The sequence below is a fragment of the Pantoea sp. USMM079 genome, assembly GCF_037153115.1.
Taxonomy (GTDB): domain Bacteria; phylum Pseudomonadota; class Gammaproteobacteria; order Enterobacterales; family Enterobacteriaceae; genus Pantoea; species Pantoea communis.
The window spans coordinates 55,580-170,922 of record NZ_JBBCKX010000007.1 but is presented as its reverse complement, the minus strand read 5'-3'; the positions used below and the strand labels follow the sequence as shown (position 1 = coordinate 170,922).

Here is a 115,343-nt window from a genome sequence, read left to right as displayed (position 1 = left end):
TGTTACGACGCGCCACTTCAACCTGCTCTGGGTTGGTCAGCAGTTTTTCCGCCAGGGTTTTGATCTCATCAGAGAAGGTGGCAGAGAACAGCAGGTTCTGACGTTTTGCCGGCAGACGCGCCAGTACACGGCGAATGTCGTGGATGAAGCCCATATCGAGCATGCGATCCGCTTCATCCAGCACCAGAATTTCAACCTGTGACAGATCAACCGCATTTTGATGTGCCAGATCCAGCAGACGGCCTGGCGTCGCCACCAGCACATCCACACCCCCGCGCAGTTTCATCATCTGCGGGTTGATGCTCACGCCACCGAAGACAACCAGTGAGCGGATATTAAGATACTGACTGTATTCACGAACGTTCTCGCCCACCTGCGCCGCCAGTTCACGGGTTGGGGTGAGGATGAGTGCACGCACCGGACGGCGACCACGCGCCGTGCTCGGATTGGCAGAAAGACGCTGCAACAGTGGCAGCGTGAAACCGGCGGTTTTACCGGTACCGGTTTGGGCGCTCGCCAGCAGGTCACGGCCCGCCAGCACCACGGGAATGGCCTGACGCTGAATCGGCGTCGGTTCCTGGTAGCCTTGTTCCGCTACCGCACGCAAAATATCGGCACTTAAGCCGAGAGAGTCAAATGACATGCAGGTGTATTACTCCGAACCGCCCTGTTCGCCGTCAGCGATGTAGTTTTCAGGGGGTATATGACGCAAGCCTGGTGGGCTCACGTGTGAAAAGGGCACAAACTACCATGCGTAAGGGCGGGAGTTTAGCAGGTTTCCGCTGCCACCGCGACTGACAATAGTCACGGCGCTGTAACATGATGTTGGTAGTCTTCCCGTCGTGGCACGAGTCGCGCCGTTGCTCTCTGCGCCCGTAATTGCGCTGCGCATAAAAAAGGAGCCGCATGGGGCTCCTTTCGGTTCGCAACTGAGCTTTCGCTTAGCTGCGCTTTTTCTCCACGCGATGCGCGGGTTCTTTCGCCAGCAAGGATACCAGCGCCGGACCCACCAACATCACCACGCCCAGGCAACCGATCAACAGGTTGTTGTGGATGAAGCGGGAGATCAGGAACAGCGTCAGCATCGCTGCGCCGAAGTAGTACGTTGTTGTGACTTCTTCCAGCGCGTCACCCATGCGACGCAAACGGGCACTACGCTGCAGAGCCAGCATGGCGATAAACACCACTGCATAAGCTGCTACCAGGGTACTGCTCACTTCAACCAGCGCCTTGTGTTTCCAGCCCCAAACCAGCGCGGCGATCACCAGCAGGTGCATCGCAATATGCAAACAGGTTTGACCGGTAACGATCTGAACACGATTAGACCATTTCATTCTCTTCTCCTGGCAGACCCAACAGGTCGCCCAAGTGTATCTGGCTGCGGCCAGACGGATTTCCTCAATGTAAAGCAAATCTCGGATAACGCCCTAATTTTCTGCGCCCTTCACCACCCATTTGTGACAAAGACTACACTTTGTGCTGTTGATGATGAAAAGGAGCGCGTCGAAGTATGCCACAAAACACGCAAGGATTTTCATTTAAAGTCCTGACGATCAATACCCACAAGGGGTTCACCAGCTTTAACCGTCGCTTTATCCTGCCGGAATTGCGTGACGCAGTCCGCGCCACCTCGGCGGATATTGTCTTCCTGCAAGAGGTGATGGGCACCCACGCTATCCATTCACTGCACATTGAGAACTGGCCGGAAAACTCTCATTACGAGTATCTGGCCGATACCATGTGGCATGATTTTGCCTATGGCCGTAACGCAGTTTATCCCGAGGGACATCACGGGAACGCGATATTGTCACGTTTCCCCATTATTGAATATGAAAATCTCGATATTTCTGTGGCGGGAAGTGAAAAGCGCGGCATGTTGCACTGTCAGATTCGCCTGCCGGATCGCCCCGATCCGCTGCATGTGATCTGTGTGCATTTAGGGCTCAAAGCGCAGCATCGCCAGGCGCAGATGAAGATGATGAGCGATCGCATCAATGCCCTGCCGCACGATGCGCCGCTGGTGGTGGCCGGAGATTTCAACGACTGGCAGGTGCACGCCAACCGCTTCCTGAAACGCAGCGCGGGTTTACAGGAAGTGTTCAGCCTGAAAAACGGTCGCCCGGCGCGGACTTTTCCAGCCCGTTTTCCGCTGCTGCGACTGGATCGTATCTATATCCGTAACGCCACCGTAAGCCAGCCATGGGCGCTGCCGGTCAAACCCTGGTCACACCTTTCCGATCATGCCCCTTTGGCGGTGGAGATTTTCCTATGAATTTTAGCTGGCGTGAGGGCAATCAGTTGCGGTTGCTGGAGAACGGCGAGCAGTTCTTTCCCTGCGTTTCAGCAGCCATTCAGCGTGCCGAGCGTTCGTTGCTGCTGGAGACGTTTATTCTGTTTGAAGACGACGTCGGCAACGCGCTGCATAGCGATCTGCTGGCGGCGGCGCAGCGTGGCGTGAAAGTCGAAGTGATGGTGGATGGCTATGGTTCACACGATCTCTCCGACGCCTTTGTGAACACGCTGACGGAAGCCGGGGTGCGTTTTCTCTATTACGATCCGCGCCCGCTGGTGCTGGGCATGCGCACCAACGTGTTCCGTCGTCTGCATCGTAAAATCGTGGTGGTCGATGATGCCCTCGCCTTTGTGGGCGGCATCAACTTCTCTGCAGAGCACAATACCGATTACGGCCCGGAGGCGAAGCAGGATTATGCGGTCGAGGTGACGGGGCCGGTGGTGCTGGATATTGCTCGCTATGTACAGCAGGCCATCGGTAGCAAGCAGACCACGCGACGCTGGTGGGGAGGACGTTCACAGCGGTTGGCGGTTAATGCGATGCCCGGTGAGGCGCAGGTGTTGTTTGTTTATCGCGACAATGACGACCATCGCGACGACATTGAGCAGCACTATCTCGATATGCTGCGCAAGGCCAAACAGGATGTCATCATCGCTAATGCCTATTTCTTCCCTGGCTATCGCCTGTTACGTGAAATGCGCAGTGCCGCACAGCGTGGCGTGCGTGTACGGCTGATCGTGCAGGGTGAACCGGATATGCCGATTGTTAAAGTGGGCGCCGAGATGCTCTATAACTATCTGGTGGATGCCGGGGTTGAGGTCTACGAATATTGCCGCCGCCCGTTGCACGGCAAGATTGCGGTGCAGGATCAGCACTGGGCCACAGTAGGCTCCAGCAATCTCGACCCACTGAGTTTATCGCTCAATCTGGAAGCCAATCTCATCGTGCACGATCGCACTTTCAATCAGACGCTGCGTGACAATCTGGAAACCCTGCTTCAGCACGATTGTGTGCGTGTGCAGGATGACAAATTGCCGCCGCGCACCTGGTGGCATCTCACCAAAAGTGTGATTGTGTTCCATTTCCTGCGTCACTTCCCGGCCATTGCCGGTTGGTTGCCCGCGCATACGCCACTGCTGGCGCAGGTTGATCCCCCGGTGCAACCGGAAATGGAAACCCAGGATCGGGTCGAAACCGGCAATGAAGGAGCGAAACCCTGATGAGCAAAAAACATTCGCGCTGGCAGTGGGCCAAGAAAATCCTCACCTGGCTGTTCTTTATTGCGGTGATCGTACTGCTGGTGATCTACGCGCGCAAAGTGAACTGGCAGGACGTGTATCAGGTGATCGTCGGCTACAACCGCTATGTGGTGCTGGGCGCAGCGGCGCTGGTGGTGGTCAGCTATCTCACCTATGGCGTGTATGACTTAATCGGTCGCGCCTACTGTGGACACAAGCTGGCGAAGCGTCAGGTGATGCTGGTGTCGTTTATCTGCTACGCCTTTAACCTGACGCTCAGCACCTGGGTCGGCGGCGTGGCGATGCGCTATCGCCTCTATTCCCGCCTCGGCCTGCCCGGTGGCACCATTACGCGCATTTTTTCCATGAGTATTGCCACCAACTGGCTGGGCTATCTCCTGCTGGCGGGCGTGGTGTTTGTCGCCGGCATGGTGCCGATTCCGCCGCGCTGGTTTATTGGCGAAAACACTTTGCGCATTATTGGTGCCGTGCTGTTAGTGCTGGTGGCGATTTATTTGTGGGCCTGCGCCTTTGCGAAAAAACGTCGCTGGACGATAAAGGGGCAACATTTACAGCTGCCGTCGCTGCGCATGGCGCTGATTCAGTTTACCGTCTCCAGCGCGAACTGGCTGGTGATGGGCACCATTATCTGGCTGCTGCTGGCGCGTCAGGTGGATTATCCGCAGGTACTGGGAGTGTTACTGATCAGCAGTATTGCTGGGGTGATCATTCATATTCCGGCGGGCATCGGGGTGCTTGAAGCGGTATTTCTGGCGCTGCTGGCTGGCGAGCATGTTTCGCACGGCACCATCATTGCCGCCCTGCTGGCCTATCGCGTGCTGTACTTTATTTTGCCGCTGCTGCTGGCGCTGGTGTTGTATCTAATGCTGGAGAGTCGCGCAAAACATCTGCGGCAGAAGAATGAACAGAAGATGGCCAAATCGGACGCGGGATAATCGGGGAGAAATTACTCACGCGCGGTGGGCGCCCTCAATGGCGCCCCAACAAAATTCTGTACAGATTGAAAGGATCTACGTTGTGGCGCGCGGACCAAAATCCATTGTGCCCCCTACAAGCATCCTGTTCGGATGTTGCAGGAGGCGCATTGATACCAGCCAGAAGCGGTGCTGCAGAGTTAACGGCGGTTGCCGAAAATACGCAGCAGCATCAGGAACAGGTTGATGAAGTCGAGATACAGCGTCAATGCCCCCATGATTGAGTAGCGACGCAGATTCTCTTTGTCATTAACGTTGATGGTTTCACCAATCGATTTCAGTTTCTGGGTGTCATAAGCAGTCAGACCGACAAACACCACTACGCCGATATAGGTGATCGCCCACATCAGCGCCGGGCTTTTCAGCCAGAAGTTCACCAGTGACGCCAGCACAATACCAATCAGCGCCATAAACAGCAGGCTGCCAAAGCGGCTGAGATCGCGCTTGGTGGTGTAACCGTAGAAGCTCATGGCACCGAACATGCCCGCTGTCACGAAGAAGGTGCTGGCGATAGAGGAATAGGTGTAGACGAGGAAAATACTCGCCAGCGTCAGGCCCGTTAGCGCTGAATAGAGCATAAACAGCCCGGTGGCTAAGGTACTGCTCAGACGATGCACCATGCCCGACAGCACAAAGACTACCGCCAGCTGCACAATGATCAGCCCGAAGAAGGTGATGCGATTTGCAAACACCAGCTCCATCACCGCCGGCGTGCGCGCTGCAAACCAGGAGACAAAAGCTGTCAACAGCAAACCACATGTCATCCAGCCATAGACCTGCGCCATATATGTCTGCAGCCCGGTTGACGCCTGCTGCACGATTGAATCATTACGTGGATATCGGTCCATGATGCACCTCTTTAAGTTAGACAAACGCTCTAAGTGTGGAGTCTACACCGCATTGCGTCAACGGCGCGTCAAGCACTGCTGATATCGGCCATTTACGCGCTGGGCAAACCAGGCGGTGGTCAGATTGCGGGTAATTTTCGGGCTCTCCAGTTTAATGCCCGGCAGCATCTCGCGCGGCAGGCGTTTACCGGCCATTTTATCAGCCAGAATAAACGTCTGCTTCCAGAGCGTGCTGCTGCTGAAGCTTTCCGTATCGCCCTTCTCCAGGTCGCGACGAATTTCCCGATTGCTCATATCCAGTTGCTTGCTCAGCGTGCGCACCGCTAATTCGGTGGAACCCGCTTGCTCGCTGCCGTACATAATCAGATCACCATCCAGCGCCAGTTTAATGCCGCTGGCGCGCGCTACGGCTGCCTGAAAAGCGGCGTTGCGGCTGGCGTACCAACCGGCATTGAAATCGGCAAAACGGTACAGCATCTGGCTGTAATCCGCCGGATAGCCGAGCAAATGCAGTGTACCGAAATAGATGCCGCCACGACGCGTGAAGACTTCACGCCGAATCGAGCCATCAATTGAATACGGATAACCTTTGGCATGCGCTTCGGCAAATTCAATGCTGACCTGCATCGGGCCGCCGGTGTGAATCGGATTGAGATTGCCAAACAGCTTCTGCCCCATCGGCACCATATCGATGAAATCATCGAAAATTGCGCTCAGCTCTTTCTCACTGCGCACCTTATCCAGTCGCGCGGCGTAGCTTTCCCCGGTGGGCGATTTAATCAGTAAGGCGGTGCGCACTAAGAAGGCGGGAACGTGCACTTTGGCGGCGCGGCGGTCAATTTCACCCCAGGCTATTTTGGGTAAACCGGGCACCGGCGCATCGGCACTGAAATTGGACTCCTGATCGGTGACCGCGATCACCGCACAGACGTTACTGGCGCTGGGATCGATCTGCTGGACGCGAAACGCGGTGTAGATGTCGTCCGCCCAGGCGCTTTTTTGGCTGACATCGCTCGGCAGTAACTTTTGAATCTGAGATTTGACGTCGGCAGGTTGCCGCGCGGGGGCCTGCGGTTCTTTTTTGGTACTACATCCCGCCAGTACCAGCGCGGTGAGCAGCGCCGCGCCTTTGAGCATTTTAGTGGTATTCATCTTGTTCCCTGACAGGCCAGCAAAACCCGTACCTTAACGTTTTCAACTCGCTACGGCTATCAGAGCAGGTCGGTTTTACGCGCTACTTCCAGCGTTCGGCGGCTTGATGGTCGCTGTCGCGCGCATCGACCCAACGATCGCCCTGTTCGGTGGCTTCACGCTTCCAGAACGGCGCACGGGTTTTCAGGTAATCCATGATGAACTCGGTAGCAGCAAATGCGCTACTGCGATGGGCGCTGCTGACGCCAACAAACACAATTTCATCACCAGGGAACAGTTCGCCCACGCGATGGATCACCGTCACCTGCTGCAACGCCCAGCGCTGACGCGCCTCTTCGACTATTTCCGCCAGCGCTTTTTCCGTCATACCCGGATAGTGTTCCAGGGTTAGAGCGGCCACGCTGTCACCGAGATTGTGATTGCGCACTTTGCCGGTAAAGGTGACCACCGCGCCATCACTGTCATGCGCGGCGAGTTGGCGATACTCTTCGCCGACATCGAAAGGTGCAACGCCGACGCGAATACGTGTGCTCATGCTTATCCTCCGGTGACCGGCGGGAAGAACGCCACTTCATCACCCGCACGCAGCGGATGGCTCATCGGCACCAGCGTTTGATTGACCGCTGCCAGCAATTTGCCGGATTCCAGCGCCAGCGCCCAGCGCTCGTTCCTCTCCGCCAGCGCTGCACGCAAGGTTGCTACATCCTGATATTCCGGTTTCAGCTCTAACGCGCTGGTGCCGGTCAATTCACGCACCTGGGCAAAAAACAGCACCTTAATCATGTGCCACCGCCTGAAAATCGCCGGATTTGCCGCCGCTTTTGCTGAGCAAACGCAACTGATCGATCACGATATCTTTCTGCACCGCTTTGCACATGTCGTAAATGGTCAGCGCGGCCACCGATGCGGCGGTCAGCGCTTCCATTTCCACGCCGGTTTTTCCGGTCAGACGGCAACGAGAAGTGACGCGCACGCGGTTGTGCTCAGGCTCGGCCACCAGCGTCACTTCCACCTTGCTCAACATCAGCGGATGGCACAGCGGGATCAACTCCCAGGTGCGTTTCGCGGCCTGGATCCCGGCGATGCGTGCCGTGGCGAACACATCGCCTTTATGATGGCTGCCGTCGATGATCATCTGCAGCGTTTCCCTGCTCATCAGCACCAGCGCTTCGGCCTGGGCTTCACGCACCGTTTCAGTTTTGCCGGAGACATCCACCATATGGGCTTCACCGGCGGCATTGATATGAGTTAATGATGACATGCTTACAACTTCTTCAAATGAGAGACAAAATTACAGGGACGCGTGCGCGCATCCAACTGTTCTTCAATAATGCGTTCCCAACCGCTACGGCAGGCATTGGTTGATCCCGGCACGGCGAAAATCAGCGTCTGGTTCGCCAGCCCGGCCACCGCGCGTGATTGCAGCGTGGAACTGCCAATCTCTTCGTATGAGATCATCCGGAACAGTTCGCCAAAGCCGTCAATTTCACGGTCGAACAGCGGCAGCAGCGCTTCCGGCGTACTGTTTTTGCTGTTAAATCCGGTGCCGCCATTGACGATCACCACCTGCACATCATCACTGGCAATCCAGCGCGACACGGTGGCGCGAATACGGTAACGGTTGTCAGGCACAATCGCGCGATCCACCACCTGATGCCCGGCTTCTGTCAGTGCCTCACGCAAGTAGTCGCCCGAGCTATCATTGCTGGCATCACGGCTGTCCGAGACGGTCATCACCGCCACATTCAAGGCGACAAACTCGCCGGTAGGTTTACCCATGGCTGTAACTCCTGTGTTTAGCCGCCAATGAAAGAGAGGTTTTGTGTGATGCCGGTGTTGCCCTGATGCAGGAAATGCGTCTGCTTTTTCTGCCCGAGACTGTGGGCGATGCGGGCCTGTAGCTCGCCCTGCTGATCGTCGGATGCCAGTAAATCGCGCAGCGAGACGCCGCCGTCGCCGAACAGGCACAGATGAAGATTGCCCATGGCTGACACGCGCAGACGGTTGCAACTGGCGCAGAAATCTTTTTCGTAGGGCATGATCAAACCGACTTCGCCCTGATAGTCAGGATGGCGGAACACCTGCGCCGGACCGTCACTGCGTCCACGCGGCTGAAGCTGCCAACCCTGCATGATCAGCTGATCGCGAATCACCTCACCCGAGATGTGATGACGACGGAACAGATCACCGCCCTCGCCGGTTTCCATCAGTTCGATAAAGCGCAGCTGAATTGGACGGATGCGGATCCAGTCGAGGAAAGTCGCCAGGCTGTGGCTGTTGAGATCGCGCATCAGCACGCTGTTGACTTTGACCTTCTCGAACCCGGCGTCAAACGCGGCATCAATTCCGGCCATCACTTCCGCGAATTTGTCCTGGCCGGTGATGGCGTGAAACTGGCGCGCATCAAGGCTATCGACACTAACGTTAATGTGAGTGAGCCCGGCATCACGCCACGCGCGCACGTCTCGCGCCATTCGGTAACCGTTGGTGGTCATGGCGATCTGGCGAATGGCGGCGTTTTCACGCACTGCTGCGATGATATCGGTGAAGTCGCGGCGCATAGAGGGTTCGCCGCCGGTGAGACGCACTTTTTCCGTGCCCGCGGCCGCAAAGGCACGCGTCACGCGGCGAATCTCGTCCAGCGAGAGGAAACTTTTGTTGTGATTACCGTTCGGTTTATAGCCATCGGGTAAACAGTAGGTACAACGGAAGTTACACACATCCGTGACCGACAGGCGCAGATAGTAGAAGCTGCGCGCATAGGCATCTGTAAATTGTGGCACCTGAACACCTTTCCAAATACGGGAGATGCAGTCATTTCTTTCTGCACCCTGGCAGCGATGCTGCGGCCAGGCATCCATATCGTTATGACTTAGGCATGCAAGGCTTGGGAGTCTGTTGTCATTATGGACAACACGGTTAATTCGAATGGTAGCGCGATTTCTCTCTCGCATCCATCAGTGAATTTCGCTATATATATTGATACATAACGTTTTTTTCACCGCATTTTCGCCGCAGGATACGGTAAAATGCGCGACAGATATTGATACACATCACTTCAACTGCACGACAACCTGCAGTTGTCCGTTAAAAGGAACAGCATGAATCGTACCCTGGCAGATTTGGATCGCGTGGTAGCACTGGGCGGCGGGCACGGCCTGGGTCGTGTGATGTCGGCGCTGGCACCGCTGGGCTCACGCCTGACCGGCATCGTGACCACCACCGATAACGGCGGATCCACCGGACGCATTCGTCGTTCGGAAGGCGGTATTGCCTGGGGAGATATGCGTAATTGCCTGAACCAGTTAATCATGGAACCGAGCGTAGCCTCGGCAATGTTTGAATACCGTTTTGCCGGTAACGGCGAGCTGGCCGGTCACAACCTCGGTAATCTGATGCTCAAAGCGCTCGATCACCTTAGCGTGCGGCCGCTGGAAGCCATCAACATCATTCGCAATCTGCTCAAAGTCGATGCCTTCTTGATTCCGATGTCAGAGCAACCGGTAGACCTGGTGGCGCAGGATTGCGAAGGCAATATGGTGTATGGCGAAACGGCAATTGATGAAATGAAGCTACCGCCGCAAGAGTTGATGCTGCATCCCAATGTCACTCCCACTAAAGAAGCACTGGATGCGATTGCGGAAGCGGATTTAATCCTGATTGGCCCAGGCAGTTTTTACACCAGCCTGATGCCAATTCTGCTGATGGAGGAGATGGCACGCGCGCTGCGCCGTACGCCCGCCACCATGGTGTTTATTGGCAATCTTGGACGTGAGTTAAGCCCGGCCGCCAGCCTGACGGTGGCCGATAAACTGGCGATGATGGAGAAAGCCATTGGCAGGCGAGTGATTGATGCCGTGGTGGTCAGCCCGTCAGCGGACGTCAGCGGCGTGGAAGATCGCCTGATTGTACGCGAACCGCTGGAGGCCGCCGATATTAAGTATCGTCACGACCGCCAGCTGCTGCGGATTGCATTGGAACATGCGATTCAGGCGGTGTGACCTTGCGAAAGTCGTGCGCGTGATTGCGCTCTCTACGCAGAGAGGTATAGAACGCTGCCAGCGTAGGGGCGCTATTCACAGGACATAACGAAAGCTTTCGTCGGGCCGTCATTTGATGACGGCCAAAACCCTCTCGCTTCTATCAGGAGGCGGCGATAAACAACTCGCGCAGCTGGTGCAACTGGTCGCGCACGCTGGCGGCCTCTTCGAACTCCAGATTCTGCGCGTGCTGCTGCATCTGCACTTCCAGCTCGTGAATTTTCTTCTGCATGGCTTGTGGCGTCAGCGCCAGATAATTGGCCTCTTCTTCTGCCGCCACACGTGAGGCGGTTTTGCCCTTACCGCGCGTTTTCACCACGTTTTTGCCCAGCTCAAGAATATCGGTGATTTTCTTGTTGAGGCCCTGCGGCACAATGCCATTCTCTTCGTTGTAACGCTGCTGCTTCTCTCGACGACGTTCGGTTTCGCCCATCGCGCGTTCCATCGAAGGGGTGATCTTATCAGCGTACAGAATCGCCTTACCGTTGATGTTACGCGCCGCACGGCCAATAGTCTGAATCAGAGAGCGTTCGGAACGCAGGAAGCCCTCTTTATCCGCATCGAGGATCGCCACCAGCGACACTTCCGGCATGTCGAGACCTTCGCGCAGTAAGTTGATGCCCACCAGCACATCGAACTCACCGAGACGCAAATCACGAATGATCTCCATACGTTCAACCGTATCGATATCGGAGTGCAGATAGCGCACCTTCTCGCCGTGCTCCACCAGATATTCGGTAAGATCTTCCGCCATGCGTTTGGTCAGCGTAGTGACCAGCACACGTTCATTGATCGCCACGCGTTTGCGAATTTCTGATAGTAAGTCATCCACCTGAGTGGCGACCGGACGCACTTCCAGAATCGGATCCAGTAGCCCGGTGGGACGTACCACCTGATCAATCACTTCGTCACCGGATTTTTCCAGCTCATAGTTACCCGGCGTGGCCGAAACATAGATGGTTTGCGGTGCCAGCGCTTCAAACTCTTCAAAACGCATCGGACGGTTATCCAGCGCCGAAGGCAAGCGGAAGCCATATTCTACCAGCGTCTCTTTACGTGCGCGGTCGCCGCGATACATGCCGCCAATCTGGGGGATGGTGACGTGCGATTCGTCTACCACCAGCAATCCATCGGCGGGCAGGTAGTCAAATAAGGTCGGCGGTGGCTCGCCCGGACCGCGACCCGAGAGATAGCGCGAGTAGTTTTCAATGCCAGAGCAGTAGCCGAGTTCGTTCATCATTTCGAGATCGAACTGGGTACGCTGGCTGATGCGCTGCTCTTCCAGCAGTTTATTGTTCTCCAGCAGCACCTTGCGACGATCCACCAGCTCGACCTTGATCTCTTCCATCGCCTGCAGAATACGTTCGCGTGGCGTCACGTAGTGCGTTTTCGGATAGATGGTGAAACGCGGGATCACGGACTCAATCTGCCCGGTCAATGGATCGAACAGCGACAGACGCTCAACTTCTTCGTCAAACAGTTCGACACGCAAGCCGATGTCGTCGGATTCAGCCGGGAAGATGTCGATCACTTCGCCACGCACGCGGAAGGTGCCACGCTGGAACACCTGATCGTTGCGGGTATACTGCAGTTCCGCCAGACGGCGCAGAATGCTGCGCTGGTCGATAATCATGCCGCGCGTAAGGTGCAGCATCATTTTCAGATAGAGATCGGGATCGCCCAGGCCGTAAATCGCCGAGACCGAGGCCACCACAATCACATCACGGCGCTCCAGCATCGCTTTGGTGGCTGAGAGACGCATCTGTTCAATGTGCTCGTTCACCGCCGCATCCTTCTCAATGAAGGTGTCAGAACTCGGCACATAGGCTTCAGGCTGGTAGTAATCGTAATAAGAGACAAAAAACTCCACGGCGTTATCCGGGAAGAACTCTTTCATCTCACCGTATAACTGCGCCGCCAGCGTTTTGTTCGGTGCCATCACCATCGTCGGGCGATTGAGATCGGCAATCACGTTGGCGATGGTAAAGGTTTTACCCGATCCGGTTACCCCCAGTAGGGTTTGATGTGCGAGACCATCCTCCAGCCCCTCTTCAAGACGACGAATGGCCTCGGGCTGGTCGCCTGAAGGTTTGAAATCAGAGTTGAGTTTGAAGGCTTTACTCATGGTTTTGCGGTTCCTGCAGAAGATGTCAGCGAGCAGGCTGATAATTCTACTCTGCTATGACGAATTTGCCAGAAAAAAATACTGGATATATTTACAGATATCTTGCACGATAACGGGGAAAGCACCTGTCTCGCTTCAGTGCAATTTAAGCGGCAAAAGGCAAAAGCTTGTTGCGCAAGGTTATCCCCAGAGCCGTGACGCTTTTAACATTTGTCAAGAGAGCGTCATTAAATTGCAGTCCGATGACAAGGCAGAAAAATCTCAGGCTTGCTTTTAATTAACCTGCTGATTTTATTGGTAATGAGTTCAAAGCCCAGTTTCGCAGCATAATGTATGCAGGCCGCGTATTTCCTCGCTTCCACGCGGTTTTCAGTCGCTAATGCACAAGGTTATCCACAGTAATAGTGGATAACTGAATCCAGCCCCGAGCCCATCAGCTGTGTATAATTTTCCCCGCTCTTATCCTGGCGTGCGAAATATTTTTTTTTTCGTTTTTTTTCCGCCTGCCTTAAACCGCTTTAACTATCCTTTTGGCAAGTCAAGCACCATTGTTCTCGTAAATACCGTGCCTTAAGACCACTTATTTCTTCAGTGATTGCCTTATCAATGAACAGATGCACCAGAAACGTTAAGCATTCAGCACCGTCAAAGTGCAGTCAGGTTATTACTCAGTGGGATTATTAAGTATTTCTCACCTTTTAAGCCCGCTTTCGCTGGATTCTGACTCAGAATATCCCGTTCCATTAACCTGGCCTGGTAATTGCAGTAATTTAACGATGGAGTGACGAGTCCATACGGCTTGCCTTGCAGGCCATCAACAGCAGTGTCCACCTTAATCGTGCACGACTGTATGCCAGACGACACAGAGCGGGAGCATTCAGGCAAATAATCTGGAAGGAGTATGTCAGATGCTGAGTTTACGTTCGGTGAATCAGTTTTACGGTCACAACCATATCCTGTGGGATGTGGATCTCGATCTGCCGCCCGGCACCTGTACGGGTGTGCTGGGCAGTCCAGGCATGGGCAAAACCACGCTGGTGAACTGCATTATGGGTCGCTTGCCCATTAACAGTGGCTCAATGATCTGGCAGGAAGATGGCTCGCCACCCGAGAATTTGTTGCTGCAGCCCGCCGAACAGCGTGCGCGCATGGGAATTGGCTATGTGCCGCAAGGTCGCCATATCTTTTCGCAGATGAGCGTGGAAGATAATTTAATGATCGCGCTGATGGCCGCTCAGGACGATCGCAGCCGTGCCATTCCTGAAATGGTGTTTGACCTGTTCCCGGCACTCTATTCCTTGCGTCATCAGCGCAGTGGCGAATTGCCGATGGATCAACAGCAGCAGCTGGCACTGGCGCGAGCATTGGTGCTGCAACCTAAACTGCTGATTCTGGATGAGCCGACCGAAGGAATGTCGCCGTGGCTGGAAGAGGAGATGGGCAACCTGATCCGCCGTCTTAATCGCGATTACGGCCTGACCATTTTACTGCTGGAGCAGCATGTCTCCTTCATCCGCCGCGTGGCAGACTATTTCCTGCTGCTTCACCGTGGTCGCAATGTGGCGCAGGGTAAAGTCGCTTTGCTGGATGATGTGACGGTGAATAAGTGGCTGACAGCGACATGATGATGTGGTCGCCATCGATGAACTGCAGCCAAAATGTTGCATCACATTCTGACATTTGAGGTGCTGGTCTATGGCGGCCCTACGGACGAAATGATGTCAGGTGCGCACTGTTGCGTACCTGACATCGAATCGCCATCCATAACGATCCTACGGGCGATATGAAGCAGAGTGCGCATGAATGCGCATCTGAAACAGGCTCATGACTGCGGCAACGTTAAATACTGACCGCACTCGGCCTGTTGTGCTTCGCTGTCCAGATAGGGAATTTCACCGAGGAACGGTGCATCAATACGTTGACGCAGCGTGGCCATGTACTCGGCATGTCGTTTACCTGGCGGCTGAATATCATTGGCAATCCAACCGGCTAACCGCAACCCTCGCGCCTTCACCGCTTCCGCTGTCAGCATCGCGTGGTTAATACAACCTAGCTTCACCCCCACCACCAGAATCACCGGCAGTTGTTCCGCTTCGACCCAGTCAGCATAGGTCTGCGTCTCGGATAATGGCGTAAACCAGCCGCCCGCACCTTCAACCAATACCCATTCTGCCTGCTGCTCCAGCGCGCGCAATCCGGCTGACAGCGCAGAAAACGCAATCGGCCTGCCCTCTTCCGCGCTGACAATATGCGGTGACGTCGGCTCGACAAATGCCAGTGGATTCACCTGCTCATAGCTGAGCGCCAGGCTGCTGTAGCGCTGCAACGCCAGCGCATCACTGTTACGCACGCCCTCTGGGGTGATCTCGCAGCCCGATGCCACGGGCTTGTATCCTGCGGTGCGTAAACCTGCTGCGCTTGCCGCCTGCAACAGTGCGCCACTGGCGACCGTTTTGCCCACTTCGGTATCCGTTCCGGTAATAAACCAGCGTGTCATTTGCTCAAAACTCCGTACATCAAGTGATAACTAAGACGATAACCCTGCGTATCCTGCGGCCAGTGCTGCTCCAGTTGCGTGAGCTGCGAGCGTGTGAGCGGCTGTGCGCCACGGCCGTCGTGCAGATGCGTAGCACCAATGCCTTTCAAAGAACGCATGGCACTCAGCGCGCTGGGGAAATGCAACGTGATAGTCTGCGGCTGGCACTGCGCCGGTAAGCCTGTGAGAGCGGCAGAGAACTGCGCTGGGCTGAGAAAACGATTAGCGTGCTGACGGCCATCTAACCGAGCCCAGGCTTCATGCACTTCATGCAGGGAGCCATCGAGCAAGGTTGAGAACAGCACGCTGCCACCCGGCCGTGTGACGCGCAAAAACTGCTGCAACCCCAGGCGCAGATCGCTGCTCCACTGCACCGCCAGATTGCTCCACACGCCATCGACGCACGCATCCGGCAGCGGCAGATGATCGATATCGCCTTGCAGATAGTGCTGCGCCGAGCACTGCTCACGCGCGGCGTCCAGCATCGCGCTGGAGAGATCCAGCGCCGTCAGTTCGCGTCCACGATCGCGCCAGTAGCGGCTGTACCAACCGGTGCCACAGCCCGCATCCAGCAGATGCGGCCCGAACCCCGCGGGTGCCAGCGCCAGTAGCGCATCGCCGCTTTGTCGTTGCAGCTCGGCATGCTGCTCATAATGCTGTGCGGCACGGCCAAACGCTTTGGCGACCGCCTGCTTGTTAACCTGCAGCGTCATACAGCGCCTCCAGCAGACGATCAATATCGTCGTTATGATGGGCAGCAGTGAGCGTAATGCGCAGCCGCGCCGTGCCCGGCGGCACCGTCGGAGGACGAATGGCGCTAACCCAGCATCCCGCTTGTGCCAGTCGTTGTGACAACGCCAGCGCCGCGCTATTTTCCCCGACGATCAACGGCTGAATAGCACTGGCTGATGGCATCAGTTGCCAGGGCAAATCAGCGGCACCCGCCCGGAATCGCGCAATATGACTATTCAGCCGCTCACGCAGTTCATCGCCCTGCTGGATCTGGTGCAGCGCCGCCAGCAGCGCACAACACTGTGCCGGTGGCATCGCGGTGGAGTAGATGAGATGGCGAGAGAACTGCTCGACGTAATCCGCTGTGGCATCGTCACACAGCAGCGCTGCACCGCTGACGCCAAAGCCCTTGCCAAACGTGACAATCAGCAATTCCGGTTTCACGCCCTGCTGCCAGCAACTGCCGCGCCCCTGCTCACCGTGCACGCCAATACCGTGCGCATCATCCACCAGCAGCCAGCCGTTGGCGCGGCGCGTCTCTTCAGCAAGGGCAGCGAGCGGTGCGCTGTCACCATCCATGCTGAATACGCCTTCGGTCACCACCAGCGTACCGCCTTCCGACGGGCTAGCCAGCAGTTTTGCCAGACTCTCCGGCTGGTTGTGCGCAAAGCGGCGTAATGTGGCGGGACTGTGGCTGGCAGCATCCAGTAATGAAGCATGCGCCAGCTTATCAGCAAGAATGCGATCCTGCTTTTCAGCCAGCAGGTGGATCACCGCCTGGTTGGCGGCAAAGCCAGAGATAAACAGCAGCGCACGCTTGTAACCCAGCCAGTCAGCCAGTTGCTCTTCTAACTGCGCATGATGACGGCTATAGCCCGTCACATGACCCGACGCGCCCGCTCCCGCACCCGCCTCTGCTGCGCCCTGTTGCCAGGCCGCAATCACCGCTGGATGCTGGCTCAGCCCGAGATAATCATTGCTGGAGAAGTGACGGTATGAACGCCCCTCCAGGGTTATCTCGCGCACGCTGTTGTGTTCAACCCGGCGTCGCAGACGCCAGCCATCGGCATCACGTCGCGCCGCCAGCGCCTGTTCGATGCGAGATGACCAGCCCATCACACCGCCGCGTTGTAGAACTGCTCGGTATCAGCGTGCACCAGCTGCTCACTGAGCTGATACTGCTGTTCGTTATCACCGGCGGTAGTGGCGGTATGTTCTGGATTCAGGCCCAGCTTGCGGAACAGAATCAGATCTTTGTCCTCTTCCGGGTTTGGCGTGGTCAGCAGCTTGCAGCCGTAGAAAATCGAGTTAGCACCGGCCATAAAGCACATCGCCTGCGTCTGTTCGCTCATCTGCTCACGACCCGCGGACAGGCGGACGTGTGACGATGGCATCATGATACGCGCCACGGCGATAGTGCGGATAAAGTCGAACGGCTCAACGTCATCGTTATCGGCCAGTGGCGTGCCTTTCACCTTCACCAGCATGTTGATCGGCACGCTTTCTGGCGGGGTCGGCAGGTTCGCTAGCTGCACCAGCAAGCCGGCACGATCTTTCACGGTTTCACCCAGGCCGACGATGCCGCCAGAGCAGACTTTGATACCTGCGCCGCGCACTTTATCCAGCGTATCCAGGCGTTCCTGATAGCTGCGGGTGGTGATGATGCTGCCGTAGAATTCCGGCGAGGTATCGAGGTTGTGGTTGTAGAAATCCAGCCCGGCGCTGGCCAAACGCTCCGCCTGGGTGTTATCCAGCGTGCCCAGCGTCATGCAGGTTTCCATGCCCATGGCTTTAACGCCCTGCACCATCTGCTCCAGATACGGCATGTCGCGTTCGTGCGGGTTTTTCCACGCAGCGCCCATACAGAAGCGGCTCGATCCTGCCGCTTTGGCTTTACGCGCCGATTCCAGCACCGCTTCCACTTCCATCAGCCGCTCGGACTCCAGCCCGGTTTTGTAGCGCGCACTCTGCGGGCAATATTTACAGTCTTCCGGGCAGGCACCGGTTTTGATCGACAGCAGCGTACTGACCTGCACCTGGCGCGGGTCAAAATGTTGACGGTGAACTTGCTGCGCTTCGAACATCAGCTCAAGGAAAGGTTTATCGAACAGAGCCTGGGCTTGTGTCAGTGTCCAGCGGTTTGCCATTGCTTACTCCAAAAAAAGGGGTTCATCCCGACGATTAACGTGGTTATACTTGTAAACTAAATCTTTTCAAAATGGTTTACAAGATCGATGTTCACCCAAGACGACCTCAACTTTGACCGCCAGCATATCTGGCATCCTTACACGTCAATGCGCGATCCCCTGCCCTGTTATCCGGTGGTCGCGGCGCACGGTTGCCAGCTCCAGCTGGCCGATGGACGCGAACTGGTCGACGGTATGTCGTCGTGGTGGGCAGCGATTCATGGCTATAACCACCCTCGTCTCAACAAGGCGCTGACGCAGCAAATGGCGCAGATGTCACACGTGATGTTTGGTGGCATTACTCATCCGGCGGCGGTGGCGTTAAGCCGCCAACTGGTCGAGATGACCCCGGAAGCGCTGGAGTGCGTGTTCCTTGCCGATTCGGGGTCGATTGCCGTCGAAGTGTCGATGAAAATGGCGTTGCAGTACTGGCTGGGGCGCGGTGAAACGCGACAAAAATTCCTGACGTTAAAACGTGGCTACCACGGCGATACTTTTGCCGCGATGTCGGTGTGCGATCCGGAAAATTCGATGCACAGTCTGTGGCGCGGCTATCTGCCCGAGCATCTGTTTGCCGCTGCGCCGCAGTGCGCTTTTGATGACGAGTGGAACGATACGGACTTCGCTGATTTCGCCCGGTTAGCCGAGACGCACCATCGCGACATTGCCGCGGTGATCCTTGAACCGATTGTGCAAGGCGCAGGCGGTATGCGTTTCTATCACCCGCGCTACCTGCAACAGGTGCGTGAGCTGTGCGACCGCTACGGTATCCTGCTGATTGCCGATGAAATCGCCACCGGCTTTGGCCGCAGCGGCAAGCTGTTTGCCTGTGAACACGCCGGGATTACGCCAGATATTCTCTGCCTCGGTAAAGCGCTGACCGGCGGCACCATGACGCTCTCCGCCACGTTGACCACGCGCGAAGTGGCCGACACCATTAGCCGCAGTGCGGCAGGTTGCTTTATGCATGGCCCGACCTTTATGGGCAATCCGCTGGCCTCTGCGGTGGCTGTTGAAAGCCTGACGATGATCAACGAGGGACTCTGGCCTGCGCAGGTGGCAGCCATTGAACAGCAACTGCGTCGTGAGTTGCTGCCGTTGCGTGAGCATCATGCGGTGGTGGATGCACGCGTGCTGGGCGCGATTGGTGTGATTGAAACGCGTTCACCGGTGAACATGGCGGCGCTGCAGCAATTCTTTGTCGAACGTGGCGTGTGGATCCGTCCGTTCGGCAAGCTGATCTATCTGATGCCACCTTATCTGATTTCTGCCGCAGAGCTGGCGCAGTTAACCCAGGCGGTGCGCGCAGCGTTGGACGTTGAGACACATTTCCTGCCCTAAGCGAACTGGAAGTGCTGCGCGTTTTCCACCATGATGGAGAGCACACTGCACAACGGAAAAAGGAGAAGTCATGCGCGTAGTTAGCCAGGATTTTAAAGACGGCGATAAAATGCCCGAACGTCACGTTTTCGATGGGATGGGACGTCAGGGTGACAATCTGTCTCCCCATCTGGCGTGGGATGAGGTGCCTGCAGGGACGAAAAGCTTTGTGGTGACCTGCTTTGATCCGGATGCCCCCACCGGTTCTGGCTGGTGGCACTGGGTCGTGGCAAATATTCCGGCTGACGTCACCGAGCTGCCACAAGGTTCCGGTTCAGGCGTGGTCGAGCTGCCGCAGGGTGCGATTCAAACCCGTACCGACTTCGGTCAAACCGGTTACGGTGGCGCAGCACCACCACAGGGTGATCCGCATCGCTATATCTTTACTGTGCACGCGATGGACACCGATAAGATTGATGTCGACGCCGGCGCGAGCGGCGCCATGGTCGGCTTTAATGTGCACTTCCATGCACTGGCAAGCGCGTCGATCACAGTTCTGTATTCTTAAAATGAGAACGGCGCCGAATGGCGCCGTTTTATCATCAATCCAGGGTGTGAATCACCACCCACATCGGGCCTTGTCCCACCGCGTAACGCGCCAGCGGTTGCAACAGACCGCGATCGGCAATCTTGTAGACTTCGATATGGTGCGACTTCTGTCCTGCCGCCACCAGATACTGACCGCTGTTATCAATATTGAAGCCGCGCGGCTGGGTTTCGGTTGGCTGATAACCTTCAATCGCCAGCACTGAACCATCTTCGCTGATGCTAAATGCAGTAAGGGTGCTGCTGGTGCGATCACAGGCGTAGAGGAAACGGCCGTCTGGCGTGATATGGATATCGGCCGCCCAGCGCGTGTCGCTGAAATCTTTTGGCATCATATCCAGACTCTGCACACGCTCAACCTGACCATGCACGTTGTTCAGTGCCCACACATCCACTGTGCTATCAAGTTCATTGACTACATAGCCGTACGCGCCATTTGGATGAAATGCCATATGGCGCGGACCCGCACCTTCAACCGTGGTAACCTGTGCTTGCTCGCGCGGTGCCAGAGTGCCATCGGCGTTAAGCTGGAACAGGCAGATACGATCCTGCTTCAGTGCTGGCACAAACAGCGTTTGGTTGCTGAGATCGATATTGGCTGAATGGCAGCCATCCATGCCGCCAATCACCTGGCTTGGGGCTTGCGGTAAACCGTCGCTGTCGATCGGGCTGATGCTGACGCATGCATCATTGTAAGAACCGCAGAACAGGAATTTACCCTGGCGATCGGTCGAAATATGCGTTGGGCTGCCCGGCAGTGGCGCTTCACCCGCCAGACTCAGAGAACCGTCGGCCGCAATGCGATACGCTAATACGCGAAAATTCGGACGAACACCGACATAGAGGAAATCTTTCTTCGGGCTCACCACCATCGGCTGCACCTGACCGGCCACATCCGTGACCTGCAATAACGTCAGTGCGCCATCTTCCTGCAACTGCCACGCATGGATCTGCTGGCTCTCGGGACTGGCGGTATACACGACTTGTTTCATGCGTTTTTCCTTATTCGCTGCCTGATGAAAGGGATAACTGTAGCGCGTTTCATTTTGCCGCGCTGGATTCATTTGTGCCCTGTTTTTTGTCTCAGGGCCGCTGCCGGGTGTAGACTCAATGCTTTGCTAACTCCCGGACGGAAAGTGTAATGAGCTACCGCGTAATCGCCCTTGACCTTGACGGCACCCTGCTGACCCCCACAAAAACCATTTTGCCTGAATCGATCGAAGCTTTAGCCCGCGCACAACAGGCGGGGGTCAAAGTGCTGATTGTGACCGGTCGCCACCACTGCGCCATTCATCCTTTTTATCAGGCGCTGCAGTTGGATACACCCGCAATCTGCTGTAACGGCACCTACTTGTACGATTATCAGGCGAAAAAGGTATTGGCTTCCGATCCGCTGGAAAAAAGCCAGGCGAGCCGCGTGATTGAGATGCTCGATCAGGAGAACATTCACGGCCTGCTGTATGTCGATGATGCCATGCTGTATCAGGAGCCGACAGGCCATGTGACCCGCACCCTGAACTGGGCACAATCCCTGCCGGAAGCGCAGCGTCCTCTGTTCCTGCAGGTGCCAAGCCTGGCGCAGGCGGCGCTGGATGCGCAATCAATCTGGAAGTTCGCTCTTTCCCACCCTGACACCCGTGCATTGCAGCAGTTCGCTGAACGCACTGAAGCCGAACTCGGCCTGGCGTGTGAGTGGTCATGGCACGATCAGGTGGATATCGCTCAGGCGGGCAACAGCAAAAGCAAGCGTCTGGCACAGTGGGTAGAGAGCCAGGGCTTCAGCATGCAGGATGTGCTGGCGTTCGGCGATAACTACAACGATCTCAGTATGCTGGAGCAGGTCGGTTTAGGCGTGGCGATGGGCAATGCTGATGAGGCGATTAAAGCGCGCAGCAAAAAGGTGATTGGCACCAATCTGGAGCCAGGTATTGCCGAAGTGATTTATCAGGAAGTCCTGTAAGCACAGGATGTTCGCGGTGCGCATCACGGCGCACCTTGCGAATGCTTAAGGTGCGGCCGCTGCTGCACCTTATCGTTAATAATGATGGTCACACCGGGTGCTTTCATCCGCACATCGCACACATTTTGTCTGATCGCCCTTGATGACCCTAAGGTCAAGCCGTGATCGCCACACTCTTAATTTGCGCATACAGCCATTGATCGGGCCGGATCCCCAACTCGTCGCGCGCCCAGGGGGAAATTCGCGCCCACAGTTCGCTAATGCCAATACGCAGCTTCACTTCCACCTGATCGTCAATCTCTAATAACTCGACCACCTGAGCTGGCAAAATATTGCGCACCGAGGTGTTTTGTGGCGGCTGTAAGGCCAGTGACACATCACCGGACGCGATACGAATACGTAGTGCGGTTTTCAGCGGCTGGTTAACACGGCTTACCCAGATATGCTGATCCCCCAAAGAGAGTGCCGTCATCGGGTAATCGGGATGCTGCTCCAGAACCTGCACTCTGAGCACGCTGCTGCGATCGGCTATCGGCAGCCACGGGCGCATGGCTGCACTACTCCACACCTTCTCCAGCGAGCCAAAGGCTTTGACCTTGCCGTTGTCGAGCACCAGCACGTTGTCCGCCAGTTGCAGAATTTCATCCAGGCTGTGCGAGACATAAAGAATCGGAATATCGACCTGTTTCGCCAGCTTTTGCAAATATGGCATCAATTCGCGTTTGCGTGGCAGATCCAGCGACGCCAGCGGCTCATCCATCAATAAGATGTCGGGCGCGGTAAGCAGTGCACGGCCAATCGCCACGCGCTGTTTCTCGCCGCCTGACAACGAGGCCGGAAAACGGCTCAGCAGGGGCTCGAGGCCCAGTAATGCCACCAGCGCGTTAAACTGCGGCTTCATGGCAGCTGCCATGCCATATTGCAAATTGCCGCGCACCCGATAGTGCGGAAACAGCCGAGCGTCCTGGAACACATAGCCAACGCGGCGTTTTTCCGGCGGCAGATTGACCTGCGTCGCCGAATCAAACAGCAGACGATCGTTGAGCTGAATCTGGCCGCTTTGCGGCTGTGTCAAACCGCCAATCGCGTTGATCAGCGACGTTTTGCCCGCACCGGATACACCAAAAACAGCCGTAATGCCGCTGCCGGGAACCTGCACGTTGACGTCCAGTTGGTGATCGCCCAGCAACTGGGAAATATTGAGATTAAGCATCAGGCTGCCCCCAGCCGCTTACGGCCCCAACGTGCCAACAGCTCAGAGGCCACCAGCGATAACAGCGCCAAGGCAATGGCCACCGCACACAAGCGTGCGGCAGTGCCTTCTGCGCCGGGGGTTTCAATCAGGGTGAACATCGCCGAGGGAATGGTGCGCGTCTCGCCGGGGATATTCGAAACGAAAGTGATGGTGGCGCCAAACTCACCCAGTGAACGGGCGAAAGCGAGAACGGTGCCGACAATGATGCCCGGGAGCGTGAGCGGCAAGGTGATAGTGAAGAACACGCGCCAGCGACCGGCACCGAGCGTGCGTGCTGCCTGTTCCAGTTTGGTATCCACCGCTTCCAGTGCCAGACGAATCGCCCGCACCATTAGCGGAAAAGCCATCACGGCCGAAGCCAGTACTGCCCCATGCCAGCTAAAGGCCAGGGTGAAACCGAACCAGTCGTATAGCCACTCGCCGATGAATCCACGTCGGCCCAGTGCAATCAGCAACAGATATCCCACCACCACCGGTGGCAATACCAGCGGCAAATGGATAAGACTGTCGAGTAAGGTTTTACCTGGAAACCGGCAACGTGCCAGAATCCAGGCCATCATGATGCCAAACGGCAAACTAAACAGCACCGCTACGCTGGAGACTTTTAAGCTGAGAAACACGGCCTGCCATTCGGGATCACTGAGTATCATTTCTTCGGCGCAAATCCATACTGTTTAAACACAGCAGCGGCGTCCGGCCCCTGCAAATATTTGTAGAAGGCTTCAACCGTTGCGTTCTGATGATCTTTTACCACCGCCATCGGATATTCCACTGGCTTGTGGCTATCGTCCGGGAAGCGTCCTACTACCTGCACTTTGTCACTGGCAACCGCATCAGAACCGTACACGATGCCATACGGTGATTCATTGCGTTCGACCAGCGCCAATGCGGCACGGACGTTGTTAGCCGGTGCAAGCTGCGGCGACACCGTATCCCACGCGCCTAGCTTTTGCAGCGCTTCTTTGGCATAAATCCCGGCCGGGACATGATCCGGATCGCCCACCGCCAGACGTTCGCCTTTCAGCAAACTTTTCCAGTCAGTTTTTGCATTGATAGTGACCGCTTTTGCGCTGTCGCTTTTCGGTGCCACTAATACTAAATCATTGCCCAGCAACGTGTAGCGGGTGTTCTCTACCACACTCTTTTTATCCACCGCATAGTCCATCCACTGCTGATCAGCAGAGATAAACAGATCGGCCGGCGCGCCCTGTTCAATCTGGCGTGCCAGAGTGGATGAAGAGGCGAAGGACGATACCACTTCAACGCCGCTCTTTTTCTGATATTGCGTGGCAATATCCTGCATCGCATTGGTTAACGATGCCGCAGCAAACACGGTGATTTTCTCTGCCGCCACGGCGTGACCGCCCATGGAAACAGTGAGTACGGTAACAGCAGCCCAGCGGTAATTGATTTTCAGCATTTTTTACTCCTTGTTACGCTATATATTCGATAATACAACGCAGGGACAAATGCTGTCATGAACTTAATATCGGCAGGATTAAGGGGAAGTTAAAGAAAAAACGCCCGCTGAGTGCGGGCGCTTGTAAAATCAGTGTTGCGAGCTGTTGGCAGGACGATCGTCGCGGCGGCCAAATTTGGAGATGACGTTGAACACTTCACCCAGGCCGTAAATCAGACCGAGCATAATGGCCATCACAATTGGCACCATGATGACAGCCACAGCCAGGCTTTTAAGCAGTTCCAGCATGGAAACCTCACGCAGAAAATAAAAAAGTGATTGTAACGGTTAGGGAAAAAAACGCACTGCCCTTTTCGTGCTTTTACTTTTGGCCTTACACTTGTCGTACTCACTTAAGGAGCTGACATGCAGGCAGAACTTTCTCTTCACATTCGTCTTCAGCAGAAGCTGTTTGCCGACCCTCGTCGCATCGAACTGCTGAAACGCGTGCAGGAAACCGGCTCCATCAGCCAGGGCGCTAAATTAGCGGGCATCAGCTACAAAAGTGCCTGGGATGCCATCAACGACATGAATCAGATGGCTGATCAAACCTTAGTCGACCGTGCCACCGGAGGCAAAGGCGGCGGCGGTGCGCAGCTGACACGCTATGGCGAGCGTCTGATTCAGCTGTTTCACCTGATGGAGCAGATCCAGCAGAAAGCTTTTGATGCGCTGCAAAACGACAGCCTGCCGCTCGACAGTTTACTGGCGGCGATTGCGCGTTTCTCCCTGCAAACCAGTGCGCGCAATCAGCTATTTGGCACGGTGATGGCGCGCGATCACCATCAGGTGCAGCAGCACATTGAGGTTCAGCTGGCCGACGGCGTCACGCGTTTGCAGGTGGCAATCACCGAACGCAGTGCCGAACGTTTGCAACTCGACAGCGGCAAAGAGGTGCTGGTGCTGATCAAAGCACCGTGGATTCAGGTGAGCCGGGATGCGGTAAACAGCGATAATCAATTGCAGGTAACGATCAGCGCCATCGAGCCGGGTGAACAGGTGAGCGAAGTATTGATGACATTGCCGAGCGGTGAAACCCTGTGTGCAACGCTGAACAACGCGCAGGTGCAACAGCAGAATCTGCAGCCTGGCAGCAGCGTAACCGCCAGTTTTAATGCGGAACACGCCATCATCGCCACACTGCTCTGAAAACCAGGCCATGATTTGACTTCGTCTGCGTCGCTCGCTACAACTGAGTAACACGATGCATAAAACGGAATGAATCATGGCTTCATTGCAAATTTCGCAAGGCATATTTCACCTTAGCGACACCCGAGCACTGTCCCTCAACGATCTGACTCTCAAAAGCGGCGAAAGCTGGGCCTTCGTCGGCGCCAACGGCAGCGGTAAATCCTCCCTGGCGCGCGCACTTTCTGGTGAACTCTCGCCGGGTAAAGGCGCGGTTACCCAGGACTTTCAGCGTCGCACGCGCCTCTCGCTGGAGCAGTTGCAAAAGCTGGTGGCGCAGGAGTGGGAACGCAACAACACCGATCTGCTGAGTGAAGGCGAAGACGATACCGGTCGCACCGCCGCGCAGATTATTCAGGATGAAGTGAAAGATGAGGCGCGCTGTCAGGCGCTGGCCCAGCAGTTTGGTATCACTTACCTGCTCGATCGTCGCTTCAAATACCTCTCCACCGGCGAAACGCGTAAAACTTTGCTGTGTCAGGCGCTGATGGCGCAGCCGGATCTGTTGATTCTTGATGAGCCTTTCGATGGATTAGATGTTGCCTCACGCGCCAGCCTGGCGGAGACGCTGAGCGATCTGCACCAGCATGGCTTTACCGTGGTGCTGGTGCTCAACCGCTTTGACGATATTCCTGACTTTGTGCAACAGGTCGGTGTGCTGGCCGAGTGCACCCTGACCCACGTGGGCAAACGCCAGGCGATACTGGCAGAAGCACTGGTGGCGCAACTGGCACACAGTGAGAAACTCGACGGCATGGCGTTGCCAGAAGCGGATGCACCGGATCAGTTACCACAACTGGCGGAAGATGCGCCGCGTGTTGTTCTGCGTAATGGTGTGGTGTCGTATAACGATAAAGCGGTGATCGACGGGCTGAGCTGGCAGGTGAATCCCGGCGAGCACTGGCAAATTGTAGGGCCCAACGGCGCGGGTAAATCCACTCTGTTGAGTCTGGTGACCGGCGATCATCCGCAAGGCTACAGCAACGACTTAACCCTGTTTGGTATCCGTCGCGGCAGCGGTGAAACCATTTGGGACATCAAACAGCACATTGGTTACGTCAGCAGCAGTTTGCATCTCGATTATCGCGTCAGCTGTAACGTGCGCACCGTGGTGCTGTCCGGCTTTTTCGATTCAATTGGCTTGTATCAACCCGCTTCGGATCGGCAGAAAGCGCTGGCGCGGCAGTGGCTGGCCTTACTGGGCATGGACAATCATCTGGCCGATGCGCCGTTCCACGGTTTGTCATGGGGCCAGCAGCGCCTGGTGCTGATTGCGCGTGCGCTGGTCAAACATCCTACCCTGCTCATTCTGGATGAGCCGCTGCAGGGGCTCGATCCAATTAACCGCCAGCTGGTGCGCCGCTTTGTTGATGTGCTGATTGGTGAAGGACGAACGCAGTTACTGTTTGTCTCACACCATGCCGAAGATGCGCCGCAGTGTATTACTCATCGCCTGAGCTTTGTGAAGCAGGATGAAGGATACGGATTCCAGCAGGATGATTTGCGCTAACCTCGTTGTCATCCACCCCGCCCCTGCGTCGTAGGGGCATGTTTATGCTTCAATCCGGTCTTCTGCTAAACCCTTTTATATTGTCGCGTGCGCATTGATATGCACCTCATTGAATAGCCGATGTAACCGCTACCATTTACCCGCCTGGTATTTCAGCAAACGCGCGCTACAACCCCACAAAATGAGAATCGTCACCTTGTGTAAACGATACCATTTATCCAGACTGGATCACGCTTTGGGGCTGGCCTTTGTGCTACCTTGATCGCAGTGATTTTGATCCGTTTGCCGTTTACCAGGACTCGTTATGGAAAAATTTAATCCGGTTGATCATCCGCATCGCCGTTATAACCCATTGATCGATCAGTGGGTGTTGGTCTCACCGCATCGTGCCAAGCGTCCGTGGCAGGGTGCGCAGGAAACGCCTGCGCTGGAACAACTGCCTGCGCATGATCCTGATTGCTTCCTGTGTGCCGGCAACACCCGTATCACCGGGGATAAAAACCCCGATTATAAAACCACCTATGTTTTCACCAACGACTTTGCCGCGCTGATGACCGATACACCCGATGCGCCGCAAAGCGACGACATGCTGATGCGCTGTGAGAGCGCGCGCGGCACCAGCCGGGTGATCTGTTTCTCACCTGACCACAGTAAAACGCTGCCGGAACTGCCGCTCAGCGGACTGGAAGATATCGTGCGCACCTGGCAAGAGCAGACCGCCGATCTCGGTCAGCACTATCCATGGGTGCAGGTGTTTGAAAACAAAGGCGCGGCGATGGGTTGCTCAAATCCCCATCCGCACGGCCAGATCTGGGCCAACAGTTTTCTGCCAAATGAAGCGCAAAAAGAAGATGATAATCAGCGCCGCTACTTTGACGAAAAAGGTTCGCCGATGCTGGTGGATTACGTCGCGCGTGAGCTAAAAGATGGCAGCCGCACCGTGGTAGAAACCGAACACTGGCTGGCCGTGGTGCCGTGGTGGGCCGCGTGGCCGTTTGAAACCCTGCTGCTACCAAAAGCCCACATCAAACGCATTACCGATCTGACCGCTGCCCAGCGCAGCGATCTGGCGCTGGCGCTCAAGCAGCTCACCAGCCGCTATGACAACCTGTTCCAGTGCTCCTTCCCCTACTCGATGGGCTGGCACGGCGCGCCCTTTAACGGCGAAGCCAACGATCACTGGCAGCTGCATGCCCACTTCTATCCGCCGCTGCTGCGTTCAGCCACGGTGCGCAAATTTATGGTTGGCTACGAAATGCTGGCCGAAACCCAACGTGATTTAACGGCGGAACAGGCAGCAGAACGTCTGCGTTCTGTCAGCGATATCCATTTCCGCGAGGCACAATAAATGTCATTAAAGTCCACTACTCAACAGGTTTTCGCTGACACCTTTGGCTATCAACCGACGCACAGCATTCAGGCGCCAGGCCGCGTGAATCTGATTGGTGAGCACACCGATTACAACGACGGCTTCGTGCTGCCGTGCGCCATTGATTACCAAACGGTGATTGCCTGCGCCAAACGTGACGACCGCCAGGTGCGCGTGGTCGCGGTTGATTATGACAATCAACAAGACAGCTTCTCGCTGGATGCGCCGATTGAAGCGTTAAAAGAGCCGATGTGGGCTAACTACGTGCGCGGTGTGGTGAAACATCTGCAGAAGCGTGATGCCAGCTTTGGCGGTGCCGATCTGGTGATCAGCGGCAACGTGCCACAGGGTGCGGGCCTGAGTTCATCGGCGTCACTGGAAGTGGCGGTCGGCACCGTGTTCCAGCAGCTCTATCAGCTCAAGCTGGACGGCGCTGCGATTGCGGTTAACGGTCAGGAAGCGGAAAACCAGTTCGTTGGTTGCAACTGCGGCATCATGGACCAGCTGATTTCTGCGCTGGGTCAGCCCGATCACGCCATGCTGCTGGACTGCCGCACACTCGGCACACGCGCCGTCTCGATGCCGGAGGATGTCGCGGTGGTGATCATCAACTCCAACTTCCGCCGCAGCCTGGTGGGCAGCGAGTACAACACCCGCCGTGAGCAGTGCGAAACCGGTGCACGCTTCTTCAACAAACCGGCGCTGCGCGATGTCACGCTGGAAGAGTTTGCCGCGTCGGAATCGCAGCTGGATGCGCTGGTGGCAAAACGTGTGCGCCATGTCATCACCGAAAATGCCCGTACGCTGGAAGCCGCCGATGCGCTGAGCAGTGGCGATCTGAAGCGCATGGGTGAACTGATGGCCGAATCCCACGCCTCAATGCGTGATGATTTTGAAATTACCGTGCCGCCTATCGATCAGCTGGTGGAGATTGTCAAGGCAGAGCTCGGTCCGCGTGGCGGCGTTCGTATGACCGGCGGCGGCTTTGGCGGCTGCATCGTGGCACTGATGCCAACCGAACTGGTGGATCAGGTGAAAGCCGCGGTTGCCGAAAAATACGAAGCGCAGACCGGCATCAAAGAAACCTTCTACGTGTGCAAAGCGTCAGCAGGAGCAGGCCAATGGTAAGCGACGTCAACTCTCATGCGCCAGACGGGCAACCGTGGCGCATGACCGTGCTGCGCAATCGCAACGGCATGGTGGTCACTTTTATGGATTGGGGCGCGACCTGGCTCTCCGCGCGCGTGCCGATGCAGGATGGCAGCGTGCGTGAAGCGCTGCTCGGCTGCGCCACACCATCGGACTATCTGCATCAGGATGCTTACCTGGGCGCGACGGTGGGCCGCTACGCCAACCGCATCGCTTCGGCTGAGCTTAAGCCGCTAAATCTGCTGCTGGCCGCTAATCAGGGTGCGCATCAACTGCACGGCGGACCGGAAGGCTTCGATAAGCGCCGCTGGCAAATTGTCAGCCAGAGCGAGACCGAAGTGCACTATCGTATCGATTCACCCGATGGCGATCAGGGTTTCCCTGGCAACCTGATTGCCGAAGTGATTTACCATCTTGACGATGATAACTGCCTGTCGATCACCTATGACGCGCAGACCGACAAGCCCTGCCCGGTGAACCTCACCAACCATGCTTACTTCAATCTTGACGCGCATCATGGCGATGCACGCCAGCATCGCTTACAACTGCACGCAGATCGTTACTTACCGGTCGATAGCGAAGGCATCCCTAACGCGCCACTGAAAGCCGTGGCCGGCACCAGCTTCGATTTCAATCAACCGAAGTGTGTGATGGATGACTTCCTCGCCGATGACGATCAAAAAGCGGTGAAAGGCTATGACCACGCGTTTCTGCTCAGCACCGCTGGCGACAGCACTCAGCCCGCCGCCGAACTGTGGTCGGCCGATGGCAAGCTGGCGCTGACCGTGTTTACCGCCGCACCGGCGCTGCAGTTCTACTCCGGCAACTATCTGGATGGAACACGCGCCCGTGAACAGGGCAGCTATACTGCTTTCCAGGGCATCGCGTTGGAGAGTGAATTTTTACCGGATTCGCCCAACCATACCGAGTGGCCGCAGCCTGATTGCTGGCTGCAACCCGGCGATCGCTGGCAGTCTGTGACGCGTTATCGCTTCACACCGCAGTAAGCCAGCGGATGAAAAACGCGCACTGCGTTAGCGACAGGCTTACGCCGTGCGTTGTTTTCCGCTATGGTATGGCGCTATCAGTGTGCCGCTTTTCAGGTGGCCGCAGCCGGTTTCTATAATCATCGAAACATCAAGCATTAAGGAGTTAAGCTATGGCCGTAACTAAGCTGGTTCTGGTGCGACACGGCGAAAGCCAGTGGAACCAGGAAAACCGCTTCACCGGATGGTATGACGTGGATCTGTCAGACAAAGGTCGCACCGAAGCCAAAGCAGCCGGTCAGCTGCTGAAGAAAGAAGGTTTCGTGTTTGATTTCGCTTATACCTCCGTGCTGAAACGCGCCATCCACACCCTGTGGAACGTGCTGGATGAGCTGGATCAGGCGTGGCTGCCGGTTGAGAAAACCTGGCGTCTGAACGAGCGTCACTACGGTGCGCTGCAGGGTCTGGATAAAGCTGAAACCGCCGCCAAATACGGCGACGATCAGGTAAAACAGTGGCGTCGTGGCTTTGCCATCACTCCACCAGAACTGGATCGTGCGGATGAGCGTTTCCCGGGCCACGACCCACGTTACGCATCACTGACCGACGCACAGCTGCCAACCACCGAGAGCCTGGCACTGACCATCGAACGTGTTATTCCTTACTGGAATGAAAGCATTCTGCCGCGCATCAAAAGCGGTGAGAAAGTGATCATTGCAGCACACGGTAACTCACTGCGTGCGTTGGTAAAATACCTCGATAACCTGAGCGAAGATGAAATCCTCGAACTGAACATCCCAACTGGCGTGCCGTTGGTGTATGAGTTCGATGAGAACTTCAAACCGCTGAAGCGTTACTACCTGGGTGATGCCGACGAGATTGCCGCGAAAGCTGCAGCCGTGGCTAACCAGGGTAAAGCCAGGTAATTCCCGGCTTAAAAACAAAAAGGCCAGACGCGAGTCTGGCCTTTTTTATTGCGCGTTAAGCAATTAGCCGCGGCGTTGTTTGATCGCCTGCGCCAGTTGACGCAAGGCTTTCTCGGTGTCTTCCCAGCCGATGCAGGCATCGGTGACGCTCTGGCCGTACACCAGCTCTTTACCGCTGTCGAGGCTCTGATTCCCTTCCACCAGATGGCTCTCGATCATCACGCCAGTAATCGCCTGCTCACCGCCCGCGATCTGCTGCGCCACATCATCAGCGACCACCATCTGACGCTGGAACTGCTTGCTGCTGTTGGCATGGCTAAAGTCGATCATCACCTGCGGACGCAAGCCCGCTTTCTCCAGACCGGTTTTCACCGCTGCCACGTGTTCTGCACTGTAGTTCGGCTCTTTGCCGCCGCGCAGAATGATATGGCAATCTTCGTTACCGCTGGTTTCGACAATCGCCGAATGACCGAATTTGGTGACGGAGAGGAAGCAATGCGGCGCGCTGGCGGCACCAATCGCGTCGATGGCCACTTTGATGGTGCCATCGGTGCCGTTTTTGAAGCCGACCGGGCAAGATAAACCGGAAGAGAGTTCACGATGCACCTGGGATTCGGTGGTACGCGCACCAATCGCGCCCCAGCTCATCAAATCCGCCATGTACTGCGGGGTGATCATATCCAGGAACTCACCTGCCGCTGGCAGACCAATGTCGTTGATGTCCACCAGCAGCTTACGCGCCAGTCGCAGGCCATCGTTGATCTGGAAGCTGCCATCCATAAACGGATCATTGATCAGCCCTTTCCAGCCCACCGTGGTACGCGGTTTTTCGAAATAAACACGCATGACCACTTCCAGCTCGCCTTTCAGCTCGTCACGCAGCGTCAGCAGACGGCTCGCGTACTCTTTAGCAGCTTCGGTATCGTGGATTGAGCAAGGACCGATCACCACCAGCAGACGATCGTCCTGACCGTGCAGAATGCGGTGAATCGCCTGACGTGCCTGAGCAACGGTTTCAGCAGCTTTATCGGTAGCGGGGAATTTTTCGAGCAAAGCAACAGGCGGTAATAATTCTTTGATTTCTCTGATGCGTAAATCGTCGTTCTGATAATCCATACATAATTCCATTCAAATTTCTGGCCCCGCGTACGCCGGGCGCAACCCGTTAAATGTATCCCTTCAGGCTGCGAGTGTAAATTCCACGCTCGCGTAAATGCTTCTGTGAAATTTGCATTTATACGCTCATGAACTAAGCTTTTTAAACGTAAGCACTGAGGAATGAGGTTCTTGCGATATTTAATTTTTAAGCGAAGCGTTAACGATGGAATTATATTCCGTCACGGTACGTTATTTTCGTCACTCAGCACCAGTGGTGTTTGACGGCAACTCTCCATCGATTAAAGGAGCATAATGATGAATAAGTTTGCAATTATCTTTCTGACGGCAGCGATGACCCTGGGCAGCGGTGCAGCAATGGCTGCAGCGAATAATAATGGTGAAGCGAATGCCTCAGCGGAAGCTGGCGCGGCTGCAGGTGGCGCTAAACAGAATCTGCCACCGAATAATGTTGATAACAGCAAAATCAATAACGGTAGCACTAATACTAACAGTGCGGCGACTTCCGGCACTGATTCCAGCAATATGTCCGCTGAAGAAGTTCACAAAAATACCATGTGTAAAGATGGTAAATGCCCGGATGTAAATAAAAAAGTTGAAACGAAGGAAGGTGGTGGAGACGTCAACAAGAAAACTGACGGCACTTCACAGTAATCTTTTTTTAGTCACGCAAAGGGAGAGCTTCGGCTCTCCCTTTGTATTTCCGCACCTGCTTTTCCGCTATGCTAAAACCATGAAATTCAGAGGAACTGTTTCATGGCTTCACTGCTGCTTATTGATGACCATCCGTTAGTTGAAGTCGCTCTGGAAGCGGCCTGTGTTCACTCCCCTATCCCGGTAAAACTGCACGCCGCCGCGACTGAAGCTGAAGCGCGCCAGCTTTTACAGCAGCATCAATTTGATCTCATCGTGCTCGATATCGGCTTGCCGGATAGCGATGGCCTCGAATTATTGCGCCGTCTGCGCGCCCGCGATCAAAATTGCCCGGTGTTAATCTATTCCGCACAGCAGAGTCGCCACACCTTGCTGAGTGCCGTGTCGCTTGGTGCGGCGGGCTATGTGGTAAAAAGCCAGAGCATGGCGCAATTGCTGAGTGCGATTCTGGCGGTGCTCGGCGGGCAGCAAGCTTTTCCGCCGCTGCCCGAGCGTATCGAGCTGCCGCTCACCGAGAAAGAGCAGCAAATCGTCGCACTGCTGGTGCGCGGGCTGTCTAATTTGCAGATTGGCGAGCAGCTGCATATCAGCAATAAAACCGTCAGCACCCACAAGAAAAACATTTTGGAGAAAACCGGCGTGCAGTCGGTGGTAGAGCTGGCTGAATTGTGGAAAGCCCAACAGTGAAAGTCATTCTGTGGCTGTGTCTGCTGTTGATCAGCTTAACGGCTCGCGCCGACTTACAGCCCGCCAGCAGCGTGATGCTCCCCGCCATGATGCCCGCACCGCATGTCGAGCCATGGCCGCAACCCACCTTACGCGTTGCCGTCCCGGCGCAAAACAGCGCGCCCTGGGCAATGCGCATTGGCGATCGTATCTGGGGAATTGATGCCGATTACCTTAGTGCACTGAGCCAACTCACTGGCACGCGCTTTAGCCTGCAAAGTTACGCCGATCGTTCGCAGCAGCTGGCGGCACTGGAGCGCGGTGAGGTCGATTTCGTATTGAGCAACGAACATGCACAGCTGCCGGAAAACATCCTGGTCAGCGACAGCTGGGTTAACAGCCCGATCCGCATTTACCGCAATCGTGATAATCAACGCGCGGTGATGTTCAATAGCGAAAATGCCCAGCTCACCATCGCGCAAGCCACACTGGCACAACTGCCTGATGCGTTTGTGCAAAACCATCGCTGGCACAGCCTGCCAGGCGATTTACAGGCGCTTTATGCGCTGCTCAATCAGCAGAGTGACTATCTGGTGGCGGATGAAACCAGCGCCGGCTTTCTGCTTAATCAGCTGCAACAGGGGCAGATTTACCAGATCACCGCCGATCCCGGCGCCGGTGAACTGTCGCTACGCGCACTGGCGCGCGATCCCACACTGATTCACTGGCTCAACACCCAGCTGCGCCTGCTGCCCGCGGAGTTCAGTAATCGCGTACAGCAGCGCTGGAGCCCGCCGTTGCTGCGTTATCAGGATACGCAAACGCTGATGCTGTCGGCTGCTGAGAAGCAATGGCTGTCCGCACAGAGCGAGATTCCTTATGCCGCAGAAGTGGATAATGCACCCTGGAGCTACCGCGATGGCAACGGCAATGCTCGCGGCTTTGGTATTGATCTGCTTAATGCGCTAAGCCAAAGCACCGGACTGCGTTTCACACCGCGCTGGGTGAGCAATCCCCAACAGGCGCAGACGCTGATGCAGCAACATCAGGTGATGCTGAATTTGCTACAACCCCTGAACGGCGACGATACCAGCAGCAACACATTGCCAGTGTGGCGCGCGATTTGGGGAATTTACACGCTTAATACGCAGCAGCCGATGAGCTGGCAATTCCTGCAACATCAGCGAGTGGGCGTACTGCGCGCCGATCTGGCGCAACGGCTGCTGCCTGAGAACATCACGCCCCAATTGTTCGATGACCGTGCGCAGCTCTGGCAAGCCCTGAACAGCGGTCAGATTGATGCACTGGTGGATAATGTGCTGTCTGCACGCTGGCGCATGGCCAGCCACGCGGATAATCGTGTCCATTTAGCCTTTGCCGCCAGCGATGTTGCCTGGCCGCTGGCACCTCAGGTAAGCCAGGATCAGCCGCAACTCCAGGGGTTGCTGGATCATGCACTGCAGCAAATCCCAGCGGATACGCTCAATCAGATGCGCATTAACTGGTCGCAGCCGCCCCAACCCGGCACCACCATGGCGATGCGTAATGTGCCGCTGATGATTTTGATGGCGGCCGGGATGATCATTTTGCTGCTGTTAGTGCTGCTGCTGCGCCGCTACCTGCAACAGCGGCGCGATCGCCTGCAGCGTGAACAAGCAGAGCGCGCTAACGCCGCCAAAAGCCAGTTCCTTGCCACTGCCAGCCACGAATTGCGCACGCCAATGCAGGCGATTCTCGGCCTGCTGGAACTCGAACAGCAGCAGCATCCTAGCGAGCGTTTGACACTGATGCACAGCAGTGCGCGCTCGCTGATGGCGCTGCTGAACGATCTGCAAGACCATGCACGCATTGAGAATCAGAGTTTTCGCCTGGCACCGCATCCGCTCCATCTGGCAGATTGGCTGCAGCAACAGCTGCAGTTCTATCACCCTTTGATGCGCGAATCCGGTCCGATATTGTTGGTTGAGGCGCTCACGCCCTTGCCGACGCGCGTGATGCTGGATGGCGATCGCCTGCAGCAGGTGGTGAACAATCTGGTGGCCAACGCGCTGAAGTTCACGCGCCAGGGTGAAGTCAGGCTGTCGCTCGCCGTCACCGATCAGATTCAGTTAACGGTCGCCGACAGCGGCAGCGGTATTCCACTCAGCGAACAAGCGCAGCTGTTTGAACCCTGGTATCAGGCACCGTCGGGCAAAAGCCATGCGGTGCAGGGTAGCGGGCTGGGTTTGTTTATCTGCCGCGAGATCGTGCAACGTATGGGCGGCCAGTTAACGCTGACTTCTGCGCCAGAACAAGGCACCACAGTGAAGGTGATATTGCCGCTCGACCTCTGTGAGGATGCGCCCACCGAACGCCATGCTGCCTGGCCGCGCTACCCGCATCTGCGGGTGGCGATTGTTGATGACCATCCCACCAATCTGTTGGTCTTGCAGCAGCAGCTGGCTCGATTCGCTATCACGGCGCAGGTGTTCGAAGAGGGGCGTAGCCTGTTGCGCGCCGATGCGCTTCAGCCGTTTGATGTGCTGTTGATTGACCAGATGATGCCACGCCCGGATGGATTAACACTGCTGCGCATCTTACGCCGCCGCCAGCAGCGACGCAGCAAACCAGCACTGCGCGTACTCTGCTCCGCCGACGTGCAACTGCTCAAGGTAGCGTTGCAAGAAGACGAAGCGCTGTTGTTGAAACCGATTGAGCTGGATGATCTCGCGGCTCTGCTGACACGCACGGTGCGCGATCCTCTCCGACAACTGCCCGACAGTTTAATGATTCTGGCCCAGCACAATGAGGCCTTTATCCCGCGCATTTGCCAGACACTGCAACGCACGCTGCAGCAGGATCGCGATGCGCTACTGGCGGCCAGCGTCGAGCATGACTGGGCCGCTGTCGAGCGTGCCGCCCATCGCATGAAAGGCAGCTGGCTGTTGCTCGGCATGGATGAGATGGCCGAACGTTGTCAGCAGCTCACCGATCAGGCAAAACAGCAGCGTCTGGACGATGATGCCCTCAATTTACTGATATCATTAACGAACAGGTTACTGGAACAACTGGAAAGTTATGGCACACACTCATTCTCACGGCGCGCATAACAGCAATCGTACGCGTCTGGCGGCGGCGTTTGGCGTCACCGCGCTGTTTATGATTGCCGAAGTGATTGGTGGCGTGGTATCGGGTTCGCTGGCGCTGCTGGCGGATGCCGGACATATGCTCACTGACGCCGCCGCGCTGTTGATGGCGCTGCTGGCCGTGCAGTTTGCTCAGCGCAAACCCAGCGCCCGCCACACCTTTGGCTTACTGCGCCTCACCACACTTGCCGCCTTTGTGAATGCCATCGCGCTGCTGGTGATTACGGCACTGATTGTCTGGGAAGCGCTGCGCCGTTTCTATCAACCTCAGCCGGTTGCTGGCGGATTAATGTTGGGGATTGCGATTGCCGGTTTGCTGGCTAATCTGCTCTCTTTCTGGCTGTTACATCGTGGCAGTGAAGAAAAAAATCTCAACGTACGTGCGGCGGCGCTGCATGTGCTGGGCGATCTGCTCGGCTCCGTTGGCGCGATTGTTGCCGCTATCATTATCATGCTGACCGGCTGGACACCGATCGATCCGATTCTCTCACTGCTGGTTTCGCTATTGGTGGTACGCAGCGCGTGGTCGTTGCTGCGGGAAAGTCTGCATGAGCTACTGGAGGGCGCGCCGAGCGGGATTAACGTGGATAAACTGGCACGCGAGCTGACACGCAACATCGCGGAAGTGCGCAATGTGCATCATGTGCATGTGTGGCAGGTGGGAGAGAAGCCGGTGCTGACATTACATGTGCAGGTGATCCCACCTTACGATCACGACGGGCTGCTGGTGCGTATTCATCAGTATCTGCACAAGCACTATCAGATTGCGCATGCCACGGTGCAGATGGAGTATCAGCCTTGTACCGGTCATGATTGCGAACTCTGCGCGGAGCAGAGCTCGCATCATCACTCACATGAACATCTCACGCTGGATGGTCACGCCCATCACCATCACTGATTCGACAGCGCGCGCGACCCGTGTTCGCGCGCACTTTGCATCCACAAGCGGGAACCGTTAAGCGCGATCAACGTCAGAATCGCGTATTCCAGCGACATTGCATACACGCCCTGACGGGCAAAGATCATCACACTAATCACGTTGATCACCACCCATAGTAGCCAGTTCTCGACGTATTTCCGCGTCATCAGAATCATCGCCACAATCGACAGCACCATCATGCAGGAATCCCAGAACGGGAAGGCATCCGGCTGCAGTTGTGGCATCGTCACGTTCAGGCCGAGACTCTGCATGATACCGACGGCGATTTTGGTCAGAAACGCGAACACCGGATCGATATACAGCGTCATCAGCGCAATGGCGATGACGCACGCCGCGCCCCAGCCAAGCGCCTTCGGCAACGGCAACCAGCGAATCTTCAGTGCGGCTTCATTGGCGGTGTTCTGACGACTCCACGCGTACCAGCCGTAAACATTGGCGACGAAGAAGAACAGTTGCAGCAGTAAACTGGCATACAGCTGAATCTGGAAGAAGATCACCGCAAACAGCGTGACGTTAATCAGCCCGAAGAAGTAGTTGATGATCTTCTCCTGGCTAGCGAGCCAGATACACAGCAGACCCGCAAGGGTGCCCACCGCCTCGATCCATGACAGGTCGTAGCCACCCACGCCAATAGGAATGTGAACCAAAATATTTTGTGTGCTGAAGAAGTCCATGATCTGCACCTGTATGAAAGCCGCCTTACGCGTTCCCTTTCACCTTGAGTTTGAGTTGTGCTGCAAAGTCTAGCATGCGGTTAAGCGGTATCAATGCGGCTTCGCGCAGCGCATCATCGACATGGATTTCATGCTCGCTGCCGCCGTGCTCCAGCCCTTCGGCAATGGCTTTCAGGCCATTCATCGCCATCCACGGACAGTGCGCGCAGCTGCGACAGGTCGCGCCCTCACCTGCCGTCGGCGCTTCCAGCAGCTCTTTATCCGGCACCGCCTGTTGCATTTTATAGAAGATGCCGCGATCGGTGGCGACGATCATTTGCGGATGCGGCAGGTTTTTCGCCGCCTGAATCAGCTGGCTGGTGGAGCCCACAGCATCCGCCAGATCGACGATCGCCTGCGGGGATTCCGGATGCACGAGGATCGCTGCCTCCGGATAGAGCGTTTTCATGCGCTGCAGGGCCTGAGTTTTGAACTCGTCATGCACGATGCACGCGCCCTGCCAGCACAGCACATCCGCTTTGGTCTGTTGGGTGACGTAACGGCCCAGATGGCGATCCGGTGCCCAGATAATTTTCTCACCGAGGCTGTCGAGATGTTCAATCAGCTCAACCGCAATACTGGAGGTGACAACCCAATCCGCGCGCGCTTTAACGGCGGCTGAGGTGTTGGCGTACACCACCACCGTGCGGTCCGGATGTTCATCACAGAAGCGATTGAACTCCTCAATGGGGCAGCCAAGATCGAGTGAACACTCTGCATGCAGCGTCGGCATCAACACGGTTTTTTCCGGGCTGAGAATTTTGGCGGTTTCGCCCATAAAACGCACGCCCGCCACCAGCAGCGTTTTTGCCGGATGGGTGCTGCCGAAGCGCGCCATTTCCAGTGAGTCCGAGACGCAGCCGCCGGTCTCTTCCGCCAGCGCCTGAATTTCAGGATCGGTGTAGTAATGCGCGACCAGCACCGCATCGCGCTCTTTTAATAAGCGTTTGATTTCAGAGATGTAGTGGGATTTTTCATCCTGGCTGAGACGCGCCGGTTTCGGCGGAAAGGGATAAATCGCGCTTTCAGGATCGAACATCAGACTCATGACACGGCTCTCGTTTTCTCAATTTAACAAAATCGCCTGTTACAGCGATGATGCGGCATCAAAACCGCTATCGTGTTTTATATGCTAAACACGATAGCGGAATTGCGCGAGAGTGTCGTCTCTTTTTTATGCGGTTTACAAGCCACCTAACGATTTCTGCGGGTTTTCCAGTTCCAGCAAGAACGCTTTGACCGCCAGACCGCCCGCGAAACCAGTGAGCTTACCGTTGCTGCCAATCACCCGATGGCAGGGCGCCATGATCGACAGAGGATTTTTACCGTTGGCCGCCCCCACCGCGCGCATGGCTTTCGGGTTGCCGATCTGTTCCGCAATTTGCTGATAGCTACGGGTTTCACCAAACGGAATGGTGAGCAGCGCTTGCCAGACTTTTTTCTGGAATTCAGTGCCGACCGTGTCGTAAGGCATGTCGAACTGCTGGCGCTCTCCGGCAAAATATTCGCGCAGCTGGCGTTCGGCCTCACACAGGATCGGATGCTGATCGTTACGGCTGATGGGTTTCAGCGGCACGCGTTGCGAGCCTTCGTTTTCCCACAGAATCGCTGATAACCCGTTATCGGTCGCAATCAACGTCAGCTCACCAACTGGCGTGGGAATGATTTTGGCATGATACATAAGGCAACTCCGGCATAAATCAGTGTGTCATTATCGCACTTCTGCCGCGATAAACTGGCTGTTTTCGGTCATGAGCATAAACTGGTTAGCTGTCCGAAAGCAGCGAGTTTTGCTCAGCCACTTGCGCGACGATACCCAAAATAGTGCAAGGCGCAGGAAGGCGGCAAACGAGTGACTCATCGAACAGTCGATTTGAACCGCGCTGGCCTGCAGGGGAACCTCCTTTAGGAGGTCCATCATCCCGATGACTTTATCAAGTACGTGATTCGGATGATCGAGAGCAGCCAGCGCTTCTGCGCTTTAAAGTAGGAAAGGTATAGCCGGTTTATTAGCTGGAGACGATGATGTTTGATCCCGAGATTGCATACCAGGCGCTGACCTCGCGCGACAGTCGCTTCGACGGCGTGTTCTTTGTCGGCGTGACCTCAACCGGCATTTACTGTCGGCCCATTTGTCCGGTGAAAGCGCCGATGCAGAAGAACTGCCTGTTTTTTGGCAGCGCCGAAGCCGCCGAGAAAGCGCATTTCAGACCCTGCCTGCGCTGCCGTCCTGAGTTAGCGCCGGGCTTCGCACCGGTCGATAGTCATCACCGCATCGCCGATCGCTTGATTCGTCGTATTGAAGAAGGCCTGTTGGAAGAGCAAGAGACCCTGGCCGAAATTGCCAACGAGTTTGACCTGAGTGAACGCCAGCTACGCCGCGTGATCCAGCAGGAGCTGGGCGTGTCACCGCTGGAGCTGCGCCAAACGCGGCGTATGCTGCTGGCGAAGCAACTCCTGACGGAGACTTCATTGCCCGTTACCGAAATCGCCTACGCCAGTGGCTTTCGCAGTTTGCGCCGCTTTAATGATGTGTTTCAGGCACGCTACCGTATGACGCCTTCGCGTCTGCGCAAGCAGAGTCAACCAGAGAGCGTGACCACCGTACAAGAGAGCGCGGAATTGCGTCTGAGTTATCGCCCCCCTTATGACTGGGATGCCATTTTGGATTTTCTTCAGCAGCGTGTGATGAAAGAGGCCGAGTGGGTCAGTGAAGGTGCTTATCACCGCACCGTGGCGCTGGGGAACTGTCGGGGCTGGGTACGCGTCAGCCATTTGCCTGAGAAGCAGGCACTCAAGGTGCAGTTCACCACCACCTTGACGCCGGTTTTGCCTGCTCTGCTGCGTCGCCTGCGCGACCTGTTTGATCTCGATGCCCAACCACAACGCATCAGCGAGCAGCTAAGCCAGGATCCGTTGTTAGCTGAGAGTCTGGCACGTTATCCTGGGTTACGCGTTCCTGGGGCGTTTGACGGCTTTGAGTTGGGGGTGCGCGCAATTCTTGGCCAGCAGGTGACGGTGAAAGCGGCCACCACGCTAAGCAGCCGCGTGGCGCAGCGGTTTGGCGAGCCATTAGTGACACCATGGCCGGAACTTTCTCGCCTGCCTCCGACGGCGGAATCCCTCGCTAGCGCAACCATTGATGATATTGCTAGCCTCGGTATTGTGAGCGCTCGCTCGCAGGCGATTCAGGCGCTGGCACAGGCGTGTGCCTCCGGTGCGCTGCGCTTTAATGGCGCGGTGAATCCTGACGTGGTTCAGCAGCAGCTGCTGGCATTGAAAGGCGTAGGGCCATGGACGGCGAGTTATATTGCCATGCGCGCCCTGCGCTGGCCGGATGCGTTCCCTAAAGAGGATATTGCGATTCGTAATAATCTTGGTGGGGTAAGTGCCAAAGTGGCAGAGCAGTTATCACAGGTTTGGCGCCCATGGCGCAGCTATGCGGTGCTGCATATCTGGAAGAGTTTGACGCCTGAGAAATCGGCTGAAAAAGAGAAAAAGGCATGACTGGGCCTTCTTTTCGGCAATGGGATCATCGCTTGTACACTCCAGTCGCCTGCAAAACAACGACAGTGCGTTCCAGTCGGCAATAAGGGGCGGTTGCGTAAAGACGCCGTAAATACATCCCTGTAGGCTCTGGTGGCGCATCCCTGCGCCACAAGCTTTACTTCACCGCCCCTTATTGCCGCCTTCATGGCACATCTCTGCGGTTTTTTAAAAGCATTAACCAAAGCCAAACAAGTCCGGCAAGGCGGGAGCGGAAGAGCGAAGCGTCCGAGCCATGGTTCGGGCCATTGATTTCACACTCAAGCCACAAGCAAAACAACGACAGTGCGTTTCAGTCAGCAATAAGGGGCGGTTACGTAAAGACGCCGTGAATACATCCCTGTAGGCTCTGGTGGCGCATCCCTGCGCCACAAGCTTTACTCCACCGCCCCTTATTGCCGCCTTCATGGCACATCTCTGCGGTTTTTTAAAAGCATTAACCAAAGCCACATAAGTCCGGCAAGGCGGGAGCGGAAGAGCGAAGCGTCCGAGCCATGGATGGCGAGGCCGATCCACAGGGATGTGAGACTCCTTCGCGATCCGTCCCGCCTTGACGGGCTGACGCACGGACTCATAGCAATCCCACCAAATTTTAGTTCTGAATGAGACTCCTTTGCCATCCGCCCACACGGAAAGACTGACGCTTCGGACTCATAGCAAGTTCAGCTAAAATTTTTGAGAAGTGAAGATTTGAGAAACGCAGAAAAGCAAAAAGGCGCCTTTAGGGCGCCTTTCTACATAGTGGTGGGTCGTGCAGGATTCGAACCTGCGACCAATTGATTAAAAGTCAACTGCTCTACCAACTGAGCTAACGACCCGCTCGAGGAGCGGCTTACAACTTTAAACTTGATGGTGGGTCGTGCAGGATTCGAACCTGCGACCAATTGATTAAAAGTCAACTGCTCTACCAACTGAGCTAACGACCCATCAAGGTTGTGAAGCTTCTGAAGAAAACATCTAACATACAGCAGGTTAAGATGGTGGGTCGTGCAGGATTCGAACCTGCGACCAATTGATTAAAAGTCAACTGCTCTACCAACTGAGCTAACGACCCATCTTCAGGCTGCCGGACGCTTTGTTAAACTGCCCGGGCAACGGCGGCATATATTACTGATTTAGCGGGAGGGCGCAACCCTTATTTATCACCAAATCACTCAATTGCTTACCTTTCATGCTGCAAGACCAGAAATCATACGAAATCCGGTCTCTGCTGCACAAATTACATCCCAGCCAGACGCTTTTGCGCCAGTTTGGCAGATTCGCTGGTCGGGAATTGTTTGATCACTTGTTGATAGACCGCTTTGGCTTTCGCCGTATCGTTCTTCTCTTGCATGATCACGCCAACCTTAAACAGCGCTTCCGGGGCTTTCGGCGATTTCGCGTAATTCTTTACCACAGTGGCAAAATAATAAGCGGCATCATCTTTCTTGCCCTTGTTGTAATTCAACTGACCGAGCCAGTAATTGGCATTGGGCTGGTAGGTGGAGTCAGGATACTTCTTCACCCACGCCTGCAGGGCCGTGATGGCCTGATCGAACTGTTTCTTCTCAAGAATCAGCGCAACTGCCGCATTGTAATCGGTATTCGCATCGCCGGTTTGTGCAGGGGCAGCGGAACTTCCACTGGCATTGCTACCACCTGCATCAGCGTTTCCCGCTGCTGCACCTGCGCCCGCCGCTGCGGCATCACCGCCACCGCTCGCCTGTGCCCCCGCATTACCGCTGCTCAACGTATCGATCTGCTGATAGAGCTGCTTCTGGCGCTCAATCACCTGATTAAGTTGATAGCTGTTCTGCTGGATTTGGCCGCGCAGCGAATCGATATCGCTTTGGTTGTCACTCATCTGCTGCTGCAACTGCTGCAGAAGCTGAGCCTGGGCATTGGAGATACGTTCAAGATTGGTGACACGGTCTTCGACCGAGCCTGAGCCAACGCTACTGATTGACGCCTGGGCATTAGCGGCCCAAGGGGCCGCTACGCCAACCAGTAACGACAGACTCAATAGATGAAGTCTGAAGTTACTCATCATGTCATGCTCTTAGTAAACCAGTACGGCACGACGGTTTTTAGCGTAAGCCGCTTCGTCATGACCCAGTACAGCTGGTTTTTCTTTACCGTAAGAAACGATAGACATCTGGTCAGCAGAAACGCCTTTGCCCTGCAGGTACATTTTCACTGCGCTAGCACGACGTTCGCCCAGGGCGATGTTGTACTCTGGGGTACCGCGCTCATCCGCGTGACCTTCGATGGTGACTTTGTAAGACGGGTTGCCGCGCAGGAATGCTGCGTGCTGATCCAGCATCTGAGCATAGTCAGAAGCCACGTCATACTTGTCCAGACCGAAGTAAACGATGTTGTTCTGCTGCAGCTGCTGCATCTGCAGACGCGCTTGCTCATCAGAAGACATGTTACCGTTCTGGCCAGCACCGTAAGCGCCGTTGTCTGCGCCCATACCAGTCTGGTCGTTGTTGTTGTTTTTGTGCGAGCTACATGCAGCTACCGCGATTACCGGCAGAGCCAGCATCAAACCCTTCAGCACTTTGTTCAGTTGCATTTCTTTATCCTATTATTTTGTTTGCTATACATTGTCATCCCCCGCTATGCAGGGGACTCATGCATTACAGATACGGCGACCAGGCAGGGAATTTGACCTGTCCATCAGTTGCCGGAAGACGCGCTTTGAAACGCCCATCTGTTGAAACCAACTGCAACACGGAACCCATCCCCTGAGTAGAGCTATAGATTACCATCGTGCCGTTAGGCGCCAGACTTGGCGTCTCATCCAGGAACGTGTCCGTTATTGTTTGAACGGCTCCCGTTACCAGATCCTGTTTGGCGACATGCTGAGCGCCACCGGCGCTGCTGATCATCACCATGGTTTTGCCGTCAGTTGACACATCCGCATCCTGGTTCTGAGAACCTTCCCAGGTAATACGTTGTGGCGCACCGCCGTTGATACCCACTTTATAAATCTGAGGCGCACCCGCCTGATCCGAGGTGTAAGCCAGTGTCTGGCTATCCGGGAACCAGGTTGGTTCGGTGCTGTTGTAGCGACCGTCGGTCACCTGACGCGTCTGACCTGAAGCCAGATCCATCACGTACAAGTTCAGGCTACCGGTTTTAGACAGCGCAAACGCCAGTTTTGAACCATCCGGCGAGAAGGCCGGTGCACCGTTATGGCGCGGGTAAGAAGCCACCTGACGGATGGCACCGTTTGCCAGCGTTTGTACCACTAACGCCGACTTACCGCTTTCAAAGGTCACGTAGGCCACTTTGCTGCCGTCTGGAGACCAGGCCGGTGACATCAACGGTTCTGGTGAACGGTGCACGGTGAACTGGTTGTAGCCATCGTAGTCTGATACGCGCAGTTCATACGGGAACTGGCCGCCGTTGGTTTGCACCACATACGCGATACGCGTACGGAATGCGCCTTTGATACCGGTCAGCTTCTCAAACACTTCATCACTGGCGGTGTGGCCTGCATAACGCAGCCATTGCTTAGTGACTTTGTAAGAGTTCTGCGCCAGCACCGTGCCCGGTGCACCGCCGGTGTCCACCAGCTGGTAAGCGATCTGGTAGCTACCGTCCGGGTTTGGCGTGACCTGGCCCACGACAACCGCATCAATACCCAATGCGCTCCAGGCAGCAGGTTGCACTTCCTGCGCGCTGGTCGGCTGCTGTGGCAGACGTGAACGATCCAGCGGGTTGAATTTACCGCTATTGCGCAAGTCAGCCGCGACGATGCCGCCAATGTCTTCTGGCGCCGCGCCTGGGCCAGCCCATTTGAACGGCACCACACCAATTGGACGTGCGGTGTTCACGCCCTGCGTAATTTCAATGCGTACTTCTGCGTGCAGCATCGCTGCCCACAGCAGTACAAAAAAACCTAAGGTTACACGAAGTGCCTGCTTCATCTTTTCTCCCTTATCTGAACCTGAGTCCACGATAATTCGCACAGTTCCTGAAAAACACGAGTGTTCATAAATTACGGCAAGCTAACCTTAGTTCAACCTGCCGTGAGTTACTGCATTTATTGAGGCTTAAAGTCCAATGGTGCGTTTTTGAACACCTGATACACATCCTGACTAGGCGGCTTAGGTATCCGAGCTTGTTGCGCAGCTGCAACCGCAGCCTGGCAAAGCGCAGGATCTCCAGCTTCGGCTTTAACACCAGCTACTGTACCGTCTGGCATCAGCTGAATCCGCAAAGTACAGGTTCGTCCTTTAAAGCTTTCCCAATCGTAAAACTTACTTTTGATTGCAGCCTGGATTTGACCTGCATAATTGCTAATATCCGCACCTGAGGCACCAGACTTCTTCTGATTGCCCTGCCCTGCCGCACCGCCAGAAGCCGTGCCACTTTTCGGTGCATTCTTACCAGACGAGAGTCCACCTAACAGGTCATCAACGTCACTTTCATTCTTCGCTGCTTCAGATGCGGCTTTTTTCTTGGCATCAGCGGCTGCTTTGGCTTTCGCAGCCGCATCGGCTTTCGCTTTGGCTGCGGCATCCGCTTTAGCTTTGGCTTCAGTAGCAGCTTTCTCTTTCGCTGCCTCAGCGGCTTTTTCTTTTGCTTCTGCGGCAGCTTGCTCTTTAGCCTCTTTGGCTTCCTGAGCGGCTTTCGCCTTCGCATCAGCTGCAGCCTGCGCTTTGGCCTCTGCGGCAGCTTGCGCTTTCGCTTCGGCGGCGGCTTTGGCTTGCTCTACCGCTTTCTCTTTCGCCGCTTCAGCAGCCGCTGCTTTGGCCTGTTCGTCCGCTTTCTTCTTCGCGTCCGCTGCAGCCTGCTTCGCCTCTTCTACCGCTTTGGCTTTGGCATCTGCCGCCGCTTTAGCTTGCGCATCCGCTTCAGCTTTGGCGTCGGCCTTAGCTTTTGCGGCAGCCGCTTCTGCAGCTTTCTGCTGATCCTGCGCCTGCTTCGCGGCCGCTTCAGCGGCTTTCTGTTGCTCAGCTTGCTGTTTGGCCTGCTCTTTGGCTTCCTGCTGCGCCTGCAAACGCTCTTTTTCCAGCTCTTTCAGACGCTGCTGCTCAGCGGCTTGCTTCTGCTGTAACTCTTCAGCCTGCTGCTGTGATTGTTTCTGGCGCTGCTGTTCAGCACGTTGGCTGTCGCGTTGCTGATTCTGCTGGCGGTTGTACTGTTCAACCACCGCGCCGGAATCGACCATCACGGCATCAATGTCACTGCCGCCGCCACCGCCGCTGGATTCGATCTTTTCGTTAAACGAGCTCCAGATCAGCAGGGCGATCAGCACGATGTGCAGAATCACCGAAATGATTATCGCGCGTTTTAACTTGTCGTTCTGCTCGGTTACCTTCGACACTCTCGGATCCCAAAAACGGTTCGCTTTAAATCGGCTGTGTCATCAAACCGACAGATTTCACGCCTGCCTGATGTAACAGGTTCAACGCCTTGATGATTTCGTCGTAAGGCACATCCTTCGCGCCACCAATCAGGAATACCGTCTTCGGATTGGCTTCAATGCGGCGCTGTGCTTCGCTTACCACCTGTTCCGGCGGCAGCTGCGTCATACGATCGTGATCCACTACCAGGCTGTATTGCCCGACGCCAGCCACTTCAACAATGACCGGGGGATTATCATCCGTTGAGACCGTTTTCGAGTCGGTCGCATCAGGCAGGTCCACTTCCACGCTTTGCGTAATAATCGGCGCAGTTGCCATGAAGATGAGCAGCAACACCAACAGTACGTCCAGCAGTGGAACTATGTTGATTTCCGACTTAAGGTCGCGGCGCCCGCGACCACGGGTTCTGGCCATCGTTAACCTCGACTTACTTCGTGTTGTCGGTGGAGAAAGCCTGACGATGCAGGATAGCCGTGAACTCTTCCATAAAGTTGTCGTAGCCCTGCTCCAGCTTGTTGACGCGCTGGTTCAGACGGTTATACGCCATAACGGCAGGAATGGCCGCGAACAAACCGATGGCAGTGGCGATCAGCGCTTCGGCAATACCCGGCGCAACCATCTGCAACGTCGCCTGTTTCACCGCGCCAAGCGCGATAAAGGCGTGCATGATCCCCCACACCGTACCGAACAGACCGATATACGGGCTGATGGAACCAACGGTGCCAAGGAAAGGAATGTGGTTTTCCAGCGCTTCCAGTTCACGGTTCATTGAGATGCGCATCGCACGGCTGGCTCCCTCGACCACCGCTTCTGGCGCGTGGTTGTTAGCACGGTGCAAACGGGCAAACTCTTTGAAGCCCGAATAGAAAATTTGCTCAGATCCGCCCAGCTCATCGCGGCGTCCCTGGCTTTCCTGATACAGGCGCGATAACTCGATGCCTGACCAGAACTTATCTTCAAAGGCTTCGGCTTCGCGACCCGCCGCATTCAGGATGCGCGTGCGCTGAATAATGATCGCCCATGAGGCAATAGAAAAGCCGATCAAAATCAACATGATAAGTTTGACCAGAAGGCTCGCCTTCAGGAACAAATCAAGAACATTCATGTCAGTCACTGCTTGAACTCCGCGACAATAGACTTGGGAAGCGCAATCGGCTTCATTAGATGTGGGTTGATGCAGGCAATCAGGACTTCTGCTTCATTCAGCACTTTGCCTTCTGCATTCACGATACGCTGCGAGAAGGTCATGGTGGCGCGAGTCATGGCGGTCACTTCACTCTGGATATCCAGAAGATCGTCAAGACGTGCTGCGGCAACAAAGTCTATCGTCATGCGTCGTACCACAAACGCCACCTGTTCTTCTAACAGGGCTTGTTGATTGAAATGGTGCTGGCGCAACATCTCGGTACGTGCTCGTTCATAGAAAGCAAGATAACTGGCGTGGTAAACCACACCACCGGCGTCGGTGTCTTCGTAATAGACCCTAACCGGCCAGCGAAACAGCGTTGTACTCACTCTACATCCCGGTCTCATTTTAAACGTTGCTACTATACGCAAGTGAGATCGGCTTGGGAATGGTCCGCCAGAGCCAGGAGAAAATAATTATCACACGTTAACAACTGGAAGGAATTTCAGGATATTTCTTGACCAGGCGCTGACATAAACTCACGTCAGCGCCCGAATAAAGCGGATAAAAAACAGCCTTGGGGGCTCAATGATAGAACCAATAGATTCCCAGAATCAGTACGATCATCGCAGGCAACGGTGAAAACACGGCTCGCCAGCGCGTTTGCAATGGACGGAAGCCCGTACCATGAATCACGCCGGTGCACACCGCCCAAATCATCAATAATCCATGCCAGATGGCTAAGTCGCTCGTGCGGGCGGCAAAGCGTGACGGTTGCCAGATAACACAGCCCGCCAGCCACAGCGCCAGTATCAGCGAAAGGGCCCGTAACGGGCCCTTGTCCATCAGACGATACAGCGTCTGAATCAGTGTGCGCATCAGTGTTGTTTATCCTTTGCGCCACTCTCTTCTGCTTGCTCAATCGCCAGCGCCGTGATCACGCCAAACGCACAGGCCAGCAAAGTGCCAAGAATCCAGGCAAAATACCACATGCTCAATCTCCTTAATCAGTACAGGGAGTGCGTATTGCTCTCAATGTGTTCTTTGGTGATACGGCCAAACATCTTGTAATAACACCACGCGGTATAGGCGAGGATAATCGGGACAAAGATGATGGCGGCGAAGGTCATCACTTTCAGCGTCAGCAGGCTTGAGGTGGCATCCCACATAGTCAGGCTAGTGCCCGGCACGGTGCTGGAAGGCATAATGAACGGGAACATCGCGATGCCTGCAGTCATGATGACGCATGCCAGCGTCAATGAAGAAAAGACAAACGCCCAGGCGCCCTTCTCCATGCGCGAACAGAGCACGGTCAGCAGCGGCAGCACCACGCCAAGCAGCGGGAACAGCCACAGGATTGGCGTCTGCTCGAAGTTCACCATCCACGCACCGGCTTCACGCACCACTTCTTTGCCCAGCGGGTTGGATGCAGCGTGATGATCGATGACGCTTTTCACCACATAGCCATCTATTCCGTATTTCACCCACACACCGGCTAATACGAAGCATACCATCATCACCAGCGCACTGATTTGCGCGGTGCCGCGCGCACGCAGGTGCAGATCGCCGTTGGTACGCATCTGCAGATAGGTCGCACCCTGTGTCAGGATCATCGCGACGCTGATCACACCCGCCAGCAAGCCAAACGGATTGAGTAACTGGAAGAAGTTACCGGTGTAGAACAGACGCAGATACTCATCCGCATGGAAAGGTACGCCTTGCAGCAAGTTGCCGAAGGCCACGCCAATCACCAGTGGTGGTACAAAGCTACCGATGAAAATGCCCCAGTCCCAGGTGTTGCGCCAGCGCGGGTCTTCAATCTTCGAACGGTAGTCAAAACCCACCGGACGGAAGAACAAGGAAGCCAGTACCAGAATCATCGCCACATAGAAGCCGGAAAACGCCGCAGCGTAGACCATCGGCCAGGCAGCAAACAGCGCGCCACCCGCGGTGATCAGCCATACCTGGTTGCCGTCCCAGTGCGGGGCGATGCTGTTAATCATGATACGTCGTTCGGTATCGGTACGGCCAAGGATGCGCGTCAGCATACCGACCCCCATATCAAACCCGTCGGTAACCGCAAAGCCAATTAGCAGCACGCCAATCAGCAACCACCAGACAAAGCGCAATACTTCATAATCAAACATGGTTGCTCTCCTTATCCACGAACGGGCTGAGCAGCCGCTTTCACGGTCTCATGATGGTAGCGGCCAGTCTTCAGGCTGCTAGGACCCAGACGGGCGAACTTGAACATCAGGTACATTTCCGCCACCAGGAAAATGGTGTAGAGACCGCAAATCAGAATCATTGAGAACAGCAGATCGCCAATGGTCAGTGAGGAGTTCGCTACGGCGGTTGGCAACACTTCACCAATCGCCCAAGGCTGACGACCGTACTCAGCAACAAACCAGCCCGATTCAATCGCAATCCATGGCAGCGGAATACCGTACAGTGCCGCCTTAAGCAGCCAGCGGCTCTTGCCAATGCGGTTACGAATCACGCTCAGGAATGACAGAGCGATAATGCCCAGCAGCAGCACGCCACACAGCACCATGATGCGGAAGGCGAAATAGAGCGGTGCCACACGTGGAATCGAATCCTGTGTCGCTTTCTGAATCTGCGCTTCAGTCGCATTCGCTACATCCGAGGTATAACGCTTCAGCAGCAAGCCATAACCGAGATCCTGTTTGCTGGCTTCGAATTGGCTACGCACCGCAGGATCTTTACTGCCCGCGCGCAGTTCATTCAGCAACGCGTAGGCTTTCATACCGTTGCGGATACGCACTTCATGCTGCGACAGCAGATCTTTCAGACCGGTGACCGGTGTATCCACCGATCGCGTCGCGATCAGCCCCAGCAAATACGGGATTTGAATCGCGTACTTGTTCTCCTGCGAATCCTGATCGGGAATACCAAACAGCGTGAAGGCCGCAGGTGCAGGCTGCGTTTCCCACTCGGCTTCAATCGCTGCGAGTTTGGTTTTCTGTACGTCACCCATTTCATAACCGGATTCATCACCCAGCACGATAACGGACAGAATCGCCGCCATGCCAAAGCTGGCCGCGATACCGAATGAGCGCTTAGCGAAAGCCACATCGCGGCCTTTCAGCAGATACCAGGCACTGATACCCAGCACAAACATCGCGCCAGCGGTGTACCCTGCCGCCACGGTGTGAACAAATTTCACCTGCGCAACCGGGTTGAGCACCAGCTCGGAGAAGCTCACCATCTCCATGCGCATGGTTTCGAAATTAAATTCGGATGCGATCGGGTTTTGCATCCAACCGTTCGCCACCAGAATCCATAGCGCAGACATGTTAGAACCGAGCGCCACCAGCCAGGTTACCGCCAGGTGCTGGACTTTGCCAAGGCGATCCCAACCGAAGAAGAACAGACCAACAAAGGTGGATTCAAGGAAGAACGCCATCAAGCCTTCAATGGCGAGCGGCGCACCAAAGATATCGCCGACGTAGTGGGAGTAATATGACCAGTTGGTCCCGAACTGAAACTCCATGGTGAGACCGGTTGCGACACCTAGTGCAAAGTTGATACCGAACAACTTGCCCCAGAACTTGGTCATGTCTTTATAAATTTGCTTACCCGTCAGGACATATACGGTTTCCATGATCGCCAACAAAAACGCCATACCCAGCGTTAAGGGGACGAACAGGAAATGGTACATCGCCGTCAGGGCAAACTGTAAACGCGACAGCTCGACAATATCTAACATGATGACTCCTTGCTCCTCGCATGAATTTACTCTGCGGCTGACAACGGTAAACAACGAACATTGACGTGCAGAATAAGATCCAGGAACGACTGATTATTGATTCCAGTTTTATTACTGACAGAACAGAGAAATCTGTAGCCCGAAATGAGTGAGTAACAGTGTTGAAAATTTCCCGAAAAACCGATCGCTTCAATCTGTTTCGAGCAGGAGTGTGATGCAAGAAGGCGACAGAATTGCGCTAACAACGCCTGGCTCAAACTCCTGAAAATTCGCGGAAAAGACTGAATTGATGCAGCGCAATTTATACCGTTTGTCGTGCGTGATGCCAGCAGTAAAGTTTGTTATATCTCACCCTTTATTGATCTGGATTAAGACAATATTTTTTCAGATATGTAGTGTTAGCGTTGTTGTTAATTAGTTGTCATGAACGCGTGATGCAATTAAGGAAATAATTACTTCTCCCGTATTTTTTTAACGTTAATACCGGATACTCAGGTTTAATTTCCCCTGTGAGATCACGCACATTTTCCTATCTTTACCTTACCAACTCAGTAAGCATAGCCGCAGATTGTATCTCCGTTACGGTTTTTCCCTGCTTTTTGTGTGACTCTGCACAGGGCGCTGTGGCCACTGGCTTCCCCTTCCTTTCAGGCATAAAAAAAGCCACCCGAAGGTGGCTTCATGCACATCACCAGTGATGACTTATTTGATTGGCAGAACTGCTTTAACAGCGTCGCCAATGTCAGCCAGGCTGCGTACGGTTTTCACACCGGCCGCTTCCAGCGCGGCGAATTTCTCGTCAGCGGTGCCTTTACCACCAGCAATGATGGCGCCTGCGTGGCCCATACGTTTGCCTTTCGGTGCAGTTACACCCGCGATGTAGCCGACAACCGGCTTGGTCACGTGCTCTTTAATGAAGGCTGCGGCTTCTTCTTCAGCGCTACCACCGATCTCACCGATCATGACGATCACTTCGGTCTGTGGGTCATCCTGGAACATTTTCAGGATATCGATGAAGTTTGAACCTGGGATCGGGTCACCACCGATACCGACGCAGGTTGACTGGCCGTAACCAATGTCAGTGGTCTGCTTAACGGCTTCATAAGTCAGGGTACCTGAACGGGATACGATACCGACACGGCCTGGCTGGTGAATGTGCCCCGGCATGATACCGATCTTACATTCGCCTGGGGTGATCACGCCTGGGCAGTTCGGGCCGATCATGCGCACGCCAGCTTCATCCAGCTTCACTTTCACGGTCAGCATATCCAGCGTTGGGATACCTTCGGTGATGGTGATGATCAGTTTGATGCCTGCGTCGATGGCTTCCAGGATACCGTCTTTGCAGAACGGAGCTGGAACGTAGATCACAGTGGCAGTTGCGCCTGTGGCTTCTACCGCTTCACGCACGGTGTTGAACACTGGCAGACCGAGATGTGTGGTGCCGCCTTTGCCTGGCGTTACACCGCCAACCAGTTGCGTACCATAGGCCAAAGCCTGCTCAGAGTGGAAAGTCCCCTGGCCACCGGTGAAACCCTGGCAAATGACTTTGGTGTTTTTGTCGATAAGAATGGACATTATTTACCCTCCGCGGCAGCAACAACACGCTGCGCAGCGTCTGTCAGGCTGGTTGCTGCAATGATGTTCAGACCGCTGTCCGCCAGTTTCTGCGCGCCCAGCTCGGCGTTGTTACCTTCCAGACGTACCACCACTGGCACGTTTACACCCACTTCAGCTACTGCACCGATGATGCCGTCTGCGATCAGGTCGCAACGCACGATGCCGCCGAAGATGTTAACGAATACTGCTTTAACAGCATCGTCAGACAGGATGATTTTGAAGGCTTCGGTTACGCGCTCTTTGGTCGCGCCGCCACCGACATCAAGGAAGTTAGCTGGCTGGCCACCGTGGTGTTTCACGATGTCCATGGTACCCATTGCCAAACCGGCACCGTTCACCATACAGCCGATGTTGCCATCCAGCGCAACGTAGTTCAGTTCCCACTGTGTTGCGTGTGCTTCACGTGGATCTTCCTGGCTTGGGTCGCGCATTTCACGCAGCTCAGGCTGACGGAACAGTGCGTTACCGTCTGCGCCCAGTTTGCCATCGAGGCAGATCAGGTCGCCCTGCTTGGTGATCACCAGCGGGTTGATCTCAACCATCGCCAGATCGCGTTCCAGGAACATGGTCGCCAGACCCATGAAGATTTTGGTGAACTGGCTAACTTGCTTACCGGACAGGCCCAGTTTGAACGCCAACTCACGACCCTGGTATGGCTGAGGTCCGGCCAGCGGATCCAATGCCATTTTGTGGATCAGGTGCGGGGTTTCTTCCGCCACTTTCTCGATTTCCACGCCGCCTTCGGTGGAAGCCATGAAGATCACGCGACGGGTAGCACGGTCAACCACCGCACCCAGATAGAGTTCCTGGTCGATGTCAGTCGCGGCTTCAACCAGAATCTGGTTTACCGGCTGGCCATCAGCATCAGTTTGGTAGGTCACCAGACGCTTGCCCAACCAATGCTCAGCAAATGCACGGATATCTTCCTTGCTGTTCACCACTTTCACGCCACCCGCTTTACCGCGGCCACCGGCATGTACCTGACATTTTACTACCCACGGACCTGCGCCAATTTTAGAGGCGGCTTCTTCTGCTTCACGTGGCGTAGCGCAGGCGTAACCAGTTGGAGCTGGCATGCCATAGCGAGCAAACAACTGCTTCGCCTGGTATTCATGTAAGTTCATGATGTTCTATCCATTCAGATATGAGTTTGGGCGCACCGTTGTGCGATGCGCCCGGCGAAAATTAGACGTCCAGCAGCAGACGCGCCGGATCTTCCAGCATCTCTTTCACCGCGACCAGATAGCCCACGGATTCACGGCCATCGATCAGTCGGTGGTCATAAGAGAGTGCCAGATACATCATTGGCAGGATCACAACCTGACCATTGACCGCCATCGGGCGCTCTTTGATCGCGTGCATGCCCAGAATCGCGCTCTGCGGTGGGTTGATGATCGGGGTAGACATCAGGGAACCGAACACACCGCCGTTGGTGATGGTGAAGTTACCGCCGGTCAGCTCGTCAACCGTCAGCTTACCGTCACGGCCTTTCACCGCCAGTTCTTTAATTTTCTTCTCGATGTCAGCCATGCTCAGCGCATCAACATCTTTCAGCACTGGGGTTACCAGGCCGCGCGGCGTAGACACCGCGATGCTGACGTCGAAGTAGTTGTGGTAAACCACATCTTCGCCATCGATAGAAGCGTTCACTTCTGGATAGCGTTTCAGGGCTTCAACCACCGCTTTGATGTAGAAGGACATGAAGCCCAGACGTACACCGTGACGTTTCTCAAACGCGTCGCCGTACTGCTTACGCAGATCCATGATCGGCTTCATGTTGATTTCGTTGAAAGTGGTCAGCATCGCGGTGCTGTTTTTCGCTTCCAGCAGACGCTCAGCCACACGCTTACGCAGACGCGTCATTGGTACGCGTTTTTCGCTGCGGTTAGCCACAGCAGCCTGAGGTGCTGCAGCCGCTGCTGCAGGCGCCGCTTTCGCGCCGTCAGCTTTCTTCGCGACATGCTTCTCAACATCTTCACGCGTCAGACGACCGCCGACACCGGTGCCTTTAATCTGGCTCGCGTCGAGGTTGTTTTCAGCGATCAGGCGACGAACCGCTGGGCTCAGCGCATCGTTGCTCTCTTCTTCCAGAGACGCGGTTTTACGCTGTTCTGGTGTCGCTTCTTTCGTTTCTACTTTCGCAGATGTCTCTTTACCACCGCTGTTGCCTTCCACCAGGCGGCCTAACAGCTGGCGCGAGAGCACCGTAGCGCCTTCGTCTTCCAGAATCGCTTCCAGTACACCGTCTGCTGAAGCAGGCACTTCAAGCACAACTTTGTCCGTTTCAATCTCAACCAGTACTTCATCGCGACTGACCACATCGCCGGGTTTTTTGTGCCAGGTTGCAACCGTTGCATCCGCTACGGATTCAGGCAAATCGGGAACCAGAATTTCTACGCTACTCATTTTCTTTCCTTTTAATTAACCAAGGTTCAGCGCGTCGTTAACCAGGTCTTGCTGCTGTTGTTGATGTACGGACATGTAGCCCACGGCTGGTGAAGCAGAAGCCGGACGACCTGCGTAACGCAGTGACGCACCGAAGGGAACCACTTCGCGGAAATGATGCTGACTGCAATACCATGCGCCCTGGTTCAGTGGCTCTTCCTGACACCAGACGAAATCCTGCACATGCGCATAATTTTTCAATACGTCCTGCACTACTTTGTGCGGGAACGGATAGAGCTGTTCGATACGCACGATGGCGACATCGGTCTGCTCATTCTTGCGACGCTGTTCCAGCAGATCGTAATAAACCTTACCGGAACACATCACCACGCGTTTCACTTGTTTCGGATCCAGATCGTCAATCTCACCAATCGCCGGCTGGAAGCTGCCATTGGCCAGCTCTTCCAGGCTGGAGACCGCCAGTGGATGGCGCAGCAGCGATTTCGGTGACATCACGATCAGCGGACGGCGCATACCGCGCAGCGCTTGGCGGCGCAGCATATGGTAAACCTGTGCTGGCGTTGATGGCACGCATACCTGCATGTTCTGTTCAGCACAGAGTTGCAGATAGCGCTCCAGACGCGCAGAGGAGTGCTCTGGCCCCTGGCCTTCATAACCGTGTGGCAGCAGCATCACGAGGCCACACATACGGCCCCACTTCTGCTCGCCGGAGCTGATGAACTGGTCGATCACCACCTGAGCACCGTTGGCGAAGTCACCGAACTGCGCTTCCCAAATGGTCAGCACGCGCGGTTCTGCGGTGGCATAGCCGTATTCAAAGGCCAGTACCGCTTCTTCTGACAGCACGGAATCCCAGACCTTGAACTGACCCTGGCCGTTATGGACATGGTGCAGCGGGGTATAGGTTGAGCCGTTGGTTTGGTTGTGGATCACCGCATGACGGTGGAAGAAGGTGCCGCGGCCGGAGTCTTCACCCGACAGACGAACAGGAATGCCTTCATCAACCAAGGTCGCGTACGCCAGGTTTTCCGCGCCGCCCCAGTCAAATGGCTTGTTGCCTTCCGCCATCTCTTTACGGTCATTGTAAATCTTAGCCACGCGCGACTGCACTTCGACGGCTTCCGGTACGCTGCTAATGCGACGCGCCAGCTCTTGCAAGCGTTTGTACTCAACCGTGGCAGGATAGTTTTCATCCCACTCGTGGTTCAGGTACGGCGACCAAGTGAAGGAGTGCAGGCTCATCGGACGCCATTCTGGCACCACGCATTCGCCTTCATCCAACGCATCACGGTAGAGATTGACCAGTTCGGTCGCATCTTCTAACGTCGCCACACCTTCGCTTTCCAGCTGATCGGCGTAGATCTTACGTGGCGTCGGGTGTTTCTTGATTTTCTGGTACATCAGCGGCTGGGTTGCACTTGGCTCATCCGCTTCGTTATGGCCGTGACGGCGGTAGCACACCAAATCGATAAACACGTCGCGTTTAAAGGTGTTGCGATAATCCAGTGCCAGGCGAGTCACGAAGGCCACCGCTTCTGGATCGTCCGCATTCACGTGGAAGATTGGCGCCAGAACCATTTTGCCGATGTCGGTGCAGTAAGGCGTTGAACGCGCATCTTTCGGGTTCGAGGTGGTGAAACCTACCTGGTTGTTAATCACGATGCGAACGGTACCGCCCACTTCGTAACCGCGCGCCGCAGACATGTTCAGGGTTTCCTGCACCACGCCCTGGCCGATCACCGCCGCATCACCGTGGATGGTGATCGGCAGAACTTTGTTGCTGCTTGGCTCAGCCAAACGATCCAGACGTGCACGCACCGAACCCATGACCACTGGGCTTACGATTTCGAGGTGTGACGGGTTAAACGCCAGCGCCAGGTGCACTAAACCACCTTCGGTTTCAACGTCAGACGAGAAGCCCATGTGGTACTTCACGTCGCCGGTGCCGAGGTGCTCTTTGTGTTTGCCGGAGAATTCGTCAAACAGATCCTGTGGCTTTTTACCCAGTACGTTTATCAGGACGTTGAGACGACCACGGTGTGCCATCCCCAGTACCACTTCACGCGTACCGCTTTTGCCTGCATGGCGAATCATTTCGCGCAGCATCGGCACCAGAGCATCACCGCCTTCCAGTGAGAAGCGTTTTGCACCCGGGAATTTCGCGCCGAGGTATTTTTCCAGACCTTCAGCCGCGGTCAGCTCTTTCAGGAAACCTTTTTTCTCGTCGCTGCTGAATGACGCATGGCCGACCACCGATTCCAGACGCTGCTGAATCCAGCGTTTCTCATCGGTGTTGTTGATGTGCATATACTCTGCACCAATCGAGCCACAATAAGTCTGCTGCAGCGCCGCGAACAGATCAGCCAGCTTCATGGTTTCTTTGCCAATGGCAAATGAACCTACGTTAAAGCTTTCCTGAAAATCGGCGTCGGTGAGATCGTGATAAGCCGGATCAAGATCCGCCACCCGATCCTGCTTCCACAGGCCGAGTGGATCGAGGTTAGCGTGCTGATGGCCGCGGAAGCGGAACGCATTGATCAGCTGCAGCACTTTAACCTGTTTGGAATTGGTGGCCGGATCGGTGACTGAGGATGTGTAGCGGGTCGCATCTTTTGCCAGGCGGCGGAAGTAATCACGCGTGGTGGAGTGAAATTGCTCAGGTTTCACGCCAGTGCCGGGCAGCTGTTGGAACAGCTCGCGCCACATTTCATCAACTGAGTCAGGATCGGTCAGGAAATCCTCATAGAGTTGCTCTATGTAGGATTGGTTCGCGCCGGCCAGCCAGGAGGAGTCCAGCCAGGGTTTCATCGCGCTGTTCTGCATTGTGATCCCTTAAGCATTAATCTGCTTTTTATGAGGTTTCATTTGTTGCCGCTTTCGCGGCTTGCCGTAGTGAGTTCAGCGATACGAACCTGTGCGCAACCGGCGCCTGGCCCGTAAGGGAACCTTTATAAGCGTGGTCAGTACCGCGCTTATAAAGGCTTCCGTAAACTGCCGGGAACATTAAGTTCCCGGACAGTGACTTCAGTGTGTTACGCCCCGCGTTGCAGCAGCATCGACTTAATATGGCCGATAGCGCGCGTCGGGTTTAGTCCTTTCGGGCACACGCTCACACAGTTCATGATGCTGTGACAGCGGAATACACTGAAAGCATCGTTCAGATTGTCCAGACGCGCATCGGTTTCGGTATCGCGGCTGTCGATCAGGAAACGGTAAGCGGCTAACAAACCTGCCGGACCGATGAACTTGTCCGGGTTCCACCAGAACGATGGGCACGAGGTCGAGCAGCAAGCGCACAGAATACACTCGTACAATCCATCCAGGTGCTCACGGTCTGCCGGGGTCTGCAGATGCTCGCGTGCTGGCGGATTTTCCCCATTATTCAACAGGAAAGGCTTAATCTTCTCATACTGCGTATAGAATTGTCCCATATCAACGACGAGGTCGCGGATCACCGGCAAACCAGGCAGTGGACGGATAACAATTTTCTTCGTGCCATTACCCAGCGCGGAGACTGGCGTGATGCAGGCCAAGCCGTTTTTGCCGTTCATGTTGAGGCCGTCAGAACCGCAAACACCTTCACGGCATGAGCGGCGGAAGGCCAGCGTTGGGTCCTTCTCTTTCAGACGAATCAACGCGTCCAGCAACATCATGTCACGACCGTCTTCTGACTCCAGCGTGTATTCCTGCATACGCGGTTTGTCATCGACTTCCGGGTTGTAACGATAGATAGAAAATTCGAGTCTCATGATGATCTCCGCAATTAGTAGGTACGCGCTTTCGGCGGGAAGGCCGCACGCAGTTTCGGTTGCATGTTCACCTCACGGCGCGTCATGCTTTCCGTTTGCGGAACATAGAGGCTGTGACACAGCCAGTTAGCATCATCACGTTCCGGGTAGTCGAAGCGGCTGTGTGCGCCACGGCTTTCGGTACGGAAGTTTGCAGCGACCGCCGTGGCGTACGCGGTTTCCATCAGGTTATCCAGCTCAAGGCACTCGATACGCTGGGTGTTGAAATCTGGCGAACGGTCATCAAGACGCGCTGACTTCAGGCGTTCACGAATCACTTTCAGCTCTTCCAGACCTTCACGCATCGCATCACCTTCACGGAATACCGAGAAGTTGTTCTGCATGCAACGCTGCAACGCTTTACGGATTTCAACCGGATCTTCACCCGTGGTGTTGTTTTCCCAGCGGTTGAAGCGCGCCATGGCGGCATCAATGTTTTCCTGCGTGGCTTCGCGCAGTTCACCCTGCTCTTCCAGACACTCCAGCAGGTGCACACCCGCCGCGCGGCCAAATACCACCAGGTCGAGCAACGAGTTACCGCCGAGACGGTTAGCGCCGTGTACTGATACACAAGCAATTTCGCCTACCGCGAACAGGCCCGGAATCACTTCGTCTTCACCCTGCTCATTCACGCGCAGCGCCTGACCGGTCACTTTGGTCGGCACGCCGCCCATCATGTAGTGGCAGGTTGGAATAACCGGAATCGGCTCTTTAATCGGATCGACGTGCGCAAAGGTACGCGACAGCTCAAGGATACCCGGCAGACGCGATTCCAAAACTTCTGCGCCCAGATGATCGAGCTTCAGCTTGATGTGCGGGCCCCATGGACCGTCACAACCACGGCCTTCACGAATTTCCACCATCATGGAGCGTGCGACCACGTCACGACCTGCCAGGTCTTTGGCGTTTGGCGCATAACGCTCCATGAAGCGTTCGCCGTGTTTGTTCAGCAGGTATCCACCTTCACCACGGCAACCTTCAGTGACCAGCACACCCGCACCGGCGATACCGGTTGGGTGGAACTGCCACATTTCCATATCCTGCACCGGCACACCGGCACGCAGCGCCATACCTACGCCGTCACCGGTGTTGATGTGCGCGTTAGTGGTGGACTGGTAAATACGGCCTGCACCGCCCGTTGCCAGAATGGTCGCTTTCGCTTTGAAGTAAACGGTTTCACCGGTTTCCATGCAGATAGCGGTACAGCCGACAATCGCACCGTCTTCATTTTTCACCAGATCCAGCGCATACCATTCGGAGAAGATGGTGGTTTTGTTTTTCAGGTTCTGCTGATACAGGGTATGCAGCAGTGCGTGGCCAGTACGGTCGGCTGCCGCAGCGGTACGCGCCGCCTGCTCACCGCCGAAGTTCTTCGACTGACCACCAAACGGACGCTGATATACGCGGCCGTCATCAAGACGGGAGAAAGGCAGACCCATGTGTTCCAGTTCCAGAATCGCTTCCGGACCGACGTGACACATATACTCGATCGCGTCCTGGTCACCGATATAGTCGGAGCCTTTGACGGTATCGTACATATGCCATTCCCAGTTATCTTCATGGGTGTTACCCAGCGCAACGGTAATACCGCCCTGCGCCGATACGGTATGAGAACGGGTTGGGAAAACTTTGGATAACAGGGCACAAGTCTGGCCCGATTGGGAGATTTGCAGAGCCGCGCGCATTCCCGCGCCACCCGCGCCGATCACCACGGCATCAAATTCTCTGACTGGCAAACTCATTTACACACCCCACACAACAACGATTCCATAAACGGCATACGACAACAGCGCGACCACAATCACAAACTGCAGCAGCAAGCGGGTTGCTACTGGTTTAACGTAGTCGGTCAGGACCTGCCACATACCAATCCAGCCGTGGACCAGAATCGAGAACAGCGTCAGTATCGTAAACACTTTCGTGAAGGCAGAGGCGAAAAAGCCGTGCCAGGCGTCATAGGTCAGGGTGCCGGTCATCACCACAAAACCAAGGAGGTAGATGATGTAGAGCGTCATTAAGATTGCAGCAGCACGCAGTAACAGCCAGTCATGAATACCGTTGCGTCCTAATGCAGAAGCATTGCTTACCATACGAGGACTCCAGCCAAAATTGAGAGCACGACAGTGATACCAAAAGCCGCTTGCGCGGAACGGGTTCCCACCTGCAGGGTTTCTTCCATAAAGCCAAAATCAGCCAGCATATGACGAATACCGCCCACGACGTGGTACGCCAGCGCAGTCAGGATGCCCCACATGATGAATTTGGCGAAGAAGCTGTCCATGATAGAAGCCGCTTGCTGGAAGCCTTCAGGAGAAGAGAGAGAGAGACCCAGTAACCAGAGCAGTATTCCGAGAGCGACAAAGGTGATCACGCCGGAGACGCGGTGGAGAATGGACGATATTGCAGTAACGGGAAACCGGATCGTCGAGAGATCCAAGTTAACAGGTCTTTGTTTTTTCACGGTTTTGCCCACACAGCTCTTTTTTATTTTGCTTCCTCCGGACCTGAGTCGCATCAGAGCACAGCGCGTGTTCAGACTGCAACCGCCACCAAAAAAGCAACATCCAGTGTTAAGTGAAGCGAAAAAAACGCTGGGTGGCTCCTGGTGTCAGGGTATTCCGGAGACCTGGCGGCAGTATAGGAGGATCACATTCTGATTACAATTCCCCTACAATCTCTTTGGTCACATTTAGGCTGAACAGTGATCTGACTCACGAATTTCACAATTCATACATTTTTAATTATCTGATTTGACAAAAGATCAACATTTCAGTTACAAACAAACGCATTAAAGCCCTATGATGCACAAAAGTTATGGGGATACCCTTTCCCCTAAGCTCAAGTTATGTAACATTGCCTTTACGAGCAACACAAAGCATCAGGTTATTGGTTACCAAGAAGTTATGTCGTGACAGGATCTTTAACATCCGCGCTGTTCAGCATGTCATGCCCGAACGCCACCGACTGGCCCTAATACATCTCCCTGTAACCCTGCACGACAAACGTTACCGCAGAGTGATACTGTGAAGATTGTGGTTTTATACAACATGAAGGCTATTCTGGTGTCTAAGATCCTTACCTACTAAGGCGCTATGGAGACGAAAAATGACAGATAAAAAAGTGACGCTAACCCTACAAGATAATGCTTCCGTTGAACTGGATGTGATGCAAGGTACGCTGGGACAAGACGTTGTTGATGTCCGCACACTTGGCAATCACGGCCTGTTCACTTTCGATCCCGGTTTCACCTCTACTGCGTCATGCGAATCTAAAATCACTTTTATTGATGGTGATGAAGGCATTCTGTTACACCGCGGCTTCCCGATTTCCGAACTGGCAACCCACTCCAACTACCTCGAAGTGTGCTACATCCTGCTGAATGGCGAAGCTCCGACCCAAGCCCAGTTTGAAGAATTCCGCACCACCGTTACCCGCCATACCATGATCCACGAGCAAATCACCCGACTGTTCCATGGCTTCCGCCGCGACTCGCATCCGATGGCGGTAATGTGTGGTGTCACTGGCGCCCTGGCGGCGTTCTATCACGACTCCTTAGACGTCAACATTGAACGTCACCGTGAAATCGCTGCCTTCCGCCTGCTGTCCAAAATGCCGACCATGGCAGCGATGTGCTACAAATATTCGATTGGCCAGCCGTTCGTTTACCCACGTAACGACCTGTCCTACGCAGGCAACTTCCTGCATATGATGTTCGCCACACCGTGTGAAGAGTACAAAGTGAACCCGGTACTGGAACGCGCCATGGACCGTATTCTGATTCTGCATGCTGATCATGAGCAGAACGCCTCTACCTCAACCGTGCGTACCGCCGGTTCTTCTGGTGCAAACCCATTTGCCTGTATCGCTGCGGGTATCGCTTCACTGTGGGGACCGGCACACGGTGGCGCCAACGAAGCTACCCTGCGTATGCTGGAAGAGATCAGCACCGTTGAGCACATCCCAGAATTCGTACGTCGCGCGAAAGACAAAAATGATTCGTTCCGTCTGATGGGCTTCGGTCACCGTGTTTACAAAAACTATGACCCTCGCGCCACCGTGATGCGTGAAACCTGTCACGAAGTGCTGAATGAGTTGGGTATGAAAGATGACCTGCTGGAAGTGGCGATGGAGCTGGAACATATCGCGCTGAACGACCCGTACTTCATCGAGCGTAAACTCTATCCAAACGTCGATTTCTACTCTGGCATTATTCTGAAAGCGATGGGTATTCCTTCTTCCATGTTTACCGTTATCTTCGCGATGGCGCGTACCGTGGGTTGGATTGCACACTGGAAAGAGATGCACGACGAAGGCATGAAGATTGCGCGTCCACGTCAGCTGTACACCGGTTACACCGAGCGTCCATTTAACTCGGCGCTGAAAAAGTAATCCACAGCTAAATGAGTGTGAAAGAAAGGCTGCCATTTCATTGAGATGGCAGCTTTTTTATTGATCGCATTATGGCGTCAAAACTGACATCCCGGGCACCAGTAAAATGGCCGCGACGATAGCGTGCCCTTCTCAATCAGCGTGCCGCAGCGCCGACATCTCTTGCCCTGGCGATGAAACACCTCAAAGCGAAACGCCGCATCGGCATGGTATTTCTTCATACTGCCGCGCATCTGATACGACAAACGTGGCACCGCCAGCATCGCCTCACTTAATGCATTGAGCTGTGCCTCAGTGAGATCCTGCGCCCGATGCGACGCCAGCAATCCGGCATGCCATAAAATCTCCACACGCAAATAGTTACCCAATCCCGCCAGAAAGGCCTGATCGAGTAACAATCCGCTGAACTGACGGCGACGAAAACGCGGCGATAGCAGCCGCTCACGCACCTCTGCCACCGTTAAAGTGGCATCGAGCACATCGGGCCCCACGCGCTGCAGAAAGGGATGTGCGCCGACGGTATCTGCATTGAGCAGTTCAATATCCGAAGCGCTATAGAGCAGGATGGTCTGTTCGGCGTTTGCCAACCGCACGCGCAACTGCCGCGAAGTGTTGGGTTCAGTGCCGGTCGGCACCACACGCCACACGCCGTACAATTGATTATGGCTATAGAGAATTAAGCCATTCGAAAAATGCGTCAGCAGTGCTTTGCCACGTGTTTCAAAAGCCGTAATGGTTTCACCCATTAGTGCCGGTTCGTAGGTTTTCAGTTCAGGAAAGGCAAACCACACATCAGTGAGTGGCCTGCCTTCCATCGCCGCTGCCAGTTGATCCGCCGCACGGCGGATCTCCGGTCCTTCAGGCATAACTTCTCCTGTTAATGCGTCGATCCACCGACCACGCGGATGTCATTTTCAGTGCTCAGCATCACCTGCAACGAGGTTTCCAGCGCCAGGATCACGCTGGCCGTCGCCATACTGGCGACGCCGGGATGGTTCACCGCCTGTTCCGGCATATAGGGAATATGAATAAAGCCCCCGCGCGCCGGACTGTTGGTGGTCTTCAGCCAGTGCAACAGACTGTACATCACGTGGTTACAGGTAAATGTCCCGGCCGTTTGCGATACCGAGGCCGGCACACCCACTTCGCGCAGTGCTGCAACCATCGCTTTAATCGGTAAGGTGGAAAAATAGGCGGCAGGTCCATCCATCACGATGGGCTGGTCGATCGGCTGCTGCTGATCGTTGTCGGGAATACGCGCATCATCCACGTTGATCGCCACACGTTCGACGGTGATATCCACACGCCCACCGGCCTGGCCCACGCACAATACTCGGTCAGGTTGAATCTCATCCAGCGCTTGCGTTAGCACCTTTCCGCAGGTGGCAAACACCACGGGTAGCTGGCGCACCACAATTCGGGCTCCGGCAATCTCTTTACCGTCAAAACTGCGCACCGCTTCCCATGAAGGGTTAATGGTTTCGCCACCGAACGGCTCAAACGCCGTCATTAATACCGTTTTCATTGCGACCTCATAAGAACATCAGGAAGTAGAGCAGGAATACGTTTACCACCAACAGTAGCACACCGGTTGGCACCTGAGCCTTGATCACCCCGTTTCGATCCGGCAACTCCAGTAACCGCGCGGGTACGATGTTGAAGTTCGCCGCCATCGGCGTCATCAGGGTGCCGCAATAGCCAGAGAACATGCCAATTGCCGCCATGACCGCCGGATTGCCGCCGTGTTGCAGCACCAGAACAGGAATCCCAATGCCAGCCGTCACTATCGGGAAAGCGGCAAACGCATTGCCCATCACCATGGTTAACAGCGCCATGCCAATCGCATACACCGCAACCGCAATCAGGCGATTGTCCACTGCCAGATACTGTTCAGTCAGATGTGAAATCGCAGTGCCGACGCCCGCGCTGGTGAATAACAGACCAAGCGTGGCAAGAATTTGCGGCAGAATAAATGCCCAACCCACCGCATCCAGCAGGCGGCGAGTTTCCTGCATCGACTGCAGCGGTTTTTCATGGGTGATTTGCAGCGCGATGATCCAGCCCAGCACGCAGCCGACCATCATCGAGAACAGGGTCACCAGCGTTGAATGATTACCCGGGCCAAACACAGCATCTTGCAAACCCGGGATGTTGTTAAACGCCAGCACACCAATCACGGTGACCACCGGAATCGCCAGCGCGGGTAAAAACAGCTTATTACGCAGACGCTGTGCACTTTCGCGTTTCTGCTGATCGCTGCGCTGATGATAGCTGCCGAGGCGCACGCCGCCGAAACCGGCAATTAACGCCATCAACACCACCGCAATGCCGACGCCAATGTGCAGCATGCGTTTACCCGCAGCGGCATCGCCTGCCCACTGCCCCATTAGTTGATAAGCACCATCACCAATCAGGAACATCAGGCCATACAGCGCCCAGAATAAACCGGTGGTAAAGCGTCTTGGGTTAGCCGCATCACGCCAGGAGAGAACGGCGACCACCAGCAGGATCACCCCTGCCAGCCACATCAGATATTGTTGCTGAAACATTATTTCCCGCCTTTGGCGTGCAACGCCTGCTGGTTAATGGCACCCAATTCACGCGCCAGCTGGCGGTCAAGGCGCACCAGTCGCGCCGAATGGATCAGGAAGGCACAGAGTGCGGTGGGAATACCCCACAAAGCGATATGCAGCGGCTCGGTGCTAATGCCTGCCGACTCCTGCATAAAGTTGTGCATGAAGATAATCGCGCCGAATGCGACAAAGATATCTTCACCAAAGAACAGCCCGACGTTATCGGTGGCTGCCGACATGGCGCGCAAGCGATGGCGCACTTCATCGGGCACTTCACCATAGTGGTTTTCTGTGGCGCCTTCTGCCATCGGTGCCAGCAGTGGACGCACCATCTGCGGATGACCTCCGAGGCTGGTTAAACCGAGTGCTGCGGTGATTTCACGCACGAACAGATAGACAATCAGCAAACGGCCCGCCGTCGCGGTTTTGATCTGCGCGATCCAGCTTTGTGCGCGCTCCTTCAAACCGTGGCGCTCCAGCAAACCGATCACGGCCAGCGGCAGCAGCAAAATCAGCGGCAAGTTGCGGGTGTTCAGGAAGCCGGAACCAAGTTTCTCCAGAATATCGGCCAGCGGCAGATGCGCGGCCAGGCCGGTCACAAAACCGGCAACAATCACCACCAGCACCGGGTTAAAGCGCAACACGAATCCCAGAACGATGGCGGCAATGCCGAGTAACGGCCAGAGATTGACCACGTTATCCATGTTTTTCCCCTCATCAGAAATAAAAAGCCCGATACAGATCGGGCGAGTTGTTATTTGTTATGCGCTGGTCACAGTAATTTGATGGTTAGCAAAAGCCGAACGCAACGTGCGCGCAAATTGCAGCGCGTGTGCGCCATCACCATGCAGACACACGGTTTCTGCATTCACCGGCACCCATTCACCGCTGATACTCTGCACCTGACGCTGCTGCACCATAGTGAGCGTTTGCGCCAGCGCCTGCTCGGCTTCTTCAATCATCGCGCCTGGCTGGCTGCGCGGCACCAGTGCGCCGGTGGCCAGATAACCACGGTCGGCGAATACCTCTTCTCGCGTGCGCAAGCCATGATGCGCAGCCGCCTTGATGGAAGCACTGCCCGCCAGACCGACCAGAATCAATGCGGGATCGATCGCCTTCACCGCGCGGGCAATCGCGTCGGCGAGCGTGGCATCCGCCGCCGCCTGGTTGTAAAGCATGCCGTGCGGCTTCACATGCACTAAACGCTCACCTTCACTTTCGGCGATGCTCTTTAATGCACCGATCTGATAGATCATCTGTGCATACACCGTTTCCGGCGGCAGCTGCATCGCGGTGCGACCAAAGTTCTCGCGATCCGGAAAGCTCGGGTGGGCGCCGATCGCCACACCTGAGGCTTTGGCCCAGCGCACCGACTGCAGCATGGTTTGCGCATCACCGGCGTGGAATCCACAGGCGATATTGGCCGAACTCACCAGCGTTAGCAGCTCCTGATCGCTGGCGCTGCCTTCGCCGAGGTCAGCGTTAAGATCAATCTTCATGTGCAAGCCCCCAGGCAATTTGGTCAAAGGAGCGCTGTTGATGCTGCTTCGCCAGCAGCGCTTCTTCCAGAGTGCAATGGATAAAGTGAATCGGTTCGCCGAGTCGAATCTGCGCCAGTTGATACAGGTCAGCTTCGATAACACAGGCGATACGCGGATAACCGCCCGTAGTTTGCGCATCGGCCATGAGCACAATCGGTTGGCCATTAGGCGGCACCTGCACCACGCCGGGCACTAACCCATGTGACAACAAATCACGCGTGGCTTTACGCTGCAATTGACGCCCCTGCATGCGGTAACCCATACGATTGCTCTGCGGGCTGAGCTTCCACGGGCTGCGCCAGAAACCTTCCTGCGCTTCGCGCGTGAACTCGTTGTACTCCGGGCCCGGTAAGGCGCGAATGCGGTTGCCCCACAACAACTGACGAACGCCCGCTTTGCCTTTGAAGGTGCGGGAGGGTTTGCCCAACGGCAGCTGATCGCCATCCTGCAGCTTACGGCCCTGGAAACCACCAAAACCAGCTTTGAGATCGGTACTGTGCGAGCCGAGCATCTCATCAATGGCGAAACCACCATTCACTGCCAGATAGCTACGCATACCGCGCACCGGCATCGCCAGTGATAAGACCTGGCCTTTTTTCACCGGTAAGCGCCAGCCAGTCCACACCGGTTTGCCATCCAGATCGGCATTACAACCTGCTCCGGTCAGCGCAAACCAGCCGTCACGTTTAAATTCCGCTTTAAACTGGCTAAGCACAATCTCTAATACCGCGCTCTCTTCCGGGTTGCCCACCAGCATATTGGCGGTACGCATTGAGGGTTGATCCAGCGCTCCGCTGACGCTGATGCCATATTGCCGCCAGCCGGTACGGCCCTGATCCTGAATCGAGGTCATCAATCCGGCGCGTAGAATGTTTAACATACGCCCTCCTGTTGCGGCACAAAGCGCACGCTGTCACCGGGGCGCAGCAGTGTCGGCGGATGATTTAAGGGGTCAAACAGGCTGACGGGCGTATGGCCAATTAGCTGCCAACCGCCAGGTGCGGCCAATGGGTAGATGCCCGTCTGACTGCCACCGATGCCGACTGATCCACTGGGAACGATAACTCGCGGTTCAGCACGCCGCGGCGTGTGCAGACGTTCATCCAAGCCGCCGAGATAGGGAAAACCAGGCTGGAAGCCGATGAAATAGACCACGTAATCAACACTGCTGTGCAGCTCGACGACCTGTTTTGGCGACAGGCTGGCCCCCTCAGCCACCACTTGCAGATCGGGACCACCCGCACCGCCATACACCACCGGAATTTCCACCCGGCGCGATTCAGGAATCTGTTCTTCACTCTCTTCCCACCAGCGCTGTAAACGCTCGATGGCATCCAGTGCATTCAATTGCGGATCGCGCAGTAGCAGCGTCAGGTTATTCATCCCCGGAATCACTTCCTGAACCTGTTCATTGTGCTGCAGCCGCTGGCACAGTCCCCAGATGCGCTGCTGGCTGGCGAGTGAAACGGGGGGTTCCAGCTCCAGTACCACCGCTCGCTCACCCAGTAGATAACAACGTGCTCGTTGCAAAACCCACCTCCCGGTCATGATTAGCGCGGACAAAAAATGTCCACAAATCGCTTTGCTTATAATGAAAGTCAATAAGTTATGCGAAAGTGACAGAGATGTGTCAACAGATTTGCGTCCTTAACGTAGGCTAAGGACGCGGAGAGAGATAAATCAGGCAGGATTGTCGATATCAATAAAGGTTACGTCGAGGCCATAGCTCTGCGCCAGCCATTCGCCCAGCGCCTTGATACCGGCGCGCTCGGTGGCATGATGCCCGGCGGCGAAAAAGTGCAGACCTTGTTCACGTGCGCTGTGAATGGTTTGCTCAGAAACTTCGCCCGTGATAAATGCATCTACACCAAAAGCAGCCGCGCTATCGATAAAGCCCTGTCCGCCGCCACTGCACCAGGCGACGCGTTTGATCAGTGCCGGGGCATTATCACCACAGTGCAACGGTTTCCGGCCTAAACGTTCGGCGATTTTCGCCGCCAGCGCTTCACCGCTCAACGGTTCAGTCAATTCGCCCCACGGCACCAGCGGCTGAATTTCCCCTTTCACTTCAATATCAAATAACTTTGCCAGCTGCGCATTGTTGCCGAGCTGCGGATGGGCATCGAGCGGCAGGTGCCAGCCATACAGGTTGATATCATTGACCAGCAGCGTATACAGACGCTGGCGTTTCATTCCTTTAATCAGCGGCGATTCGCTTTTCCAGAAATATCCGTGATGGACCAGAACAGCGTCAGCATTGCGCTTGACCGCTTCATCCAGCAGCGCCTGACAGGCGGTCACGCCCGTGATGACAGTTTTCACTTCCACGCGACCCTCTACCTGCAAACCATTGGGTGCATAGTCACTGAAGGCGCTGGTGTTCAGCTGCTGATTAACAATATGTTCTAACTCGACATGATTCATTTAGTACGGCTCCCTGAGCGCCTCAGGCCGCGCTGCGCGCGCGCTCGAAGGCGTCTAGTGTCTTTTTACGTGCGTCCTTATGTTCCACGATTGGTGCGGGATAATCGAGTTTCTTGTTATTTTTCTTCGCCCAAACCTGTGGTTGATGAATATCACTCTCTGGCACGTCTTTCAGCTCTGGCAGCCACTGGCGGATAAATTCGCCTTTTTCGTCGAAGCGTTCACCCTGGGTAGTGGGATTAAAAATACGGAAATAAGGTGCCGCATCGGTGCCGGTGGAAGCCGCCCACTGCCAGCCACCGTTGTTGGCCGCCAGATCGCCATCGATCAGTTGCTGCATGAAGTAGCGTTCACCGTCATGCCAGTCGATCAGCAGGTCTTTTACCAGAAAGCTGGCAACAATCATGCGCAGGCGATTGTGCATCCAGCCCAGTGTGTTGAGTTGGCGCATTGCCGCATCGACGATGGGATAGCCGGTTTTTCCCTGCTGCCATGCGGTGAGATGCGCCTCGTTTTTCTGCCAGCTGACGTTGCGCGTCCACTCCACAAACGGTTGGTACTTGCATAATGCCGGAAAGGCCACCATCAGATGGCGGTAAAACTCGCGCCAGATCAGTTCATTCAGCCAGGTAAAGGCTTTACCCTCGTTCAGTGCATCTGGGTGTTCTTTCAGAATACGATGCAAACATTGGCGCGGAGACAGCACCCCAATCGCCAGATAAGGCGATAAGCGGCTGGTGCCATCTAGTGCCGGTAAATCGCGCACCTCGGGATAGTGCTGCACCGATTGTTTGCCGAAATGGCGCAATTGCTTCAGCGCTGCCTCTTCCCCCGCCGGAAATAGCGATGCATCGAAATCTTCCTGCGGATAATCAAAAGCAGGGATTTTCTTACCCGCACTGATCGGCGCATCACGGCGCGCTTTCGGTGCATGATGACACTCCGGTAACCCCTGATGCAGTCGACGGACAAAGGCGCGGCTGAAAGGCGTGAAGACTTTAAACATGGTGTGATTGCCGGTCTGCACGCTGCCGGGAGGCAATAGCAGGCTGTCATCAAAGCCCTGACAAATTACGCCCTGGGCATCGAGACGCTTTTCGGCGGTCGCATCGCGTTCGCGCTCATTAATTTCATACTGGTAGTTGTAATAAAGCTCATCCACCTGATGCTGGTCGCAAAACGCACTCAGGTAATCCACAGAAGCAGCAAAGTCATCGCACTGATGGTAATGCAACGGAATACCGCGCTCGGCCAGTGAATCTTGCAACGAACACAGATTCTGATGAATAAAAGCCGCCTGCCTCGGTGCCATATGGTGTTGCTGCCACTGTTTAGGCGTGGCAATAAACAGCGCCAGCACCCTCGCATGGCTGTCGCGGCAGGCAGCAGCCAGCGCAGTGTTGTCATTAATGCGCAGATCGTTTCGCAACCAGACTAAGTGGGTGGTCATAATGCTCCGAAATTATTGTCCGTAGCGCAGACGCAGCGCTTCCGGGTAGGGATCAAAGTAACGCTGCTGCGCCAGCCACGGATGCGGGTACTCTGCCATGTAATGTTTCAGCATGGTGATGGGAACCAACAGTGGCTGGACGCCAGTACGATAACGATCGATTAGCTGCGCCAGTTCCTGGCGCTGTGGTGAGGACAACTGCGGGCGGAAGTAGCCCTGTACATGCATCAGCACATTGGTGTGATTACGGCGCGAAGCCTGGTGGGACATCAAATGCATCAGGCGAATCCGGTATTCATAGGCGTAATCATCCAACGAATCCCACTGCTCCATCGCGGCCACAAAGCGTCCCATCTCGCGATACTCATCCTGCGCATGCGACAGCAGCAGCAACTTGTATCGACTATGGAAGGCGATCAGCTTGTGGCGGGTTAAACCGCTCCGCCACATTTCATTGAACTCATGCAGCGCATACACGCGGCCCATAAAGTTTTCGCGGATAGCATCATCATGTAAACGGCCATCTTCCTCTAAAGGCAGCCATGGCATCTCTTTTTGCAGAAAGGCAGTGAATACGCCGGTGCCCGCTTTGCGATTGTCATTGGTATCGGGCTGATAGACGCGCACGCGCTCAAGACCGCAGCTGGGTGATTTTGCGCAGAGAATATAGCCGCAAAGGTGATGCAGGGATTTCACGCGTTCGGCCGACCAGCGCTCCATCTCATCGGTCACCTCTTGCCCGCCATCTTTACTGAAACAAAGATGGATTTGATCATCCGACTCTTTGACCAGACGTAGTGCGGGACGCGGCGTGGGCAAGCCAATTGCCATTTCCGGACACACCGGTTCAAAGCGGATAAAGGGAGTCAGTTCTTCAGTTGCAAAAGCGAAACGCTTGTGGCCACCGTCAAAACGGACCTTATCCCCGAGCAGGCAAGCGCTGATACCGACAGGAATTTTTTCGCTCATACTTGTACAACCTCCAAATTCTTGTAGAGGTTTAAGTGTAGCTGAAACGGCGAGGGATAACAGCGGGTAACCGGGGAATACAGACAAAGTTTAGAATAAAAAAACCCGGCGCTTGATTGAAGCTACCGGGTTCTTAGAGAGCCAAGAGAGCACTTACCAGTGGATGCTGCCTATCGCTTCTGTCTGCGCCAGCCAGACGGGTTTGGTGCTGGTCTTACACCAGACGCGGTGCAGATAGCTATAGAAACGGGCACGATCCTGGCGGAACAGCATGACGGGCAAGGCAAGTATGCCGACCAATACCGCCAGAAAACGGCGCAACACGATTTTATAGAGTGGATATGCCTGATACATGATTGCCTCCTGGGGTAATTTTTGCGTTGAAATGTGATCTGCCTCAGATATTACGCCTGGTTGTGTAATTTTACTACTCATCCGACCACTAATTTTGGTCTTTTTTTGTGCTTTACGGCTTAAGCTGAAAGTAAGTTACATAATTGTAAACGTAGGGATCTCGCAAGGTTACAAACATCATGACGGACGCGGTGACCAATTCTTGATAAAGTGCCGTGTTAACTTTACCTGTGGCAGGAGTCAGCGTGACGACCATCTTGATTGTTGAAGATGAAAAAGAGATTCGCCGTTTCGTGCGCCTGGCGCTGGAAAGCGAAGGTCTGAAAATTGTGGAAGCGGAGCAATTACAGCGCGGGCTGATTGAAGCAGCGACACGAAAGCCGGATTTAGTGATCCTCGATCTTGGGCTGCCGGATGGTGACGGCAACGACTTTATCCGCGAAGTACGCCAGTGGAGCAGTATGCCGGTGATCGTACTGTCTGCACGCAGTGATGAGCAGGACAAAATCGATGCGCTGGATGCCGGTGCCGATGACTATCTGACTAAGCCGTTTGGTATTGGCGAGTTGCTGGCCCGCGTGCGCGTGGCGTTACGTCGCCACCAAAGCAGCCAGCCTGAACCGATCGTGAAATTTGGTGAAGTGAGTGTCGATCTGGCTGCGCGCCGCGTGCTGCGTAATGAACAGGAAATTCACCTGACGCCCACCGAGTTTCGCCTGCTGAGTTTGTTGCTGAACAATGCCGGAAAAGTGCTGACGCAGCGTCAATTGCTGAATCAGGTGTGGGGACCGAATGCGGTGGAGCACAGCCATTATCTGCGCATTTATATGGGACACCTGCGCCAGAAGCTGGAAAGCAATCCCACCCAACCCAGCCATCTGCTGACCGAAACCGGTATCGGCTACCGCTTTATGCCATAAAAAACGCCCCACGTTGTCACGTGGGGCGTTCCAGAAAACGCGTGTAAAGGCGCACATAGCGCGCCTCGACGTTTAATTACGCGTTTTTCAGCACTTCGCTGACAATCTCTACCGCTTCTTTCTCGATCTGCTGGCGATGCTCAGCACCAAGGAAGCTTTCACAATAGATTTTGTAAGCGTCTTCCGTGCCTGACGGACGCGCAGCAAACCAACCGTTTTCGGTCATCACTTTCAGACCACCGATTGACGCGCCGTTGCCCGGTGCTGCGGTCAGACGTGCAGTAATCGGATCGCCCGCCAGCGTGTCAGCACTCACCATTTCCGGTGACAGCTTAGACAGTGCCGCTTTTTGCGCTGAGGTAGCCGGCGCCTGCAGACGGTTATAGCTTGGCGCGCCGAAGCGTGCTGCCAGTTCGTCATAGTGCTGCTGCGGGTTCTTGCCGGTCACCGCAGTGATTTCGGCTGCCAGCAGGCACAGGATGATACCGTCTTTATCGGTTGACCAGGCGGAACCATCGAAGCGCAGGAAGGAAGCACCCGCGCTCTCTTCGCCGCCGAAACCGAAGCTGCCATCAAACAGGCCATCAACAAACCATTTGAAACCAACCGGCACTTCAACCAGCTTGCGACCAATGTCATTGACCACACGGTCAATCATTGCGCTGGAGACCAGGGTTTTACCCACAGCAACATCTTTGCCCCACTGCGGGCGATGCTGGAACAGGTAATTGATGGCCACGGCCAGATAATGGTTCGGGTTCATCAGGCCCGCAGGCGTGACGATGCCGTGACGGTCGTAATCCGGGTCGTTACCGAACGCCAGATCGAACTTATCTTTGTACGCCAGCAGACCCGCCATCGCGCACTCAGACGAACAGTCCATACGCACCACGCCATCTTTATCCAGATGCATGAAACGGAAGGTCTGATCGACCGCATCATTAACAATGGTCAGATCCAACTTATAGTGCTCAGCTATACGCTGCCAGTAAGCGATACCGGAGCCACCTAATGGATCAACGCCGATTTTCAGGCCCGCTTTCTGGATTGCCGGGAAGTCAATGACTTCAGCCAGACCTTCAACATAGGGCTGAATCAGATCCTGCTCAACGATATGGCCGCTTGCCCAGGCCTGATCCAGCGGCAGACGTTTCACGTCTTTCAGTTCGCCTTTGATCAGCTGGTTAGCGCGATCTTCCACCACCTTGGTGACGTTGGTATCAGCCGGACCGCCGTTTGGCGGGTTGTACTTGATGCCACCATCTTCTGGCGGGTTGTGTGAAGGCGTGATGACGATACCGTCCGCCTGCGCGCCACCGCGTTTGTTGTGTTCCAGAATGGCGTTGGAGATCGCCGGCGTTGGCGTGTAGCCATTATCCTGCTGCACGATCACATCTACACCGTTCGCCGCCAGCACTTCCAGCACCGACAGAATCGCCGGCTCAGACAGTGCGTGAGTATCTTTACCCACGTAGCACGGACCGGTGATGCCATTCTTTTTGCGCTCTTCTGCGATGGCTTGCGCAATCGCCAGAATGTGCACTTCATTGAAGCTTTGGCGTCCCGCGCTGCCGCGGTGGCCAGAAGTGCCAAATTTCACCGCATGGTCCGGGTTAGCCGTATCGGGCTTCAGGACGTAATACTGCGAGGTTAATTGTGCAACGTTAATCAAATCGCTCTGCTGGGCAGACTGCCCGGCACGGGGGTGATTGGCCATTGGCGCTTCTCCCTGACGCTTCAGTTTAAATGGTGCCGCGAACTTTCTCTGTCAGTTCCTGAGGGAACTGCATCGCCAGCATGATGTGTTCCACCATGCTGCATTTGCGGCCTGTATTGGTATTGGTGATCACCCAGTACGGTGTGCCGGGAACGTGCTTCGGCTTAGTATGGGTGCCATTTTGCAGCAGCGTATGCTCGTCACCCGCAAAATAGACGCGAGTGCGGCCCTGCAGCGAGGCAGTCGCATCAGCAAAGGCTGCTGGATCAAGACGATAGAGCGTTGACAGTACCAGCATAAAGCGATTAACCGCCTTATTCTGCTCAGCATACTCATCAGAGAGCAGCAGTTCACGCACGGCGCGTACGCGATCCTGAGGACGCGCTTCGCTGCGCACTGGCTGCGCTTCCTTGACCGAAGCCGAAGCCGCAGCGACAGGTGCAGTCGGTGCGCTCTGGCCCGCGGTAAACTTCAGCATGCGGCGCAAAATATCCGAGGCGCTTTCACCAATGTGCTGCGTGTGGCTGGCAATATAACGGTAGAGTTCTTCGTCAACTTCAATCGTTTTCATCTTATTCCGTACAATTCTGGCAAATGACAGAACCACGCTTTATTGCAACGGCCTTAGCAAAATCGAGCTGTGCAAAACGTGAGCGGGCTCTAACATAAGGATTATAAAGTTAAATCCGTGGCAGCCGATAGCGCTGGCGTCGTTTCAGGGCAAAAGTCGGAATATGCCTTAATACCTGGCCGGCTGGCTCCTGGACAGGTGAATCCATGATACCCTAAGCCAAGGTCACAACCGTAAGAACTTTAGCCATGATTTTGAACGCCCGTCTGCAAACTGAACAATCTCCCCCTGAAGCGTCCCCGATTCTGTTAATTCATGGCCTGTTTGGCAGCCTGGATAACCTTGGCGTGCTGGCACGCGGCGTACGGGATGCTCGCCCCACGCTACAAGTGGACGTACGCAACCATGGTTTATCTGAGCGCAGTGAGGTGATGAATTATCACGCCATGGCGCAAGATATCGTGGAGACGCTGGATGCACATCAGATTGAACGCGCTGGCGTGATAGGTCACTCGATGGGCGGTAAGATCGCCATGGCATTGAGCGCTGTGGCCCCCGAACGTATTGAGAAGATGGTGCTGATCGATATCGCGCCCGTGGATTACCAAACCCGCCGCCACGATGAAATCTTTGCCGGTATTCGCGCCGTCACCGCCGCGGGTGTAACGCGTCGTAGCGAAGCGGCCGAGGTGATGCGTCAACATGTCACTGAAGAGGGGGTGATTCAGTTTATCCTCAAGTCCTTTGTCGAGGGCGAGTGGCGCTTTAACGTGCCGGTGCTGTGGGACAACTACACCACGATTTCTGGCTGGGAAGAAGTTCCCGCCTGGCCACATCCCGCATTGTTTATCCGCGGTGGCGATTCTCCTTACCTCGACAATCAGCACCGCGATGCACTGCTGCGTCAGTTCCCACAGGCACACGCACACGTGATTAGCGGGGCCGGTCATTGGGTCCATGCCGAAAAACCTGATGCGGTTTTGCGCGCAGTTCGTCGCTTTTTTAACCTGTAAAAGCAAAAGCTTGCCGTATGCGGTTTAGGGTTGGCGTCGCGGATGGTGCTGGAGTATGATGTCGCGCTAAAAATTTGCCGCGGATGATTTTTTCGCCGTGGTCGGGCCGATAATGTATAAATCGCGCAGCGCCTTTCCGCCGTTCGCGCCCACTCAGTTTCACAAATCATGGCAAAAGAACAGACAGACCGTACCACGCTTGATCTTTTTGCAGACGAGCGGCGTCCTGGTCGACCCAAAACCAGCCTGCTGACACGTGACGAACAGTTGCGTATCAACAAACGTAACCAGCTCAAGCGCGATAAAGTGCGAGGGCTGCGTCGTGTTGAGCTGAAAATGTCCAGCGAAGCGGTTGACGCCCTGAACACGCTGGCCGAGCAACAAAACATCAGCCGCAGCGAATTGATTGAACAAATGCTGCTGGCGCAACTCAAACTGTCTTAGCGCGCTGACCGCACGCAGGAACACAAAGTTCAGGCTTTACTCGTTCCGCCCTTTTCAACGGTCTGCTATCATTCGCTAACATGTGCAGTCAATTGACTTACTTTCACAATCAGGCTTTAAGAGGTTACTTAACCCATGGCAATCGTAGGCATTTTCTTCGGCAGCGATACCGGCAACACTGAAAACATTGCAAAAATGATCCAGAAACAACTGGGTAAAGATGTCGCCGAAGTGCATGACATTGCTAAGAGCACTAAAGAAGATCTCGCAGCGTTCGACATCCTGCTGCTGGGCATTCCTACCTGGTATTACGGCGAAGCACAGTGTGACTGGGATGACTTCTTCCCTACGCTGGAAGAGATCGACTTTAATGGCAAACTGGTGGCGCTGTTTGGTTGTGGCGACCAGGAAGACTACGCAGAATATTTCTGTGATGCGATGGGCACGATTCGCGACATCATTGAGCCAAATGGCGCGGTGATTGTGGGCCACTGGCCGACTGAGGGCTATCATTTTGAAGCCTCAAAAGGTCTGGCCGATGACAAACACTTCCTCGGCCTGGCGATTGACGAAGACCGTCAACCTGAGCTGACCAATGAACGTGTTGATGCCTGGGTGAAACAGATCTTTGATGAGCTGCAGTTAAAAGAGATCATTGAAGCCTGATGCCTCGCCTCCCCAATGTGAGCGCTGGCTCACATTGGGACAAAGGAATTTCCTATAAAAATAATAGCTACGGTTTTTTAACTTTTCCCCGCAAATCTGTAGAATACCCGCAATGGTCATCCGCTTATTCCTCTGATTGTTGACTGAGGCTGAGTGAAATGGAAACCCAAACCACACCGTTCCGCGCTGACGTAGGCGATGTTTAACCTTACGACTTTTGTTGATTTGCGCGATACCCCGGTTTTCATTTCACTGCTTGAGTTCTATAATGAGACGCAAATGAGAATACGCGTGACCTAAACATTCAAGGCCCCTGCGCCGTAAGTGACATGCAAAGTAACAGGACAATATCCGAATGACTGACAACAACTCCGCATTGAAGAAGGCTGGCCTGAAAGTCACTCTGCCAAGATTGAAAATTTTGGAAGTGCTTCAAGGACCCGGCCCTGAGTCCCACCACGTCAGTGCGGAAGATTTGTATAAGCGCCTGATCGATATGGGCGAAGAGATTGGCCTGGCAACGGTATATCGCGTTCTTAACCAGTTTGATGACGCGGGTATCGTCACCCGTCATAACTTCGAAGGCGGCAAATCCGTATTCGAACTGACTCAGCAGCATCACCATGACCACTTGATCTGCCTGGATTGTGGCAAAGTGATCGAATTCAGCGATGAATCAATCGAAACGCGTCAGCGTGAGATTGCCACTCGCCATGGCATTAAACTCAGTAACCACAGCCTGTACTTGTACGGCCACTGTGCACTGGGAGACTGCCGCGAAGACGAGACGCTCCACGATAAGTAATTGAGTGTGCTATGCAATATAAAAAAACCGGTGCTGGTCACCGGTTTTTTTATGCCTGTTATCAAGCGATAAAGGTCTCGTGGAGGTAGCGCCAGCGAGGAATGGTGGTGCTGCAATCCAGCACAGCCAAAGAGATGCGCGTTTGATTGGTGCCGTTCAACATCTGCAGTTCACGATACTGAATCGTCACTTCCTGGCTCTGTTGAGAAATGATGGCATGCTCACTGGTGGCAATGCGCAGCCCTTCCCGCTGACCGTGCAGTTTGCGAAACAGCACTTCGGTCTCATTCAGATCCAGCTGCTTACCCAGCGGCGTCACCATTTTGAAATCCGGGTGAAAGTGTGACAAAAGCAGTTCCATGCTGTCATCACTGCCTTCTACCTGGTTAAAAACACGTTCAATAAGCTGATGTAATACCACCACACTATGCTTAGCTTCCAGGGCGAGACTTGTCATTTTTTTTCCTTTGATAACCCGCAGAGCTCTATTTAGAGCGCATAGCCTACCTGAAATACAATTTTTCACACTCGCAAATGGGTTAATTTTGCTAAAGTCAGAATTGTCGCAAAATAGACAACAAGCTCAGCTTGCCGCCTTCAGCATAATTGATTGCCCGTGGCGAATTACAGGCAATAAAAAAGGGCGATTGCTCGCCCTTTCATGATCATATTGTGCTATCGACGAAAGATATTACTCGCCAATCTTCGCGAAAGTATCGCGCAGTCCAACCGTGCGGTTAAACACCAATTTACCCGGCTGTGAGTAGACGCTATCGGCACAGAAATAACCTTCACGTTCAAACTGATAAGCTGCGGTAGTGGCCGCTTCACGCAAACCAGACTCCACGAAGCCCTGTTTGATCTCCAGCGAGTTCGGGTTAATGGTGGTGAGGAAATCCTCAGCCGCCGCGGGGTTTGGCACGCTGAACAGACGGTCGTAAAGACGGAACTCAGCTGGCAGTCCATGAATGGCGGAAACCCAGTGGATCACACCTTTCACTTTGCGACCATCCGCCGGATCCTTGCTCAGGGTGTCAACATCACAAGTGGCATAGATGCAGGTAATGTTACCCTCTTCGTCTTTCGCCACACGCTCAGCACGAATCACATAAGCATTGCGCAGACGCACTTCTTTGCCCAGAACCAAACGTTTGTACTGTTTGTTGGCTTCTTCACGGAAGTCCGCGCGATCGATCCACACTTCACGGCTGAACGACACTTCACGCGTGCCCATCTCCGGCTTGTTTGGATGATTAGGCATGGTCAGCGTTTCTTCGTGGCCGGCGGGCAGGTTTTCGATCACCACTTTCAACGGGTCAAGTACCGCCATCGCGCGTGGTGCGTTCTCATTGAGATCGTCACGAATACAGGATTCCAGCGACGCCATCTCAACGATATTGTCCTGTTTTGTCACGCCGATGCGGCGGCAGAATTCACGAATCGAGGCCGCGCTGTAACCACGACGGCGCAGACCTGAAACGGTCAGCATGCGGGGATCATCCCAGCCTTCCACCACTTTCTCGGTGACCAACTGCGTCAGCTTGCGCTTCGACATCACCGCGTATTCCAGATTCAGCCGCGAGAATTCGTACTGGCGCGGATGCTGCGGAATGGTGATGTTGTCCAGCACCCAATCGTAAAGGCGACGGTTGTCCTGGAACTCCAGCGTACACAATGAGTGGGTAATGCCTTCGATCGCATCCGAAATGCAGTGTGTGAAGTCGTACATCGGGTAGATGCACCACTTGCTGCCGGTCTGATGGTGATCGGCAAACTTAATACGGTACAGCACCGGATCGCGCATCACAATGAAGCTGGATGCCATGTCGATTTTGGCACGCAGACAAGCTTTACCTTCCTCGAAACCGCCATCACGCATTTTCTGGAACAGCGCAAGGTTCTCTTCCACGCTGCGGCCGCGGTACGGGCTGTTTTTACCCGGCGCAGTCAGGGTGCCGCGATATTCACGGATCTCTTCCGCCGACAACTCATCAACGTAAGCCAGACCTTTATTGATCAGCTCAACGGCGTAGTTAAACAGTTGGTCGAAATAGTCTGAGGAGTAACGAATGTTGCCGCTCCACTCAAAGCCCAGCCATTGCACGTCACGCTTGATGGATTCAACGAACTCCAGGTCTTCTTTCACCGGGTTAGTATCGTCAAAACGCAGGTTGCACTGTCCTTGATAATCTTGGGCGATACCAAAGTTCAGGCAGATAGATTTCGCATGGCCAATATGCAGATAACCATTGGGCTCAGGCGGGAAACGGGTATGCACACTGCTGTGCTTACCGCTCGCCAAGTCTTCGTCGATGATCTGACGAATAAAGTTCGTTGGGCGGGCTTCAGCCTCACTCATCTCAAAATCCTCAAAACAATAGCGGGTGATTTGTACCACGAAGTAACGGAGTATGATCCACAAAGCGCAGGAGGGAAACAACCGTTTGTTGGTCGTTTTAAAACAAAAAAGGCAGGAATTGCTTCCTGCCTTCTGGCTAAATCACAAGGACTTAGTTTTTCACTTCATACAACGGTGTCACACCTGCAACCACTGAACCGCTGGCCAGCAGATTCAGTCCGGCGAAATCATCGCTGTTGCTGACCACCACCGGGCTAATCATTGAGCGCGCGTTGGCGTTGAGGAAGTCCAGATCCATCTCCAGAATCGGCTGACCGGCAGTGACGGTTGCTCCCTCTTCTACCAGACGTGTGAAGCCTTTTCCTTCCAGCGCCACGGTGTCCAGGCCCATGTGCACCACGATCTCAACGCCGTTAGCGGCTTCCAGACAGAACGCATGGTTGGTGTTGAAGATTTTCACCACGGTACCGGCAATCGGTGCCACCACGGTTTTGTCCGTTGGTTTGATTGCCAGACCATCGCCCACCGCTTTGCTGGCGAACGCCTCATCCGGCACCGCGTCGAGCGCGACAATCTCACCGGTCACCGGTGCCACCAGCGTAGCAATCACCGCTTTTTCAGTGTTCAGCACAGCCTGGGGTTTAGTCGCGACCGGCGCAGCGGCGGCAGGAGCGGAAGCCGCAGCAACCGGGCCTTTGCTCAATACCGTTTTCATTGCGGAGGCGATGCTTTCAGCCTGAGTGCCGACAATCACCTGTACGCTCTGCTTGTTCAAACGAATCACACCAGACGCACCCAAACGTTTCGCCACGCCTTCATTCACCTGGGCTGAGTCTTTGACGTTCAGACGCAGACGAGTAATGCAGGCATCGATGTTGGTCAGGTTGTCTGAACCGCCGATGGCGGCAATGTAACGACGTGCCAGTGATTCGGTCTGGCTTTCACCATTACCACTATGGTCGACGTTAACGTCATAACCATCAGTTTCATCGCCCGCAGACAATTCACGGCCCGGGGTCATCAGGTTGAATTTCTGAATAGTGAAACGGAATACCACATAGTAGATGGCGAAGAACACCAGACCTTGTGGAATCAGCATCCACCAATTCACCGCCAGCGGGTTACGCGTTGACAGCACCATATCCACCAAACCGGCACTGAAGCCGAAGCCTGCAATCCAGTGCATGCTCGCAGCAATAAATACCGAGATACCGGTCAATACGGCATGGATCACATACAACACCGGTGCCACGAACATGAAGGAGAATTCCAGCGGTTCAGTGATACCGGTGAAGAAGGCCGCGAAGGCCGCCGCCAGCATGATACCGCCGACTTTCGCGCGGTTTTCTGGACGTGCGCAGTGGAAGATAGCCAATGCTGCACCCGGCAAGCCAAACATCATGATCGGGAAGAAGCCCGCCTGATAGCGACCGGTAATACCCGGGATACCCGTGCCATTCGCGATAGATTGCGCACCGCCAAGGAACTTAGGAATATCGTTAATGCCAGCCACATCAAACCAGAATACGGAGTTCAGTGCGTGATGCAGACCGACCGGAATCAGCAAGCGGTTAAAGAAGGCGTACACGCCTGCGCCCACCGAGCCCATTTTCTGAATGTGCTCACCGAAGTTCACCAGGCCGCCGAAGATGATTGGCCAGATGTACATCAGGATGAACGCCACGACGATCATCAGGAAGGAGACGAGAATCGGCACCAAACGTCGACCACTGAAGAACGACAGCGCTTTGGGCAGCTCAACATGGCTAAAGCGGTTGTACACTTCAGCGGAGAGAATACCGACCAGAATACCCACGAACTGGTTATTGATCTTGCCGAAGGCAGCAGGCACCTGATCGACCGGGATTTTCTGAATCATCGCTACTGCGGCAGGTGAACAGAGTGTCGTCACCACCAGGAAGCCCACGAAGCCGGTTAACGCGGCCGCACCATCTTTATCTTTGGACATACCGTAAGCCACACCAATGGCAAACAGCACAGACATGTTTTCGATAATGGCGGAACCAGACTTGATCAACAGTGCTGCCAGCGCATTGCCTGCACCCCAGCTGTCTGGATCAATCCAATACCCTACCCCCATCAAGATTGCCGCTGCCGGCAGTGTCGCTACCGGCACCATAAGCGCGCGGCCGACCTTTTGCAGATATCCTAAAATACTCACCTTTTTCTCCCCCTATGAGACTGGCGTTTTGCCGTAGCGCGGGTTGATTTTATTATCCCTACGCTCGGTACCTTGATGACATCTTTCACCACGAGGCGCAGTGTAAAGATAAATTAATTCGCCTCGCAAATTAAAACCACAGTAACTGTGACTTTAATCACCATAATGGACGTTTATCACTGCGAAATGCTAGCCACCACCACAAACTTATTTTATGATGAAAAATATCAGGTCGCACTTTTCCCTGCTGGTTGCGCTTAAACCGATTACGCTTAATGGCAGCAACCTAAACCAGCATCGGCGACAACATTTTCCTAATCTTAATTGAGGTGAAGACATGAGACTGATCCCTTTGGCCACACCGACCCAGGTGGGTAAATGGGCTGCACGCCACATTGTTAACCGCATTAATGCGTTTAAGCCTAGCGCAGAACGTCCCTTCGTGCTGGGCTTGCCAACCGGTGGTACGCCACTGGAAGCTTACAAGCACCTGATTGATATGCACAAAGCGGGCCAGGTTAGTTTCAAGCATGTGGTGACGTTCAATATGGACGAATACGTGGGCCTGCCAAAAGAGCATCCGGAAAGCTACCACAGCTTCATGTACCGCAACTTTTTCGATCACGTTGATATCCAACCAGAAAATATCAATCTTCTGAATGGCAATGCGCCAGATATTGACGCAGAATGTCGCCAGTACGAAGAGAAGATTCGCTCTTACGGTAAAATTAATCTGTTTATGGGCGGCGTGGGCAACGATGGACACATTGCCTTTAACGAGCCGGCTTCTTCACTCTCTTCCCGCACCCGCATTAAAACCCTGACGCACGATACCCGTATCGCTAACTCGCGCTTCTTTAATGGTGATGTGGATCAGGTGCCAAAATACGCCCTGACCGTAGGTGTGGGCACGTTACTGGATGCTGAAGAAGTGATGATTCTGGTGACGGGCCATCTTAAAGCGCAGGCGTTGCAGGCTGCCGTAGAAGGTAACGTTAACCACATGTGGACCATCAGCTGTCTGCAGCTGCATGCGAAATCTGTGGTGGTGTGTGACGAACCGGCCACCATGGAACTGAAAGTGAAAACCGTGAAATATTTCCGCGAAATGGAAGCGGAAAATATGAAAGGTGTGTGAGAACACGTTGTGAAAAACCTGCTGCCTTAATGCGGCAGGCTTAGCCGGGAGAGAAAAACGATGTACGCATTAGTGAACGGCCGGATTTTTACCGGTCATGAAATTCTGGACAATCATGCAGTGGTGATTGCAGATGGCCTGATTGAGCGCGTGTGCCCACGAGATGCGCTTGATGCAACGATGACACAGCAGGATGTGGCTGGTGCGTTTATCGCTCCCGGATTTATTGATTTGCAGTTAAACGGCTGCGGCGGCGTGCAGTTTAACGATGATATCGATGCGCTGAGCGTGGAAACGCTGGAAATCATGCAGCGTGCCAACGAAAAATCAGGCTGCACCAGCTATCTGCCAACGCTGATCACCAGCACCAATGCTTTGATGAAGCGTGCCATCGAAACCATGCGCGCCTATCTGGCCAAACACCCTAATCAGGCGTTAGGTCTACACCTGGAAGGTCCATGGCTGAACAAAGCCAAAAAAGGTACCCATAATCCAGATTTGATTCGTCTGCCCGATGCGGAGATGGTCGATTTTCTTTGCGCCAACGCAGACGTGATCACCAAAGTGACGCTGGCGCCAGAAAATGCCGGTGCCGAGGTGATTGGCAAGCTGTGCAATGCCGGCATTATTGTCTCTGCGGGCCATTCAAACGCCACTTACGAAGAAGCCAAAGCGGGCTTTAGTGCGGGTGTCTCTTTTGCCACTCACCTTTATAATGCCATGCCAACCTTTGCAGGGCGTGAACCTGGTCTGATCGGTGCGCTGTTTGATTCACCTGATGTATACTGCGGCATCATTGCGGATGGTTTACATGTCCACTACGCTAACGTGCGTAATGCAAAGCGCATCAAAGGTGACAAGCTGGTGTTGGTAACGGATGCGACCGCACCCGCTGGCGCGTCAATTGATAAATTCATTTTTGCAGGCAAAACAATATACTATCGCGACGGCCTTTGCGTTGACGAAAACGGTACCTTAAGCGGTTCTGCGCTCACCATGATTGAAGCGGTGCAAAACAGCGTAGAACATTGTGGTATCGCGCTGGATGAAGCTTTGCGCATGGCAACGCTCTACCCGGCCCAGGCAATGGGTGTGGAAAAACAGCTGGGTTCAGTGACAGCAGGAAAAGTCGCTAACCTCACTGTCTTTACCCGCGATTATCAAATCACTAAGACGTTAGTCAATGGAGACGACGTCCTCAGCGAGTAAGTACTGAATGACCACTGGCGGCCAGACTCAAATAGGAAATGTCGATCTTGTCAAACAACTCAATAGTGCAGCCGTTTACCGGCTAATTGATCAACAAGGGCCGATATCGCGTATACAGATTGCCGATCTCAGCCAGCTTGCGCCCGCCAGCGTCACGAAAATTACCCGCCAGCTTATTGAGCGCGGCCTGATCAAAGAGGTAGAGCAACAAGCCTCTACCGGTGGTCGCCGCGCCATTTCCATCATTACCGAAACTCGCCATTTTCATACCATCGGCGTTCGCTTAGGACGCAATGATGCCACGCTGACATTATTCGATCTGAGCGGAAAATCGCTGGCGCAGGAAGATTATCCCCTGCCTGAGCGCACCCAGGAAACGCTGGAGAATGCACTGTTCAATGCCATCACGGCATTTATGGCGGCGCATCAACGCAAGATTCATGAATTAATCGCGATCGCGGTGATTCTGCCGGGCCTGGTGGACCCGATTAACGGCATTATTCGCTATATGCCGCACATCGCTGTCAGCCACTGGCCGCTGGTATCCAGCTTGCAGAAACGCTTTAACGTCACCAGTTTTGTCGGTCACGATATCCGTAGTCTGGCGCTGGCGGAGCACTATTTCGGTGCAAGTCGTGACTGTGCAGACTCCATTCTGGTGCGTTTACATCGCGGTACCGGCGCAGGCATCATCGCTAACGGCCATATTTTCCTCGGCAGCAACGGCAACGTGGGCGAAATTGGCCACATCCAGGTCGATCCATTGGGTGAGCGCTGCCACTGCGGCAACTTTGGCTGTCTGGAAACGATTGCCGCCAATGGCGCGATTGAAAATCGCGTGCGCCATTTGCTCAACCAGGGCTATCCCAGCACGCTGACGCTGGATAACTGCCTGATGCCGCAAATTTGCCGTGCCGCCAACCAGGGCGATGCGCTGGCCTGCGAAGTGATTGAGTATGTAGGGCGTTATCTCGGGAAAGCGATTGCGATTGCCATTAACCTGTTCAACCCACAAAAGGTGGTATTGGCGGGCGAAATCACCGACGCAGACAAAGTGCTGTTCCCGGCGATTGAAGGCTGCATTAATACCCAGGCGCTGAATGCCTTCCGCAAAAACCTGCCGGTGGTGCGTTCCGAACTGGATCACCGTTCCGCTATTGGCGCCTTTGCCCTGGCGAAACGTGCGATGCTGAATGGTATTTTGCTGCAGCATCTGCTGGAAGAATAATTGAAGCCTGCCGTCTGGCGGGCCCGACCGGAAGCCAATATGACCATCAAAAGCGTAATCTGTGACATCGACGGCGTGTTGATGCACGACAATACCGCCGTGAAAGGCGCGAATGAGTTTCTGCAGCGCATCCTTGAAAAAGAGATGCCGCTGGTGGTGCTGACTAACTATCCGTCGCAAACCGCTCAGGATCTGGCAAACCGTTTTGCCAATGCGGGTGTCGAGGTACCGGATTCAGTGTTCTATACCTCGGCGATGGCGACAGCCGATTTCCTGCGTCGTCAGGAAGGCAAAAAAGCCTACGTGATTGGCGAAGGCGCGCTGATTCACGAACTGTATAAAGCCGGATTTACCATCACCGATGTGAATCCCGATTTTGTGATTGTTGGGGAGACGCGCTCCTATAACTGGGAAATGATGCATAAAGCGGCTTTCTTTGTGGCTAATGGCGCACGCTTTATCGCCACCAACCCGGATACCCACGCACGCGGTTTTGTGCCAGCCTGCGGTGCACTCTGCGCCGGTATCGAAACCATCTCCGGTCGCAAACCGTTTTACGTCGGTAAGCCGAGCCCGTATATCATGCGTGCTGCGCTAAATAAGATGCATGCCCACTCGGAAGAGACGGTGATTGTCGGCGATAACCTGCGCACCGATATTCTGGCCGGATTCCAGGCGGGCCTGGAAACCATTCTGGTGCTCTCCGGGGTTTCGACGCTGAGTGACATTGATGCGATGCCTTTCCGCCCTGACTGGATTTACCCTTCAGTGGCCGATATCGACCTGTTCTAAACCTTCTCTTATCGCGTTTACTTATCGCCCTGCCCGCACGTCGTGTGAGCAGGGCGTTTGTTTTTACATCCCTTTATTATGATTCTGTGCACCGTTAATTGCGCAGGAAATCATCCAAAACGCCAATTCATTAGACGCCATCTAATTTAATTGATATTTAATTAGATGAAATTCAATTTTTAAGCCATCACAACAATCTTTTTATCAAAAGATCGCAATTTAACTTGCGTTAACAGCACCTGATAGCGCATTTTCTTATACATCACGCAGTCAAGGCTGCCGGACAAACGTAGAAATAACATCGCCGCAAGGTGAGATCAGGAGTCAGTTATGTGTTCGATTTTTGGTGTGCTGGATCTGAAATCCGATCCTGTTGAACTGCGCAAGAAAGCGCTGGAGTGTTCCCGTCTGATGCGTCACCGTGGACCGGATTGGTCTGGCGTGTATGCCGATGACAAAGCCATTCTGGTGCATGAGCGCCTGTCGATTGTTGACGTCAACAACGGCGCACAGCCGCTGTACAACGCTGACCACACCCACGTACTGGCCGTGAACGGTGAGATCTACAACCATCAGGCTTTGCGTGCTGAACTGAGCGATCGTTATGCGTTTCAGACCGGTTCTGACTGCGAAGTGATCCTCGCGCTGTACCAGGAAAAAGGTCTCGATTTCCTCGATGATCTGCAAGGCATGTTCGCCTTTATTCTGTGGGACAGCGTGAAGCAGCAGTATCTGATTGGCCGTGACCACATCGGGATTATCCCGCTGTACATGGGCAACGATGAGCACGGCAACCTGTTTGTCGCCTCTGAAATGAAAGCGCTGGTGCCGGTTTGCCGCACCATCAAAGAATTCCCACCGGGAAGCTTCCTGTGCAGCAGCGATGGCGAAATCCGTCGTTACTGGCAGCGCGACTGGATGGATTTCGCTGCCGTTGCCGAGAACACCACTGACGCTGCGGGCCTGAAGCATGCACTGGAAGAGTCAGTGAAAAGCCACCTGATGTCTGACGTGCCTTATGGCGTGCTGCTGTCTGGCGGCCTCGACTCCTCTATCATTTCTGCCGTGACGAAGCGCTTTGCGGCAAAACGTGTGGAAGATGAAGATAAAAGTGATGCCTGGTGGCCACAGCTGCACTCTTTTGCGGTAGGTCTGGAAGGCTCACCTGATCTGAAAGCGGCCAAATCAGTGGCGGAACATCTGGGCACCGTGCACCACGAGATTCACTTCACCGTGCAGGAAGGTCTGGATGCGATTCGCGATGTGATTTACCACATCGAAACCTATGACGTCACCACCATTCGCGCCTCTACGCCGATGTATTTGATGTCGCGTAAAATCAAGGCAATGGGCATCAAAATGGTGCTGTCTGGTGAAGGCGCGGACGAAGTGTTTGGCGGCTACCTGTACTTCCACAAAGCACCGAACGCTCAGGAATTCCACGAAGAGAACGTGCGTAAACTGCTGGCGCTGCACATGTTTGACTGTGCGCGTGCCAACAAAGCGATGTCGGCATGGGGCGTTGAAGCGCGCGTACCGTTCCTCGACAAGAAATTCCTTGATGTGGCGATGCGCATCAACCCGGAAGACAAAATGTGCGGCAGCAACGGCAAAATGGAGAAACACATTCTGCGTGAATGCTTCTCTTCTTACCTGCCGGAGAGCGTGGCATGGCGTCAGAAAGAGCAGTTCTCTGATGGCGTAGGCTACAGCTGGATCGATAGCCTGAAAGAAGTGGCCGCGAAGCAGATCACCGATCAGCAGTTGTCTACCGCGCACTTCCGTTTCCCGTACAACACGCCGAACTCGAAAGAAGCGTATTTGTACCGCGAAATCTTTGAAGAGCTGTTCCCGATTGCCAGTGCAGCAGAGTGTGTTCCGGGCGGTCCATCTGTTGCCTGTTCATCTGCCAAAGCGATTGAGTGGGATGAAGCTTTCAAAAACATGGATGACCCATCTGGTCGTGCTGTCGGCGTGCATCAGTCCGCCTACAAATAAGCTTGTGAATGAGTAGGATAAGGGGTCTGTAAAGGCCCCTTTTTGTTTTCATCGTCGATGTGACGATAGAAAACTGCTGAATAAATCGCCACCCTGGTTACAAGCCAGTCAAACAGGCGTTTTAAGGCAAAAAACGGCAAAAAACTTGTTGACGCTACAAAGCTCAATACGCATAATGCGCCCCGCAACGCCGATGAAGGTTAGCGAAAAAAGATGGCTACGTAGCTCAGCTGGTTAGAGCACATCACTCATAATGATGGGGTCACAGGTTCAAATCCCGTCGTAGCCACCATCTTTTCGCGGGAGTGGCGAAATTGGTAGACGCACCAGATTTAGGTTCTGGCGCCGCAAGGTGTGCGAGTTCAAGTCTCGCCTCCCGCACCATTTCAGTCTTCGGCAGCCGGATGGGGTATCGCCAAGCGGTAAGGCACCGGTTTTTGATACCGGCATTCCCTGGTTCGAATCCAGGTACCCCAGCCAATCCGATATTTACTCGTGGATGCGAGTCGACAAATGGGATATCGCCAAGCGGTAAGGCACCGGTTTTTGATACCGGCATTCCCTGGTTCGAATCCAGGTATCCCAGCCATTATCGGATGCAGTAAGCAGTAAACTCAGGCTACGTAGCTCAGCTGGTTAGAGCACATCACTCATAATGATGGGGTCACAGGTTCAAATCCCGTCGTAGCCACCAAATTTTTGGGGTGTCGCCAAGCGGTAAGGCTCTGGTTTCTGATACCAGCATTCCGGGGTTCGAATCCCTGCACCCCAGCCATATTAAAGATAATTTGTAACGCCATTAATTGGGGTGTCGCCAAGCGGTAAGGCTCTGGTTTCTGATACCAGCATTCCGGGGTTCGAATCCCTGCACCCCAGCCAATTAAAGACAATTTGAAGACGCATTATTGGGGTGTCGCCAAGCGGTAAGGCTCTGGTTTCTGATACCAGCATTCCGGGGTTCGAATCCCTGCACCCCAGCCAAATTGCACAATAAAGCCCGCTTTTGCGGGCTTTATTGTTTTCTGCATCCGGGAAAATGCCAGGAGCGCCCTGCGACGCTCTGCCATCTATAAGCCCAACGCGTACTTCAGCGCCTTACGTTTCAGCGCTCCGGCATTCTCCGCTGCAATCAATCCCAGATTACGCACAAAACGCAATGGGGCCAGCGTGTTGCTAAAGGCAAAATAGAACAGATCCATCCCACCCTGCATTAGCAAATTATCGTTATAGCGTTGACGATGATAGCGCTTTAACACCGCATCCGATGACCATAACTGAGCCTGGCTGCGCGCCTCCACCAACGTATTGATCAACGCATCAACATCGCGATACCCGAGGTTTACGCCCTGTCCGGCAAGGGGATTGATGGTGTGTGCTGCATCACCCACCAGCGCCAATCCCGGCAAAACATAGCGCGTAGCGTGGCGACGAACCAACGGGAATGAGGCTGCTTTCTTGACCTGAACCCGCCCAACGCGTGCCGGGAAATGGGCGTGAATCTCTTTTTCAAGCTGTGACAATGGCAACGCCTGTAGCTGGCGAATACGCGCCGGTGCGTCATACCACACCAGAGAAGCGTGGCGATCAAACAGCGGCAGAAAAGCACGTGGCCCCTCTGGCGTAAATTGCTGCCAGGTCGAATCCCCCGCATCATGCTCACATTCGACGCTAATCAGCATGCAGGACTGCGCGTATTGCCAGCCACGGACGCCAATTCCCGCCAGCTGGCGCACGCGCGAGTTGGCGCCATCCGCGCCAACCACCAGCCGCGTATCCAGCGTGGTACCATTATCCAGCTGGACCTGCCAGCCGCCACGATGCGATTGAAGCTGCTGCAGGCTGGCGGGACAAATCAGCGTGATCCCCTCTTCCTGCATCTTTTCCCACAGCGCACGTTGCAGCACGCTGTTTTCCACCATATATCCCAGCTCTGGCAAGCCCAGCGAGGCAGCATCAAAGGTCACATGTGCACTTTGCCACTCCCAGGTTTCGAGCTTGCGATAAGGCGCACAGCGCATCGCCAGCACGCGTTCCCACACATTCAACTGACGCAGCAGTGCTACCGACGAGGCTCCAATCGCGGAAATGCGGACATCGGGCGGGCTTTCTGCATCAAACGCAGCGGGTTCGGCACGTTCAATCACCGCCACACGAAATTGCTGCTGTGCCAGTCCACAAGCCAGCGCGGCACCGACCATACCGCCGCCCACCACCACCACATCAAAATGTGAATCCTGCATTGACTCTAATCCTTCTGCTTGTCGTGATAGCTCACGTCATCACGTTGATAGATAAAGTGTACCGGAAATTTGCTGCACAATCTCAGACCCTGCTGTGCTGGTCACAACAGCAGCAAAGCATTACAATACGCGCCCTGCACTTCCCTGCTCTGAATCAATGGCTAGTTCGATGACCAAAAAACTGCATATTAAAACCTGGGGCTGTCAGATGAATGAGTACGATTCATCAAAGATGGCCGATCTGCTGAACAGCACGCACGGTTACACCCTGACCGAGGACGCTGAAGAGGCGGATGTCCTGCTGCTCAACACCTGCTCGATCCGTGAGAAGGCGCAGGAGAAGGTTTTCGCGCTGTTAGGACGCTGGAAGAAATTGAAAGCGATAAATCCTGACGTGATTATTGGCGTCGGCGGCTGTGTCGCTTCGCAAGAAGGTGAACGCCTGCGTGAACGCGCCAATTACGTGGATATTGTGTTTGGTCCACAGACGCTGCATCGCTTGCCAGAGATGCTGAATCAGGTGCGCGGGACGAAAAGCCCGGTGATTGACATCAGCTTCCCGGAAATCGAGAAATTTGACCGTCTGCCAGAACCGCGTGCAGAAGGCCCGACGGCCTTTGCCTCCATTATGGAAGGCTGTAACAAATACTGTACTTTCTGCGTGGTGCCTTACACCCGAGGCGAGGAAGTGAGCCGTCCATGTGACGATATTCTGTTGGAAATCGCGCAACTGGCTGCGCAGGGCGTGCGAGAAGTGAATTTACTGGGCCAAAACGTCAACGCCTATCGCGGCACGACCTTTGATGACCAGCTCTGCAGCTTCGCGGAACTGTTGCGTCTGGTGGCGGCCATTGATGGCATCGACCGCATCCGCTTTACCACCAGCCATCCGATTGAATTCACTGATGACATTATTGATGTCTACCGTGACACGCCAGAGCTGGCGAGCTTCCTGCACTTGCCCGTTCAGAGCGGTGCCGATCGTATCCTGACGCTGATGAAGCGTGCGCACACCGCGCTGGAATATAAAGCCATCGTCCGCAAGCTGCAGAAAGCACGTCCTGATATTCAGATGAGTTCAGATTTCATCATTGGTTTCCCTGGCGAAACGCAGCAGGATTTTGAGCAGACGATGAAACTGGTGGGCGACGTGAATTTCGATGTCAGCTTCAGCTTTATCTACTCGGCCCGTCCGGGTACGCCTGCCGCTGATTTGCCTGACGATGTTTCGGAAGAAGAGAAAAAGCAGCGCCTGTATATTCTGCAGGATCGCCTCAATCAGCAGGCGATGGCGTGGAGCCGCCGCATGCTCGGCACCACACAGCGTGTGCTGGTAGAAGGCATCTCACGTAAAAATGTCATGGAACTGACCGGACGCACCGACAACAACCGCGTGGTGAACTTCGAAGCGCCTGTTGAGATGATCGGTAAGTTTGTTGACGTGGAAATTGTCGATGTCCATGCCAACTCGCTGCGTGGCAAACTGATCCGCACTGAAGATGAAATGGCATTGCGTGTCAGCCTCAGCCCCGATGCGGTGATAGCCCGCACGCGCCGTGAAAATGACATCGGTGTCGGTCTTTACCAGCCTTGATACTCCAACTTTGCGCGGCAGTGCACAAGGTGCTGCCGCCTGTTTCATCCCGTGCCCCTTGCATTCCACCTGCAACGCCCAAATATCGTTTCTGTAACTTGCAGCCGGGCCTTGCCCCATAAATAATTCCGTATAGATGCTCAATCTGTGATGGAGCATTGGATACACCTTCTTCAACTGGCCCTGAGTGACCCAAAGGATTCATTTGAATATCGAAACTCGTGAAATCGCCCTTGAACCGGCTGATAACCGCCGACTGATGAGCCTGTGCGGTCCGTTTGATGACAATGTGAAGCAGCTGGAAAAACGCCTCGGTGTCGAGATCAACCGCCGGGACAACCATTTCAAACTGGTGGGCCGATCGCTCAGCGTTGACGCAGCCATCAACATTCTGCGTGACCTGTACGTGAGTACTGCGCCAGTGCGTGGCCAAATCCCGGATATTGAACCGGACCAGGTGCATCTGGCGATCAAAGAGAGCCGTGTACTGGAGCAAACCGCCGAAAGCGTGCCGGAGTTTGGTAAGGCGATTCACATCAAAACCAAGCGCGGTGTGATTAAACCCCGTACGCCCAATCAGGCGCAGTATGTGGCTAATATCCTCGACCATGACATCACCTTCGGTGTGGGTCCAGCTGGTACCGGTAAAACCTATCTGGCGGTGGCCGCTGCCGTTGATGCCCTGGAACGTCAGGAAATCCGCCGTATTTTGCTGACGCGCCCTGCGGTAGAGGCCGGCGAAAAACTGGGCTTCCTGCCGGGTGACCTGAGCCAGAAAGTCGATCCTTACCTGCGTCCGCTCTACGATGCCTTGTTTGAAATGCTCGGCTTTGAGCGCGTGGAAAAGCTGATGGAGCGCAATGTGATTGAAGTGGCTCCGCTCGCTTACATGCGCGGCCGCACACTCAATGACGCCTTTGTGATTCTCGATGAAAGTCAGAACACCACCATCGAGCAGATGAAGATGTTTCTGACACGTATCGGTTTCAACTCCAAAGCGGTGATCACCGGTGACGTCACACAGATTGACCTGCCGCGCAGCACCAAATCCGGCCTGCGTCATGCCATTGAGGTTTTGGCGGAAGTCGATGAAATCAGTTTTAACTTTTTCCACAGCGAAGACGTGGTGCGTCATCCGGTTGTCGCACGCATCGTGAATGCTTATGAAGCGTGGGAAGAAGCCGATCAGAAGCGCCGTGACAAACTGGCAGAAGAGCGCAAGCGTGAAACGCTAGCGTCTCAACTTGCCGCCCCATCCAGCCCGCAGGAGCCTTCATGAGCGCGGTGATTTTAGATTTACAGTTGGCCTGTGCCGATGAAAATGGCCTGCCAGCCGAACCCGCTTTCCAGCGCTGGCTCGAAGCCGCCGTGACGCCTTTCCAGCCGGAAAGTGAAGTCACCATCCGTCTGGTGGATGAAGCGGAGAGTCATGAGCTTAATCTGACTTATCGCGGTAAGGATAAGCCGACCAACGTGCTCTCTTTCCCGTTTGAAGCGCCCCCCGGGATTGAACTGCCACTGCTGGGCGACCTGATTATTTGTCGTCAGGTTGTTGAGCAAGAAGCGGAAGAGCAAGGCAAAACCGTTGAAGCCCACTGGGCGCATATGGTAGTCCACGGCACGCTACACCTGCTGGGCTATGACCATATTGAAGATGAAGAAGCCGAAGAAATGGAGGCGCTGGAGACCGAGATAATGCTTGCTCTTGGTTATCCTGACCCGTACATTTCGGAGAAAGAAGACGCCTGATCCCCTTAGGTTCAGGTTATTGCGCTGCTGGCGCGGATGCCAGCAGCTCCTTTCCCTCACCAGAGAGAACGAAATAAAAACGCCATGAGCGACGACCATTCTCAAAACAGCGACGCACCCAGTAGTAAAAAGGGATTTTTCTCCCTGTTAATTAACCAACTTTTTCACGGTGAACCCAAAAACCGTGATGAGCTACTGGGACTAATCCGCGATTCTGAGCAAAAAGAGCTGATCGACCAGGACACCCGCGACATGCTCGAAGGGGTGCTGGATATTGCCGAACAGCGCGTGCGTGACATCATGATCCCGCGCTCCCAGATGATCACCCTTAAACGCAACCAAAGCCTTGAAGAGTGCCTTGCGGTCATTATTGATTCCGCCCACTCGCGCTTCCCGGTGATCAGTGAAGATAAAGACCACGTCGAAGGCATTTTGATGGCCAAAGACCTGCTGCCGTTTATGAGCAGCGCGTCTGAGCCTTTCAGCATTGAGAAAGTGCTGCGCACCGCCGTGGTGGTGCCTGAAAGTAAGCGTGTCGACCGCATGCTGAAAGAGTTCCGTTCCCAGCGCTATCATATGGCGATTGTCATTGACGAATTCGGTGGCGTTTCCGGGCTGGTCACGATTGAAGATATCCTCGAACTGATCGTGGGTGAAATTGAAGATGAATATGACGATGAAGAAGATCGTGATATCCGTCAGTTAAACCGCCATACCTACACGGTGCGGGCGCTTGCGCCTATCGAGGATTTTAACGAGGTATTTGGTACCAGCTTCAGTGATGACGAAGTGGATACCATTGGCGGTCTGGTGATGCAGGGATTCGGCCACCTTCCCGCGCGCGGTGAAAGTATCGACATTGATGGTTACCAATTCAAAGTCGCGATGGCCGATAGCCGCCGTATCATCCAGGTGCATGTGAAAATTCCGGAAGACTCTCCACAACCGCAACTGGAAGACGAATAATTTTATGGCTTTAGCCTCTCTCTACTCGCAGCAGCGGGTTCGCCTGCTGCTGGCTTTGATTGCGGGTGCCGTTGGCACCCTTTCCTTTTCTCCCTATGATTTTTGGCCTGCCGCATTAGTTTCCCTGGCGGGACTGCAACTGTTGCTACTGGATCGCCGCAGCCCTCAAGCCGCCGCGATTGGCTTCGTCTGGGGCTTTGGGCTGTTCGGCAGTGGCATTAACTGGGTTTACGTCAGCATCGCCACCTTTGGTGGTATGCCTGGCCCGGTTAACGTCTTCCTGGTGATATTGCTGGCCGCTTACCTGGCGATTTATCCGATGCTGTTTGCGGCGGTGCTTAATCGCCTGTGGCCACGTGCGAACTTGTGGCGTATGGTGCTGGCGGCACCGGCATTGTGGCAAATCAGCGAATTTCTGCGTGGCTGGATCCTCACCGGATTCCCGTGGCTGCAGTTCGGCTACAGCCAGATCGACGGTCCACTCAAAGGCCTTGCGCCGCTGGCGGGCGTTGAAACCATCACTTTCCTGTTGATGGTGATCGCCGGTCTGCTGGTGCATGCGCTTTATCATCGTACGGTGAAGAGCCTGGTGGCGGCCGCGGTATTGTTGCTGCTGCCGTGGCCACTGCGCATGTTGCAGTGGTATCAGCCGCTGCCGGAACGCAGCGTGGACGTGGCGATGGTGCAAGGCAACATTCCCCAGTCGATGAAGTGGGACCCACAGCAGTTGCTGAATACATTGCGTGTGTACACCTCTTACAGCCAGACTTATATGGGCAAAGCGCCCATCATTATCTGGCCGGAATCGGCGATTACCGACCTTGAAAGCAATCAGCAGCCGTTCCTCAAAGCGCTGGATGCCGAACTGCGCGAGCGCGGCAGCTCGCTAATTACCGGGATTGTCGATTCACGCGTTGAAGGGGATAACCGCTACCACGATTACAACTCCGTAATTGTGCTGGGCGGCGAGCAGCCTTACAGCTATCAAAGCCATAACCGTTATCAGAAAAACCATTTGGTGCCGTTCGGGGAATTTGTGCCGCTGGAAGATCTGCTGCGTCCGCTGGCGCCGTTCTTCGATCTGCCAATGTCGTCGTTCAGCCGTGGTGCCTATGTGCAGCCGCAGTTGAAGGTGGCGGGTTATGATCTTACCAGCGCCATCTGCTACGAGATTGTGTTGGGCGAGCAGGTACGAGCCAACTTCCGTCCTGATACCAACTTCCTGCTGACAGTCTCTAACGATGCCTGGTTTGGTCATTCTATTGGCCCCTGGCAGCATTTCCAGATGGCGCGTATGCGTGCACTGGAACTGGGCCGTCCGCTGTTGCGATCCACCAACAACGGTGTGACTGCCGTCGTGAATGCCAACGGCGAGGTTGAAAAAGAGATCCCGCAGTTCACGCGTGACGTACTGGAAGCTAAGGTGACACCCACCACCGGTGAAACTCCGTACGCCAAAGCAGGTATCTGGCCGGTGTGGATTCTGACGTTAATTGGCATCGTTATTGCGATTATGCGTCGCCGCCACTGACACTCCGATCACATTCTGACAGGCGAAGTGCTCACTTCGCCTTTTTTTTGCGCTTTTTTCCGCTCCCATCGGCTACGCTTTACCAGATTCTCTGCTGGCTTTTTCACGCATTTCACCGTGCTGGCACGATCATTGCTATTTATTTCAGTGATTTTCTCAACATCAGCGTTTTGTCAGCGTAATGCCATGTTCACGCACTATTATTTGGCACTGACACGCACCGAAACGGCGCAATGGCTTTTTATTGCCTCTTAATGGTGCGGAGCGGCTCGCAAAAAACAAACTTTTTTGTTTCATTGCGTTAACAATTCGCTATGTTAATCACTATCCTGCGCGCAGTTGCGCTAAGGGATAACTAAAAAAGCAGCACGAAATACACACAACATCACAATCTGCGCAGTTTATGTTCTGCGCAACATCCATTCAAAGGAGTAGGAACATGCAGACACGCAAAGTGGCATTATCTCTTCTGCTGTTGGGAGCAGCAGCGGGAGCGGCCCAGGCGGAAGATCTCACCGGCACCCTGAAAAAAATTAATGATAGCGGCGTGATCGTCGTTGGGCATCGTGAGTCATCAGTTCCCTTTTCTTACTACGACAACCAGCAAAAAGTGGTTGGCTATTCACAAGACTACTCAAACGCCATCGTAGCGGCGATCAAAGCCAAGCTGAACAAGCCTGATCTGCAGGTAAAAATGCTGCCGATCACCTCTCAGAACCGTATTCCACTGCTGCAAAACGGCACTTACGATTTTGAATGTGGTTCTACCACCAACAACCTGGAACGTCAGCAGCAAGCCGCATTCTCCGATACCGTCTTCATCATCGGTACGCGTCTGCTGGTGAAAAAGGGTGGCGATATCAAAGATTTCGCGGACCTGAAAGGCAAAACCGTTGTCGTGACCTCTGGTACCACTTCTGAAGTTCTGCTGCACAAGCTGAACGACGAGAAGAAAATGGATATGCGCATCATCAGCGCCAAAGACCATGGCGATTCTTTCCGTACGCTGGAAACCGGTCGTGCCGTGGCCTTCATGATGGATGACGCGCTGCTGGCGGGTGAACGTGCTAAAGCGAAGAAACCAGACGACTGGCAGATCACTGGCACACCTCAGTCGAAAGAAGCCTACGGCTGTATGCTGCGTAAAGAAGACCCGCAGTTCAAACAGCTGATGGATGAAACCATCGCGAAAGCGCAGACCTCGGGTGAGGCCGCTAAGTGGTTCGATACCTGGTTCAAACAGCCAATCCCACCGAAGAATCTGAACATGAACTTCGAGCTGTCTTCTGACATGCAGGCGCTGTTCAAAGCACCAAACGATAAAGCACTCTGAATTAACAATGAAAACAAGGGCAGTTAGGCTGCCCTCTCGATTGCTGAACACGCGGTGCGGACAGACAGACTGCAACAGGTCGTTCCCCTGAAGCAGGACGCAAGACACCGCTCAACAATCTTATGGGTAGCCTCGCTACCCTTTTTTTACCGGAGCTCGTTATGGGTATCGATTGGAACTGGGGCATCTTTTTACAACAGGCCCCGTTCGGCAATACGACTTACCTCGGCTGGCTGTGGTCCGGATTTCAGGTTACCGTTGCGGTTTCCTGCTGTGCCTGGATTATCGCCTTCCTGGTAGGTTCCTTCTTCGGCATTCTGCGTACCGTGCCCAATCGACTGCTGTCGACCATTGGTACCTGCTACGTGGAACTGTTTCGTAATATCCCACTGATCGTCCAGTTCTTCTTCTGGTATCTGGTGGCGCCAGAACTGGTTGGCGAAAAACTGGGGATGTGGTTTAAAGCAGAACTGGACCCCAATATTCAGTTCTTCGTTTCCTCAACCATTTGCCTCGGCTTGTTCACTGCTGCGCGCGTTTGTGAACAGGTACGTGCCGCGATTCAATCATTGCCACGCGGTCAGAAAAACGCAGGGTTGGCGATGGGGCTGACGCTGCCACAAACTTATCGTTACGTGCTGCTGCCGAATGCTTATCGCGTGATTGTGCCGCCGATGACCTCGGAAATGCTGAACCTGGTGAAAAACTCTGCCATCGCTTCGACCATTGGTCTGGTGGATATGGCGGCGCAGGCCGGTAAGTTGCTCGACTACTCGGCGCACGCCTATGAATCTTTCACCGCCATTACCCTGGCTTACGTGGGTATTAACCTGGTGATCATGCTGATTATGAGTTTGGTAGAACGTAAAATTCGCCTGCCCGGCAATCTGGGAGGCAAATAATGTACGAGTTTGACTGGAGTTCGATTCCTCCCAGCCTGCCCTATTTGTGGAATGGCTTGATCATCACCTTCAAGATTACCGCCGTCGCCGTGGTGTTCGGCATTATCTGGGGCACGATTCTGGCCGTGATGCGTCTGTCGCCGTTCGCGCCGATTCGCTGGTTCGCTAAGCTGTACGTCAACCTGTTCCGCTCCGTCCCGCTGGTGATGGTGCTGCTGTGGTTCTATCTGGTGGTGCCTGCATTACTGCAACAGGTATTGGGACTTTCCCCCAAAACTGACATTCGCCTGATTTCCGCCATGATTGCTTTTGCACTGTTTGAAGCGGCCTACTATTCGGAAATCATCCGAGCGGGTATCCAGAGCATCTCACGCGGACAGTCGAATGCTGCGCTCGCGTTGGGTATGACGCACTGGCAATCAATGAAATTGATTATCCTGCCGCAGGCGTTCCGCGCCATGGTGCCACTGCTGCTGACGCAGGGCATTGTGCTGTTCCAGGATACATCGCTGGTGTATGTGCTAAGCCTGGCTGACTTCTTCCGTACCGCCTCGACGATTGGCGAGCGTGACGGTACCCAGGTTGAAATGGTTCTGTTTGCCGGTCTGGTCTATTTTGTGATCAGCCTGAGCGCTTCGCTGTTGGTTAGCTATCTGAAAAGAAAGAGGACGGTTTAAATGATTAGCCTGAAAAATGTTTCTAAGTGGTATGGTCACTTTCAGGTGCTGACCGACTGCTCCACCGAAGTGAAAAAAGGTGAAGTGGTGGTGGTCTGTGGACCGTCCGGCTCAGGTAAGTCAACCTTGATTAAAACGGTGAACGGTCTTGAACCGGTGCAGGAAGGCAGCATTCAGGTTAACGGTACCGAAGTGAACAACAAGAAAACCAACCTGGCACAACTGCGCAGCAAAGTCGGTATGGTGTTCCAGCACTTCGAACTGTTCCCGCACCTCAGCATTGTCGATAACCTGGTGCTGGCGCAGGTCAAGGTGTTAAAGCGAGATAAAGCCGCTGCGCGTGAGAAAGGTCTCAAGCTGCTGACGCGTGTTGGTCTGGCTGCGCATGCGGAGAAGTTCCCTGGACAACTCTCGGGCGGCCAGCAACAGCGTGTGGCGATTGCTCGCGCGCTCTGTATGGACCCCATCGCGATGCTGTTTGACGAACCGACATCTGCGCTCGACCCAGAGATGATCAACGAAGTGCTGGACGTCATGGTGGAGTTGGCGAACGAAGGCATGACCATGATGGTGGTGACGCACGAGATGGGCTTTGCGCGCAAAGTGGCCAATCGCGTGATCTTTATGGATGAAGGGAAAATTGTCGAAGACACTAACAAAGATGACTTCTTTAATAACCCGCAGTCCGACCGCGCAAAAGACTTCCTCGCGAAGATCCTGCATTAATTAGCGCTCTCAATTGCGCCGCTGTATGGATGGGGTTTCCCCATTAATCACGCAGCGGCGCGATTTTCCGCAAATCAAGGCTCAAAAGGCTGACGCTGGAAATGATCGTGCCCACACTCCGGGCAGCGCGTTAAGCTCTCCGGTGTATAGATCGCCCGGGTAAAACCGCACTTCTCACACACCAGGTTACCCAACCCCACCACTTCACCGCTTTGATAAACACCGTGATGTCGTAGATCCTGAAACACCTCGCGCCACTCTAACTGGCTTTTGTCCGTGATATCCGCCAGTTCTTTCCATACGCTCTCGCGAATGACGCGCAAGAATACGGAGTCACCGAGCACATCTGAAGATTCCTGATAACTGAGCGCGAACTCATGTAAATCACGCCTGACCGCCCGCATCACCTCATTCACTTCAGAAGAGGTCAGCGTCTTTTTCGCTAATAACTCCTGCCGTGCCTCAGCGACCAGGGCATCAACATCACGCTCACCCTGCTCCAGCCGCTGGGTTAATGCCGCTATCGTTGCACGATACTCCTGCGCCACGTTATTCATTTTGTTCTCCTTTCCGCGGGAATAGCTGATAGTAAGTTTAGCTGTTCTGTCATATTTGCCGTGACGAAAGCGGAGTAAATCGCAAAAGGGTGAAAGCGGCGGCGCATTGAGTAGAAATCCGCTCAGCCGGGGCGTGAAATGTTGTTGAGGAAGAGCCTTATGGGTATGCTATGCGGATCTAAATGTATGCGAACCCGTCATACTTCAAGTCGCAGGTGCGTTGGCTGCACGTGTTCACGCCGTCGCTTACTTCGTTAAGCGCGAGCGTATTCACACCTTTGCCGCCTGCCTGTGACGTGAACTATTCAGGGTTAACGATTTTCATAAAGGACCACAGGCAGCCATGCAAGAGCAATACCGCCCGGAAGAGATAGAATCCCGCGTCCAACAGCACTGGGACGAAAACGAAACCTTTAAAGTGACCGAGCAGGAAGGCAAAGAGAAATACTACTGCCTTTCTATGCTGCCCTATCCTTCTGGCCGCCTACACATGGGCCACGTGCGTAACTACACCATCGGCGATGTGATTGCGCGCTATCAGCGTATGCTGGGTAAAAATGTCCTGCAGCCGATTGGCTGGGATGCGTTTGGACTGCCAGCCGAAGGCGCTGCGGTAAAAAACAACACCGCGCCCGCACCATGGACTTATGACAACATCGAATACATGAAGAACCAGCTCAAACTGCTGGGCTTTGGCTATGACTGGAGCCGCGAATTGGCGACCTGCCAGCCAGAGTACTATCGCTGGGAACAGTGGTTCTTCACCAAGCTGTATGAAAAAGGCATGGTCTATAAAAAGACCTCAGCGGTGAACTGGTGCCCGCATGACCAAACCGTACTGGCTAACGAACAAGTTATCGACGGCTGCTGCTGGCGCTGTGACACCAAAGTTGAGCGCAAAGAGATTCCTCAGTGGTTCGTGAAAATCACCGCTTACGCGGAAGAACTGCTCAACGATCTGGATAAGCTGGAAGACTGGCCTGAAACGGTCAAGACCATGCAGCGTAACTGGATTGGCCGTTCTGAGGGCGTGGAAATCACCTTCGATGTAGCGTACAGCGAAGAGAAATTAACGGTTTACACCACACGTCCGGACACCTTCCTCGGTGCCACCTACGTTGCTGTGGCAGCTGGCCACCCACTGGCGCGCCAGGCTGCGGCCAGCAACCCTGCGCTGTCTGACTTCATCGCAGAGTGCAGCACCACCAAAGTGGCTGAAGCAGATATGGCGACGATGGAGAAGAAAGGCATGGCCACCGGCCTGTTTGCTATCCATCCGCTGACGGGCGAAGAGATCCCAGTCTGGGTCGCTAACTTTGTCCTGATGGAATACGGCACCGGCGCAGTGATGGCTGTTCCAGGCCATGACCAGCGTGACTGGGAGTTCGCGACTAAGTACAACCTGAACATCAAACCAGTAATCCTGAATCTGGATGGTTCAACGCCTGATCTGAGCGAAGCGGCGATGACCGATAAAGGCGCGCTGTTCAACTCGGGTGAGTTCAACGGTCTGGATCATCAGGCGGGCTTCAACGCTATTGCTGATGCATTGGCGGCGAAAGGCGTCGGTGTGCGTAAAGTCAACTATCGTCTGCGTGACTGGGGTGTGTCCCGTCAGCGTTATTGGGGCGCGCCAATTCCAATGGTGACACTGGAAGACGGCACCGTGATGCCAACGCCAGAAGATCAGCTGCCAGTGATTCTGCCAGAAGATGTGGTGATGGACGGTATCACCAGCCCGATCAAAGCCGATCCTGAGTGGGCGAAAACCACAGTTAACGGCCAGCCAGCGCTGCGCGAAACCGATACCTTTGACACCTTTATGGAATCATCCTGGTATTACGCGCGTTACACCTGTGCCAATTACAACGAAGGCATGCTGGATCCTGCCGCTGCGAACTACTGGCTGCCGGTAGATCAGTATGTCGGTGGTATCGAACACGCCATCATGCACCTGATGTATTTCCGCTTCTACCACAAGCTGCTGCGTGACGCGGGCCTGGTGAACTCTGATGAGCCAGCCAAACGTCTGCTGTGTCAGGGTATGGTTCTGGCCGATGCGTTCTATTACACCGGCGCGAACGGCGAGCGTAACTGGGTTTCTCCGGTTGATGTTAGCGTTGAGCGCGATGAAAAAGGTCGTATTGTTAAGGCTGTCGACAACGCAGGCCGCGAAGTGGTTTATGCCGGCATGAGCAAGATGTCCAAGTCGAAAAACAACGGCATCGATCCACAGCTGATGGTTGAACGTTACGGTGCCGATACCGTGCGTCTGTTCATGATGTTTGCTTCACCAGCAGAAATGACGCTGGAATGGCAGGAATCGGGTGTAGAAGGTGCGAACCGCTTCCTGAAGCGCGTGTGGAAACTGGCCTACGAACACGTAGCGAAAGGTGCCACCGTGGCGCTGGACCTCAATGCACTGAACGACGATCAGAAAGCGCTGCGTCGCGATCTGCACAAAACCATCGCCAAGGTGGCCGATGACGTGGGTCGTCGCCAGACATTCAACACCGCTATCGCTGCCATCATGGAGTTGATGAACAAGCTGACTCGTGCCCCGCAGGAGAGCGATCAAGATCGCGCACTGATGCAGGAAGCGCTGGTGGCGGTCGTTCGTCTGCTCTATCCGTTCACGCCGCACGCCAGCTATGTTCTGTGGCAGGCGCTGGGCGGAGAAGGTAGTGTCGATGAAGCCAGCTGGCCGGTTGCGGATGAATCCGCGATGGTGGAAGATTCACTGCTGGTCGTTGTACAGGTGAATGGCAAAGTGCGCGGCAAGATTACCGTTGCGCCGGATGCTACGCAGGAGCAGGTTCAGGCGCGTGCTGCGCAGGAGCACATTGTGGCGAAATATCTGGAAGGCGTCACACTTCGTAAAGTGATTTATGTCCCTGGCAAACTGCTTAACCTGGTCGTAGGTTAAGTTCAGGAGGAACTGTGCGACAACTGATTATCAGGCTGTTTGTCCTGCTTGCGGTGATGATCACCGCAGGCTGTGGTTTTCACCCGCGTGGCACCACTGCGGTGCCGCAAGAAATGAAGACGCTGATTGTCCAAACTGGCGACCCATATGGGCCGCTAGCACGTGTTGTGCGCCAGCAACTGCGCATTAACAACGTCAATATCGTCGAAGATAGTGATGCGAACACGGCTCAATATCCCACTCTGCGCCTTGGGGCAGCAAGAACGGGACGAGACACAGCATCGGTGTTTATCAGCGGAACGACCGCTGAATATTCACTGGTGATGACTGTCACCGCACAGGTCGTGATTCCGGGTAAAGGCATCTATCCGATTAGCACAACTGTATACCGTTCCTTCTTTGATAACCCTAACGCCGCACTGGCGAAAGATGCTGAGCAATCAATGATCTATGAAGAGATGCGCCAGCGTGCCGCCGAGCAACTGGTGCGTAAACTGTTAACGGTTCATGCCGCGCAGGAAAGCAACAAAGACACGTTGCCACAGCCGGAGATCATCGCACCAGGTGAGAATTCACCAGAAGTGCCCTCTTCGTCAGCAACCAGTCTGCAATGATCAGGATTTATCCTGAACAACTGAGCGCGCAGCTTCGTGAGGGGCTGCGCGCCTGTTATTTTCTGACCGGCAATGAACCGTTGCTGATTCAGGAAAGTGCCGATGCCATTCGCGCGGCCTCATCTTCTCAAGGCTTTGAAGAACACTTCAGTGTCACTCTTGATGCGCAAACCGACTGGGATGCGATCTTTGCCAGCTGTCAGGCACTCAGCCTGTTCACGCAACGCCAGACCTTAACGCTGCAACTGCCAGAAAACGGTGCCAATGCAGCGATGGCCGAGCAACTGGTTAAACTCGCCAGCCTGCTGCACAGCGATATCCTGCTGGTGCTGCGCATGGCAAAACTGACCAAAGCGCAGGAAAACAGCGCCTGGTTTAAAGCGCTCAGCGCTCATGCCGTGCTGGTTCCCTGCCAGACGCCCGAACAAGCGCAGTTGCCGCGCTGGGTCGCGAGCCGTGCCAAAGCCATGAAGTTGAGTGTTGATGACGCGGCGATTCAACTGCTGTGCTACTGCTACGAAGGTAATCTGCTGGCGCTGGCGCAGGCGCTGGAACGTCTGTCACTGCTGTGGCCGGATGGCAAACTCACTCTGCCCCGCGTGGAAGACGCGGTAAATGACGCTGCGCACTTTACCCCTTTCCACTGGGTGGATGCCCTGCTGGCGGGCAAAAGTAAGCGCGCCCTGCATATCCTGCATCAGCTGGAAAAAGAGGATGCTGAAGGGGTGATTTTACTGCGTTCTCTGCAACGTGATTTACTGACGCTGCTGCATTTGCAGCGCAATCAGGGTAAACAGGGCTTGCGTGCGCTAATGGATCAACAGCGCATCTGGCAAAACCGTCGCGCACTGTTTACCGATGCGCTGCAACGCCTTGATGCACGTCGTCTGCAACGCGCCGTCCATCTGCTCGCCGAACTGGAGCTGACCATGAAGCAGGATTACGGTCAAAACCTTTGGCCGCAGCTTGAAACCTTGTCGCTGCTGCTGTGTCACCGCGATTTTCCCCTAAGCTTTACGGATGTCTAAACTTTACGCGCTGTTTGGCGGCACCTTCGATCCTATCCACTTTGGCCATCTGCGCCCGGTGGAAGCGCTGGCGCAACAGGTAGGGCTGAAAAAGGTCACGCTACTACCCAACAACGTGCCACCGCATCGGCCACAGCCTGAAGCCAGTGCCCGGCAGCGCGTGGAAATGCTGCGCTGCGCGATTGCGACCCGCCCCCTGTTTGATATTGATACGCGCGAGCTGGAACGGGATACGCCGTCATGGACGGTGGCAACCCTTGAAGCACTCCGTGCGGAACGCGGTGCAGAACAGCCCCTCGGGTTTATCATCGGACAAGATTCTCTGCTAACGTTAGCCAAATGGCATCGCTGGCAGGATCTCCTCTCTCTGTGCCATCTGTTGGTGTGCCAGCGACCGGGCTATGCAACGCAGATGGAAACGCCTGAGATGCAGCAGTGGCTGGATGCGCATCGTGCACAGCACGCAGAACAGTTGCATCAAGCACCGGCAGGCTATATCTGGCTGGCTGATACGCCGCTGTTTGACATCTCCGCCACGGAAATACGCCAGCGTCGTCACCTGGGGCAATCCTGCACCGATCTGCTGCCCGATGCGGTTATCGACTACATCGATCGCGCTGGCTTATATCGCGGTTGATCGTTGCGTGCTATACTGCGCCGCTTCATTTTAGGCTATGTTTTCCGGGCATTCAGCCTTCTCGTAATCACCTGTTTTTAAGGGGAACCTTTTGCAAGGTAAAGCACTCCAAGATTTCGTTATTGATAAGATTGACGATATTAAAGGCCAGGACATCATTGCTGTTGATGTTCAGGGCAAATCGAGCATCACCGATTGCATGATCATCTGCACCGGCACGTCGACGCGTCATGTGGTTTCGATCGCCGATCACGTGGTTCAGGAATCCCGTGCCGCGGGTTTAAAGCCGCTAGGCGTCGATGGTAAAGCTGCCGCTGATTGGGTCGTCGTTGATCTTGGCGAAGTGATCGTACACGTGATGCAGGAAGAGAGCCGCCAGCTGTATGAGCTGGAAAAGCTCTGGAGCTAAGCCTTGAAACTGCAGCTTGTGGCCGTCGGCACCAAAATGCCTGACTGGGTTCAGACCGGTTTCATGGAGTATCTGCGCCGCTTCCCCAAGGATATGCCGTTTGAACTGACCGAAGTGCCTGCGGGTAAACGCGGCAAGAACGCGGACATCAAGCGCATCCTGGAAAAAGAGGGTGAAGCGATGTTAGCGGCCGTCGGCAAAGGCAACCGCATCGTCACGCTGGATATTCCAGGGCAGCCGTGGGAAACCCCACAGCTGGCGCAACAGCTTGAGCGCTGGAAACAAGATGGCCGCGATGTCAGCTTGTTGATTGGCGGCCCGGAAGGACTGGCGCCGGCCTGTAAAGCCGCTGCCGAGCAGAGCTGGTCGCTGTCCACGTTGACGTTGCCTCACCCGCTGGTGCGTGTGCTGGTCGCTGAAAGCCTGTATCGTGCCTGGAGCATCACCACGAATCATCCTTATCACCGTGAATAAACGCCTGACAACCTCCAGACAATAAACGCAGCGGATGAAATTACAGAGCAACGCCTTTCGCGATTACACTGCCGAACAGAAACTCTTTGTCCGCCGGGCTTTGGTGGCTTTTGTTGGCATTTTCCTGCTCTCCAGCGTGCTGGTGGTCAACCTCTATCACCTGCAAATCCTGCGTTTCGACGATTACAGCACCCGTTCCAATGAGAACCGCATCAAGCTGGTGCCTGTAGCGCCCAGCCGCGGCATCATCTTTGATCGTAATGGCGTCCCGCTGGCGCTGAACCGCACCATTTATCAGGCCGAACTGGTACCTGAAAAAGTCGATGATCTTAAACAGACGTTGCAGGACCTGCGCCCGGTGCTGGATCTGACGGACGACGATCTTGACGCCTTTGAAAAAGAGCGTAAGCGCTCACGCCGTTTCACCTCTATCCCAGTTAAGACCGCGCTCAATGAAGTGCAGGTGGCGCGTTTCGCCGTCAATCAGTACCGCTTCCCCGGTGTGGAAGTGAAAGGTTATCAGCGCCGCTATTATCCCTACGGTCAGACGCTGACGCATGTAGTGGGCTACGTCTCTAAAATTAACGATCGCGACGTTAAACGCCTCGATGATGAAGGTAAATGGCCTAACTATGCGGCAACGCATGATATCGGCAAGTTGGGCATAGAGAACTATTACGAAGATGTGCTGCATGGCAAAACCGGCTACGAAGAGGTTGAAGTGAACAACCGCGGCCGGGTGATCCGCCAGTTGCATGAGCAATCTCCACAGGCCGGCCGTGATATCTATCTGACCGTTGACCTGAAACTACAGCAATATATTGAAACCCTGTTGGCCGGCAGTCGTGCCGCCGTTGTGGTCAGCGATCCGCGTACCGGTGAAATTCTGGCGCTGGTGTCCACCCCCAGCTATGACCCCAATCTGTTTGTCGATGGCATCTCCAGTAAGGATTACAAAGCCCTGCTGAGCGATGAAAACCGTCCACTGTACAATCGCGCGTTACAGGCATCCTACCCACCCGCCTCAACGGTGAAACCTTATGTTGCCGTTTCTGCGCTGAGTGCAGGGGTGATTAATCGCAATACCAGCCTGTTTGACCCCGGCTGGTGGCAGTTGCCCGGTTCGGAAAAGCGCTACCGCGACTGGAAAAAATGGGGACACGGCCGTCTGAATGTCACCAAATCGCTGGAAGAGTCTGCCGATACCTTCTTCTATCAGGTCGCCTACGACATGGGCATTGATCGCCTGTCAGAGTGGATGACCAAATTTGGCTATGGCCATCGCACCGGTATTGATTTGCCGCAGGAAAGTCCCGGCAACATGCCAACGCGTGAGTGGAAGCTGAAGCGCTTTAAGAAGCCGTGGTATCAGGGTGACACCATTCCGGTGGGCATTGGTCAGGGTTACTGGACTGCAACGCCGGTGCAGATGAACAAAGCCATGATGATTCTGATCAATGACGGCATTATCAAAGTGCCGCATTTACTGCGCGCCACCCGTGAAGGTCAGGCCATGGTGCCGTATCGCCAGCCGCCGGATGCGCCGATTGGCGACATCCACTCGGGATATTGGGAAATCGCCAAAGATGGCATGTACGGCGTGGCCAACCGCGCGAACGGGACGGCGCACAAAAGTTTTGCTGATGCACCTTACAAAATCGCTGCGAAATCCGGTACTGCGCAGGTATTCGGTCTGAAAGAGAACGAGACCTATAACGCGCACAAAATTGCTGAACGCTTGCGTGACCATAAGTTAATGACGGCATTCGCGCCTTACGACAAACCGCGCGTTGCCGTGACCATGATTCTGGAGAACGGCGGTGCCGGCCCGGCAGTGGGTACGGTGATGCGTCAGATTCTCGACCACATAATGTTAGGTGACAACAATACCGTGCTGCCTGAAGCCGCACCGACGCCGCCTGGCTACGAAGGTGAATAAAGATGTCCATGAACGATAGTCCGCAGAAAAGATCGATCTGGACGCGTATCCATATCGATCCCCTGTTTATGCTGATCATCCTTGCGCTACTGGCTTACAGCGCCATCGTCATCTGGAGCGCCAGCGGTCAGGATCCCGGCATGATGGAGCGTAAGCTCGGTCAGATTGCCATGGGTATCATTATCATGCTGGTGATGGCGCAGGTGCCGCCGCGCGTGTATGAAAGCTGGGCGCCCTATCTCTACATTGTCTGCGTGATATTACTGGTGGCGGTGGATGCCTTTGGCCATATCAGTAAAGGGGCGCAGCGCTGGCTGGATCTCGGCTTTGTGCGTTTCCAGCCCTCCGAGATAGCCAAAATAGCGGTGCCACTGATGGTGGCACGCTTTATTAACCGCGATGTCTGCCCACCAACGCTGAAAAATACCGGCATTGCGCTGGTGTTGATCTTCATGCCGACGCTGTTAGTGGCGGCACAGCCTGACCTCGGCACCTCGATTCTGATCGCCGCGTCCGGCCTGTTTGTGCTGTTCCTGTCGGGGATGAGCTGGAAGCTGATTGCCGTAGCGGTGCTGCTGGTGGCGGCCTTTATTCCGGTACTGTGGTTCTTCCTGATGCATGACTATCAGCGCGACCGTGTGATGATGCTGCTCGATCCAGAGAGTGACCCGCTCGGTGCCGGTTATCACATTATTCAGTCCAAGATTGCGATAGGTTCAGGTGGTTTACGTGGCAAAGGCTGGCTGCATGGCACCCAGTCACAGCTGGAGTTTTTGCCTGAACGTCACACCGACTTTATCTTTGCGGTACTGGCAGAGGAACTCGGCCTGGTCGGCGTATTAGTGTTACTGGTACTGTATCTGCTGCTGATTTTGCGCGGCCTGATTATTGCGGCGCGCGCGCAAACCACCTTTGGTCGCGTGATGGCCGGTGGTTTGATGTTGATTTTATTCGTCTATGTTTTCGTTAACATTGGTATGGTAAGTGGTATCTTACCCGTGGTCGGTGTTCCGCTGCCGCTGGTGAGCTACGGCGGGTCGGCGTTGATTGTATTAATGGCCGGATTTGGCATCGTGATGTCGATCCATACTCATCGAAAAATGTTATCTAAAAGCGTTTAAGAGGCTGCACATGCGTAAGGATTGGCTTGGGGTTGCACTGGCATCATTGGTACTGGCTGCCTGTTCCGCACCGGAACAGCAGAATAATACTGCGCCACCGCAGCCGGCCTATAATGGCCCGGTGGTGGAAATCCCAGGCGTTGAACCGCGCTATGAACCGATCAATCCTTCTACCAGCCAGGATTACAGCGTTAATGGTAAAAATTATCGCGTAATCAAGGATCCTTCGAACTTCAGCGAAGTCGGACTGGCCACCTGGTACGGTGCAGAAGCGCAAGGTAATCGCACAGCGATCGGCGAAGCTTACGACCCGGATGCCTTAACTGCGGCACACTCTACTCTGCCACTGCCAAGCTATGTGCGCGTCACTAACCTCGCCAATGGTCGCCAGATCGTGGTGCGTGTTAATGACCGTGGCCCGTATACCCCCGGCCGCATCATTGACTTGTCTCGCGCGGCAGGCGACCGTTTGAATATCTCGAATAATTCCCGTGTTCGCGTGGATTACATCAAAGTCGCACCGGATGGTTCTGTTTCCGGCCCCGGCACCATTGGCACCACAGTGGCGAAGCAGAGCTACGCCCTGCCCGCGCGCCCGGATCTTAACGGCGGCATGGTGATGATGGGTGGCAGCGCCAATACCACGCCTGCACCTGCGCCACAGGATGTTCGCGCAGTCGATAACAGCACCCTGCAGAGTAACGGTGGACTCGGTGCCCCGGTGCAGAGCAGCGGTTTCCTCGGCGCGCCTCAGCCTTTAGCAAACGGTGTACTGGAAGGCAGTGAAGCGGCCGCCACGCCTGTGCAGGCAACATCCGCTGCGCCTGTCGCGGCATCGGTTTCTGCTCCAGCCAGCGCTGCACCTCAGAGAACGCATACCGCCGGTGGTTATGTCGTTCAGGTCGGTGCGGTCAATGATGCGGCGCGCGCCCGTCAACTGGCGACCAGCCTGGGTAAACGTTTTGGCGTGCCTGGAAACGTGGAAGCCAATGGCAACGTTTATCGTATTCAACTCGGTGGTTACAGCAGCCGGGCGGAAGCCGCTGCGTTACAACAGCGCCTGACCACTGAAGCACAGATGAGCTCATTTATTACAACTGCCCGTCCGTAATGTTACGGGCAGTTACCTTTACTGCTGAAACTGATTTGCAAAGCAAGATGTCGCTCGATCGGGCGTTTGCTATAGTAAGGCACTTTTTTCACTCTTAGCCCACGGATGTTGTAGTCCTTAACATGAATACGCTGAAACCCTCTCGTTTTCTGAAACGCCTGACAGTGGGATCACTGGTCGCCCTTTCTCTCAGCCATGCCGCCTTTGCGGACGATGTTAACCTTAAGACGATGATCCCGGGCGTCCCGGAAATCGATGCTGAAGCTTATGTGCTGATCGATGCCAACTCAGGTAAAGTCCTGGCCGAAAAGAACGCCGATGCGCGCCGCGATCCCGCCAGTCTGACCAAAATGATGACCAGCTATGTGATTGGTCAGGCGGTCAAAGCAGGCAAAATCCATAACGATGATATCGTCACCGTCGGTAAAGACGCATGGGCCACCGGTAATCCGGTGTTTAAAGGCTCGTCACTGATGTTCCTGAAGCCAGGCGATCGCGTACCGGTTTCTCAACTGACGCGCGGTATCGTGTTGCAGTCAGGGAATGATGCCTGTGTAGCGATGGCCGATTACGTTGCCGGCAGCCAGGATGCGTTTGTTAGCCTGATGAATAACTACGTTGGCGCGTTGGGTCTGAAAAACACCCACTTCCAGACCGTGCACGGCCTGGATGCTGAAGGTCAGTACAGCTCGGCGCGTGATATGGCGCTGATCGGCCAGGCATTGATTCGTGATGTGCCGGACGAATACTCGGTCTACCGTGAAAAAGAGTTCACCTTCAACAATATTAAACAGATGAACCGCAATGGTTTACTGTGGGATACCAGCCTGAACGTTGACGGTATCAAAACCGGTCACACTGATGCGGCAGGTTACAACCTGGTGGCTTCTGCTACTGAAGGCCAGATGCGTTTGATCTCTGCCGTCATGGGCGGTCACACCTATAAAGGTCGTGAAACCGAAAGTAAAAAGCTGCTGACCTGGGGCTTCCGTTTCTTTGAGACCGTCGCACCTCTGAAAGCAGGCAAAGAGTTCGCCTCTGAGCCGGTCTGGTTTGGTAACAGCGATCGTGTCCAGTTAGGCGTTGAAAAAGATGCCTACCTGACCATTCCACGCGGCCGTATGAAAGACCTGAAAGCCAGCTATGTACTGACCAATACCGAACTGCATGCACCGCTGCAGAAAAACCAGGTGGTGGGCAGCATCAACTTCCAGCTGGATGGCAAAACCATTGAACAGCGCCCGCTGGTGGTCCTGAACGAAGTGCAGGAAGGCGGCTTCTTCAGCCGTATCATTGATTACATCAAACTGATGTTCCATCACTGGTTTGGCTAAGACGCTTGAAAAATCGTCTGTCTGATACCATATAATTACAAACCCCCGTTTCAAACGTATAGGGGAGGCTGGA

The 115,343-nt window shown here is 54.7% G+C and carries 109 protein-coding genes, 11 tRNA genes and 1 riboswitch (1 of these 121 cut by a window edge); of the genes, 57 read left to right on the top strand and 63 right to left on the bottom strand.

The window, feature by feature from the left end; translation table 11 throughout:
• Both rhlE and WFP70_RS12945 read right to left on the bottom strand, forming a co-directional pair.
• A protein-coding gene (gene rhlE, locus WFP70_RS12950; protein ID WP_034821085.1) for an ATP-dependent RNA helicase RhlE crosses the window boundary here: on the bottom strand, window positions 1-643 show its start. The gene continues 764 nt to the left of window position 1, outside the view; the window shows 643 of its 1,407 coding nt (coding positions 1-643); it begins with the start codon at window positions 641-643; its stop codon lies off the left edge, out of view.
• Window positions 644-941: 298 nt separating this feature from the next.
• Entirely contained in the window at window positions 942-1,334 is a 393-nt protein-coding gene (locus WFP70_RS12945) for a YbhQ family protein (RefSeq protein ID WP_034821088.1), read from the bottom strand.
• Window positions 1,335-1,510: 176 nt separating this feature from the next.
• Here WFP70_RS12945 and WFP70_RS12940 point away from each other — a divergent pair, with 176 nt between their 5' ends.
• The 3 genes from WFP70_RS12940 to WFP70_RS12930 are packed head-to-tail and all read left to right on the top strand — an operon-like array spanning window position 1,511 to window position 4,487.
• Window positions 1,511-2,272, top strand: coding sequence for an endonuclease/exonuclease/phosphatase family protein (locus WFP70_RS12940; RefSeq protein WP_337023481.1), 762 nt, complete (start codon window positions 1,511-1,513; stop codon window positions 2,270-2,272).
• Complete coding sequence (clsB, locus tag WFP70_RS12935; RefSeq protein WP_337023482.1) at window positions 2,269-3,513, top strand: cardiolipin synthase ClsB; 1,245 nt, start codon at window positions 2,269-2,271, stop codon at window positions 3,511-3,513. Before WFP70_RS12940 ends, clsB begins: the two co-directional genes overlap by 4 nt.
• Window positions 3,513-4,487, top strand: a complete 975-nt coding sequence (locus WFP70_RS12930) for a lysylphosphatidylglycerol synthase domain-containing protein (RefSeq protein ID WP_337023483.1) — start codon at window positions 3,513-3,515, stop codon at window positions 4,485-4,487. The genes clsB and WFP70_RS12930 overlap by 1 nt, the downstream gene beginning before the upstream one ends.
• A 179-nt stretch (window positions 4,488-4,666) precedes the next feature.
• Here the strand turns inward: WFP70_RS12930 and WFP70_RS12925 are convergent, their stop codons facing one another.
• The 7 genes from WFP70_RS12925 to moaA form a co-directional block, all read right to left on the bottom strand.
• Complete coding sequence (locus tag WFP70_RS12925; protein ID WP_034821101.1) at window positions 4,667-5,374, bottom strand: Bax inhibitor-1/YccA family protein; 708 nt, start codon at window positions 5,372-5,374, stop codon at window positions 4,667-4,669.
• Window positions 5,375-5,431: 57 nt separating this feature from the next.
• Window positions 5,432-6,526, bottom strand: coding sequence for a DUF1615 domain-containing protein (locus WFP70_RS12920; RefSeq protein ID WP_166933089.1), 1,095 nt, complete (start codon window positions 6,524-6,526; stop codon window positions 5,432-5,434).
• Window positions 6,527-6,608: 82 nt separating this feature from the next.
• Window positions 6,609-7,061 carry a molybdopterin synthase catalytic subunit MoaE gene (moaE, locus tag WFP70_RS12915; RefSeq protein ID WP_337023484.1) on the bottom strand — a complete coding sequence of 151 codons (453 nt, stop codon included), beginning with the start codon at window positions 7,059-7,061 and terminating at the stop codon, window positions 6,609-6,611.
• A gap of 2 nt (window positions 7,062-7,063) precedes the next feature.
• Window positions 7,064-7,309 carry a molybdopterin synthase sulfur carrier subunit gene (gene moaD, locus WFP70_RS12910; RefSeq protein ID WP_337023485.1) on the bottom strand — a complete coding sequence of 82 codons (246 nt, stop codon included), beginning with the start codon at window positions 7,307-7,309 and terminating at the stop codon, window positions 7,064-7,066.
• The gene (moaC, locus tag WFP70_RS12905) at window positions 7,302-7,787 is read right to left on the bottom strand and encodes a cyclic pyranopterin monophosphate synthase MoaC (RefSeq protein ID WP_337023486.1); all 486 of its coding nucleotides are present in this window, start codon (window positions 7,785-7,787) and stop codon (window positions 7,302-7,304) included. Before moaC ends, moaD begins: the two co-directional genes overlap by 8 nt.
• Window positions 7,788-7,789: 2 nt before the next feature.
• A complete protein-coding gene (gene moaB / locus WFP70_RS12900) occupies window positions 7,790-8,305 on the bottom strand; it encodes a molybdenum cofactor biosynthesis protein B (protein ID WP_034821116.1) in 516 nt (171 codons plus the stop codon).
• A 17-nt stretch (window positions 8,306-8,322) separates the two neighbouring features.
• Window positions 8,323-9,309 carry a GTP 3',8-cyclase MoaA gene (moaA, locus tag WFP70_RS12895; protein WP_097117587.1) on the bottom strand — a complete coding sequence of 329 codons (987 nt, stop codon included), beginning with the start codon at window positions 9,307-9,309 and terminating at the stop codon, window positions 8,323-8,325.
• Window positions 9,298-9,432: riboswitch (molybdenum cofactor riboswitch) on the bottom strand. Its footprint overlaps the gene before it by 12 nt.
• A 195-nt stretch (window positions 9,433-9,627) precedes the next feature.
• On the opposite strand from moaA, the gene WFP70_RS12890 reads away from it, so the two are divergent.
• Window positions 9,628-10,527, top strand: coding sequence for a gluconeogenesis factor YvcK family protein (locus WFP70_RS12890; protein ID WP_034821119.1), 900 nt, complete (start codon window positions 9,628-9,630; stop codon window positions 10,525-10,527).
• A gap of 142 nt (window positions 10,528-10,669) precedes the next feature.
• On the opposite strand, the gene uvrB is transcribed toward WFP70_RS12890, so the two are convergent.
• Window positions 10,670-12,691, bottom strand: coding sequence for an excinuclease ABC subunit UvrB (gene uvrB, locus WFP70_RS12885; RefSeq protein WP_034821123.1), 2,022 nt, complete (start codon window positions 12,689-12,691; stop codon window positions 10,670-10,672).
• A gap of 908 nt (window positions 12,692-13,599) precedes the next feature.
• Between uvrB and WFP70_RS12880 the strand changes: the two genes are divergently transcribed.
• Window positions 13,600-14,316 (top strand): ABC transporter ATP-binding protein, encoded by a 717-nt coding sequence (locus WFP70_RS12880; protein WP_034821129.1) that lies wholly within the window; start codon window positions 13,600-13,602, stop codon window positions 14,314-14,316.
• Window positions 14,317-14,513: 197 nt separating this feature from the next.
• Here WFP70_RS12880 and bioD read toward each other — a convergent pair whose 3' ends face one another.
• The 4 genes from bioD to bioB are packed head-to-tail and all read right to left on the bottom strand — an operon-like array spanning window position 14,514 to window position 18,106.
• Entirely contained in the window at window positions 14,514-15,188 is a 675-nt protein-coding gene (bioD, locus tag WFP70_RS12875) for a dethiobiotin synthase (RefSeq protein WP_058961610.1), read from the bottom strand.
• Window positions 15,185-15,940: a malonyl-ACP O-methyltransferase BioC gene (gene bioC / locus WFP70_RS12870; protein ID WP_337023487.1), complete on the bottom strand. Its 756-nt coding sequence runs from the start codon at window positions 15,938-15,940 to the stop codon at window positions 15,185-15,187. The genes bioD and bioC overlap by 4 nt, the downstream gene beginning before the upstream one ends.
• On the bottom strand, window positions 15,924-17,075 hold the full coding sequence (gene bioF / locus WFP70_RS12865) for an 8-amino-7-oxononanoate synthase (RefSeq protein ID WP_337023488.1): 1,152 nt from the start codon (window positions 17,073-17,075) through the stop codon (window positions 15,924-15,926). The genes bioC and bioF overlap by 17 nt, the downstream gene beginning before the upstream one ends.
• A complete protein-coding gene (bioB, locus tag WFP70_RS12860) occupies window positions 17,075-18,106 on the bottom strand; it encodes a biotin synthase BioB (RefSeq protein ID WP_034821141.1) in 1,032 nt (343 codons plus the stop codon). Before bioB ends, bioF begins: the two co-directional genes overlap by 1 nt.
• A gap of 87 nt (window positions 18,107-18,193) precedes the next feature.
• Here bioB and bioA point away from each other — a divergent pair, with 87 nt between their 5' ends.
• Window positions 18,194-19,486, top strand: a complete 1,293-nt coding sequence (gene bioA / locus WFP70_RS12855; RefSeq protein WP_337023489.1) for an adenosylmethionine--8-amino-7-oxononanoate transaminase — start codon at window positions 18,194-18,196, stop codon at window positions 19,484-19,486.
• 70 nt (window positions 19,487-19,556) lie between these two features.
• Window positions 19,557-20,033, top strand: coding sequence for a kinase inhibitor (locus tag WFP70_RS12850; RefSeq protein ID WP_337023490.1), 477 nt, complete (start codon window positions 19,557-19,559; stop codon window positions 20,031-20,033).
• Window positions 20,034-20,067: 34 nt separating this feature from the next.
• Here the strand turns inward: WFP70_RS12850 and pgl are convergent, their stop codons facing one another.
• Window positions 20,068-21,063: a 6-phosphogluconolactonase gene (pgl, locus tag WFP70_RS12845; protein ID WP_160832576.1), complete on the bottom strand. Its 996-nt coding sequence runs from the start codon at window positions 21,061-21,063 to the stop codon at window positions 20,068-20,070.
• A 149-nt stretch (window positions 21,064-21,212) separates the two neighbouring features.
• On the opposite strand from pgl, the gene WFP70_RS12840 reads away from it, so the two are divergent.
• Window positions 21,213-22,031 carry a pyridoxal phosphatase gene (locus WFP70_RS12840; protein ID WP_337023491.1) on the top strand — a complete coding sequence of 273 codons (819 nt, stop codon included), beginning with the start codon at window positions 21,213-21,215 and terminating at the stop codon, window positions 22,029-22,031.
• 154 nt (window positions 22,032-22,185) lie between these two features.
• Here WFP70_RS12840 and modC read toward each other — a convergent pair whose 3' ends face one another.
• From modC to WFP70_RS12820, 4 genes are all read right to left on the bottom strand, one after another.
• Window positions 22,186-23,244 (bottom strand): molybdenum ABC transporter ATP-binding protein ModC, encoded by a 1,059-nt coding sequence (modC, locus tag WFP70_RS12835; RefSeq protein WP_097117396.1) that lies wholly within the window; start codon window positions 23,242-23,244, stop codon window positions 22,186-22,188.
• Window positions 23,244-23,936, bottom strand: coding sequence for a molybdate ABC transporter permease subunit (modB, locus tag WFP70_RS12830; RefSeq protein WP_337023492.1), 693 nt, complete (start codon window positions 23,934-23,936; stop codon window positions 23,244-23,246). Before modB ends, modC begins: the two co-directional genes overlap by 1 nt.
• Entirely contained in the window at window positions 23,933-24,706 is a 774-nt protein-coding gene (gene modA / locus WFP70_RS12825; protein ID WP_337023493.1) for a molybdate ABC transporter substrate-binding protein, read from the bottom strand. Before modA ends, modB begins: the two co-directional genes overlap by 4 nt.
• A 129-nt stretch (window positions 24,707-24,835) precedes the next feature.
• Window positions 24,836-24,994, bottom strand: coding sequence for an AcrZ family multidrug efflux pump-associated protein (locus tag WFP70_RS12820; RefSeq protein ID WP_013508338.1), 159 nt, complete (start codon window positions 24,992-24,994; stop codon window positions 24,836-24,838).
• A 117-nt stretch (window positions 24,995-25,111) separates the two neighbouring features.
• Between WFP70_RS12820 and modE the strand changes: the two genes are divergently transcribed.
• The 6 genes from modE (at window position 25,112) to gpmA (ending at window position 31,873) form a co-directional block, all read left to right on the top strand.
• Window positions 25,112-25,894 carry a molybdenum-dependent transcriptional regulator gene (modE, locus tag WFP70_RS12815; protein WP_337023494.1) on the top strand — a complete coding sequence of 261 codons (783 nt, stop codon included), beginning with the start codon at window positions 25,112-25,114 and terminating at the stop codon, window positions 25,892-25,894.
• Window positions 25,895-25,970: 76 nt separating this feature from the next.
• Window positions 25,971-27,443 (top strand): molybdate ABC transporter ATP-binding protein ModF, encoded by a 1,473-nt coding sequence (gene modF, locus WFP70_RS12810; RefSeq protein WP_337023495.1) that lies wholly within the window; start codon window positions 25,971-25,973, stop codon window positions 27,441-27,443.
• Between the two features lie 304 nt (window positions 27,444-27,747).
• Window positions 27,748-28,791 (top strand): galactose-1-phosphate uridylyltransferase, encoded by a 1,044-nt coding sequence (galT, locus tag WFP70_RS12805; RefSeq protein WP_034821176.1) that lies wholly within the window; start codon window positions 27,748-27,750, stop codon window positions 28,789-28,791.
• Window positions 28,792-29,940, top strand: coding sequence for a galactokinase (gene galK / locus WFP70_RS12800; RefSeq protein ID WP_160832584.1), 1,149 nt, complete (start codon window positions 28,792-28,794; stop codon window positions 29,938-29,940).
• A complete protein-coding gene (gene galM / locus WFP70_RS12795) occupies window positions 29,934-30,968 on the top strand; it encodes a galactose-1-epimerase (protein WP_160832585.1) in 1,035 nt (344 codons plus the stop codon). Before galK ends, galM begins: the two co-directional genes overlap by 7 nt.
• Window positions 30,969-31,120: 152 nt before the next feature.
• The gene (gene gpmA / locus WFP70_RS12790; protein ID WP_160832586.1) at window positions 31,121-31,873 is read left to right on the top strand and encodes a 2,3-diphosphoglycerate-dependent phosphoglycerate mutase; all 753 of its coding nucleotides are present in this window, start codon (window positions 31,121-31,123) and stop codon (window positions 31,871-31,873) included.
• A 63-nt stretch (window positions 31,874-31,936) separates the two neighbouring features.
• On the opposite strand, the gene aroG is transcribed toward gpmA, so the two are convergent.
• Window positions 31,937-32,989 (bottom strand): 3-deoxy-7-phosphoheptulonate synthase AroG, encoded by a 1,053-nt coding sequence (gene aroG / locus WFP70_RS12785; protein WP_034821187.1) that lies wholly within the window; start codon window positions 32,987-32,989, stop codon window positions 31,937-31,939.
• A 294-nt stretch (window positions 32,990-33,283) separates the two neighbouring features.
• On the opposite strand from aroG, the gene WFP70_RS12780 reads away from it, so the two are divergent.
• From WFP70_RS12780 to zitB, 4 genes are all read left to right on the top strand, one after another.
• Window positions 33,284-33,643, top strand: a complete 360-nt coding sequence (locus WFP70_RS12780) for a YbgS-like family protein (protein ID WP_097117403.1) — start codon at window positions 33,284-33,286, stop codon at window positions 33,641-33,643.
• Between the two features lie 102 nt (window positions 33,644-33,745).
• Window positions 33,746-34,330: a response regulator transcription factor gene (locus WFP70_RS12775; protein WP_337023496.1), complete on the top strand. Its 585-nt coding sequence runs from the start codon at window positions 33,746-33,748 to the stop codon at window positions 34,328-34,330.
• Window positions 34,312-37,398 (top strand): ATP-binding protein, encoded by a 3,087-nt coding sequence (locus tag WFP70_RS12770; RefSeq protein ID WP_337023497.1) that lies wholly within the window; start codon window positions 34,312-34,314, stop codon window positions 37,396-37,398. Before WFP70_RS12775 ends, WFP70_RS12770 begins: the two co-directional genes overlap by 19 nt.
• The gene (zitB, locus tag WFP70_RS12765; protein WP_337023498.1) at window positions 37,367-38,332 is read left to right on the top strand and encodes a CDF family zinc transporter ZitB; all 966 of its coding nucleotides are present in this window, start codon (window positions 37,367-37,369) and stop codon (window positions 38,330-38,332) included. Before WFP70_RS12770 ends, zitB begins: the two co-directional genes overlap by 32 nt.
• Here the strand turns inward: zitB and pnuC are convergent.
• The 3 genes from pnuC to WFP70_RS12750 form a co-directional block, all read right to left on the bottom strand.
• Window positions 38,326-39,048, bottom strand: a complete 723-nt coding sequence (pnuC, locus tag WFP70_RS12760) for a nicotinamide riboside transporter PnuC (RefSeq protein ID WP_182057516.1) — start codon at window positions 39,046-39,048, stop codon at window positions 38,326-38,328. The genes zitB and pnuC overlap by 7 nt on opposite strands.
• A 25-nt stretch (window positions 39,049-39,073) precedes the next feature.
• Window positions 39,074-40,135: a quinolinate synthase NadA gene (nadA, locus tag WFP70_RS12755; RefSeq protein ID WP_097117408.1), complete on the bottom strand. Its 1,062-nt coding sequence runs from the start codon at window positions 40,133-40,135 to the stop codon at window positions 39,074-39,076.
• A 135-nt stretch (window positions 40,136-40,270) separates the two neighbouring features.
• Window positions 40,271-40,768 carry a methylated-DNA--[protein]-cysteine S-methyltransferase gene (locus WFP70_RS12750; protein ID WP_034829173.1) on the bottom strand — a complete coding sequence of 166 codons (498 nt, stop codon included), beginning with the start codon at window positions 40,766-40,768 and terminating at the stop codon, window positions 40,271-40,273.
• A gap of 344 nt (window positions 40,769-41,112) precedes the next feature.
• Here WFP70_RS12750 and WFP70_RS12745 point away from each other — a divergent pair, with 344 nt between their 5' ends.
• The gene (locus WFP70_RS12745) at window positions 41,113-42,594 is read left to right on the top strand and encodes an AlkA N-terminal domain-containing protein (protein WP_337023545.1); all 1,482 of its coding nucleotides are present in this window, start codon (window positions 41,113-41,115) and stop codon (window positions 42,592-42,594) included.
• Between the two features lie 781 nt (window positions 42,595-43,375).
• Here the strand turns inward: WFP70_RS12745 and WFP70_RS12740 are convergent.
• The 22 genes from WFP70_RS12740 to sdhC all read right to left on the bottom strand — a co-directional run bounded on the left by WFP70_RS12740 (window position 43,376) and on the right by sdhC (window position 63,175).
• Window positions 43,376-43,451: transfer RNA gene (locus WFP70_RS12740), tRNA-Lys, on the bottom strand.
• Window positions 43,452-43,483: 32 nt separating this feature from the next.
• A tRNA-Lys gene (locus WFP70_RS12735) sits at window positions 43,484-43,559 on the bottom strand.
• 52 nt (window positions 43,560-43,611) lie between these two features.
• Window positions 43,612-43,687 (bottom strand) — tRNA-Lys (locus WFP70_RS12730).
• Between the two features lie 165 nt (window positions 43,688-43,852).
• Window positions 43,853-44,662, bottom strand: coding sequence for a cell division protein CpoB (gene cpoB, locus WFP70_RS12725; protein WP_337023499.1), 810 nt, complete (start codon window positions 44,660-44,662; stop codon window positions 43,853-43,855).
• A gap of 9 nt (window positions 44,663-44,671) precedes the next feature.
• Window positions 44,672-45,187: a peptidoglycan-associated lipoprotein Pal gene (gene pal, locus WFP70_RS12720; RefSeq protein ID WP_034829168.1), complete on the bottom strand. Its 516-nt coding sequence runs from the start codon at window positions 45,185-45,187 to the stop codon at window positions 44,672-44,674.
• A gap of 64 nt (window positions 45,188-45,251) precedes the next feature.
• Window positions 45,252-46,547, bottom strand: coding sequence for a Tol-Pal system beta propeller repeat protein TolB (gene tolB / locus WFP70_RS12715; RefSeq protein WP_160867858.1), 1,296 nt, complete (start codon window positions 46,545-46,547; stop codon window positions 45,252-45,254).
• A gap of 116 nt (window positions 46,548-46,663) precedes the next feature.
• On the bottom strand, window positions 46,664-47,950 hold the full coding sequence (gene tolA, locus WFP70_RS12710) for a cell envelope integrity protein TolA (protein ID WP_337023500.1): 1,287 nt from the start codon (window positions 47,948-47,950) through the stop codon (window positions 46,664-46,666).
• Between the two features lie 25 nt (window positions 47,951-47,975).
• On the bottom strand, window positions 47,976-48,404 hold the full coding sequence (gene tolR, locus WFP70_RS12705) for a colicin uptake protein TolR (RefSeq protein WP_034829164.1): 429 nt from the start codon (window positions 48,402-48,404) through the stop codon (window positions 47,976-47,978).
• A 13-nt stretch (window positions 48,405-48,417) separates the two neighbouring features.
• On the bottom strand, window positions 48,418-49,104 hold the full coding sequence (tolQ, locus tag WFP70_RS12700) for a Tol-Pal system protein TolQ (RefSeq protein WP_034829162.1): 687 nt from the start codon (window positions 49,102-49,104) through the stop codon (window positions 48,418-48,420).
• On the bottom strand, window positions 49,101-49,523 hold the full coding sequence (gene ybgC, locus WFP70_RS12695) for a tol-pal system-associated acyl-CoA thioesterase (RefSeq protein WP_202404442.1): 423 nt from the start codon (window positions 49,521-49,523) through the stop codon (window positions 49,101-49,103). Before ybgC ends, tolQ begins: the two co-directional genes overlap by 4 nt.
• Window positions 49,524-49,701: 178 nt before the next feature.
• Window positions 49,702-49,995 (bottom strand): cyd operon protein YbgE, encoded by a 294-nt coding sequence (ybgE, locus tag WFP70_RS12690; RefSeq protein WP_045833524.1) that lies wholly within the window; start codon window positions 49,993-49,995, stop codon window positions 49,702-49,704.
• Complete coding sequence (gene cydX / locus WFP70_RS12685; protein WP_058962355.1) at window positions 49,995-50,108, bottom strand: cytochrome bd-I oxidase subunit CydX; 114 nt, start codon at window positions 50,106-50,108, stop codon at window positions 49,995-49,997. Before cydX ends, ybgE begins: the two co-directional genes overlap by 1 nt.
• Before the next feature lie 15 nt (window positions 50,109-50,123).
• Entirely contained in the window at window positions 50,124-51,263 is a 1,140-nt protein-coding gene (gene cydB / locus WFP70_RS12680) for a cytochrome d ubiquinol oxidase subunit II (RefSeq protein WP_337023501.1), read from the bottom strand.
• An 11-nt stretch (window positions 51,264-51,274) separates the two neighbouring features.
• Entirely contained in the window at window positions 51,275-52,846 is a 1,572-nt protein-coding gene (gene cydA, locus WFP70_RS12675) for a cytochrome ubiquinol oxidase subunit I (protein ID WP_337023502.1), read from the bottom strand.
• A gap of 702 nt (window positions 52,847-53,548) precedes the next feature.
• A complete protein-coding gene (gene sucD, locus WFP70_RS12670) occupies window positions 53,549-54,424 on the bottom strand; it encodes a succinate--CoA ligase subunit alpha (RefSeq protein ID WP_034829155.1) in 876 nt (291 codons plus the stop codon).
• Window positions 54,424-55,590 (bottom strand): ADP-forming succinate--CoA ligase subunit beta, encoded by a 1,167-nt coding sequence (gene sucC / locus WFP70_RS12665; RefSeq protein ID WP_097117414.1) that lies wholly within the window; start codon window positions 55,588-55,590, stop codon window positions 54,424-54,426. The genes sucD and sucC overlap by 1 nt, the downstream gene beginning before the upstream one ends.
• A 61-nt stretch (window positions 55,591-55,651) precedes the next feature.
• Window positions 55,652-56,872: a 2-oxoglutarate dehydrogenase complex dihydrolipoyllysine-residue succinyltransferase gene (gene odhB / locus WFP70_RS12660; protein ID WP_337023503.1), complete on the bottom strand. Its 1,221-nt coding sequence runs from the start codon at window positions 56,870-56,872 to the stop codon at window positions 55,652-55,654.
• A gap of 15 nt (window positions 56,873-56,887) precedes the next feature.
• Window positions 56,888-59,695 (bottom strand): 2-oxoglutarate dehydrogenase E1 component, encoded by a 2,808-nt coding sequence (sucA, locus tag WFP70_RS12655; protein ID WP_034829150.1) that lies wholly within the window; start codon window positions 59,693-59,695, stop codon window positions 56,888-56,890.
• Between the two features lie 209 nt (window positions 59,696-59,904).
• Entirely contained in the window at window positions 59,905-60,621 is a 717-nt protein-coding gene (locus WFP70_RS12650) for a succinate dehydrogenase iron-sulfur subunit (protein ID WP_034829149.1), read from the bottom strand.
• Between the two features lie 14 nt (window positions 60,622-60,635).
• The gene (sdhA, locus tag WFP70_RS12645) at window positions 60,636-62,402 is read right to left on the bottom strand and encodes a succinate dehydrogenase flavoprotein subunit (protein ID WP_034829148.1); all 1,767 of its coding nucleotides are present in this window, start codon (window positions 62,400-62,402) and stop codon (window positions 60,636-60,638) included.
• The gene (gene sdhD / locus WFP70_RS12640; RefSeq protein ID WP_058962135.1) at window positions 62,403-62,750 is read right to left on the bottom strand and encodes a succinate dehydrogenase membrane anchor subunit; all 348 of its coding nucleotides are present in this window, start codon (window positions 62,748-62,750) and stop codon (window positions 62,403-62,405) included.
• Window positions 62,744-63,175, bottom strand: a complete 432-nt coding sequence (gene sdhC, locus WFP70_RS12635) for a succinate dehydrogenase cytochrome b556 subunit (RefSeq protein WP_176505733.1) — start codon at window positions 63,173-63,175, stop codon at window positions 62,744-62,746. Before sdhC ends, sdhD begins: the two co-directional genes overlap by 7 nt.
• Window positions 63,176-63,765: 590 nt before the next feature.
• Between sdhC and WFP70_RS12630 the strand changes: the two genes are divergently transcribed.
• Window positions 63,766-65,049 (top strand): citrate synthase, encoded by a 1,284-nt coding sequence (locus WFP70_RS12630; RefSeq protein WP_034829145.1) that lies wholly within the window; start codon window positions 63,766-63,768, stop codon window positions 65,047-65,049.
• Between the two features lie 77 nt (window positions 65,050-65,126).
• On the opposite strand, the gene nei is transcribed toward WFP70_RS12630, so the two are convergent.
• The 11 genes from nei to WFP70_RS12575 form a co-directional block, all read right to left on the bottom strand.
• Window positions 65,127-65,915 (bottom strand): endonuclease VIII, encoded by a 789-nt coding sequence (gene nei, locus WFP70_RS12625; RefSeq protein WP_097117417.1) that lies wholly within the window; start codon window positions 65,913-65,915, stop codon window positions 65,127-65,129.
• An 11-nt stretch (window positions 65,916-65,926) separates the two neighbouring features.
• The gene (gene pcp, locus WFP70_RS12620) at window positions 65,927-66,574 is read right to left on the bottom strand and encodes a pyroglutamyl-peptidase I (protein ID WP_058962137.1); all 648 of its coding nucleotides are present in this window, start codon (window positions 66,572-66,574) and stop codon (window positions 65,927-65,929) included.
• Between the two features lie 7 nt (window positions 66,575-66,581).
• Window positions 66,582-67,598, bottom strand: a complete 1,017-nt coding sequence (locus WFP70_RS12615; RefSeq protein WP_337023504.1) for a DUF979 domain-containing protein — start codon at window positions 67,596-67,598, stop codon at window positions 66,582-66,584.
• On the bottom strand, window positions 67,598-68,326 hold the full coding sequence (locus tag WFP70_RS12610) for a DUF969 domain-containing protein (protein ID WP_337023505.1): 729 nt from the start codon (window positions 68,324-68,326) through the stop codon (window positions 67,598-67,600). The genes WFP70_RS12615 and WFP70_RS12610 overlap by 1 nt, the downstream gene beginning before the upstream one ends.
• Before the next feature lie 57 nt (window positions 68,327-68,383).
• On the bottom strand, window positions 68,384-69,121 hold the full coding sequence (gene pxpA, locus WFP70_RS12605) for a 5-oxoprolinase subunit PxpA (RefSeq protein WP_337023506.1): 738 nt from the start codon (window positions 69,119-69,121) through the stop codon (window positions 68,384-68,386).
• On the bottom strand, window positions 69,111-70,043 hold the full coding sequence (pxpC, locus tag WFP70_RS12600; RefSeq protein WP_337023507.1) for a 5-oxoprolinase subunit PxpC: 933 nt from the start codon (window positions 70,041-70,043) through the stop codon (window positions 69,111-69,113). Before pxpC ends, pxpA begins: the two co-directional genes overlap by 11 nt.
• Window positions 70,037-70,693, bottom strand: coding sequence for a 5-oxoprolinase subunit PxpB (gene pxpB, locus WFP70_RS12595; protein WP_337023508.1), 657 nt, complete (start codon window positions 70,691-70,693; stop codon window positions 70,037-70,039). The genes pxpC and pxpB overlap by 7 nt, the downstream gene beginning before the upstream one ends.
• Window positions 70,694-70,843: 150 nt before the next feature.
• Window positions 70,844-71,587, bottom strand: coding sequence for a type 2 GTP cyclohydrolase I (locus WFP70_RS12590; protein WP_337023509.1), 744 nt, complete (start codon window positions 71,585-71,587; stop codon window positions 70,844-70,846).
• A 22-nt stretch (window positions 71,588-71,609) separates the two neighbouring features.
• A complete protein-coding gene (gene phrB / locus WFP70_RS12585) occupies window positions 71,610-73,037 on the bottom strand; it encodes a deoxyribodipyrimidine photo-lyase (protein ID WP_337023510.1) in 1,428 nt (475 codons plus the stop codon).
• A gap of 12 nt (window positions 73,038-73,049) precedes the next feature.
• Window positions 73,050-74,006 carry a YbgA family protein gene (locus WFP70_RS12580; RefSeq protein ID WP_337023511.1) on the bottom strand — a complete coding sequence of 319 codons (957 nt, stop codon included), beginning with the start codon at window positions 74,004-74,006 and terminating at the stop codon, window positions 73,050-73,052.
• Window positions 74,007-74,159: 153 nt separating this feature from the next.
• Entirely contained in the window at window positions 74,160-74,360 is a 201-nt protein-coding gene (locus WFP70_RS12575; RefSeq protein ID WP_058962143.1) for a YbfA family protein, read from the bottom strand.
• Window positions 74,361-74,605: 245 nt separating this feature from the next.
• Here WFP70_RS12575 and kdpE point away from each other — a divergent pair, with 245 nt between their 5' ends.
• Window positions 74,606-75,280 (top strand): two-component system response regulator KdpE, encoded by a 675-nt coding sequence (kdpE, locus tag WFP70_RS12570; RefSeq protein WP_034829121.1) that lies wholly within the window; start codon window positions 74,606-74,608, stop codon window positions 75,278-75,280.
• Window positions 75,281-75,356: 76 nt separating this feature from the next.
• On the opposite strand, the gene pgm is transcribed toward kdpE, so the two are convergent.
• Together pgm and seqA are read right to left on the bottom strand one after the other, a co-directional pair.
• The gene (pgm, locus tag WFP70_RS12565; RefSeq protein ID WP_337023512.1) at window positions 75,357-76,997 is read right to left on the bottom strand and encodes a phosphoglucomutase (alpha-D-glucose-1,6-bisphosphate-dependent); all 1,641 of its coding nucleotides are present in this window, start codon (window positions 76,995-76,997) and stop codon (window positions 75,357-75,359) included.
• Between the two features lie 25 nt (window positions 76,998-77,022).
• Window positions 77,023-77,568 (bottom strand): replication initiation negative regulator SeqA, encoded by a 546-nt coding sequence (gene seqA / locus WFP70_RS12560; protein ID WP_337023513.1) that lies wholly within the window; start codon window positions 77,566-77,568, stop codon window positions 77,023-77,025.
• A 248-nt stretch (window positions 77,569-77,816) separates the two neighbouring features.
• Between seqA and ybfF the strand changes: the two genes are divergently transcribed.
• From ybfF to fur, 4 genes are all read left to right on the top strand, one after another.
• A complete protein-coding gene (gene ybfF, locus WFP70_RS12555) occupies window positions 77,817-78,581 on the top strand; it encodes an esterase (protein ID WP_097117425.1) in 765 nt (254 codons plus the stop codon).
• Window positions 78,582-78,749: 168 nt separating this feature from the next.
• Window positions 78,750-79,025 (top strand): LexA regulated protein, encoded by a 276-nt coding sequence (gene ybfE, locus WFP70_RS12550; protein WP_034829114.1) that lies wholly within the window; start codon window positions 78,750-78,752, stop codon window positions 79,023-79,025.
• Between the two features lie 135 nt (window positions 79,026-79,160).
• Complete coding sequence (fldA, locus tag WFP70_RS12545) at window positions 79,161-79,691, top strand: flavodoxin FldA (protein ID WP_034829111.1); 531 nt, start codon at window positions 79,161-79,163, stop codon at window positions 79,689-79,691.
• Window positions 79,692-80,046: 355 nt separating this feature from the next.
• Entirely contained in the window at window positions 80,047-80,496 is a 450-nt protein-coding gene (fur, locus tag WFP70_RS12540; RefSeq protein ID WP_058962149.1) for a ferric iron uptake transcriptional regulator, read from the top strand.
• A gap of 61 nt (window positions 80,497-80,557) precedes the next feature.
• Here fur and WFP70_RS12535 read toward each other — a convergent pair whose 3' ends face one another.
• From WFP70_RS12535 to nagE, 3 genes are all read right to left on the bottom strand, one after another.
• Window positions 80,558-80,953: a hypothetical protein gene (locus WFP70_RS12535; protein ID WP_034829107.1), complete on the bottom strand. Its 396-nt coding sequence runs from the start codon at window positions 80,951-80,953 to the stop codon at window positions 80,558-80,560.
• Between the two features lie 234 nt (window positions 80,954-81,187).
• Entirely contained in the window at window positions 81,188-82,855 is a 1,668-nt protein-coding gene (glnS, locus tag WFP70_RS12530; RefSeq protein ID WP_200539382.1) for a glutamine--tRNA ligase, read from the bottom strand.
• Between the two features lie 151 nt (window positions 82,856-83,006).
• On the bottom strand, window positions 83,007-85,031 hold the full coding sequence (nagE, locus tag WFP70_RS12525; protein ID WP_045816530.1) for an N-acetylglucosamine-specific PTS transporter subunit IIBC: 2,025 nt from the start codon (window positions 85,029-85,031) through the stop codon (window positions 83,007-83,009).
• 343 nt (window positions 85,032-85,374) lie between these two features.
• Between nagE and nagB the strand changes: the two genes are divergently transcribed.
• From nagB to WFP70_RS12460, 13 genes are all read left to right on the top strand, one after another.
• The gene (nagB, locus tag WFP70_RS12520; RefSeq protein WP_034829102.1) at window positions 85,375-86,175 is read left to right on the top strand and encodes a glucosamine-6-phosphate deaminase; all 801 of its coding nucleotides are present in this window, start codon (window positions 85,375-85,377) and stop codon (window positions 86,173-86,175) included.
• Window positions 86,176-86,235: 60 nt separating this feature from the next.
• Window positions 86,236-87,384 carry an N-acetylglucosamine-6-phosphate deacetylase gene (gene nagA / locus WFP70_RS12515; protein ID WP_182059060.1) on the top strand — a complete coding sequence of 383 codons (1,149 nt, stop codon included), beginning with the start codon at window positions 86,236-86,238 and terminating at the stop codon, window positions 87,382-87,384.
• Window positions 87,385-87,391: 7 nt separating this feature from the next.
• A complete protein-coding gene (gene nagC, locus WFP70_RS12510) occupies window positions 87,392-88,612 on the top strand; it encodes a DNA-binding transcriptional regulator NagC (protein ID WP_034829098.1) in 1,221 nt (406 codons plus the stop codon).
• 39 nt (window positions 88,613-88,651) lie between these two features.
• Complete coding sequence (locus tag WFP70_RS12505) at window positions 88,652-89,404, top strand: HAD-IIA family hydrolase (RefSeq protein WP_337023514.1); 753 nt, start codon at window positions 88,652-88,654, stop codon at window positions 89,402-89,404.
• 330 nt (window positions 89,405-89,734) lie between these two features.
• Entirely contained in the window at window positions 89,735-91,402 is a 1,668-nt protein-coding gene (gene asnB / locus WFP70_RS12500) for an asparagine synthase B (RefSeq protein ID WP_160867870.1), read from the top strand.
• Window positions 91,403-91,617: 215 nt separating this feature from the next.
• Window positions 91,618-91,694: transfer RNA gene (locus WFP70_RS12495), tRNA-Met, on the top strand.
• 7 nt (window positions 91,695-91,701) lie between these two features.
• Window positions 91,702-91,786, top strand: a tRNA-Leu gene (locus WFP70_RS12490).
• A gap of 21 nt (window positions 91,787-91,807) precedes the next feature.
• A tRNA-Gln gene (locus WFP70_RS12485) sits at window positions 91,808-91,882 on the top strand.
• 34 nt (window positions 91,883-91,916) lie between these two features.
• A tRNA-Gln gene (locus WFP70_RS12480) sits at window positions 91,917-91,991 on the top strand.
• A gap of 28 nt (window positions 91,992-92,019) precedes the next feature.
• A tRNA-Met gene (locus WFP70_RS12475) sits at window positions 92,020-92,096 on the top strand.
• Window positions 92,097-92,102: 6 nt separating this feature from the next.
• Window positions 92,103-92,177 (top strand) — tRNA-Gln (locus WFP70_RS12470).
• A gap of 29 nt (window positions 92,178-92,206) precedes the next feature.
• Window positions 92,207-92,281: transfer RNA gene (locus tag WFP70_RS12465), tRNA-Gln, on the top strand.
• Between the two features lie 27 nt (window positions 92,282-92,308).
• Window positions 92,309-92,383, top strand: a tRNA-Gln gene (locus WFP70_RS12460).
• 86 nt (window positions 92,384-92,469) lie between these two features.
• On the opposite strand, the gene ubiF is transcribed toward WFP70_RS12460, so the two are convergent.
• Window positions 92,470-93,642, bottom strand: coding sequence for a 3-demethoxyubiquinol 3-hydroxylase (gene ubiF / locus WFP70_RS12455; RefSeq protein WP_211728093.1), 1,173 nt, complete (start codon window positions 93,640-93,642; stop codon window positions 92,470-92,472).
• Window positions 93,643-93,811: 169 nt separating this feature from the next.
• Between ubiF and miaB the strand changes: the two genes are divergently transcribed.
• The 9 genes from miaB to WFP70_RS12410 all read left to right on the top strand — a co-directional run bounded on the left by miaB (window position 93,812) and on the right by WFP70_RS12410 (window position 103,120).
• On the top strand, window positions 93,812-95,236 hold the full coding sequence (gene miaB / locus WFP70_RS12450; RefSeq protein WP_337023515.1) for a tRNA (N6-isopentenyl adenosine(37)-C2)-methylthiotransferase MiaB: 1,425 nt from the start codon (window positions 93,812-93,814) through the stop codon (window positions 95,234-95,236).
• A gap of 205 nt (window positions 95,237-95,441) precedes the next feature.
• Entirely contained in the window at window positions 95,442-96,515 is a 1,074-nt protein-coding gene (locus WFP70_RS12445; protein ID WP_058960793.1) for a PhoH family protein, read from the top strand.
• Window positions 96,512-96,985 (top strand): rRNA maturation RNase YbeY, encoded by a 474-nt coding sequence (gene ybeY, locus WFP70_RS12440; protein ID WP_034829084.1) that lies wholly within the window; start codon window positions 96,512-96,514, stop codon window positions 96,983-96,985. Before WFP70_RS12445 ends, ybeY begins: the two co-directional genes overlap by 4 nt.
• 84 nt (window positions 96,986-97,069) lie before the next feature.
• Window positions 97,070-97,951 (top strand): CNNM family magnesium/cobalt transport protein CorC, encoded by an 882-nt coding sequence (corC, locus tag WFP70_RS12435; protein WP_034829075.1) that lies wholly within the window; start codon window positions 97,070-97,072, stop codon window positions 97,949-97,951.
• Between the two features lie 4 nt (window positions 97,952-97,955).
• Window positions 97,956-99,482, top strand: coding sequence for an apolipoprotein N-acyltransferase (gene lnt / locus WFP70_RS12430; RefSeq protein WP_337023516.1), 1,527 nt, complete (start codon window positions 97,956-97,958; stop codon window positions 99,480-99,482).
• A gap of 439 nt (window positions 99,483-99,921) precedes the next feature.
• Complete coding sequence (locus WFP70_RS12425) at window positions 99,922-100,815, top strand: glutamate/aspartate ABC transporter substrate-binding protein (protein WP_058960796.1); 894 nt, start codon at window positions 99,922-99,924, stop codon at window positions 100,813-100,815.
• A 161-nt stretch (window positions 100,816-100,976) separates the two neighbouring features.
• Complete coding sequence (locus WFP70_RS12420; RefSeq protein ID WP_034829069.1) at window positions 100,977-101,717, top strand: amino acid ABC transporter permease; 741 nt, start codon at window positions 100,977-100,979, stop codon at window positions 101,715-101,717.
• Complete coding sequence (gltK, locus tag WFP70_RS12415; RefSeq protein ID WP_058960797.1) at window positions 101,717-102,394, top strand: glutamate/aspartate ABC transporter permease GltK; 678 nt, start codon at window positions 101,717-101,719, stop codon at window positions 102,392-102,394. The genes WFP70_RS12420 and gltK overlap by 1 nt, the downstream gene beginning before the upstream one ends.
• Window positions 102,395-103,120 (top strand): amino acid ABC transporter ATP-binding protein, encoded by a 726-nt coding sequence (locus tag WFP70_RS12410; RefSeq protein ID WP_034829065.1) that lies wholly within the window; start codon window positions 102,395-102,397, stop codon window positions 103,118-103,120. It abuts the gene before it with no gap.
• A 74-nt stretch (window positions 103,121-103,194) separates the two neighbouring features.
• Here WFP70_RS12410 and WFP70_RS12405 read toward each other — a convergent pair whose 3' ends face one another.
• On the bottom strand, window positions 103,195-103,677 hold the full coding sequence (locus WFP70_RS12405) for a zinc ribbon-containing protein (RefSeq protein WP_058960798.1): 483 nt from the start codon (window positions 103,675-103,677) through the stop codon (window positions 103,195-103,197).
• 343 nt (window positions 103,678-104,020) lie between these two features.
• On the opposite strand from WFP70_RS12405, the gene leuS reads away from it, so the two are divergent.
• From leuS to dacA, 10 genes are all read left to right on the top strand, one after another.
• Complete coding sequence (gene leuS, locus WFP70_RS12400; RefSeq protein ID WP_160867874.1) at window positions 104,021-106,603, top strand: leucine--tRNA ligase; 2,583 nt, start codon at window positions 104,021-104,023, stop codon at window positions 106,601-106,603.
• Between the two features lie 14 nt (window positions 106,604-106,617).
• Window positions 106,618-107,217, top strand: a complete 600-nt coding sequence (lptE, locus tag WFP70_RS12395) for an LPS assembly lipoprotein LptE (protein WP_337023517.1) — start codon at window positions 106,618-106,620, stop codon at window positions 107,215-107,217.
• Window positions 107,214-108,245, top strand: a complete 1,032-nt coding sequence (gene holA / locus WFP70_RS12390) for a DNA polymerase III subunit delta (protein ID WP_038648309.1) — start codon at window positions 107,214-107,216, stop codon at window positions 108,243-108,245. The genes lptE and holA overlap by 4 nt, the downstream gene beginning before the upstream one ends.
• Window positions 108,238-108,882, top strand: a complete 645-nt coding sequence (gene nadD, locus WFP70_RS12385) for a nicotinate-nucleotide adenylyltransferase (RefSeq protein ID WP_337023518.1) — start codon at window positions 108,238-108,240, stop codon at window positions 108,880-108,882. Before holA ends, nadD begins: the two co-directional genes overlap by 8 nt.
• Before the next feature lie 91 nt (window positions 108,883-108,973).
• Window positions 108,974-109,291, top strand: coding sequence for a ribosome silencing factor (gene rsfS, locus WFP70_RS12380; protein WP_038648315.1), 318 nt, complete (start codon window positions 108,974-108,976; stop codon window positions 109,289-109,291).
• A gap of 3 nt (window positions 109,292-109,294) precedes the next feature.
• Window positions 109,295-109,765: a 23S rRNA (pseudouridine(1915)-N(3))-methyltransferase RlmH gene (rlmH, locus tag WFP70_RS12375; RefSeq protein WP_038648318.1), complete on the top strand. Its 471-nt coding sequence runs from the start codon at window positions 109,295-109,297 to the stop codon at window positions 109,763-109,765.
• A 34-nt stretch (window positions 109,766-109,799) separates the two neighbouring features.
• Entirely contained in the window at window positions 109,800-111,704 is a 1,905-nt protein-coding gene (gene mrdA / locus WFP70_RS12370) for a peptidoglycan DD-transpeptidase MrdA (protein ID WP_160867876.1), read from the top strand.
• Between the two features lie 8 nt (window positions 111,705-111,712).
• On the top strand, window positions 111,713-112,825 hold the full coding sequence (gene mrdB / locus WFP70_RS12365) for a peptidoglycan glycosyltransferase MrdB (RefSeq protein ID WP_160868002.1): 1,113 nt from the start codon (window positions 111,713-111,715) through the stop codon (window positions 112,823-112,825).
• 10 nt (window positions 112,826-112,835) lie between these two features.
• Complete coding sequence (gene rlpA, locus WFP70_RS12360) at window positions 112,836-113,936, top strand: endolytic peptidoglycan transglycosylase RlpA (protein WP_337023519.1); 1,101 nt, start codon at window positions 112,836-112,838, stop codon at window positions 113,934-113,936.
• A gap of 122 nt (window positions 113,937-114,058) precedes the next feature.
• A complete protein-coding gene (gene dacA / locus WFP70_RS12355; protein WP_034829047.1) occupies window positions 114,059-115,270 on the top strand; it encodes a D-alanyl-D-alanine carboxypeptidase DacA in 1,212 nt (403 codons plus the stop codon).
• The last annotated feature ends 73 nt before the right edge of the window (window positions 115,271-115,343 follow it).

Coding starts and splice junctions, on each gene's coding strand:
- WFP70_RS12945 (WP_034821088.1), bottom strand. CDS start 1,334: ATGAAATGGTCTAATCGTGTTCAGATCGTTACCGGTCAAACCTGTTTG.
- WFP70_RS12940 (WP_337023481.1), top strand. CDS start 1,511: ATGCCACAAAACACGCAAGGATTTTCATTTAAAGTCCTGACGATCAAT.
- clsB (WP_337023482.1), top strand. CDS start 2,269: ATGAATTTTAGCTGGCGTGAGGGCAATCAGTTGCGGTTGCTGGAGAAC.
- WFP70_RS12930 (WP_337023483.1), top strand. CDS start 3,513: ATGAGCAAAAAACATTCGCGCTGGCAGTGGGCCAAGAAAATCCTCACC.
- WFP70_RS12925 (WP_034821101.1), bottom strand. CDS start 5,374: ATGGACCGATATCCACGTAATGATTCAATCGTGCAGCAGGCGTCAACC.
- WFP70_RS12920 (WP_166933089.1), bottom strand. CDS start 6,526: ATGAATACCACTAAAATGCTCAAAGGCGCGGCGCTGCTCACCGCGCTG.
- moaE (WP_337023484.1), bottom strand. CDS start 7,061: ATGAGCACACGTATTCGCGTCGGCGTTGCACCTTTCGATGTCGGCGAA.
- moaD (WP_337023485.1), bottom strand. CDS start 7,309: ATGATTAAGGTGCTGTTTTTTGCCCAGGTGCGTGAATTGACCGGCACC.
- moaC (WP_337023486.1), bottom strand. CDS start 7,787: ATGTCATCATTAACTCATATCAATGCCGCCGGTGAAGCCCATATGGTG.
- moaB (WP_034821116.1), bottom strand. CDS start 8,305: ATGGGTAAACCTACCGGCGAGTTTGTCGCCTTGAATGTGGCGGTGATG.
- WFP70_RS12890 (WP_034821119.1), top strand. CDS start 9,628: ATGAATCGTACCCTGGCAGATTTGGATCGCGTGGTAGCACTGGGCGGC.
- uvrB (WP_034821123.1), bottom strand. CDS start 12,691: ATGAGTAAAGCCTTCAAACTCAACTCTGATTTCAAACCTTCAGGCGAC.
- WFP70_RS12880 (WP_034821129.1), top strand. CDS start 13,600: ATGCTGAGTTTACGTTCGGTGAATCAGTTTTACGGTCACAACCATATC.
- bioD (WP_058961610.1), bottom strand. CDS start 15,188: ATGACACGCTGGTTTATTACCGGAACGGATACCGAAGTGGGCAAAACG.
- bioC (WP_337023487.1), bottom strand. CDS start 15,940: ATGACGCTGCAGGTTAACAAGCAGGCGGTCGCCAAAGCGTTTGGCCGT.
- bioF (WP_337023488.1), bottom strand. CDS start 17,075: ATGGGCTGGTCATCTCGCATCGAACAGGCGCTGGCGGCGCGACGTGAT.
- bioB (WP_034821141.1), bottom strand. CDS start 18,106: ATGGCAAACCGCTGGACACTGACACAAGCCCAGGCTCTGTTCGATAAA.
- bioA (WP_337023489.1), top strand. CDS start 18,194: ATGTTCACCCAAGACGACCTCAACTTTGACCGCCAGCATATCTGGCAT.
- WFP70_RS12850 (WP_337023490.1), top strand. CDS start 19,557: ATGCGCGTAGTTAGCCAGGATTTTAAAGACGGCGATAAAATGCCCGAA.
- pgl (WP_160832576.1), bottom strand. CDS start 21,063: ATGAAACAAGTCGTGTATACCGCCAGTCCCGAGAGCCAGCAGATCCAT.
- WFP70_RS12840 (WP_337023491.1), top strand. CDS start 21,213: ATGAGCTACCGCGTAATCGCCCTTGACCTTGACGGCACCCTGCTGACC.
- modC (WP_097117396.1), bottom strand. CDS start 23,244: ATGCTTAATCTCAATATTTCCCAGTTGCTGGGCGATCACCAACTGGAC.
- modB (WP_337023492.1), bottom strand. CDS start 23,936: ATGATACTCAGTGATCCCGAATGGCAGGCCGTGTTTCTCAGCTTAAAA.
- modA (WP_337023493.1), bottom strand. CDS start 24,706: ATGCTGAAAATCAATTACCGCTGGGCTGCTGTTACCGTACTCACTGTT.
- WFP70_RS12820 (WP_013508338.1), bottom strand. CDS start 24,994: ATGCTGGAACTGCTTAAAAGCCTGGCTGTGGCTGTCATCATGGTGCCA.
- modE (WP_337023494.1), top strand. CDS start 25,112: ATGCAGGCAGAACTTTCTCTTCACATTCGTCTTCAGCAGAAGCTGTTT.
- modF (WP_337023495.1), top strand. CDS start 25,971: ATGGCTTCATTGCAAATTTCGCAAGGCATATTTCACCTTAGCGACACC.
- galT (WP_034821176.1), top strand. CDS start 27,748: ATGGAAAAATTTAATCCGGTTGATCATCCGCATCGCCGTTATAACCCA.
- galK (WP_160832584.1), top strand. CDS start 28,792: ATGTCATTAAAGTCCACTACTCAACAGGTTTTCGCTGACACCTTTGGC.
- galM (WP_160832585.1), top strand. CDS start 29,934: ATGGTAAGCGACGTCAACTCTCATGCGCCAGACGGGCAACCGTGGCGC.
- gpmA (WP_160832586.1), top strand. CDS start 31,121: ATGGCCGTAACTAAGCTGGTTCTGGTGCGACACGGCGAAAGCCAGTGG.
- aroG (WP_034821187.1), bottom strand. CDS start 32,989: ATGGATTATCAGAACGACGATTTACGCATCAGAGAAATCAAAGAATTA.
- WFP70_RS12780 (WP_097117403.1), top strand. CDS start 33,284: ATGATGAATAAGTTTGCAATTATCTTTCTGACGGCAGCGATGACCCTG.
- WFP70_RS12775 (WP_337023496.1), top strand. CDS start 33,746: ATGGCTTCACTGCTGCTTATTGATGACCATCCGTTAGTTGAAGTCGCT.
- zitB (WP_337023498.1), top strand. CDS start 37,367: ATGGCACACACTCATTCTCACGGCGCGCATAACAGCAATCGTACGCGT.
- pnuC (WP_182057516.1), bottom strand. CDS start 39,048: ATGGACTTCTTCAGCACACAAAATATTTTGGTTCACATTCCTATTGGC.
- nadA (WP_097117408.1), bottom strand. CDS start 40,135: ATGAGTCTGATGTTCGATCCTGAAAGCGCGATTTATCCCTTTCCGCCG.
- WFP70_RS12750 (WP_034829173.1), bottom strand. CDS start 40,768: ATGTATCATGCCAAAATCATTCCCACGCCAGTTGGTGAGCTGACGTTG.
- WFP70_RS12745 (WP_337023545.1), top strand. CDS start 41,113: ATGTTTGATCCCGAGATTGCATACCAGGCGCTGACCTCGCGCGACAGT.
- cpoB (WP_337023499.1), bottom strand. CDS start 44,662: ATGATGAGTAACTTCAGACTTCATCTATTGAGTCTGTCGTTACTGGTT.
- pal (WP_034829168.1), bottom strand. CDS start 45,187: ATGCAACTGAACAAAGTGCTGAAGGGTTTGATGCTGGCTCTGCCGGTA.
- tolB (WP_160867858.1), bottom strand. CDS start 46,547: ATGAAGCAGGCACTTCGTGTAACCTTAGGTTTTTTTGTACTGCTGTGG.
- tolR (WP_034829164.1), bottom strand. CDS start 48,404: ATGGCCAGAACCCGTGGTCGCGGGCGCCGCGACCTTAAGTCGGAAATC.
- ybgC (WP_202404442.1), bottom strand. CDS start 49,523: ATGAGACCGGGATGTAGAGTGAGTACAACGCTGTTTCGCTGGCCGGTT.
- ybgE (WP_045833524.1), bottom strand. CDS start 49,995: ATGCGCACACTGATTCAGACGCTGTATCGTCTGATGGACAAGGGCCCG.
- cydX (WP_058962355.1), bottom strand. CDS start 50,108: ATGTGGTATTTTGCCTGGATTCTTGGCACTTTGCTGGCCTGTGCGTTT.
- cydB (WP_337023501.1), bottom strand. CDS start 51,263: ATGTTTGATTATGAAGTATTGCGCTTTGTCTGGTGGTTGCTGATTGGC.
- cydA (WP_337023502.1), bottom strand. CDS start 52,846: ATGTTAGATATTGTCGAGCTGTCGCGTTTACAGTTTGCCCTGACGGCG.
- sucD (WP_034829155.1), bottom strand. CDS start 54,424: ATGTCCATTCTTATCGACAAAAACACCAAAGTCATTTGCCAGGGTTTC.
- sucC (WP_097117414.1), bottom strand. CDS start 55,590: ATGAACTTACATGAATACCAGGCGAAGCAGTTGTTTGCTCGCTATGGC.
- odhB (WP_337023503.1), bottom strand. CDS start 56,872: ATGAGTAGCGTAGAAATTCTGGTTCCCGATTTGCCTGAATCCGTAGCG.
- sucA (WP_034829150.1), bottom strand. CDS start 59,695: ATGCAGAACAGCGCGATGAAACCCTGGCTGGACTCCTCCTGGCTGGCC.
- WFP70_RS12650 (WP_034829149.1), bottom strand. CDS start 60,621: ATGAGACTCGAATTTTCTATCTATCGTTACAACCCGGAAGTCGATGAC.
- sdhA (WP_034829148.1), bottom strand. CDS start 62,402: ATGAGTTTGCCAGTCAGAGAATTTGATGCCGTGGTGATCGGCGCGGGT.
- sdhD (WP_058962135.1), bottom strand. CDS start 62,750: ATGGTAAGCAATGCTTCTGCATTAGGACGCAACGGTATTCATGACTGG.
- sdhC (WP_176505733.1), bottom strand. CDS start 63,175: ATGCGACTCAGGTCCGGAGGAAGCAAAATAAAAAAGAGCTGTGTGGGC.
- WFP70_RS12630 (WP_034829145.1), top strand. CDS start 63,766: ATGACAGATAAAAAAGTGACGCTAACCCTACAAGATAATGCTTCCGTT.
- nei (WP_097117417.1), bottom strand. CDS start 65,915: ATGCCTGAAGGACCGGAGATCCGCCGTGCGGCGGATCAACTGGCAGCG.
- pcp (WP_058962137.1), bottom strand. CDS start 66,574: ATGAAAACGGTATTAATGACGGCGTTTGAGCCGTTCGGTGGCGAAACC.
- WFP70_RS12615 (WP_337023504.1), bottom strand. CDS start 67,598: ATGTTTCAGCAACAATATCTGATGTGGCTGGCAGGGGTGATCCTGCTG.
- WFP70_RS12610 (WP_337023505.1), bottom strand. CDS start 68,326: ATGGATAACGTGGTCAATCTCTGGCCGTTACTCGGCATTGCCGCCATC.
- pxpA (WP_337023506.1), bottom strand. CDS start 69,121: ATGAAGATTGATCTTAACGCTGACCTCGGCGAAGGCAGCGCCAGCGAT.
- pxpC (WP_337023507.1), bottom strand. CDS start 70,043: ATGTTAAACATTCTACGCGCCGGATTGATGACCTCGATTCAGGATCAG.
- WFP70_RS12590 (WP_337023509.1), bottom strand. CDS start 71,587: ATGAATCATGTCGAGTTAGAACATATTGTTAATCAGCAGCTGAACACC.
- phrB (WP_337023510.1), bottom strand. CDS start 73,037: ATGACCACCCACTTAGTCTGGTTGCGAAACGATCTGCGCATTAATGAC.
- WFP70_RS12580 (WP_337023511.1), bottom strand. CDS start 74,006: ATGAGCGAAAAAATTCCTGTCGGTATCAGCGCTTGCCTGCTCGGGGAT.
- WFP70_RS12575 (WP_058962143.1), bottom strand. CDS start 74,360: ATGTATCAGGCATATCCACTCTATAAAATCGTGTTGCGCCGTTTTCTG.
- pgm (WP_337023512.1), bottom strand. CDS start 76,997: ATGGCCAATCACCCCCGTGCCGGGCAGTCTGCCCAGCAGAGCGATTTG.
- seqA (WP_337023513.1), bottom strand. CDS start 77,568: ATGAAAACGATTGAAGTTGACGAAGAACTCTACCGTTATATTGCCAGC.
- ybfF (WP_097117425.1), top strand. CDS start 77,817: ATGATTTTGAACGCCCGTCTGCAAACTGAACAATCTCCCCCTGAAGCG.
- ybfE (WP_034829114.1), top strand. CDS start 78,750: ATGGCAAAAGAACAGACAGACCGTACCACGCTTGATCTTTTTGCAGAC.
- fldA (WP_034829111.1), top strand. CDS start 79,161: ATGGCAATCGTAGGCATTTTCTTCGGCAGCGATACCGGCAACACTGAA.
- fur (WP_058962149.1), top strand. CDS start 80,047: ATGACTGACAACAACTCCGCATTGAAGAAGGCTGGCCTGAAAGTCACT.
- WFP70_RS12535 (WP_034829107.1), bottom strand. CDS start 80,953: ATGACAAGTCTCGCCCTGGAAGCTAAGCATAGTGTGGTGGTATTACAT.
- glnS (WP_200539382.1), bottom strand. CDS start 82,855: ATGAGTGAGGCTGAAGCCCGCCCAACGAACTTTATTCGTCAGATCATC.
- nagB (WP_034829102.1), top strand. CDS start 85,375: ATGAGACTGATCCCTTTGGCCACACCGACCCAGGTGGGTAAATGGGCT.
- nagA (WP_182059060.1), top strand. CDS start 86,236: ATGTACGCATTAGTGAACGGCCGGATTTTTACCGGTCATGAAATTCTG.
- nagC (WP_034829098.1), top strand. CDS start 87,392: ATGACCACTGGCGGCCAGACTCAAATAGGAAATGTCGATCTTGTCAAA.
- WFP70_RS12505 (WP_337023514.1), top strand. CDS start 88,652: ATGACCATCAAAAGCGTAATCTGTGACATCGACGGCGTGTTGATGCAC.
- asnB (WP_160867870.1), top strand. CDS start 89,735: ATGTGTTCGATTTTTGGTGTGCTGGATCTGAAATCCGATCCTGTTGAA.
- ubiF (WP_211728093.1), bottom strand. CDS start 93,642: ATGCAGGATTCACATTTTGATGTGGTGGTGGTGGGCGGCGGTATGGTC.
- miaB (WP_337023515.1), top strand. CDS start 93,812: ATGACCAAAAAACTGCATATTAAAACCTGGGGCTGTCAGATGAATGAG.
- ybeY (WP_034829084.1), top strand. CDS start 96,512: ATGAGCGCGGTGATTTTAGATTTACAGTTGGCCTGTGCCGATGAAAAT.
- corC (WP_034829075.1), top strand. CDS start 97,070: ATGAGCGACGACCATTCTCAAAACAGCGACGCACCCAGTAGTAAAAAG.
- lnt (WP_337023516.1), top strand. CDS start 97,956: ATGGCTTTAGCCTCTCTCTACTCGCAGCAGCGGGTTCGCCTGCTGCTG.
- WFP70_RS12425 (WP_058960796.1), top strand. CDS start 99,922: ATGCAGACACGCAAAGTGGCATTATCTCTTCTGCTGTTGGGAGCAGCA.
- WFP70_RS12420 (WP_034829069.1), top strand. CDS start 100,977: ATGGGTATCGATTGGAACTGGGGCATCTTTTTACAACAGGCCCCGTTC.
- gltK (WP_058960797.1), top strand. CDS start 101,717: ATGTACGAGTTTGACTGGAGTTCGATTCCTCCCAGCCTGCCCTATTTG.
- WFP70_RS12410 (WP_034829065.1), top strand. CDS start 102,395: ATGATTAGCCTGAAAAATGTTTCTAAGTGGTATGGTCACTTTCAGGTG.
- WFP70_RS12405 (WP_058960798.1), bottom strand. CDS start 103,677: ATGAATAACGTGGCGCAGGAGTATCGTGCAACGATAGCGGCATTAACC.
- leuS (WP_160867874.1), top strand. CDS start 104,021: ATGCAAGAGCAATACCGCCCGGAAGAGATAGAATCCCGCGTCCAACAG.
- holA (WP_038648309.1), top strand. CDS start 107,214: ATGATCAGGATTTATCCTGAACAACTGAGCGCGCAGCTTCGTGAGGGG.
- nadD (WP_337023518.1), top strand. CDS start 108,238: ATGTCTAAACTTTACGCGCTGTTTGGCGGCACCTTCGATCCTATCCAC.
- mrdA (WP_160867876.1), top strand. CDS start 109,800: ATGAAATTACAGAGCAACGCCTTTCGCGATTACACTGCCGAACAGAAA.
- mrdB (WP_160868002.1), top strand. CDS start 111,713: ATGAACGATAGTCCGCAGAAAAGATCGATCTGGACGCGTATCCATATC.
- rlpA (WP_337023519.1), top strand. CDS start 112,836: ATGCGTAAGGATTGGCTTGGGGTTGCACTGGCATCATTGGTACTGGCT.
- dacA (WP_034829047.1), top strand. CDS start 114,059: ATGAATACGCTGAAACCCTCTCGTTTTCTGAAACGCCTGACAGTGGGA.